Raw genomic sequence first — 115,343 nt, 5'->3', positions numbered from 1 at the left:
CTTGGTCCGTTAAAACAATAAGATCGCCGTTGATAAACAGCTGTGAATCGTTATTAATTTGTACAAAAGTACGACCACGTTGCATAACACGTATGTGATCAGGAGAAATGAGTAATCCCATTTTTAGTTGAATTGGGCACCCACCAGCATGGGCTGCTTTTGCGTTGCCAACGAGTAAAAAAACTGCAGTAAAGATAACCCAAAATGGTCGTAAATATGTCAACGGATACGCCTAACTAAAAATTTGTCGTCATATTATAGTCTGGCGCGACTATGAACAAGTTTCCATGTTATTCAGCGTATCGTACCATTCGTACATAGAAATCAGAAAATTTGTCGGAGCTGTCGATGCGGCCGTTATCAAAAGCGATTGACCACGCCTCCATTGACAAGTCGGCAGATGTATTAGGGGTTGACGTCCAAAATCCGCCAACCGGCGACGCTGGGAACATAGATATATTAATCGACGGCGATACACATTTATGTTCAACAATCGACGCTAACTCTTTGAGATTGGGTAAACGCCAATCTGTATTGTTATTTACTCTAAAGGTCGCTGCTTGTTGTAATGCTTGTTGCCAGGTCAGACGTAACGGCTCGCCAACACATGTTTGCGAAGTGGTATTCCATGTTTGCCCAACAACACACTTTGCCCATATCAAGCCCGTAAGGGAATCGTTCAAATAAGTATCTGTTGTACCTATGTCAAATCTATCAGACGGCGTTGTTTCAGTTTTGCCATCACAGCTTTGTTCGGCGTAAACGCTATTTGATAGCAAAGCTAAATTAGCCAAAGCAAACGTAACTAAACGGGTAATTTTAATGCTTTTCATTATGGTGTTCTCACTAACATAATATACGCAGACTTTGACGGCAGGATAACAGAGTCATCGCCCGTCGACAGATCCAAAACCCACTGGAACCCGCCACCACCTTCGGCCCCTTCATCAGATGTCCAATAAAACTTATGACCCAAGGTAGTGCGATTTGGGTGATAACGGAATAACTCTGAGTCGAGCAGAAAGTCTTGATCGGTGTCGTTGTAATTGATGATCGACAACAATTCCATATAAGTAGGCACTCGCCAGTTTGCCCCACCACAAAATGTTGCCGTATTTACGCTATTCACATAGGTATCGACGCCACATGAAACGCTACTTGAACAAGAAGACGAACCAACGGCGGTGTCATCATAAGAATAGTAATTCTCTGCGCCTCTTAAGGTAGAGAACTGCGGTACAGCAATCTGTGCTTTCACCTCCCATATTAGGCCAGTGAAATTGTCTCGAACGCAGCTAAATACTTCATTGTCGTTTTCTATCTCATCGCCATTCACATCAAACTTAGTAAAGTCGAATGACTGTGAACCGGTGCCACTTTTGTCTAGAACTTGATAGACCGAATCTCGGCCATGTTCGGCATCCTGAGAAGGAAACTCATCAGCCCCACAATCAATCTGGCCGGTATTGTCATAACACTCTGTTACACCCGTGTCGTGCAATAATCCTAAATTAAGTGGGCCAACCGTGATTGAAACAGAATCACTGCCGTTGTTGTTTAATGTATCAGTGACGGTGAGTTTAAATATAAGTACCTCTTCTGAATCGACATCTGGCGCGATAAAGTTGGCATTACAGGTAGCCGAGTCATTAATCGTGACATCCGTACCACTTGTTTGTGTCCAAAGACAACTATAGTCGGAGTTTGTCGCGACACTATTGGTGCCGTCAAGCAGGACTAAGGTAAATTCATCTACTTCTCGGTCATCCCCAGCATTAGCTGCGATAGAAACGCCAGCGGCAGATATTTGTACGTCGTAAATATTACTTTGAGCGGCTTCAAAATTATCAATTACTGTAAGCTGAAGCTTGTAGTTTGTGAGTGTTGCTACCAATGGGGCTTCGAAAGAAACGGCAACATCATTTTTTTCAGTGGTAAAACTTAAAGGCGCGTTACTGTCGACTTGTCGCCATTGATATTCCCTAATTTCACCGTCTATATCATAACTGTCTTCGCCGGTTAATGTGACGATATCATAAGTGTTATATGGCGGAAGTTCGGTATTACTGGCTTTTATAATCGCAACAGGTGCACTGTTTTTATTGGTGACAAAAACATTAACTGAGTCTTTAACTTGCTGGCCATCAATTGATGTATAGGTGATCTCAAAGGTTAATGTAGAGTCGACATTAACGGTAGGTGTAATAAGCTCCATCGTCGCGGCGGGTTCTTCTGGGAATTCTTCAATAGCTGGGCCTTGGGTTTGAACCCAACTAATAACGCCGCCGGCGGGATATACTTCAGCATTTAATGTGAATGCCACACCTTCAATCACGGTAATATCTTGCCCAGCATTTACGCTGGCAATAGTTGCCGGAGACACGCCATTTTTTTGCTGGTCGCTACAAGCGGCAAACAATAATAATAGTGTCAGATTTAATATCAGTCTTAACCAATTCATAAATAGAGTTTAATCGCCCTAGCCTCGTAGTGCATTTATATTAACCACAGACATAGTATTCAATATTCAAATTGCCATTCTAATGACAACGCACAGTTGTGTTCGTCAATTATTGAATACCACAGTGCTTTAACAACTGTCATTATATTTACACTAAAGAAAGCAAAGTTAGTGCCAGCTAAGTTATGTTGCTATTGCAAGCACAAAAAAACCGAAATCGCCTGCACGTTTTCGGTTTTTTTCACACCAATGTCAGTAATTCAACTTGGCATTTAAGCAATGATAAAACGAATTATTCAGCCGCGGCTTCAGAATCGTCTTTATATTTTGCAGCGGTTTCAGCAACCAATGGTTGAAGTTCACCTTTTTGAAACATTTCCATAATAATATCGCAGCCACCAACTAATTCACCGTCGACCCATAATTGTGGGAACGTTGGCCATTCAGCATAGGCAGGTAGTTCAGAGCGAATATCTGGGTTTTGTAAAATATCTACGTAAGCAAACGGTTCGCCACATTGCATTAACGCTTGTGTTGCTTGCGAAGAAAAACCACATGATGGTAATTTTGGACTACCCTTCATGTAGATTAAAATTGGATTTTCGGCGATTTGTTGTTTGATTTTATCAATGGTTTCCATTGTTAACCTCTGGTGTCATGTGCCAATGCAGGCATTCAAGTAAAATTCAGTCGTTTTATAATCTGGTTGTTTTATAAAAATTAATGAAAAAGCGATAACATAGTTTAAAATGGATGCTTGAATCTCAATATTCAACCCTTATTTAACTGTTATATAAAAATTAACATAAGGTTATAAAACTTATACTTGAGTAAATTAGTCAAGTTTTATAATCTTAACAGCAAACATAAACAAAGCCAACGGAGAGACCAACATGGCGTTCGAATTACCAGCTCTACCTTATGCAAAAGATGCATTAGAACCACACATCTCAGCTGAGACATTAGACTTTCACCACGGTAAACACCACAACACATATGTTGTTAAATTAAACGGTCTTATCGGCGGAACTGAATTTGAAGGTAAATCATTAGAAGAAATCGTAAAGAGTTCTGACGGTGGCGTATTCAACAATGCAGCTCAGATCTGGAACCACACGTTTTATTGGAATTCATTAAGCCCGAATGGTGGTGGTGTTGCAACAGGTGCAGTTGCAGACGCGATCAACGCAAAATGGGGTTCTTTTGAGGCATTCCAAGCAGCGCTTAACGACAAAGCAGTTAACAACTTCGGTTCTAGCTGGACTTGGTTAGTTAAATTAGCTGACGGTTCACTAGACATCGTAAATACATCAAACGCGGGTACACCAATCACTGAAGAAGGTGTTACACCAATTCTTACAGTGGACCTTTGGGAACACGCTTATTACATTGATTACCGCAATGTTCGTCCAGATTACCTAAAAGGTTTCTGGGCATTAGTTAACTGGGAATTTGCAAACCAAAACTTTGCATAATTTCAATTAAGCTAAAATTGATTAAGCCGTGATTAGAAATAATCGCGGTTTTTTTTGGTCTTCTATTTATTCATTGGCGCTTTCCCCTTATCATTCACTCCAAATCCAATAAGATTTAAAAATTTAATGAAAGATATTCTTCTCGCCTCAGGCAACAAAGGCAAAGTTAACGAATTAAAAGAAATGTTAGCGCCATTTGGCCTTAACGTAGTTCCACAAAGCCAATTTAACGTTGAAGAAGTGCCAGAAACTGGTACCACGTTTGTTGAAAACGCAATTATCAAAGCCCGTCATGCAGCACAGGTAACCGGTTTACCCTGTATTGCAGATGACTCAGGTTTAGAAGTCGCTGCTTTAAACGGTGCTCCGGGTATTTATTCAGCGCGCTTTGCCGGTGACAATGCAACAGATGGCACCAATATAGATAAATTACTCGGCATGTTGAGCGACGTTGACACTTCTCAGCGCCAGGCTCGATTTGTTTGTGTTTTAGTTTATATGCGTCATGCTGACGACCCAACCCCAATTATTTGTCAGGGTCATTGGGACGGTGTTATCCAGACGCAACGCAGCGGTGACAATGGATTTGGTTACGATCCTGTTTTTTATCAACCACATTTAGATAAGACAGCAGCGCAATTAACTCCAGACGAGAAGCATGGTCTAAGCCATCGCGGCCAGGCACTACGTCAATTAGTGGCACAACTAGAGCAACAACGCAAAAGTGGTATATAACTAATGCGAAAGCATCATTAAATGCGTCTAAGCTCACAAAAAACAAATAAAGAGTCGTCAATTTGAATACCTTGCAGTTACCGCCGTTGAGTTTATATATCCACATTCCATGGTGTGTGCAAAAGTGTCCTTATTGTGATTTTAATTCCCATGCGCTTAAGTCTGGGATCCCTGAGCAGGAATATGTATCGCATTTGATTGACGATCTCACGGTTGACTTAAAGTGGGTACAAGGTCGGCAACTCCATTCTATATTTATTGGTGGTGGAACCCCGAGTTTGTTATCTGAAACCGCCATTGCTCGGTTATTAGCTGAAGTTCAAAACCGCATTGAATTTGCACCAGATATTGAGATAACACTCGAAGCAAACCCAGGGACGCTGGAATACAATAAATTTAGCGGTTTTTCTGATGCCGGTGTGAATCGTATCTCCATTGGCGTGCAAAGTTTTCAGGCCGACAAACTAGAAGCATTAGGGCGAATACACTCCCCTGATGAAGCGGAAAAAGCAGCCCGTTTTGCAACGTCGACTGTACCAACATTTAATCTCGATTTAATGCATGGGTTGCCAGACCAAACGTTAGATGACGCCCTTGGTGATCTAGCAAACGCAATTGACCTTTCGCCTACACATTTATCTTGGTATCAATTAACGATTGAACCAAATACGTTATTTTATTTTAGGCCGCCAACTTTACCTGAAGACGACATTCTATGGACGATACAAGAAGAAGGTCAGAAACTTATCGCCGACGCCGGTTATCGTCAATATGAAATTTCGGCCTACGCCAAGCCCGGGTTTGAGTGCAAACACAACTTAAATTACTGGCGATTTGGTGACTATCTTGGGATTGGTTGCGGAGCACATGGTAAAATAACCAACCTGCAAAATGGCAACATCGTCCGCACTGAGAAAGTGAAGCACCCAAAAGGATATATGGATTTAACTCAGCCCTATTTGAAAAAACAATGGACGGTGCCAGAAGACGACTTGCCATTTGAGTACTTTATGAACAAGCTCAGATTGTTTGAACCATTTGATTTAGCCGACTTCAGCCAGTTTACCGGTCTTGACGCCAGCAGTATCGATGTACCTCTCCAACAAGCCATTGCCAAAGGGTTGATTAGCGCTGATCGTCCCAATATTTTTAGCATAACGCCTCATGGTCATTTATTTTACAATGACCTTTTAGATCTATTTTTAGCCTAATCTAACTTTGACTTTATGCGCCCTCCCCCTATCTACCTTTGGTTTTATGCTATTCACCGTAAATTTCTTTTGACTTACGCTTAGTAACTCGCCATTTACCAACTTTTTGTTACACTCATAACGTACTTTATCCGATACATTATTTTGGCAGCGATTTGGGTTAAAACCGACGTAACGCCACTGGAATAAATAACTAATAAATTCGGGTGCCCTATCACCCTATACTTATAATAAAAAAGGGAACATTGATGAAATTAAAATACACAGCACTAGCGGTTACATTGACGCTTGGCCTGACAGCCTGCGAAATGATGCCAAATCTTTCATTAGATCAAAAAACGGCTGTTGAAGTTAGCACACAAGCTGAATCTGAGAAAGCCAACAAAATATTTGAAGAGATATTTACTGAAGGCGTAATGCGCTCTCCTATTTATCAAACTTATATGGCCATTAAAAAAGATTACGGTAAATGGGATGACATCTCTGAAGCTAACGAGTTAAAAGAACTAGAGTTCACTAAACAAGATTTGAAAAAAGTTAGAACCATTGACGTTAAAAAGCTTGATGCTCAAACTGCACTTAGCTATAAACTGATTGTTCAGCAACTAAAAGACCAAATTGCCGATTTCAAATGGCGTAACCATAACTACCCAGTTAATCAAATGTTTGGTTTGCACTCTATGGTTCCTTCGTTGTTAATCAACCAACACCAAATTTCATCTGTATCAGATGCAGAGGCTTATATAAGCCGTATTCACGGTGTGAAGACATTGTTCTCTGAATTGGAGAAAGGCCTAAACAAACGAGCTGACTTAGGTATTATCGCACCTAAATTTGTTTACCCTTATGTCATTTCTGACAGTAAAAACCTATTGAAAGGCGCACCTTTTGATAATGGCGAAGACAGCACAGTATTAGCTGACTTCAGCCGCAAAGTAGCTGCACTTGAAATTGAGCAAACAGAAAAGGACAAACTTCTTGCTGACGCTAAATTTGCATTAACTAACTCATTTAAGCCTGCATACGAAAGCTTAATCGTTAATCTTGAAAAACTGGAAGCCCGAGCTGACAATATTGACGGTGTTTGGAAATTTCCAAACGGCAAAAAGTTTTATAACAATGCCCTTAAAAATACGACAACGACCACTAAAACTGCAAATGAGATCCACAACATTGGTTTAAGTGAAGTAGAGAGAATTCATAACGAAATGCGCGGCATCATGAAGCAAGTAAACTTCAAAGGTGACTTGCAGGCATTTTTCGAATTTATGCGTACCGACAAACAGTTTTATTACCCTGAAACCGAAGCAGGTAAAAAGCGTTACTTAGATGAAGCGGTTGCTTTAATCGACAACATGAAGTCACGTTTAGACGAGTTGTTTATCGTTAAACCAAAAGCAGACATGATTGTAAAAGCAGTTGAGTCTTTCCGTGAAAAATCAGCAGGTAAAGCTTTTTACCAACAACCGGCTCCAGATGGCTCACGTCCTGGCACCTATTACGCGAACTTGTACCGTATGAGTGACATGCCAACTTATCAAATGGAAGCATTGGCTTACCATGAAGGTATTCCTGGCCACCATATGCAAATTGCCATTGCTCAAGAATTAGAAGGAATTCCTAAATTCCGTAAATTTGGTGGATACACAGCGTATGTTGAAGGTTGGGGTTTATACTCTGAAATGATCCCTAAAGAGATTGGTCTTTACGAAGATCCGTATTCTGATTTTGGTCGTCTTGCTATGGAATTATGGCGTGCTTGTCGTTTAGTCGTCGATACAGGCATCCATGCTAAAAAATGGACCCGTGAAGAAGGTATTGCGTATTACGTAAACAACACGCCAAATCCTAAACCAGATGCAGTTAAAATGGTTGAACGTCATATTGTTATGGCATCTCAGGCAACGGCATACAAAATTGGTATGTTAAAAATTGTTGAATTACGTGAAGCGGCGAAGTCAAAACTAGGGAGCAAGTTTAGCCTTCCTGAGTTCCACGACGTTGTCCTTAAAAATGGTGCGGTACCATTAAATGTTCTAGAAGACCTAGTTAACCAGTGGGTTAAATCTAAAGCTTAAATAGCCTTGTTTGATATAAGCACGTTTGATAATGCCGCGTTGGTTTAGCGCGGCATACTTAAAACAGCTTACTAAACGACTTAACCAAGCTAGATAACAAAACGTAAGAAACAAAAAAGGTGGCCTAGGCCACCTTTTTTAATCTTGTTATTTCATCAATTGAATAAATGAATTTAGCCTAATTTATCAGACGCTACATGATAACGAGGATCTTCATTGATATTCATTTCAACAAACTTCTGCGCTTTTTCAAGTAAATCACGACATTCAGGACTGATATGACGAATATGCAATTTTTTGCCAGCGGCAACGTATTTATCAGCTAAACCATCAATTGCATCTAAACCAGAACTGTCCCAAATACGAGAATTTTTGAATTCGATTACCACGTCGTTCGGATCGTTTTCAACATCAAACAACTCGCGGAAATGCCCCACCGAACCAAAAAACAATGGTCCTTCTAAGTCATATACTTTCCAACCTTCGCTATCTACAGAGGTTCTGACAAATAAATGAGTTGCATGTTTCCAGGCAAAAACTAACGCAGAAACAATAACACCAACAACAACCGCAATGGCAAGGTCGGCAATTACCGTAACGCCAGTCACGAGCAATAACACAAACGCGTCTTCTTTATTTGCGCCACGTAGAATTTTGAATGATGCCCATTCAAAGGTTCCTAAGACCACCATGAACATCACGCCAACTAATGCAGCAAGTGGGATCAATTCAATCCAAGGCGCTAAGAACAAGATAAACGCTAACAAAACCAGTGCCGCTGTGATCCCAGATAAACGACCACGACCACCAGAGTTAATATTGATCATTGATTGACCAATCATCGCACAACCACCCATGCCGCCGAAAAATCCGTTTACCGAATTTGCAACGCCTTGACCGATACATTCTTTATTGCCACGACCACGAGTATCCGTTAATTCATCGATAAGTGTCAGTGTTAATAACGATTCGATTAGACCAACAAGTGACAAAATAATTGCAGTAGGTAGCACGATATATAGAGTTTCAAGTGTAAACGGCACCATTGGGATAGCAAAACTAGGAAGTTCACCAGCCAGTGTAACGGTGGCTTTTTCAGCTTCAGGCACCATATCACGAACAAAATCGATAACCGTTCGTGCGTCAACATCTAAGCCATGGACAATGCCAGTAACCGTTAAGATAGCGACTAATGAAGCCGGAATAGCGGTAGTTAGCTTAGGTAAAAAATGAATAATCCCCATCGTTAGGGCAACAAGGCCTAACATGATGTACATTTGATTACCTTGCATCCATTGTTGAATACCTGTGGCATCAACAATTTTGAACTGCCCCATTTGCGCTAGAAATATAACAATCGCAAGGCCATTTACAAAACCCAACATAACAGGATAAGGCACAAGTCGAATAAACTTCCCTAACCTAAATACCCCAGCCAATATCTGTAATATCCCCGCTAGAATAACCGCGGCAAACAGGTATTGAACGCCATATTGCGCAACTAACGCAACCATAACAACAGCCATCGCACCGGTTGCACCAGAAATCATGCCTGGGCGGCCACCGATTGCCGATGTAATTAAGCCCATCATAAATGCGGCATATAAACCGACCATAGGATCCACACCTGCTACAAACGCAAACGCCACTGCTTCTGGCACGAGCGCTAACGCAACGGTGATCCCCGACAGGACATCATTTTTTACATTAGAATCACTTTTTGTGATCAGATTAAACATGACAACTCCAAATTGCACATTTTGGGCAGGAAATTACCCTAATATTGAAAGCGCGGTAGTCTACCAGAACTGCATAAATGCTTCATTAACAATGTAACTTTTGGACTTATAATTTTTATTTTAGGCACAAAAAAAGCCAATCTAAGATTGGCTTTTAAATAACACTGATGACTAAAATTAACGCAATTGCAGGATAGCCTGAGTGATTGTTGAGTTAACTTCCAGTGCACGTGAGTTTGCTTGATAATTCCGCTGTGCGGTAATTAGGTCAACCAATTCAGTAGTTAGGTTGGTATTGGATTGCTCCAATGTACCTGAACGAATTTGCCCGAATGTCCCAGAGTCGGCTTCACCTGCAAGCGGTTGGCCAGAGGTTTGGCTTTCCGTCCACGACGTATTACCTATTTGAGTCAACCCCTGTTCGTTGGCAAATCTCGCTAACATTATTTTTGTTACTGGAACTGAATCACCATTTGAATATTTAGATTCAATAAGGCCGTCTGTACCAATAGTTACGCCGGTTAATCGACCAACAGTCTTACCGTCTTGGCTTAAACCAGACACTTCAAATGGCGATGAGAACTGTGATAAACCAGACATATTAATATTAAACGTTTGGTCGGCATCGGCACCATTGGTAATTGCATTCGCCCCATCAAATGGTGCGACTGGCGCTGGAACAATTGCCGTAGCACTTGTCGTTAAACCTAAACGTTCAGATTTAGGGTTTGGAAACGTTTCTTCAACCGCAGCACCAGCACTGTCAAACTGCAATAACATGCCTCGTTGACCTGAACGCGATTCAAAACCAACACCGGTTACACCAAGTGCGGTATCTTGCTCAAGATCAACAGGTAACGTATTGCCGTCTTCATCTGTCACTGTTGCATACATAATCCAAGTATTAGAATTGTTTTGTTGTGCTGCAGGTACAGCCGCTAATCCACCAACAAAACCGTCAGATGCAGAGGTCGCATCTAGTGTCGCGTTCGCGTCTAAAATAGCTGGGGTATTTGCCTTAACATAATAAACAGACGCTATGCGGCTGTTACCAAGTGAATCATAAATAACCGTAGACGTTGATGATGTATAACTAGAAGTGTCTGATGCGTCAAACGCTGTTGGGTCAAGTGCAGTTTCGTTGCTGTCTAAGTTAAATGTCATATCAATAGCAGAGGTTTGCTGAGGCGCACCTGCTGTATCAGGAATTTGTACAGGTCGTGTTGTACTCAAACTAACCGATTTAACAGAACCGTCGTCATTGACAGGGAAGCCCTGCAAATAATTGCCGTTTGAGTTAACAATGTAATTATCTGCATCGAGTTTGAACGCTCCAGAACGCGAATACGTTATGTCGCGACTCAATAAGTCATTGGTTAATGCAAAAAAACCACCACCAGATACAGCCATATCTAGGGAGTTTGAAGTAAACAATAGGCTACCTTGAGTAAACTGTTGTGCTACGTCATTGATTAACACACCTTCGCCGTTTGCAGTTCGCGAGTTTGAGAAGATGGAGGAAGAAAAGACGTCGGCAAATTCTGCTCGAGACTCTTTAAATCCATAAGTGTTTACGTTCGCAATGTTGTTCGCGGTTACATCTAGGTCTTTTTGAGCTGCTTTTAAGCCACTCAATGCAATATTAAAAGACATAGGATTCTCCTATTGTTACTTTCTGAACTGCGATATGCAGCTCTTAAAAGAAAATGTATCGTTTAAATTAGTTAACTAGTCGCCTACTGCCAAAATGTCTGACAATCTGATTGCGCCTAATCCTTGTATATTCAATTCAAGTCCCGTGCCATTTTGTCCTAAAGTGACCGAACTTACGTTGCCATAGCTTAAAACAGAGAAGCTTTCTGATTCAGTCGCCCCATTTGGCAAACCTGTAACTTTGACTTCGTATGGTCCAGGAGGCCATGGATTGCCGTCCAGATCTTTACCATCCCATTCAAAGTCCATTAAACCAGATTGTTGACTACCATAAGGAATGATAACGGAACCACCCGTAGAGCTAGTAATTTCTACCAATACGTTCTGAGTTGAACTGCCTAAAGGCACCTGTCCTTTAAAGCCTGTGCCATCTGAATAGGCCATCGGACTATTCAACAACACGTTTCGGCCAACTAAAGAAGACGCTTCTAGTGCTTGGTTCGATGTCATCGATGCTGTCAAAGAATCCATTTTGTCACCTAGACCAGTGATCCCATCAGCCATTGTGAATTGCGTCATCTGAGAAATCATGTCTTCATTAGATGTTGGATTTAGCGGGTCCTGCATTGATAGCTGTGTGGTAAGCAAGGTATAGAAGTCTTCTTGACCCATCTGGCCATTCACTTCGTTAGTTACAATGCTTTCTTCCTGCCAACGTAAATCTTCTGTTAACGAATTTGATATAGTGTTATCTATCATGGTGTATTACCTTAACGTTGACCCATTTGTAATGTTTTACTCAACATTTGCTTTGCTGCATCAGCAACTTGCACATTTGTCTCATAAGAGCGTGATGCTGAGATCATGTTTGCCATTTCTTCAACAACGTTGACATTAGGTTTGTAAATATAACCATCGCTATCTGCCATTGGATGACTTGGGTTATGTTCAATGTTTAGCGGAGCGTCACTTTCAACAATGCCGAGCACATTAACGCCTGGAGACTGTGTTTGAGCACCAAGTGCTTTATCCATTTCTGCGGCAAAAACTGGATGCCTTGCGCGGTAAGTTTCACCGACACTACTCGACACCGTATTGGCGTTAGCAATATTACTTGCTGTTGTGTTCAATCGTACTGATTGAGCGCTCATACCAGTGCCTGAGACACCAAATACATTATATAAACTCATTGTTATTGCCCTCCACTAAGGGCTGACTTCAACCCTTTAATTTTGCCATTTAAGAATTGCAAACTTGCTTGGTACTCGATGGAATTTTGCATAAACAAATTACGTTCAACCTGAACGTCGACACTGTTGCCGTCGCCGGTATCAGGTTGGTTTGGGATGCGGAATTTTTCATGCGAATTAGCGTTGATAGACAAGTCAAAATGTTTGTCATGTGTTTTCGACATAGTATGACTTTGCTTCTTTTGTGCATTTTGCAATGCGTCCGCAAAATCAACATCTTTTGCTTTATAGCCTGGCGTATCGGCGTTAGCGATATTGCTAGACAATATCTCTGCACGCTCTGACCTCGCTAACAAAGCATATTGATGTATACCAAATGCTTTATCTAAACTAATAGCCATATTCGCTCCCAATCGTCACTTTGTATTCTTAAATCTGTGTTGAAAAGAAATGCAAAATAAAGGCCAAGAAAAAATGACACTTAATAATTAGGGAGGGAAAAACAATTAAAACGTTGAAAATTAAGGATTAATTAAAAGTAAATGAAGACTAGCCTTATAAAAGGCTAGCTTTTTTTGCGGTAAACGATACCTGGGTTACAACGAACCATTTCAAATTTGTCGCTTAATCCGGACATGGATTCAGAAGCGCCAAGAACCAAATAACCGTTAGGATTCAATTGCGCTGCAAACTTATTGATAATTTGAGACTTAATCTCTGGGGAAAAATAAATAAGCACATTGCGGCAAAAGATGACATCAAACTTACCTAACAACTGGTAACTGTCGAGTAAATTTAAATGTCTAAAATTAACGAGGCGGCGAATATCAGCCCTGACCTGCATCATGCCATTGCCGCTGTCTGCAAAATATTTACTGCGGCGTTCTTGAGACAAACCACGAGACAGCGCCAAGTTGTCATATTCCGCATTTTTACAGATATCTAACATCGTATTAGAAATATCCGTTCCTAGAACCGAAAACATACTTTTGCTCGAAACCGACGGCGATGTACGATATTCATCAATAGTCATACCAATGGAATATGGTTCTTGACCTGACGAACTGGCCGCAGACCAAATTTTGATCGGACGCCCTTTATCAAGCTCTGGCAATAAATTATTTTTTAACAGTTCATAAGGATAGGTATCACGAAACCATAAGGTTTCGTTTGTTGTCATCGCATCAACAACCGCAGCTCGTAATTGACGTTCTGTCGGTTTTAGCGTTTTGCTGACAAGCTCCGCCAAGGTGCCAATTTGGAACCTTGTCATGAGGGGCGAAAGGCGACTCTTCACCAAATACAATTTGCTATCGCCTAGTACAATGCCACATTGTTGCTCTAGAAACTGACAAAATACGCGGTAGTCTGAATCACCTAGAGTATTACTATTCAAAACTGATTTCTCATTCAAATGCCATTGTTAGTCTGTATGTAGCCATTTTTGAACCGCTCCAGCGAGTTCATCAGGGTTAAATTTCGCAATAAAATCATCAGCCCCGACTTTTTCAACCATTGCATGGTTAAAAACACCGCTCAATGAGGTATGAAGTATAACATGTAAATCGGCAAGCTTAGGCCGAGATTTAACTTCGGCTGTTAAGGTATAACCATCCATTTCTGGCATTTCTACGTCAGAGATCAGTAGGCCAATTTTTTCAGTGACAGAATGTTCACAGCTCGCGGCGACTTCAACCAAATAATCGAGGGCTTCTTTACCGTTTTTCTTCGCTTCAATGGGTAACCCTAACCCCTCTAAAGCCCGTTTCACCTGATTTCTCGCAACAGACGAGTCATCAGTAATTAGGATAATACGGTCTCCCAAATCACTTTGCATCTCAGTGTCGGTGACAATACCGTCTGAAACGATTGTGCTTGAAGGCGCTATTTCTTCTAATATTTTTTCCACATCCAAAATTTCGATCAATTCATTGTCGATTTCAGTCACGGCCGTTAAATAGTTAAAGCGACCCGACCCTTTTGGTGGGGGCATAACAGAACCCCAGTTTAAGTTTACAATTCGTTCAACAGAATCCACCAAAAATCCCTGAATGGTCCGATTGTATTCAGTGATAATAATAAAACAGTCTTCCAATTTTTTAATTGGACGCCCACCTGTTGCTAAACTCATATCAATAACAGAGATGGTCTGCCCTCGAATATGAGCAATTCCTTTCACATAGCTATTTAATCTTGGCATCACAGTTAATGGTGGGCATTGCAGAACTTCACGCACTTTAAAAACATTAATGCCATAACGTTGACGACCATTTAACTTGAAAAGTAAAAGTTCCAGCCGGTTTTGACCAACTAATTGGGTTCTCTGATTAACCGAGTCAAGAATACCCGCCATATAACTTCTCCAATAAACTAGGAACGAAAATTGCTTACTCTGTAATGAACAACGTAATAAACAATGATAAATAGATGTTTTTAAGCCTTTAAATATAACTTTAGTCTTGTTTTAGCTTAATACCAACATCAAAACAAATGAAAAAACGCCAGCAATTTGACGGTTTGTCGAATGAAATCAAACTGGCTCGTTAACTATATGATAAAGCATAGTAAAAAGGCGATGAATATGTTGAAAAATTTCCCAAAAGTTTACGTATTAACCATAATCTTTTTATTCACCACATTGGGTGTATCGGCGTCCACGTCAAATTCTTTAATTCAAAAACAACTTATTGACGGTGTAACTCGTTATGTAAATCAAACGGTTAACCCAGACGACAGTGAACATATTAAGGTTAAAACGATACCATTGGACAATCGAATTAGGGTTAATCAATGCCAAGTTCCACTTGAGTATGAAATGATGAATCGTCGTAAGTTCACCAGACAATTTCCAGTTAAGGTCAGCTGCAACGCAACAGGTGCGTATTGGAAAATGTTTGTCCAGGTCCGCGTGACAGAATATATTGAAGCGCTAGTAACAACAAAAAGTGTTGGTAAAGGCGAACTCATAACCGAAGACCATATTACCCTTAGCCTTATAGAAAAAAGAAATGTTGATACCGGCAATGCGATTTCGACCGAAGCACTAATCGGTGGCCGAGCGATCCGTAACTTACATCGAGGCTTTCAAATCGGTGCTAATGATGTTTGTCTGGTTTGTAAAGGTGATAGCATATCGATTGTGGCACAGTCATCTAACATGATGATTAAAACGAATGGTACCGCCATTGAGAGTGGTGCATTTGGTGAGTCAATTAAGGTTAAAAACAATTCTTCAGACCGTATTGTTAAAGGCACGGTTGGAGAATTAAGACAAGTGTACGTAAATTTATAAAATAGTGTTAAAGTTTACCTATTGGCAGCCGATAGCAATGATGAGTAAATATTTTTGGTGGGTATAGTCATGGTAAACGATGTGAAAAATAGTGGATTACAAGGTAACAACACTTTGTACCACGCAAAAAAACAACACTTAGAAGAAGTTAAACACGATTCCGTAAAGCACACGACTACGTCGCGAGGTGCTGAGAAGGACTCTGTCGCGCTTACGCCGCAGGCAAAACAATTGAAAGAATTACAAAAAAAGATTTCGGACGGCGATGGTTTCGACCGGAAAAAAGTTGAAGAAATTAAAAAGGCAATTACCGAAGGTGCATATAGTATCAATTACGAACGCTTAGCGTCGAAATTGGCCGCTTTCGAATTTGATTTATAACTATGGCAGAACAACCAGAAATAATTACTCATTTGAAAAATGTTTTACTGCAACAACGACTAAATCTTCAGTCGATGATGGAGATATTGGCATCTGAATTAGAAGCTGTGAAAAAACGCGACGGTGACCAATTGTCGCGCGTAGCTACAGAAAAAGAAAAGCTGCTGAATGCTATTTCTGAAATTGACAATCAATGCAACACAGAGCAATTTAAGCCATATATTACTGGTAACGACGAATTGTCTGCATTAAGAGATGAAATTGTAGAAGCATTTGAAGTTTGCCAACAAAAAAATGAAGTTGTGTATTTAACTGCAACACAAACTCAAGTCGCCATCGACGAAGTCAAGCGCCTATTAATTGGCGGAAGCCGAAACTCAACATACGACTCGTATGGCCAGAAAAAGACTGGCGGCAGTTTAGGTAAAGGAATCAAAGCCTAAGCCTTTCAGCTGCTATATCCTCGGCCAGTAATATGGCCAAATTCAATACCATCAGTTTCATATCCCTTTATTCTGTTAACCAAAACGCACGCGCCTTTACGGTACCTGTTTGGATTGATGTTTTTTGTGTTGAACTTATGAGCTAATTTAAGGACCAGTGGAGGACCAGTGGGGTCAGAGTCGCTGATATTTAAAACTTCCTCAGTACTCGGTTGGAGATCCCTAATATCGCTTAGGCTCTTTTAGGATGACGTTTTACTTTCTGAAATTATGAGCCAATTGAAGGCGGATTATGAACTTCCTCTGCACTTGGTTGGAAACCTGTGGGGTCAAAGTTGCTGATATTTATAATTTCCTCTGCATTCGGTTGGAGATCCCTAATATCGCTGAGGCTCTTTTGGGATGACGGTATTTCTGGTAGTTGGAATGACGTTTTCTGTTTTGTTCTGAAGGTGGTTTTTCTTTAAAACAAGGTGTTGTTACACATAAAGTTCAGGCAACATTTCCCTTCGTCTAAATCCCCCTTAGTTGAGATTTATATCTCGAAGTGAACGGCAGGGACGCCGTTGCAAGGAATGTGCATAGGGATGTGCGTACATTCCGTCTTCGACGATAATATAAATCTTAAATAAGGATTAGGGATTTGGCCGAAAGCGGTCTTTTTGCCTACTTTTTGGGCTGTTGCAAAAAGTATGGTCGACGCAGTCGAAATGGCCGCCCGCAGGGCAAAGAAAAGCGAATTATGAAATTCCTCTGCATTCGGTTGGAGCTCCCAAATATCGCTTAGGCTGACTCATATTACAAGCTTTGGGGATGACGTTTTTTGTTCTGATTACTTGAGCCAATTAAAAGCGGATTATGAACTTCCTCTGCACTTGGTTGGAGATCCCTAATATCGCTTAGGCTGACTCATATTACAAGCTTTGGGGATGACGTTTTTCGTTCTGATTACTTGAGCCAATTGAAGGCGGATTATGAACTTCCTCTGCATTCGGTTGGAGATCCCAAATATCGCTTAGGCTCTTTTAGGATGACGTTTTTCGGTTTGGTTCGGATGACGGTTTTTCTGTTTGGTTCGGATGACGGTTTTCTCAATAACTAGTTATCACACCTAAAGTTCAGGCTGCATATTACTTCGTCTAAATCCCCCTTAGTTGAGATTTATATCTCGAAGTGAACGGCGGGGACGCCGTTGCAAGGAATGTGTTCACTTAAAGGACGAAGGGAATTCGTCAGTACATGGATGTACGTCAGACGAACTAGGGATGTACGTACATTCCGTCTTCGACGATAATATAAATCTTAAATAAGGATTAGGGATTTACCACAAAGCGGTCTTTTTGGTTACATGATCTTAGAAACAAGAGCGGCTGTTGAGAAAAGTGACTCGCCTTTAGGCGAAAAGCCGCCTGCAATGCACAAGTAACACGTCAGTATGGTCGACGTAGTCGAAAAGCTGCCTGCAAGGCAAATTATCCTAAGACTTACCTTTAAACTTCCTAATACGTTCTACGTATCCACGAACTATTGATACATCAAGCGGTCGGCGTTGTTCGTCTAACACTTTAGCGCCAAATTCTTCGGCAATTTTCTTTGCTGCATTGTGCATCATATTAAACGTTTGTAGTGGTTCTAAGGCATTTGGTAATGTCATAAAAATAGTTAAACCACGGGTTGAGAACTGCTCCATATTGTCCGGATCAAAAGTACCTGGATTAAACATGTTAGCAAGACTAAACAAAATTTCGCCCTGCCCTGAATTTAGTTCATGGCGGTGGAAAAATTCCATTTCACCAAATTTGAAGCCAAGTGTAAGAAGTAGAGGCAACAGTCTCGCACCTTCAATAACAGCACCTTCTGACTTATCGACAAACAGCATCAGCACTTCTTGTGGCGGTTCAGGCTCGGTTTTAGGGGCGTCAGTCGCTTGGAATGAAGGCTCTGTTTTGAATTTTGGCTCAGACTGAGTTGGTGTGCCAGATTGCATAGACCCACCATCAGCGTGTCGGGTTTGGTTAAACGACACAGATTCGTCGACATCCATTTTAGAAATGTCTTTGAAAACAGGTTTTGCTGGCGCAGGTTCATCTGTAACGTCTGACCAATTACCAAGCTTTGGTTCTAGGTCATCAGGGTCTACTTCACCATGACGCAGGTCGGCACGGACGATATCATCAGAATCATCATAATTAGTGGTAAACTCTGTAGGTTGCTCAGTTTTATCACCAACATTTTGAAACAGCTCATTTTGCGGTTCAAACGTAAGTGTTTCGGTGCTTACGGCTACATCCTCAGCTTTTTCTTCAGGAGGGTTTTCTTGCGCTTTGTGGTAAATCGAATCCACATCAACATTCATAACAGGCAAGCCTTTGTTACCACTCTTAGCTTGCAACTCATTAAAGTCCATTTCCATTTGCTGTAACTTTAACGCTTGGTTTTCTTCGCTTAATTCGTTTTCTTCAATTTGCGGCTCTACGTCGTCAACATATTTACGTTTCCGCTCTTCACCAACTGCTTTACGTACCGTCCAAACACCGTGCAGTATTACCGCGCCGATGGCTAACGATCCCAAAAGAATGAATGCTAATCTTAGTTCTTCTGCCATGTGATAAAAATACCCTTATGAGGCTTCCGCCATTTTTACTGCTTCCTGAATGTCTACCGCGACAAGTCTTGATACACCGGGCTCCTGCATAGTGACCCCGGTTAGATGGGTAGCCATTTCCATTGCAACTTTATTATGACTAATGAAAATAAATTGTACTGTTTCTGACATTTCTTTAACCAACTTACAAAATCGACTAACGTTCGCGTCGTCAAGTGGCGCATCAACTTCATCGAGCATACAAAATGGTGCCGGATTCAGTCGGAAAATAGAAAACACCAATGATAATGCGGTCAACGCTTTTTCGCCACCACTAAGAAGGTGAATTGTCGAGTTTTTCTTTCCAGGTGGTCGCGCCATTATGGTAACACCTGTATCTAACATGTCATCTGCGGTTAGTTCTAAATAAGCCGTACCACCGCCAAACACCTTAGGAAATAAAATTTGTAGATCCGTGTTTATTTGTTCAAAGGTTTGCTTAAACTTAGATCTGGATTCGCGATCAATCTTTTTAATTGCAGACTCTAATGTATCCAACGCGCCGGTCAAATCATTAAACTGATCATCTAAGTAGCCTTTTCGTTCTGCTTGTATGTCATATTCTTCAATCGCGGCTAAATTTATAGCCCCCAAACGAGAAATAGAATTAGTGGTTTTTTCTAACTCAATAGTCCATTTTTGCTCTTCGGCTTCGGCTGGCATCCCATCTAAAATAGGCTTCAGCGGTTGATCCATGTCACTGAGCGTTTCTAACATGTTTTGAGCTCTAACCCGAGCGCCTTCACTATCGAGTTTTATCGATTCAATTTCACTGCGCATTTTATCCAGTTTAGCCATTACGCCAGACTGGCCCTTTTCTAATTCGGCAATACTCTGCGCAACCTCAGCTAGTTCAGCTTGCAGTATATGTAATTGTTCTTCCTGCAGGATTTTTTGTTCGAGCAACGCTTCTAACTGTATCTGCAATTCAGCGGTTGGGTCATCACTTTTAGTTAAGCTTGTTTGAAGTTCGACAAAACGAGCTTTCAATTGCGACTGATGCTGATGAGCACGCTGAATGTTGGTGCGTGAAACGTCGAGTTGAGATTGAATATTTTGACATTTCAATTCAAGCTGATGTTTTTGGGTTTTCGCTAAATCCACTTGATGCTTGGCCTGTTTGACTTGTTCCGACAGACTTTGTTTGTCGTTCTCAAGTTCAAGTAACTGACTTTCATGTTCAAGGTGTTGCGTTTCAACTAATTCAAGTTCTTGTTCTAAACCCCAGATCTGAGTTTGTTCTTCTTCTAGCTGGAGAACGATGGTTTCAGCTTCTTTGTGTAATTTGGCAATCAACAATTTATGTTGTGAAAGCTGCTGTTCAAGCAACTTAACTTGCATTTGCGACTCGGCACTTTTTTGTTCCAACAATTGACGTTGTTTTTGTAAGTCATGGAGATTATTTTCCTGTGACCTATGCATTTCGCGCGCTGCGATTAACGTTTGGTTAACGTCCTCTAAAACATGCTCTTGTAATTCAACTTCAATTGTAAGCTCAGAGATCTGCTGTAGTCTTTTTAAAACTCCACTCTCAACGCTAGAACCGTCATTGCTAGTTGATTGACTCGGTCCTGTACAACTCCAATTTTTGCCTACCCACTGCCCATGTATTGTAACGGCACTTTCAAACTCGTTACTCTTAACAAGCTCCAGCGCTTGCTCTGTGGTTTCAGCAACACCAATTGAATTAAACCATGACGGGAAACTGCCGGCTTTCACTTTAGTCGCAATTGAATTAGGTACCGAAGTGAGAACGTCATTAATAACAAACTGACCATTTATTTGAGATTCAGGAAGGCGGTCGACTAAAATAGGCGAGCCCATATAACTGACCAAATTTTCAATAGCGTAAGCCCAATTAGATCCAACTTCTAGCTGCGTTAAAAGTGAACCTGAATTGACCACATTGCTGTCTGCCAAAAGCTCAGCTATTTTTCCAGTGGATTGTGACTCATGCTCAATCTGCCACTGCTTTAAGCCATCGAGCTTGGCTTGCAATGATACCAACTGATTATTGGTGGCTAAATATTGTTGCTCAGTTTCTGTTTTATTTTGCGCTGCGCTATTGAGGGTCGTTTGTTGCTCGTCAATGGCAGATGCGGACTCCACAAGACTTTCGATTAACAGTGCTAATTCGTCGTTGCACAGCGATAATTCTTGTTCTATTGATTTAAGATCAAAATCTTGAATTTCTTTAGTTACTTCAGCTTGACGTTGGGTCAATCGAGCAGTTTGCAGTTGATGGCCTTGAATTTTAGTCTTAACAACCTGACTGTTTTGTACGACATTGGCTGCTAACTTTTGCAACTTTTCCCATGCAGTTTGTCTGCTGTCAAATTTGTGCTCCGCATTTGCAAGAGTTTCCAAACCTTCTTCTAATTGTTCATCGACAATAGCTTGCTCAGGCTCTATAAAGGCCAAAGACTCTTCGAGCGTGTACAAGCTTTCCTGTTCGACTTCAATATGTTGTTCTGCATCTTCTAGAGCCTGCTTCAGCTGAGCAAAGTCTTCGGTTTGTTTTTGTCTGTTTTCTGTCGCAAATACTTTTTGCTGTTCGACACGAGTGATTTGATTGCTTAATTGAAAATCCTGTTGCTGCGCGGCTTGAATATTGTCGGCCAATGTTTGGTGTTGCTGTTTGTATTGCAGCATCCCCAGTTCACCGCCCCGTTGCTCAGCGATAAAAGCTTCTAGCTGTGCTTCTTTTTCTAGTCGGTCTTTTTCATAAACATTAAGTTGTTCATTGTATTTGTGCCACTTTAGCGCGTACAACTCGGCCTTTAATTTACGTTCGTGCGCTTTTAATTCTTTATATCGTTTGGCGGTCGCCGCCTGACGCTTGAGTTTTTCAAGTTGGGTGCCTAACTCTTCCCGCACATCTTCGAGTCTGAGTAAGTTTTCGCGAGTGTGTTTTATTCTGTTTTCAGTTTCTCGGCGGCGTTCTTTGTATTTTGAAATACCTGCCGCTTCTTCGATAAATACTCGAAGCTCCTGAGGCTTAGATTCGATGAGTCGTGAGATCATGCCCTGCTCGATAATTGCGTAAGAACGAGGACCTAAACCTGTTCCTAAGAAAATATCGGTAATATCTCGGCGGCGACATTTAGTACCATTCAAAAAATAGGTGGACTGAGCGTCTTTATTAACTTGGCGTTTTACGGAAATTTCAACGCGGTCAGCCAAATTGCCTTCAATTCGCCCCTCAGTATTGTCAAAGACTAATTCAACACTGGCTTGGGAAACAGGTTTACGCTTAGTAGAACCATTAAAGATGACATCGATCATGGCATCACCACGAAGGTTTTTAGCAGAAGACTCGCCTAATACCCAACGCACGGCGTCAATGATATTAGATTTACCACAGCCATTTGGCCCCACAATAGCGGTCATTTGATCTGGAAACGGCACCGTCGTGGCGTCTACAAATGATTTAAAACCTGCAAGTTTAATATGTTTTAAGCGCATATGGGGGTTTTGTAATTTTTGTCGTTATCGTTGAAATAATTATTGTTGTTCTTAAACAATTCAAACACGACCGCGGGCGTTTATACCAACGGATAATATTAACCAAGCACTTTATCAGATAATATTGAATTTTGTAACATTTCAATCCTTGCGGTTACTCAGTAACTTTTATATTGTTTTAGCTACTTTAGTTTATTTTCGGTTTTGCGTTTCAAATGACAGCATCAGACGGTATCAGATTCTTTTTTAAAGGCTTTTCACTTCTTAATCAAAAAGGCATTAAGCGTTTTGTAATTATCCCTTTAGTGGTTAATTTTGTTTTATTTACGACTGCTTTGGTTTACCTACTCGACGAAATCGGGATACAAATTCAATGGATAAGAGAACAAATTCCTTCTTGGTTAAGTTGGATTGAATTTTTACTTTTCCCTATCGCCCTATTTGTGATTTTATTAGTCTTTAGTCTTGTTTTTAGTTCCGTGGCAAACTGGCTCGCCGCACCTTTTAACGGCGTTTTAGCCGAACGAGTGGAGCAAAAACTGACTGGCGTAACCCCTCAGCAAGATTCTGTAATGGCCGTTATTAAAGCCATTCCCCATACATTATTACGGGAATGGCAAAAGCTTGCCTACTTTATCCCGCGTTTAATAGGGTTTCTACTAATCGGTTGGTTTTTTCCAATTATCGGGCAAATAGCCTGGTTCTTGTTTATCGCCTGGACGTTAGCTATTCAGTATTGTGACTATGCCTTTGATAATAATAAAGTTGAATTTGACCATATGCGCTATGTATTGAGACAAAACAAAAGTGCCTGTTTTGGTTTTGGTGCGGCGGTGTCGATTTTTACTATGGTGCCAATATTAAATTTAATTGTGATGCCCGTTGCTATTTGCGGCGCTACGGCAATGTGGGTGGAAGAACTTAAAAGCCAAACCTAGTGAATTAATCCGGCTTTAGTTTAACTAACGTCGAATTTCATTTTAAACAATGCGTTTAAACACCTAGTGCCGCAGCATCTACACAAACATAGCGTCTACGTAAATGCTTGCAACCCCGTTTGCGAGCGCCCTAAGATAAGCCCATGCACATCGTACGTGCCTTCGTAAGTATTCACAGTCTCTAAATTTATCATATGGCGCATAATATGGTATTCATCGGAAATCCCGTTGCCACCGTGCATATCTCTCGACTTACGTGCGATGTCTAATGCTTTACTGCAGTTATTACGTTTGATCAAAGAAATAGCATTTGGTTCTACCTGTCCATTATCCAACAACTCCCCTACTCTTAACGCGCCCTGAAGCCCCAATGTAATATCGGTTTGCATATCGGCCAGTTTAGTTTGAAACAATTGGGTTTGCGCCAGTGGTCGATTAAACTGCTTGCGTTGTAAGCCATATTGCCGAGCCGCATGCCAACAAAATTCCGCTGCACCCATTGCCCCCCAGGCAATTCCGTATCGTGCCATATTTAAACAACTAAAGGGCCCTTTAAGACCTGTTACATCCCCTAATAACGCGGAGTCTGGTACAAAAACGTTATCCATTACGATCTCTCCAGTAATGGATGCCCGTAATGACAACTTACCTTCAATCTTTGGCGTAGATAGCCCCTTTAGTCCTCTATCCAAAATAAACCCAGTAATTTTATTATCACAAGCTTGGTTTTTAGCCCACACAATAAATACGTCAGCGATTGGCGAATTAGTGATCCACATTTTTGCGCCAGTAAGTTCATACCCTCCCGCAACCTTTTTAGCGGTAGTGGTCATCGATGCCGGATCAGAACCTGAGTTCGGCTCAGTCAAGCCAAAACACCCAATCCACTCCCCTGTTGCCAGTTTAGGCAAATACTTTTGCTTTTGCGCTTCACTGCCAAATTCGGCAATTGGGTACATTACAAGAGAAGACTGCACGCTCATTGCACTGCGATAGCCGCTGTCCACACGCTCGACTTCACGGGCGACTAAACCATAACTTACATAACTAATGCCTGAACAGCCGTACCCTTTTATCGTAGCCCCTAATAAACCAGCTTCTCCAAATTTCCGCATTATAGTCGGATCAAAATAACCTTCTCTATTGGCTTGAATAATAGTGGGCATTAACTCTTTTTGACAAAAATCGTTCGCCATAGATTGAATGATCCGCTCATCTTCACCAAGTTGATCCGACAGCTTTAAGATATCTTGCCAATTATTAGATAATAAATTGCTCATTTGCTCGCTCTTACAAAATAGAGTGTTTTTTACTCGGTAAAAAACGCCGCCGATTAATATTAACTGCTATCATTTTGTTTATTTTAATTGACCATTAGCCCATATTAGATAAGCTTATCGTTTGGTTATCAAAAATAAATACAAATTTGTTGTTAATACAGTATGAGTACTAATAATTAGGTATGCAAAATATGAATGGAAAACAAGACCAACGAACGTTAGATGAAAAAGTATTTGGAAAGCTTTTAGTCTATATAGGGATATTACTGCCGCTATCGATAGGCCTTATCGTGTTCGTATTTTTTGAGTATGGACAACTTTCTGCGGGCCAAATTGGACAAGTCGGCGACTTTTTTGGCGGCTGGTTAACGCCGGTTATCTTAGCATTTACGTTATTGTTACTTATCTTTACTATTCGTTTTCAAATCCATCAACTCAAAGTCACACGAGATGAATTAAAAGCCTCGGCTGAAGCTCAAAAGAAAGCGGCGCAGGCCCATACTGCGATGTTGAAATATTCCAAACGCAGCTTCGAACTAGATTCTAACGCCAAAGGGCTTGTTAATTTAGTTGCGCAGTCAGATGACTTTTTAAATACAAAAGTTAACCTTTATATCGATATCATCAATTTTGATAATAAGTTACCTGACGATATAAGGCTCTTCAATGTTCTTGATATTTGGCGAAAAGAGCTCGAAAGCGGCAACAAAATGCAAATGAAGTGTCGTAATGATCGTGATAAGCAACACATCGACAAATACTTACAAAGCCTCAACAATGAAATTTATGTATGCCAGTCATTGGTGAAAAACGATGGTTGGGTATATTTATCTCCTTACCTCAACTCGATTTCAGAGCATATTGAAGCATCGGTTATTTTGTATAAAGTTGGCCTGATAAGTGACAAAACCATTTGGCGTATCAAACAAGCTCTCAACGGCTTGCATAACAAAGTGTCTCATATCAATAGCCAAGGCGTTGTGCTCGACGACGAAATTATTGCCAAGATGGTTAAAGAAATATTTAAAGAATTATTGATGTCGATCCCAACACCGGAAATGTTTAGATATTCTGATCAACCAAAACCAGTTGCCCCAGCAAAACCAGAAGTCGAAGCAGAAAACACCGACTTAGAGTTCATTTCTTCAATTCAACCGCCGGACCCTAAATCAAAATCGTAACTGAATCGCGATAAATCGCTTAAAAATGTCCTGTTGTATTTTGCAACGGGACTTTTTTATGCCACTACTAACCTCACCATTCCGAGTAAGTTTACCCCTAACGTCTTAGCACTTTTAATATCAATCCCGTTATCTAAATTAGAAACCGTATAAGCAAAAATGCTATTTATCATAACGTATTCTTATAACCATCCCTTTTACCTTGACGTTTTTTTGTACTATAAGTTTTAATTAGCTTTCAAAAACAATAACAAAATCATGGAAGATAATTGTATGTTAATTGACGAAGACGCGTCTTTTCAGCTAGAGAAACATTGTATCTATTGTCTACACACTGCCGATTTAATTGTTAACGGTAAAGTAAAATGTAACTTAGATAATTTAGAGTCCCTCGTATTTCTTCATCTCATCAAAAACAAAGATAAACTGGTCACATACGAAGATTTACATCAATTTTGGAATAATCGATACCTAGGTGAAGGCGTAATTACGCGGGTCATTTCTAACTTACGTACTAAGTTACGAACGGTTGGCTGTTTAGAAATTAAAATACTAAACAAACATAAACGGGGTTATATTCTGACCGGTCCTATTGCTAAAACATCAAACAATCCAACGCTTGATTTTCATCTACCCCGCTCTTTAGTTACTAACCTTATAATAGGCGCATCACTGATTGTTATGTTAGCGGTTTATTTGCCTGACCGGTTTAATCAAAAGATAACCTTACCTGCTCAACTAAAAACTTCACAAACATTGTTAGCAGAACCCAAGCTAATTCAGCAGGTGGCGATTAGTCCAAGTCAAAAACTCGTCGCATATGCATCGCCCCAGAAAAGTGGGAGATTTACCGAGCTAAAAATAATAAATCGACTCGACGATACAAAAATTAAGATGGTGGATAATGGCTCATTATATTCGCCGGTTTGGTTATCTGAATATCAACTCCTATTTCGGGCTGTTAATCAGCATGACTGCTTTGTAAAACAAGTGGAGTTGTCAACAGAGCTAGAAATATTAAGTATGATTAACCTTTTTCGATGCAATGAAAAAGCGATTGCCAACTCCCTATCTCTCTATAAACAAAACAAATTATTGCTAACAAATGCCAGCCTAGGTTCATCGGGTAATCGGGTCTCATTTGCTGATTTAACTGGGCAGGCGTGTAAAGCCATCGAATTTCCAGAACTAGCTGGTCAAACGATTTACAACATCATTACCCATGAAAATTCGCCGGAAGTTTTCCTTTTGGCCACTTCCGATTGGCAAACCACAAATGTAATTAAAACCTCTATTGAAAGTAACTGGCAGACAACTTGGCAGATAACCTCGACTGAGTTTCTCAAATCAGCTGCTTGGAATGGCAAGGACCTCATCGTCAAACATACTAAAAATAGCTTAATGAAATTTACGTGGGAGAAAGACATACTTGTTGCCGAACAAGAACTCGAACTAAATTACAATTTATACGCTGGCTTTCATTCACCTATCCATACAAAAAATGGCGTTGTGGTGATCAGCGATAACAAAAATACTCGTACCTTGTCTAAAATCGAGGTGAATAGCCGTTTTCGTGAAAAATTAATAGAACTGCCTTCTGACATTACCTTTTTAGAAAAACACCCAAAATTAGGTTTATTGTTTAAGGACACCCGTAACCCAGAGTTTACCCAGTTATCGACATGGAATAGCAATAAAAAGTCGTTCGAGCCAATCGTAGACATCCCCGAACAATTTGCCGCAGTAAATATGTCAATAGATCCCACTGGTAACCAAGTGGCGATTGAGTCAGACCACAAAATTGTTTTAGCAAATATTATAGGACAACGAGTGGATATCGATAACTCTCAATACATAGAGGGCGATCAACCTCGATTTATCTCAAACAAACTATTTTTACATTCCACGATCGACGGCATTGATAAAGTACTGCAAGCAAATACATTCGACTTAGATGCGCCGCCACAATATATTGCAACCGCCAAGAATATTGCGCAGTTCGATAATAACCTAATTTATTCACATCAGACAAAGTTAGGAATTTGGAAACATAGACGCCCCTTTCAAACCTTGCTGTTGAATACAAACTTTCGGGTTACTGAATTATTAGCAGACGATAATATTCTCTATTTTAAAATGGCTAATGGTGAGCATATGGTATATATCGACGGTCAAAAACGGCCCGCTCCCGTTGAACCTAATGAACACATCGCTGATATCGACGACAATTATCTATACGCCGTAGCAAAAGCCAACGGACCATCTGAATTGTTACTACTAAAATAAGTGGTGCAATTGTTCAATTTATTATGGTAAAACCTGAATGTATTAGTAGAATTTACAAATAGATAAAGTCTAGTTATAAATAGCGTTGTTAAAACCTAAATAGGATAAACAGATGAAATTTGGATCAAAATTAGTAATTACCGCCTTATTAACTGCGTCAGCTGCAAGTGTTATTGCAGAGCCAGCAAGCTCTCAAAAACAAGCAAACAAAGCCGTTGAATGGCGCCAAGCGATGTTTCAGCTAATTGCGAGTAATATGGGCTCATTAGGTGCAATGGCCAAAGGTAAGATCCCGGTAGATGCTGCTACTGTCGAAAAAAATGCAACTCGTATTAACCAACTTGCTAATATGATCGACGACTATACCTCGGTTGATACGCGAAAGTTTGATGTTAAAACAGAAGCTTTAGATAAAGTCTGGGAAGACAGAGCTGATTTTGACAAAAAAATTCAAGCTCTAATTAATGCTTCAAGCACACTTGCTGAAAAAGCTAAGTCTGGCGACACAAGCGCCATTAAATCGGCAATCGGTGGAATTGGAAAAAGCTGTAAAGGTTGTCACGACGTCTACAAACAAGATTAATAGTCGTTTACATAAACGTCGATAGAAACTAAGTGGTACGTGAATATCTTGTACCACTTATTCAACTCTCCCGAGCCCTGCTACACTTCATTTGTCTGCTTAGGTAAATTTAATACCACTCTTCAATTACAGGCGCGTTTAACACAACGAGCCAATAAACAAACAAGACCGCAACGATTACGACGACGAGCGCAATAACCAGCTTAGAGTGTTGAATTTGATGTTCTTGTACAATGCCTTCTTCGAGTTTACGGCCTGTAAACATCGCTTTGATTAAATTTTGCTTTTTGCGGAATAAATAATAAAACGCCGCAAATACATGAAATCCAATAGCCACGAGAATGACATTAATTAGATTATGGTGAATAGTCGACATAACGGCATCTACCGAGTCTCCTAACGCCCCTGAATAAGGTCCTGTGGTAAATATCTCATCATCCATAAACAAGCCACTAACAGCTTGTATGGCGATTGCAGATAACAAAAATACCACCATCAAACTACCAAGCGGGTTATGGCCTGCGTATGTTTTAGTCAAATTATCGTTTACTTTTGGGTTGACTAAAGACCGCCCATAGCGCCAAATATCTTGAGGGTTAAGATTTAGCGATTTAAATAAAGCATAGCGAGTCCCAACAATCCCCCACATTAGGCGAAATGTCAAAAGGGCCAAAACAACATATCCACTTCGCAAATGCCAGTCGATAAACTCGCTACCCAATTTTGCAAAAATAAAACTCGCAGAAAACGACAAAACTAATAGCCAGTGGAATAATCGTGTTGGTAGATCCCATATCAGTACGCCAGGTGCCATTTTGTATCCTTAACAACAGGTAAAAAATTAACGAATAAACGCTAAATAGAATGACTTTATTTTAACTGAAGTGGTTTTAAATGAAAGTTAAGAGTAGTCGCAGAGGTAATAGTTCTGGAAATGGAGTTGAGTGGTAGTTCCCGAGCGAGCCACCGGCAAGGGAACCACCGAGGGAGATGGTACAAAACACATTCCTAACGCCGGACTAAATCCACCGTCGTTTCAAAGCTGTATACCTTTAAATTCTAGCGGATAGCAAATATTGACTCAACCACTGATTGATAATTTTTCATCCGTGAATTCACAATTATTTAAACAATATTGTTAAGGTAAAATTAACTTACTAAATATTGCTTTGCTAATGGTGAAAACATTAAGCTCAACAAGGTAAATCCGGCATAGACTTACCTGTTGAATTTTAAAACTGAGTTTAGAAGAATTTTTAGCTAATTTTGTTATGAAAACACTGCATTTCTTCGCCGATTTCTTTACGCATATCCATTAATCGAATAGCAGATTCACGTTGAACAATGTCTTCTTCTTCTACTGGTTCCCACTGCGGAACTTTTTCTGGCTGACCATTTTGGTCAACAGCCACCATAATAACGATACAGGTTGTAGTTGTTCTGCGATTAAGTGACTTTGGATCACAGGCATTTACTTCAATTGCAATATGCATTGAGGAAGTACCTGTGTATACCACTTTAGCCGCCACTTCAACTAATGAACCCACATGAATAGGTGCCACAAATCGAATGCCACCAGCATAAGCGGTAACACAGTATCGACCACTCCAACCAGCGGCACACGCATAAGCTGCAAGGTCAATCCATTTCATTACCGCACCACCATGCACTTTGCCACCAAAGTTAACATCTTGCGGTTCAGCTAAAAATCTCAGTTTAATATCACGTTGTGATTGACTCATCACTCACTCTTTCATAATTTGGTTCAGATATTGAAAAGAATATACTAATAAATTATAAATGAACAATTTCCAACAGTTATAACTAACAACTGGTTTTTTCATACTGCTGTAAATTTAGTAATAACCAAACCAATATTTAAACTTTTCGGTTCAATATTGGTTTGCATTTTGCCAATCAATTGTTTCCAACGACGTTTAATAAGCGCTAAATTTATAAACTATCTGACGCTGATACTCTTCACCAGGTGACAATAAAATACTAGGAAAATGCGGTTGATTTGTGGCATCAACATAATCCTGGCATTCTAAGCAAACCCCCTGATAAGGCCTGAATGGATCATCTAAAAACTTACCGGTATAAAGCTGAATCGATGGCTGATCCGTCATCACTGTCATTTTAACTCGATTTTTAACAGAACGAAGTTCGGCTTTAATTTCACTTTCAGGTTTTAAAACAAAGCAAGTATCGAAGCCCTCTTCATTTTTTACTTGAGCAAATTTATTTAAATCGATTAGTTCAGCAATTGAACGGCCTGCGGCAAAGTCCACGCCCATATCGTCAATATTAAGTAATTCACCCGTTGGAATACCCGCAGAACTGCGTTCTAAAAAGCCATCTGCTGATAACTTGAGTTGCAGATCAAAACAGCTCTTTTCACCTAAATTAAAGTAAGCGTGATTGGTTAAATTAAGAGGCGTCTTTTTATCTGTTATTCCCCAATAATCAATGGTCAACGCGCCGTTTTCAGAAAGTTGATAGGTCACCGCCAGTTGCACATTGCCAGGAAAACCATTGTGGCCGTCGCTGACATCTAAAGTGAATTTAGCATACTGCGCGGTCAAACTGTCTTGCTCTAGCTGCCAATATTGCAACGAAATGTTGTCATCACCGCCGTGTAAGCAGTTATCTCCATCATTAGCAGGTAACGTATATTGTTGCCCATCAATTTCAAATTTAGCATTTTCAATTCGATTACACACTCGGCCACACGTAGCGCCAAGATAAAATGGGTCCGATACAAACTCTTTGGTTGTGTCGTAACGGACCAGCATTTCCTGCAACTTATCAATGACAGGGTATTTTACCGAAGTGATCCTCGCGCCAAAATTGACTAAAGTCACTTCCATACCGATGTCATTTTTCAATACTGTTTTAACTAATTCCGTCATCTTTTCTGTACCCGTTTGGATTCCCAGACTGCCAACGCCACGTATCTACCATCATGTCGTCTAAATTACGTTTGGCCTGCCAGTCTAATTCTGTATTCGCTTTTTCGGCATTTGCCCAAAAAGCCGCTAAATCGCCTGCCCTACGTGGCGCAACGTCAAACGGTATCGTTTGTCCGGTCGCCTGTTCAAATGCGTTAACAATTTGGAACACGGATATACCTTGTCCAGTCCCCAAATTAAACGCCTCAACACCCGCAAAGGTATCGTGTTTATGTAACCAATTTAATGCAGCAACGTGGCCTTCAGCTAAATCCATTACATGTAAATAATCGCGTTCACAGCTCCCATCTTTAGTTGGGTAATCGTCGCCAAATATATTTAGCTTCTCTCTTTTACCAACAGCAACTTGTGCTACAAACGGCAATAAATTATTTGGAATACCTTTTGGATCTTCGCCAATTTGACCACTTTCATGGGCGCCAATTGGGTTAAAGTATCTTAGAGATACCCCTCTAAATTTATTATTTGCTAACGCAAAATCTGCCATTACATTTTCAACCATGACTTTACTCGTGCCATAAGGACTTGAAGGCCGGCCTAATGTCATTGTTTCAACATATGGCGCTGTGTTTTGCTCTCCATATACTGTGGCTGAACTGCTGAAAATAAAGTCCTGTACCCCAAATTTTTCCATGACTTCTAATAAACAAATAGAACCATGCACATTGTTTTGATAATAACTCAGTGGAATTTGAGATGATTCACCAACCGCTTTTAACGCCGCAAAATGGATAACTGACGTGATCTTGTGTGCAGTAAACACCGAACTTAATTTTTCTTTATCGCGAATATCACCTTCAATAAACTCGACTGTTTTGCCAGTAAGCTGTTTAACACGAGTGAGTGATTCTTCACTTGAATTACATAAATTGTCATAGACAACGACGTCGAAATTTTTATTAAGAAGAGATAAAACGGTATGTGAACCGATATATCCGGCACCACCTGTAACTAGAATTTTCATGTTGGACTCATCTAACATTAAAAAGGCCGAGAGCCGGCCTTGTTGATTTTGAAGTGAAATTCTGGAGTATTGAAACGCACGGCAAATAAAGTAACAACGCAAATCCATCTACGCTTTACAATAAACACAATACTCCAGAACTCACACACACAAAACATCAACAGGGACAATTTAGCGATATTACAGGCTAGTGTAATTTACCAAATCACCTGTCCCCGTTACTTTTATTTTTATTTCTATTTGGAATGGAAGGCACCATCCTTGGCAACACACACATAAACGTCTGCAACTAATCCCGATTGTGATTGATACAATTCAGAAATCGTTGCTTTAATATCGTCAACTAGGTCATTTGGTGCAAGCGCGACAACACAGCCACCAAAACCACCGCCCGTCATTCGAACGCCACCTTTGTTACCTAAAACTTGATGAACGATATCCACTAAATAGTCCATTTCTGGCGTTGTGACCGCAAAATCGTTTTTAAGCGATAAATGTGAATTACGCATTAATTCACTCATTGTCGCCATATCATTTGCTTGCAGTGCAACAAGGGCAGCTTCTGTTCGGTCGTTCTCAGTAACCACGTGTTTAGCACGTTGGTATAATTCAGGTTCAATATCTGACTGCGCCGCTTCTAATTCTGCTAAGCTTACATCACGAAGCGCTGGCTTATTAAAATACGCAGCTACCGCTTCACACTGCTTTCTACGCGTGTTGTATTCACTGTCTACAAGACCACGTTTTACATTAGAATTGATAATAACCAATGCCATATTTTGTGGAATTGGTGCATGTTTAAACGTTAAGCTTCGGCAATCCAATAACATCGCATTGCTTTCTTTACCCATCGCAGAAATAAGTTGATCCATAATGCCGCAGTTACAACCTACAAATTCGTTTTCTGCTTGCTGCCCCATTAGCGCCGCTTTCACGCCGTCTAGACCTAGCTGATATAATTCGCTGAATGTTTTTAAAATCGCAATTTCAAAACTGGCTGAAGAACTTAGTCCAGCACCTTGAGGTACGTTACCAGTGACAACGAGGTCAGCACCTTTAATTTCTGGGTTGGATTTAAGCAGTGCTAACAAAGTACCACCAACATAATTCAACCACATTTTGTCTTCATCAAATTTGATGTCTGTTAACGAAAATTCAGCGCTTTCGCCGTCACAATCTACCGCTAACACACGCACTGTTTGGTCATCACGAGTTGACGCTGCGATGTTAGTACCGAAGTTAATAGCCGCTGGCAATACAAAGCCATCGTTGTAATCAGTGTGATCACCGATTAAGTTAACTCGTCCAGGACCATGACAAATGACTGCCGGTTGGTATCCGTATTGCTGTTGAAAAATTTCAGTTAAGTTTGTTTGTTGAGACATTATGCGCCCGCCTTATAATGTACAGAAGAAACGTCTTTTAGACGTGTTGCGGCTTGTTCAGCAGTTAAATCACGTTGCGACTCAGCCATCATTTCATAACCAACCATAAACTTACGAACCGTTGCTGACCGTAAAAGTGGTGGGAAGAAACTTGCATGTAACGTCCATTCAGCATGTTCTTCACCGTCGTATGGTGCACCATGCCAGCCCATTGAATATGGGAAAGACGAATTAAATAGATTGTCATAACGAATCGTGATCTGTTGAATAATATCCGCCAGCGTAACTTGCTGCTCGGCCGTTAGTTCAGTCATGCGTTGAATTGGGAATCTAGGTAATAATAACGTTTCAAATGGCCAACCAGCCCAATACGGAACAACCACAACCCAGTCATCATTTATGACAACGACACGTTCGTCAGCGTCTACTTCACGTTGAGCATAATCAGCTAATAAATTACGGCCATGTGCTTTTAAGTATTCGGCTTGTGCATTATGTTTTTTCTCAACTAATGTCGGTAATTGTTGTTGCGCCCAAATCTGTCCATGTGGGTGTGGATTAGAACATCCCATCATTGAACCTTTGTTTTCAAACACTTGTACCCAGTTATAGGTTTTACCTAAATCTTCACATTGGTCCTGCCAGGTTTTCACAACTTCGGTGATTTCTGCAACTGACAATTGAGGCAATGTTTTACTGTGATCTGGCGAGAAACAAATAACACGGCTTTCGCCCTGCTCTGTTGCCATTTTAAATAATGGGTCGTTTGTTTCTAACTGCGGTGTATCCGTTTTTAAGGCTGCAAAATCATTTTGAAAAACAAACGTTTTTTCATATTTGTCATTCACTTCACCATTAATACGAGTATTACCTGAACACAAAAAGCACTTTTCGTCATAAGACGGCTTTTGGTCTTCGTCTAACGTTTCAACTTGGCCTTGCCAAGGACGTTTCGCACGGTGTGGAGAAACCAGCACCCACTCATTAATTAATGGATTATAACGACGATGTGGATGTTCAGTTGGATCAAATTCATTAGCCATTTTTAACACTCGTTTTGGTTTTATTAACGATGAATATGGAACTAGGGTAAACGTTTACATTTTTAACGTCAATTAACTTTTGAAAATAATTTTTAAATCTCCAATAACAATTAACTGACCGTTGGTGTCGCAAGACAAACTTTTTGCAATAACGAAAGGCTTAGAGGTATGATGGCCGGCATCGGGTTAACCAGCGGATTTAAATCAGTTTTCAATGTCCACAATAAAAGATGTCGCAAGAATAGCAGGCGTGTCCATCGCCACCGTTTCTCGGGTTGTAAATAAGGGCCCTAAGGTCGGAGAAAAAACCAGAAACCGGGTATTAAAAATCATGCAGGAAATTGGCTACATGCCTAATGCCAATGCCCGTGCTTTAGTGACTCAAAAAAATACCACCATTGGTGTTGTGATCCCTGATTTAACTGACCCATTTTTTGCTTCCCTCGCCCACGGTGTTGACAAAATTGCCCGTGAAAAAAACATGCAAGTCCTGTTAAGTACGGGATTGATAAGTGAAAGTTCTGAACGTCAGGCAATAAACTTATTATTGGAACGACGTTGTGATGCTGTGGTCATTCACAGTAAAAAATTAAGTGACGACGAGCTTGTTGAATTATCAAAACGGGTGCCGGGATTAATACTCATTGACCGATTTATCGAACGGATTAAACACCGTTGTGTCTGGCTTGATAACGCGGAAGGTGGAAAGCTTGCCGCACGCCATTTATTAGCAATGGCGCATAACTCTTTTGCCTGTATTACCAGCCAATACGAAATTGACGATCCTTTATTACGCCTTCAAGGATTTAAAGACGGTATCCTAGATGCTGGTTTTACATTAGAAAACAAATTAATCGCAAAACAAGAGCCTACCCTCCAAGGTGGTGAAATAGCCGCTCAAGAGTTACTCTCACAAAACATTCCGTTTTCCGCTTTATTTGTCTACAACGATGCCATGGCCATTGGTGCGATCTCTACGTTTGAAGACAACGGTTTTCGTGTTCCCCAGGACATTTCAGTGATCGGGTTTGATGATGTTTTACTGTCTCGATATTCGCGGCCTAAATTGACCACATTAAATTATCCAATTGAAGATATGGCTGCAAATGCGGCGTTATTGGCACTTGAATATAGGGAGTCACCTGAGCAATATTCAGCCCCCGAAGGTCTTAAATATCTCCCGAGTTTAGTGACACGAGAGTCTACAATTCGTAACAAAAGCCGCTAATTCCAGGTTTAATTGCTCAGTAGCAGCTGCTTTACGTAGTCCTTTATTATCGGTAGTCTTACAGGTTCAAATTGGTTTTTGGATCACTATGTATGGATGCGGCATTGTTCGAGTTTTTATTTAACACATTTTTATTTATTGGCTTAATTGTCGTATTAAAAGACCGGAAAAATGTAAAACGGCTTTTAATCGAAATAACGAAGTTAAATGACCTAGTTAACCTTCAAAACGATAAGATTCGAAAACTGGAACTTTCCGCGATACTCGCGGCCAAAGATCGCGATGAGCCTAAACCAACAAAGAATACCGAAGGTTTAGTCGATAACACGCCTGCACAACCAACCCCCGCCGCTATGAGCTTTGAGCTTCCGCCAGCTATTGAAAAAAGCCAGCAGCATGAAGCAACTCAAACGAATCCCTGGGCAAATAACGATCGTTCAAATCAAGCGGCGGTGCAGTCACCAGCAACAGATGCAGCAAGGCCATCGACACCGGGGCAAACAACAAAACAGCAAACCAACATGGATAACGATGCTTCAGGATTCAGTATCGACACACTATTAAGTGGCAATGGGTTATTCTGGCTTGGTGCCATCATATTGGCTTTTGGCGGTATCTTTTTAGCAAAATACTCAATCGAAGCGGGATTATTACCGCCAAGTATTCGGGTCATAATGGGGAGTTTGTTTGGTATTTCTTTAATTGGATTGGCTGAATATATTGATAGAAACAAAGCCAAATTTCATATTACATCGCCTATTATTTCCGCAGCAATTGCTAGTGGCGGTTTTATCACCTGTTTTGCGATGACGTTAGTTTCGTTTGATTTCTATCACTTTATTCCTGCAAATATCGCATTTGTTATTTTGGCCATAATTTCACTGGCCGCCGCCGGTCTTGCACTGAGGTTTGGTCCGATTTTGGCGGGCATCGGCGTGATTGGCGCATATGCAGTTCCTGCACTCGTATCAACCGGTTCAAACAATGTTGCGGCACTTCTTGCCTATATTGGTTTTGTTTCCCTATCAGCACTATGGGTTGCCGAAACGGTAAAACAGAAATGGTTGTGGTGGCAAAGCTGTGTTGGCCATTTTAGTTGGTTTGTAGTCGCTGTGTTAATGGCTAAAAACAGTGATTTCTGGCCTGTTGTTTTATTTTCTGTTGTCACTTTGTACTTATATGTTTTGGCCACGATACTCGGCTGGAAACTGCAGCATACGCTGTATCAAGCGTTAACGATTAAGCAACTGCTTATGCCAAGACGCGAACAGTTGGTAGTTGTATTAACCACCCTATTAGTCGCTGTATTTTTAGCGTTACATGCAAAAAGCGACTTTATTATTTGGACCAATATTGTCGTTGTAAGTGTATTTTTTGTCGCGGCTTCACGTCATAGCGCCTTAGATACTTGGCCATATTTTGGGCTGTTCATTGCCTTTATTTCGTTTAGCCTTTGGCCAAAAGGCATTAACTTTGACGACAACTTGTTTCCATTCTCGGGTCGGTTTTTATATGTTCAACTCGCGGTGTTAGTGGGCATGTTATTTTGTGGTTATATGATTAAACGCCACCCCAAAAGACATAGCTATTTGTTGTTGCTCGTTGTCACACCATTGGCTTTATTTGGGATCAGCTATATTGCAGCACCCTCTGCCGCGGAATCGGTGTTGTATCCGCTATGGGCCGCAGAGCTGCTGATTATTGGCGCAATAAGCAGTTTAGTCGCAACCAAAGTCGACTCAACCTTACACAAACTGACTTATCTTACATTAACCAACCTGGTGATTACGCTTTGTTTTACTATGTTATTAGAAGCCAGTACCTTAACCCTAGCGATTGCGTCGCAGATTGCGACAATGAGTTACTTAAGCTGGAAATATCAGGTTAAAATTCCAGATTGGTTATCCAAGGTCGCACTTCTAATTGTTACCACGCGATTGACCTTTGCCCCTTGGTTAGCAAATTATAAAGACGAAACCATACTAAATATTCATTGGACAATTGTTATATATCCGCTGATTTTAGGCTTGGTTTGGTTTACGGCTAAATACAATCAATCCCTGCGATTAAAACCTTGGCTACATGGGGTATTTATTCATATTGTTGCGCTGTTGCTAACAACAGAAACAAGTTATTTCTTAATTGGCGACTATCCAAACTTTTCAAACTTAAGCTTTGTCGAATCAACCGTGTTGGCCTTCAATTGGCTAATACTGGCAGGTGTCTATCGTTGGCGTGCGACTATTTCAAACACTCCAATAAATACAGAATCTAGTCGTGACGAACCTGCCATAGAGCCGGGTAATCGGTTATCAAAACTCTATGTTATCGCCGCAACTGCCCTTTATTTTGGCGTAACACTTTTACACCTCGATATTTCAGTTTTAAACAACCCGTTTGTCGAAAACCAATATGTCGGAAGCTTTGCTGCAAACTGGCTTATCGTGTTATGGGCATTACCCGCCGGACTGCTATTTAGCTATTATAAATTGGGATTAATAAGTGAATCTTACAAAACAGCGATATTTGTAATAATGGGGATCTGCGCATTTATGTTTGTAAACGGCGAGATTAGAATCGTATTTAATCAAGGGTATTTGTATCTCCAGCAACCTTTTGCCCAAGCTGAGGTTTATACCTATTCCATTGTTTGGTTGGTGCTGTCGACAATCATGATATTTGTAGCCCAAACCAAACAGCGGCTCACACTTAGAAATGTTGGTTTTAGTTGTTTAGCACTTGTGATCCTCAAAGCGTTTTTAATTGACATGTCACATTTACAGGGGCTTTATCGGGCGTTGTCCTTTATTGGACTTGGACTGTCGTTAGTGGCAATTGGTTGGTTGTTTCAAAAACTCAAACCCGTTAATGCCGGTGTTAATGGATCGGAAACTGAGACCTAACATAAGCGCAAAATAAAACAGGTCCACATTGGTTATGTTCGTTAAAAATTAACTTTAAACTAAACAACCAATGTGGCGCTGCCATTTTTAAATTAAAAATGACGTTTTATGGCCTGCGGGCCATTAACATCTTGCCCTTGATCACTTCGTAATACATGCCTCCTAAAATAATAAGAACAACGCCTAAGATACTGAATAGATATGAATAGTCTGGTTCAGATTCCGTCGCTTGCGGTTGCAGCTCAAGCTTTTGGCCTGTGACCTGCTCAACTTCACTTGTGCTGCTTTCTGCTGCCTTTGGTGGCTGTACATCAGTTGGATCTGTTTTTACCTGCGATGCATCAGCAGAAAACTGCGGTGCGGCTAACCCATAGCCAGCAGCTAACTCGGTGACATGTTGTTTAAGCTTTTCATTATCGACAAATAGATTATATTTTTCGACAAACTCACTGTACCGTTTGACTAGCGTTTCTAAGCGCTCGTCATTTGCCTGCCAATAGTCTTTACGCTGCGCTTCTAACATACGTTGCATCATACGGGCGAGAGCTTCTGGATTGGTTTTTTCAAACCATTCATCTAGGTCTAAATTGAGTTTGTCATCTACATAGATGTCTAGATATTCGTCCCACTGATCACTTCTAACCAAGTTAGGGTCAACGACTTGCCAACCAAAAAAGTTATCCATTCTACTGCTTAACGACACAGCACCGGAGTAACCTTCTTTCTGCATTTCCTTAATCCAACGTGGATGGAAAATACGCGTTCTAAGCTCGCGTGCTAAAAAGCGAGAGGCATCTTCTGCTTTCACATTATTTGCATCACGAAGATTCGATACCACCATGTCGGGACTTGCCCCGTCTAGGTTTCGAACCGCTAAGCTTATGCCACCAAAATACTCAAATGGGTCGTCTGAACTTAACATGCCAAATACATTTGACGAACGGGAGAACAAGGCGATGTCGGTGCCTGACAACTGCTTGCCATATAGGTTAATCGGCTCGCCGGTTTTTGACGTTATTTTTTTGCCCCAACGTGACTTGTCTGCGCCAAAATAAAATCCCATTTTGTTCATATAATTGTCGGCAATGGCCCTGTCATTTTCCCACTTGTCACTTGCCCAGGCCAGACCATCAACACCCGAACCATAATCACCTGACTGGTTTGAAAATACGCGAACGGTCGACAAATATTCAGCATCTTCTTGTTCGACGCCCTGTGCTAATAATTCGGCTTTAACACGTTGACTGTTTTGCCATATCGGGTTGTTATCTTCTTTAAGTTCCGCCACTTGCTGCACTGCTTTCGCCAGGCGCTGCATAACATTTGGGAACGCATCTCGATATAAGCCCGTGGCGGATAAAACAACATCAATACGAGGTCGTTTAAGCTCTGAATACGGGATCACTTCAGAACCAAGAACGCGACCGGTTTCAGACCAAATTGGTCGAACGCCCATAGCATATAAGGCTTGGGATTCTAACACCCCATAATGACGCATGGTTTCGATAGACCACAGTGAAAACGCCATCTTGTCTGGAAATTTTCCATGTTTGGCTTGGTGGTCACTTATCATTTGATTGATCAGTTCTTTACCTTGTTCAAATGCGGCTTTAGTAGGTACTTTTGCTGGGTCAAATCCGTACAGATTAAAACCTGTTGGCAGAGACTCTGGGTGACGGATGGGGTCGCCACCGGTTTTTACTGGGATATATCGTCCCTTGAGAAAGTCCGATAAACTTTGCAGTTCTCTTATCTGTGTTAATCCTTGGTAAAGACTTTGCCCACGTTTAACGTGTTCTATTAATTCCTCTGGTAACTCACTTTTGTTGTTGGTTTTACCGTTTACGCCATTCGCAGTGTTCACAGTGTTCACAGTGTTCACAGTGTCCACAGCGTCCACTGCTCTTACCCCGTTCACGACGTGGTTTAACACAGTGTAAAACCCAGGTAGATTTTCAACTTCGACGTTTTCAAGAAGATGCTCGTTTGACTCGGTTTTGGCAGCATCGGAATTGTGCCCCAGCCCCTCGTGTAATCCGACAACATCGTGCTCATATTCCTGTGCTAAGGCCGTAAATTTACTGCCCAACATTTGGATTAAGGTGCTAACGACCAAACGAGTCTCGGGTAACTGCCCAAAAGTATGTAAGCCCAGTGGTTGATTGGCGGTTGCGAGGGCTTCCATATGGCTGTGCAGATCGTCAAAAAATCCATCAAAGTCTTTCTCAATATCGGCTTGTTCCCAGGCGATATCCTTACAGATATTTAAAGTAAAGCACTGTTCTACCACCTGCTTCGCCGTCTTTTGTTTGACACCGCCATTATCTAACTGGCTGTATTGGTGCATCAATTCATGTAAAACCACAATATCACCTTGCAAGCCAGCTGCGGCAAATGGCGGTGTCATATGAGAAACGACCGTTGCACGACCACGTCGTTTTGTTTGCATCGCCTCACCTACATCGTCGACAATAAATGGATACACCACGGGCGTATCCCAAACCGCTAGATTGCCTTGATCATAAATCGATAAGCCACGCTCTTTTCCACCTAAATATTCCTGCGAACCATGTGTGCCTAAATGAACAATAGCGTCGCCTTGCCAAAACTCACGGGCATAAAAGTAGGCTGCCAAATAGAAGTGATTGATAGGTACGATTCCCTGATGAAAAATACCACTTTCATCGTTCTTTTTATCTGAACGCGGCGGTTGACGCATCACTAACATGTTACCAACACGCATTCGAGGCAATATAAAATAGTCAACTGAATCGCGTTTTATCGCCATAAAGTTATCCTGTGGTTTACCCCAATGGTCATTAATTTTATTTTTAAGATCCGTTGGCAATTTGTTAAACCACGCTAAGTAATTTTCTATCGGCATGAGCTCTGCAAGATCGTCATCTAAAAAGGCTTGTAGCTGTTTACCTTGAAGTTGCTCTGGCCGATAAAATGGGTCTAGAATTTTTTTAACTCTTTGTGTAAAAAATGTCTCATCGGTGGCGGGAATGTCATATCCCTGCGCATTTAGTGTTTTAGTGATTTCACTTAGACTGGTTGGAATATTTAAAAATGACGCACCGACATCTTGGTCGCCCCAAACAAAAACCGTGATTTTTTTGTCATGTGCGGGTTTGTATTTTAAGGAAGTTAAATTGACGGCCTTATTTACTAAATGCTCTAGTTGATAATCAATAATGTCAATATTGCCACTGCGGCGGTCCATTGCAGCCACCACCATAGGATCTGTAACCCCTGCGGTTTCTGGTAAAACTAAAGTAAATGCCATCATACCGGCATCAACACCTTGTGGGTCTTGTTCCCAGGCTTTTTGGTCACCGCCATAATAAGTCATGGCCTGAATAACAGGGACGCCAAAACGTTCAAATTCAACCTTACGTTGATTAGCCCAATGAATGTTTCTAAAGTTTAAAATTAGGTCTACATCTGCCGTTAATTTATTGGCGGCATTGCCATCGATATATAACAACTCATCGTAATGTTTTTCACCACGACTTAACGCAAAGAAAAACGGCACAACGTGCACACCACGTTGTTCTAATTGCGCAATCGTTGTGTCTATTAACTCGGTTTGTTCAACTTCTATTGCTGAACGATTCATCAATAACGCAATTTTAGCTTGGTTCGATTTTGGTGCTTGCCAATCAAAATATTGTTTTAAGTCGCTAACAATAAGGTTTGGTAACTTTGGATGATAAATGCCTTTATCGGGAAATATCACCGGTGATGCGACCGATAAGGATTGTGTAGCGGGATCTTCGAGCACGTTAACAGACAAATAACGCAACATATTGCCAAGATTTTTACTGCCACCGTTATCCCAATATTGGTCGAGAGTTTGCCTTTGTAATTCAGACACACCTATTTTATGTTGGAAAGTCTGATGCCATTTTAAACCAACCACTCTGGCCTTGGACTGATTAATTATAGGAAGATAGGGCGAAAAACTTTTATTGGCTTCCGCCACTGAAACACTGTCTAACAGGACAACCTGATATTGATTAATTAAGGCCAAAAACTCTACAGGAGACTTAATAGAACGCAGCGATTTTTGGCTCACTTGCCAATTCGGCATCATGGCATTATTGGAAGCAGCCTGCTTTTTTAACAATTTTACTTTGGCTGGATTACTGTGTGAAGAGCTTATAATCAATAACCTAGACGCTTTCTGTGGTGCTTTCTGCGGTGCTTTCTGTGGTGCCTGCTGCAACTCAGACTCGCTGTTTTGCTGGACTCGATTTTGTGGTTCAGCAAACGATTGTACTGACGACAACGTCAAGCAAAATAGAGCAATTTTTTTTAAAAATGAAAGTGAATATTTCATGTGTAACCTGTAAAACGGGCAATAAAGGATGGGGCTAACTAAGTTTATATTCATCAAATCAAGGCGTTTTTTTATCTCGCGGAAGATAACATAACGCCCTAACTTGTCCCGTTTGAATCAACTTAGTTAGTCCCGGAGGACAGTTGTAACCTAGCTTACTTATTCTGTAAGTGGGTCAGCGACAAAGCTATAATTGCCAGAGTTTCCTTCGGCATCGTAATAACTTGTGATTTGCATTTTGTAATTTTGAGTTGCTGTTTTGATGATATAAACACCATATTGTGACCATAATTGATGGCCACCTTGTAGGTTATAGGCGTACCAGTTTTTAGTCTTAAATGCGTTTACTGTGTATTCATTTGGCTGGAAGCCATAATGAGTAGCCGCTTCAACGGCGACACCCGTAAAGGAATTTGTAAAATCTTGAATTGCCGTTGATGTTTCCGCTAAATCAAGTTGATACGAACCAATACCATCAGCACATGGAATAGAGATATCGTAGTCTTCCGTTGATGTTACTTCCATTGCCGTTGCAAAGTTAATATATACCGCCGATTCAGACGCACATAACATAGCCAAATCTAAGGTTAAATCTTGTTCTGTCGAAAACTCAGTTTCTCCAGACGCCTGTACGCCAAAACTTAGAGTGACGTCGGACATTCCAAAGCCAGACTGCGTCAAATTAGTCACTCTAAACTTACTAAACACGCCATCTGATTGGACAATATAAAAACTGTCGTTTTTAGCCGTTACTGCATGGGTGGTTGTATCGTAGTTATAAAATCCATCCAAAATACGTTCGGTTACGTCACTTACAAATTCTTCATCCGCTGGCACATCAGCTAACGATACAGCTTCATAATCTGCCAGTTCGGCTTCAGCACTTGCATTAACAAATGTATCAACAATTACTGCACCGTCAGCGTCGTAATATCCACTGTTGTTGCCAGTAAAATACATTCCAACAGGTGTTGTACCATTGTTATTTAGGTAGATATTGGTACGCTTGAATGCAATATCCCAATCTTCATTTGTGCTAGCTTGGTCTTCCGTAAGCTCTAATACGGTGCCAGTGTCTAAATCAAAGTAGGCAAATACAGGCGCGCTGCTTGTCCCGGTTGAAAACGGGCCGTATGGCGTCGACGTAACTTCATCTTCCACAATGTCCTCTACAACGTTTGGTTCGTCATCGTCAGATGAACTGCACCCAGCCATTAACAACGCCATGCTAATTAGAGAAAGCGAAGCCATCTTTTTTAAATTTGTGTTATTTATCGCCGGGGTATTTGAATTAGAGTGTTTCATATCTATCTTGTTCCTATACAAAATTGTTGTTCAAATTTATGTGTTTTTTATAATTTTTTAATGGGTTATCTAAAGTGGTTTAGCCGTTAAAACTGATAATTAACACCAACTTTAATCGTTCGGCTCGATACAGGCCTTGGGTCAAAATACCCAAGATCTATCAGTTGGTTATCTCGGTGCTCATCGGTTAAATTAAGCAACGAAAGATGCCATTGAAGATTGGAAGTTATGGTGTGATTGAGCGAGAAGTTGAGAGTGGTAAACCCATCAACCGCTGCATCGACGTAATCGTCTGGCGTGACTTCATCTGCTTGATAAACGGCATAAAGTAGCGTTTGAACATCGAGCGAGTGCAAGTCGTACCCGATATTAGCTTTAACTTGGTGACGCGGACGGGCTTCAAGACGTTTGCCACTTTGGTCAACGGCATCTACATAGCTGTAATTTAGTTGGCTATTCCAATTGAGAAAACGCAGCTCTGCACTAATATCAAACCCTTCGATTGTTGATTTCTCTATGTTTTTGTATTGTGAAATACTGAGATTTTGCGCTTGAGACATTTGTGCATCTTCTCGCGTCGCTATCAGGTCTTTTGTTTCTGAATAATGTAAATCAAAAGATAACTGTAAGTCTGCGGAACGATTAAATACCGCGCCTGTATAATCAACGCTCAAATTGTAAGAATCTGATTGCTCGGGCTTTAAATCTTCGTTGCCGAGAACCTTGTAACCTAAGTTGCTGTGGTCAAACACGTAGTAACGTTCTTTTAAGTCTGGGACTCGATAACCTTGCCCATAACCGCCTCTTACTTTTAACGGCAGTCCTGCAACTTCTACGTCAAACATCGCGCTCAAACGTAATGCGGTATGCATACCAAAATCAGAATCATATTGGCTCCTGATCCCCAACAGATATTGATGATCCGACTTGATGAAGTTGTATTGGCTATATAGCTCTACACTGCTTCTGGATTCATTTGCCACTTCAATTGAGTTATCAGCCGGTTTAACCTGATCAAGTTTGTCAAAATTTGTGGCAAATCCAAATACCACTTCACCGCCATATTCGCTGTCAAACTGAGGTCGTACTTTCCCATGCTGCAGAGAGTACAATCCTTCAAGCTGACCTAAGGTAATTTGAGCGTCTCGAATACTGTTCGACCGGCCACTCGTTTCATCGTGACTTATAAACCTAGATTTTAGATGCCAGTGATTATCAAATGCACTTAACCCAGCCCCCAATTGATGTTGTTCAACATCAGAAACGTAATAAATTAGATTCGACTGGCCGGGAACTTTAGCCGTTATTTTGTTTTTGGATTCGTTTAGAAAGTCATAAGACAAACTAAAATCAACAACTGAAAAAGATTTAGATATCGCAGCTTTAGCAAAGTTTTTGGTGAGTTCACCTGAATCTTGTTGTACATCAGCTGGGGTTAAATCAAAGCCAGGATCAGAGACATGTTGTAGCGATATTTGGTGTTGCCAATCATCCATACGGCCAATATTAGATAATGTGGTTGTATGTAAAAGGTTATCAACACTAACCTCATCATTGGCATCGTATATGCCAATTTCTGTTCGAATTTGAGTTACCGGCTCAACATCCTCAGTGGTAATAATATTAATGACCCCACCCATGGCAGAGCTGCCATAAAGCACCGACGCGGCGCCTTTAATGACTTCTATTCGTTCAATGTTGTGTGCGCTGATCTGATCTAAATCAACCGCCCCGTTAGCAGGTGAAATTAACGGTTGGCCATTGAGTAAAACGGCAATATGTTTACTGCCATACCCGCGCATTTTGACCGTATAACCGTCTTTTACGCTGCGTTCCAAAACAACAGATGGAATAAACTCTAGCGCTTGAGCCAATGTGCCCTGTGTCACTAACTTCAAAGTATCTCGTTCTATGACATCAACAGAGACAGGCGAGTCACTTAACAGCTTTGCGGTTCTGGTGCCGGTAATTACCAGAGTTTCAACATAAGGTGTTGCGTTATTTTCAACGCTGACAGCAGCAAGCAAATCGTCCTCACTTGTCACATTCTTATTTTCTAGTGCAGTGTTATTTGCTGCTTCATCCGTATTTATTCCAACTGAACCAGATGGACGTTCGGCAGCACTTAATCCCCCTAGGGACAAAATCAGACTTAGGCTGGTATTAATGACAATTAGATTTTTGACTAGGTTCTTTTTTATTATCAACATGTTATTCGTTCATTTTGTCTTCTAATCTTTGTTGAACGCAAAAAATAAATCGTCACACAAACATTAAATGATAATCATTCTCAATTGCGATTAGTTTACTGATTGATTTCAACATGTCAATACAAATGCGAATAATTATCAATTAGATTAATAGTGTTTCCGTAGCACATTTTTTGTTTTAAAAATTTAATTCCACATCACATTAAAACGTAATAATAAAAATCAGCTTTATTATCGAATTGACCGTAAGATATGATGGCAAAGGGATAGCAGTAAAAAGGCTTTATTAATGGCTAGAAACAAAAATACAAAAAAATCAAAAGGCTCTACTGGAGCGAACCGAAATGCGACAGATAATTTCATCGAAAAATATGCGAATAAGGCAAATGTTATTAGGCATGAAGAAGGGTTTTATTTTAAAGTCATAGAACAAGGTGACGGCGACAAACCGTCATTATTTGATTCGGTAAGAGTAAATCAACGTATTTTATTGGCGGATGGCAGTGTTATTGCCGATACCTATCGGACTGGACTTGCCGATGAGTTTAGTTTAGAAGAAGCGATTGAAGGCCTAAAGCTTGGTTTGCCGTTAATGTCGGTTGGTTCACGATATGAGTTTGTTATCCCCCCGGAATTGGCTTGGGGCAAGAAAGGTAATCGCAGCAAAATTGGACCTAATGCAGTCATGTTCTTTGATATTAGGCTGGTTAAAATTGTTTAACGAACAAAAGTTAACTATGCCCGAAGCTACACAAGTCGACGTTAATTTGACTCAATTTTTATTTGTCATTAATTTACGTGGTGCGATAAACAATGGCTAAACTAAAATAATTCAACGGTTGGATTTATTCAGCCGAAACTTCATTTTCACTTAAGGTCAGTTTAATGCCCCATGATCACAGTCACAGTCATTTACATTCGCATGGTCATTCTCATGGCCACCATCACCATAATCACGACGGAAAATTAAGCTTAGCGGTTTTTATCAATATTCTACTCACTATAGTGCAAATTATAGGCGGTGTTTTATCGGGGAGCTTGTCATTAATTGCCGACGCCCTGCACAACTTAAGCGATGCCGGGGCAATTTTAATAGCCATTTTTGCAAGGCGAATTGCAAGATTGCCAGCGAGCAACAAGATGACATTTGGTTTTAGAAGAGCCGAAATCTTGGGGGCCTTGATCAATAGCACTTCCCTTGTTTTAGTTGGGATCTATTTAATCTTTGAGGCCGTTAGTAAGTACTTTAATCCTCAGCCAATTGATGGCTGGATAATTGTCGGGATCGCGTCCGTCGCTTTTTTAATTGACGCTGCAACTGCCTGGCTCACCTATAAGTCAGGTGTAAAAAACAACCTTAACCTTAAAGCCACTTTTATTCACAATTTATCAGATGCCTTTGCCTCTATTGTCGTCATGGTAGCGGGCACACTTATTATTTTGTATCAGTGGTATATTGTTGATTTAATTGCAACAATTGGTATTTCACTTTATGTCATTTATCAAGGTTACCAACTTGCAAAACAAAGTATGGTCATACTTATGCAAGGCGTACCTGCCAATATCGATGTGGATACACTTTGTCTTGAGCTGGAAGGCATAGATTCCGTTGTTAAAATCTGGCATATCCATGTATGGCAGCTCGACGATACCAATATATTTTTAGAAGCCTATGTCGAACTTGATACCTCTGGTGATCAACAAGATTTAAGCCCGATCAAAGCGTTTCTAGTGGAGCGCTACGGAATTCACCACTCAACTATAGAAATCACCAAAAAACGTTTAGACCCAGAAACTGAGTCGGAAAATTGCTATCAAAACTAAGCTCATAAAAGCGTAAATATAGCCCATAAGCAAAAAGGTCAGATAACCCTATTGAGGTTGCTGACCTTTTTAATCACTTTATTGTTATGCCTATTACGATTCTCTAATCAGGTAATCAAAGGCAGATAATGACGCTTTAGCTCCCTCTCCCATCGCAATAACAATTTGTTTATATGGTACGGTTGTTACATCTCCGCAGGCAAATATCCCGGGCTCAGATGTTTGGCAACGTTCATCTATGATAATTTCACCATGTTTGGTTCTGTCGACAATATCGGCCAAAAACCCACTGTTTGGTACTAAGCCTATTTGAACAAAAATGCCGTCAAGTGACTGTAATTTTTCTTCATCCGTATTTCGGTCTGTGTAGGCTAAACCAACCACTTTACCATTGTCAGAAACCACTTCTTTTGTTGCGGCACTTTTGATTATGGTTATATTGCTTTTGGCTTCAGCTTTATCAATCAAAACTTTGTCAGCTTTTAGCTCAGACATAAACTCAAACACGGTCACATGTTTCACCATGCCGGCTAAATCTAGTGCCGCTTCAATACCAGAGTTGCCACCACCGACGACGGCAACATCCTTACCTTTGAAAAACGGTCCATCACAATGTGGGCAATAGGCGACACCATTTCCGATATTTTCTTTTTCACCGGGAACCCCCAGTTCACGCCATTTGGCACCAGTGGCAATGATTATCGATTTTGTTGATATTTGTTCACCTGAACTCAACTGCACGAGTTTCACCTTGCCACGTTCTATATTTTCAACTCTAACATGCTGTTTAACCGTAACGTCGTAGTCGTTTAAATGGGCCTGTAAATTATTAGTCAGTTCAGGCCCTGTTGTTTTAGGCACTGAAATAAGGTTTTCAATACCAACAGTATCTTTAACCTGTCCGCCTATACGGTCGGCAATTAGTGTTACTTTAAGCCCTTTACGAGCACTGTATATGGCTGCTGCAATCCCTGCTGGGCCGCCACCGATTACGGTGACGTCTTGTTCTGGCAATTGCGGAGCATCGTTTTGTTTGGCCGCATCTGGGTACTTTTCCAATAACTTGTCGACTAACACTGAGGTATCGACCTTGCCATTGGCAAATAAGTCGCCGTTTAAATAAACGCTCGGTACACCCTGAATATTACGAGACTCCACAAGGGATTGGAACAAACCGCCATCGATCATTTCACTGCTGATATTTGGATTTAGCAATGCAAATTGATTTAATGACTGCACAACATCTGGACAGTTATGACAGCTCAAAGAGACAAACACTTCAAAATGCAGCGGTTGATTAATATTAGCGATAATTTGTTTTAAACTTTCGTCAAGCTTTATGGCTGTGCCCGCCGATTGCAAAATAGCTAATATAAGCGAATTAAATTCGTGGCCACTTGGGATCCCCGAGAAATAGACGCCGTTAAACTCATTGTTGGTTTGGAGCGCAAATGTAATTGGGCTGCGTAATCCAGCGTCTTGTTCAACAAATTCTAACTTGTCTGAAACTGAACAAAGCCCGGATAAAAATGCCACCAATTCAGCACGACTGTCGTGTTGCCCTGTTTGTAATACCAAGGTGACCTTTTCATCTAACATTTCTGCGTAACTTTTTACTGCGTTTAAAATTTCATTACTTAACATAATTCACCTCATTGATGGCGGTAGACTAACGGGCATTGAATGTTGCAATGCCCATTAGATAACTAAAAGAAGAAACTCATATGGTGTTTACACCGGACTCATATGAGTTTCTAAGTGCGTCGGACTTTAAATTTTACCGACTAGGTCTAAACTCGGCGTTAATGTTGCTTGACCTTGTTCCCAGGCTGCTGGGCATACTTCACCGTCATTTTCACGAACATACTGAGCGGCTTTCACTTTGCGAAGCATGTCTTTTGCCGAGCGGCCAATGCCACCAGCGTGAATTTCTGCAACTTGAATGATGCCGTCTGGGTCAGCCAAGAATGTGCCACGGTGTGCCATGTGATCTTCTTCAATCATGACGTCAAAGCCACGAGTAATTTGGCCAGTTTGGTCACCTAGCATTGGAAACTTAATTTTGCCAATCGCGTCACTTGAGTCGTGCCATGCTTTGTGTGAGAAGTGTGTGTCTGTAGATACTGAATACACCTCAACGCCTAATTTTTGTAATTCGTCATATTGATTTGCCATGTCTTCTAACTCTGTAGGACATACAAATGTGAAGTCCGCTGGGTAGAATAAAAAGATTGCCCACTTCCCTTTCACGTCTTCAGATGTGACTGGTACAAAATCGCCATTGTGAAAAGCGGTTGCTGAGAAGTCTGGGATTGATTTACCGATTTTAGCCATTGTTAATTTCCTTCATTTCTAGTTTGGTTTGTTGAAAGCACGTTTGCTTTCGATGGGGTAATATTAGGGCAGGAATATAAATTAGAAAATTTGATTGAATTGAAGTTTATGTTCTATTAAATTGAACTATAGATTTTATTAAGTGCAAAAGAGAAAAGATGATTTCGTTAAAACAAATACGCTACGCGCTTGCTGTAGGGCAAACACTGCATTTTAAAAAAGCAGCTGAAATGTGCAGCGTTTCACAATCCGCATTAAGTACTGCAATAAGTGAATTGGAAAAACAACTTGGTGTTGCAATATTCGAGCGCAATAACAAACAGGTCCTTGTGACCAAAGAAGGCGAGTTATTTTTACAAAAAGCGCAGAACATTAAACGTGAAATGGATGACTTAGTTCAACTATCACAACTGAGTAAGTCTGTATTATCCACCGAATTGTCATTGGGCGTTATCCCGACCATTGGTCCGTATTTGCTACCTAAGGTGCTGCCTAAAGTTCGAGAGCTTTACCCTGATTTTCGTTTGCAAATAGTTGAAGACCAAAGTCATGTATTAGTTGATATGGTGCGCAGAGGCGAAATAGACGTTGCCGTATTGGCCTTGCCTTATCCTACTGAGGGATTGCTAACCTTAGAATTTTGGCAGGAAGATTTTTATTGGGTGAGTCACAAAGATGAATGCCCAACACAACTTGACGAAATCACCAGCAGTCAAATGGAATTGGATAAGTTGATGTTACTCAAAGATGGCCATTGCTTAAAAGACCATGCACTTGAAGCCTGCCAGTTACAGTCGGTAAAACAGCGCAGTGACTTTCAATCGGCAAGCCTACATACCTTAATTCAAATGGTCGCGGGAAAATTGGGCACCACCTTAGTTCCACAAATGGCGCTTGATCAGTTAATCACCCCGCAGTCTGAGTTACGGGCTTTGCACTTAAACGAACCTGGCCCTCATCGTCGTTTGGCTTTTATCGTTAGACCAAATTTTGTCAAAATGCAGGATGTGTCTGAATTAATCAAAATCTTCAAATCGCAATTGAAGACGGCCGACTCACCAATCTAAAATTCAAAGGGTTAAGATCACAAAATCACTTCGCGTCTTAGCCCGATATTATCTCAGTTGTGCTACCGTTTATGCTGACGAATGGTAACGCGCCACAGACAATATGAGCTTAAGGCAGGCATACAATCTGTATGCGAATTTTAATCGCCCAACGCTGTACAATAGAAAAAACCAAGATAGTATTGACTAAGATTAGTTAAAGAGAAAATAACAATAAAAAGGATGTCGAAATGAACCAATCTAAACCCTCTACTGTTCAGCGATTTTTAGATAAAGTCGAGGTTGTAGGTAATAAACTCCCCGACCCCGCTGTGCTATTTATCGCCCTACTTTTCATCGTATGGGCACTATCTTGGGTGTTATCAGGTATAGATTTTGATGCCATTGATCCCCGTTCAGGTAAAGAATTGATAATTAATAATCAATTAAGTGGTGATGCCATCACCCAATTTTTTTCGTCAATGGTAAATAACTTTTCTCATTTTCACCCCGTTGGCGTGGTTCTCGTCGCCATGTTAGGTATTGGTGTTGCTGAATATAGTGGCTTTATCAACGCGGGTTTACGAGCAATTATGGCTAAAACAGCGACCTGGTTATTGACCCCAATGGTTATCCTTGTTGGTATCGTCAGTCATTCGGCTATTGATGCTGGTTATGTATTAGTTATCCCACTTGGTGGCGTCATATTTTATGCCGCAGGCAGACACCCATTAGCCGGTATTGCAGCGGCATTTGCTGGGGTTTCGGGCGGATTTTCAGCTAACTTCGTGCCATCTGCCCTTGATCCAATGTTACAGGGAATTTCCCAAGCGGGCGCTCAATTGCTAGACCCAACAGTGGTATTAAACCCTCTTAATAACTATTATTTTACAACAGCGTCTTCTGTTGTAGTCACTCTATTGGGTTGGTTTATTACGGATAAAATTGTCGAACCGAAACTGGCAAACAATAAACTCGATGGTGATTTATCCGATCTTCCAACTATGGAACCATTGGAATCAAATGAACAAAAAGCACTACGTTGGGCATTATTTTCTATCATCATAGGTGCCATAATTTTGTTTGCCTCTGCCTATCCACAAGATTCAGCTTGGCGTGCAGCTGACGGCTCGCTTACCGCGTTCTCTGCACCATTAATGAAATCAATCGTACCGTTTATTTTCTTATTGTTTCTCATTCCTGGCCTAGTTTACGGTGTTGCCATTGGCAAAATTAAATCGTCTAAAGATTTTATTGAAGGAATGTCGAAAGCCATGTCCGGTATGGGCTATTACCTTGTGATCATGTTTTTTATCGCTCAGTTTATTTACGCTTTTGGACAGTCAAATTTAGGCATATTGTTAGCGGTCAAAGGTGCTGCATTTTTAAAATCAATGGCGTTACCATCAGGAATTACGATTACTGGGATCATCTTTTTGACCGGTTTTATTAATTTATTTGTTGGTTCTGCGTCAGCAAAATGGGCACTGTTAGCACCAATTTTTATCCCTATGTTAATGCAATTAGGTATTTCCCCAGACCTAGCACAGGCGGCCTATCGTATCGGTGACTCTAGCACCAATATCATCACACCTTTGATGCCTTACTTCCCGCTCGTGGTGGTATTTTGTCAAAGGTATGTGAGCAGTGCCGGTATTGGGACGTTAACAGCAATGATGTTGCCGTTTTCGATCTGCTTCTTAATTGTTTGGACACTATTTTTAATGCTGTACTGGGGAGCGGGAATTCCTCTTGGATTGCAAGCCAGTTATGAATATCTTGCAAACTAAATAGTGACTAGAACTTGCTAACGAGCAACGTTCTAGGCTTAAAAATATAATCAGGAATAGCCATTGGCCACTTATTAACTCAATGTTTTAGTTGAGTATAAGTGGCCTTTCATTCTATTTACTTGTTAACTCTCGATTATTTAACCAAATGGTATTGGTTTACCGTTAAATTTTGCAACTCTGTTTGTTCGCCATTACGCCATTTAACTCGTACTTTTTGCACATCTTTGCATTCCCCTAACCCAAAATGAACCTGATTATTTAAGCTTTGAGAAAATGCATTTCCGCCATTACTTATCGTCGTTTGTTGCATTTGATTACATGCCCAAATAGTCACTTTTGCATCCAGTTGGTCGATTTTTTTAGCGGGAGATTGGCCCACAACAAACCCAATAAAATGAGTCGATTGCCCCTGAACTAAGTTATTGCTAAACAGATGCCATAACCCGCGTTCATTTGCGTAAAGAAGATCAATGTCACCATCTTTATCATAGTCGAGTACATTCGCACCATTGCCTGTCGCCCCGATTTCATCGGAAACAATGTTATGCACTTCGGAGGTTGTGAACTTAATGCCTTTGTCATTAAACAATAAAAATTGCTTATTTTTTGTCGCCATATTGCCGTATTTAATCACAACCATGTCGGGCCAACCGTCATTATTGAAATCAGCAACCGCTGAACTTGTGGTTTGTTCATTAATTGCGTTACCTAGTTTGTCGCTGGCATCAACAAACCTGCCGCCTTTATTTTCAAACAGTTTTGGCGGATATGGTGCAATTGTAGTAGAGCCAAGATTGTTCTCTACGTTTAGTATAACGCCAGCATTTCGTGCCCGCGTATCCACCAGCAATCGCCATGTATTGTCACCTAAATAACCAATGTATATGCCTTTCTTAGTTGGTTTAGAGGGCCAGCCAGTTGCTTGTTGTTGAGTAAGTGTGACATCTTTATGGCTATGTCGGTCACTTTCGAACTCAAGTTTACGCATACTTTTTCCGACAAATACATCAAAGTCTGGATAGGCCATTTGTAGGTTTTTTAATTCAAAATTGCCTATAATCGACAGATCAAACTGTTGCTTTTGTTTCTTAAAAGTAAAAAAAGCAAAACGTTTAGAGCTTGCATCATAAAATTGCTGACGAGAAAATTGATGCTCCGCTCGAGTTATGAACAAATCGTCGTCCCCATCGTTGTCAAAGTCTATTTCGTTGATGCTACTTACATGATTTGTTTGATTTAACGCGCCTAATACATCTTTAGTATCATCGACAAAATCCAGTTTCCCTTTATTTGTCACCGCAACAATGTCAGCACCACCGTAAAAAAGCAGATCCTTAAAACCATCGTTATTGTAATCAACCGTTTGTAAACGATAGCCTAGCCATTTAGCTTGAGGCAGCAATTTAACAAATTGGTACTGCTCATTGTTATCGAGTTTATAAAGATGGTTGGCACCCGCTTTCTGAGATTTAAGAGGAAAACCAGTCGTTATCAATTCTAAAGTACCGTCATTGTCGGCATCGATAAAATTGATCGCGCGACCGCGGGTAAATTCAAAATGTTTCATATCATTTTGTTTCAGAATTTTTCGTCCCTCATTTACCTCAAACAACAAAGGAAACTTAGGGTTTTTGCCATCGCCGCCGCCTTGTGCGACAACAATTTCTATCTTGCCATCTTTGTCATAATCAGCTGCAACAACCCCGTGGATATCTCGTGTTAGCAAGGTTGTAGGTTGAGAATATCGCCCACCTAAGTTCCAATAAACATTCAGTTCGTTACCGTGGTCAGTCAAGATTAGATCCTGTAAACCATCTTGGTCTAAATCAACGACTACAGGGCCGTCCCATTTTCGTCGGTATCGCTCACCGGTTGGCAAAATATCGCGATTCATCGGCTCAAATTGAGCCGGTGATTTGTCGTCATTTACGTCAATTGGATTCAAACTGCAACCACTAAGTAAATAAGCAGAAAGAACGATTGCCAAGGAATAACTAGCCACTTTATGGCACGCTTTTGAGATAGTCTTCATGTTAATTACCAACGTTTATCACTGAATTGAGTTTAATGTTTGTAACGTCTTGCAACTTCACTGTTTGGTCACTCCACGTGACTTTAATTTCTTCGATTGCCTGACAGGCTCCTAATCCAAAGTGTACAAATGGATTAAAGCTGAGTGAATACGCTGCACTTGTTGCGCCGACCTTTTGTATTTGCTCAACTCCACACGCTTTTATCGACACTAACGCACCTAATGGCGAAACTTGGTTATGTTTGCCCACATTTATCGTTACAAAGTTATTTCCCGACCCCTTGACCTGATTTTTAAACAAGTGCCATTTTCCGCGGTCATTGCCAACAACCACATCGAGTTGCCCATCTAAATTGTAATCCACTACCTGTGCGCTCATTCCGATTGCCCCTAATTCAGGTGTGACAATATTGTGCGTAGCGCTTTTAACAAATCCACGTTTTTTACCTTGGTTCATCAATAAAATTGAGTTAATTGGCGTGACCAAATTGCCCCTTGGTACAACAAGAATGTCAGCGTAACCATCATTGTTAAAGTCCCCGACGGCACTGCCCATAGAATGTTCAACGTCTATTATCTGTTGGGCGGCAGTGACGTCTTTAAATACGCCATTGGTATTTTGCAGTAATACGTCTTTTAAGCCTGGGCTCACCGTTTGTGCTGGATAAGATTTAACGCCGCGTACAATGGCTGTCATTGGCGAAAATATATTGGCGGCGACTCGCCATTGCTGGTTACCGACATAACCAATATAAGCGCCTTTTTTATCTCTTTTATCAGGAAATCCAAGGGCGTCACTATTTACTAACCGGACATCTCGACCTGAATGGGTTTCTCCCGAGTAATCGTACTCATAACCTGATTCGCCGATATAAAGGCTTTTATGTGGCCATTGTGATTGAAAATTTTCGAGTTGAAAAATATCCCCCATCACTAAATGTTCAAATTGAAATTCACCACGTTTTGCGAAAAAGCCCCATACTTGGCTTGCCGCGTCATAAAAGGTATCGCCACCGTCAAACTCTTTACCTCGGGTAAAAAACAGATCAAAATCACCATCATTATCAAAATCAATTTCGGCCACCGATGTTACGTTTAATAGTGGTTTGGCAAAAACGTTATTGGTTACGTCGATATAACTAAAATCCCCTTTCCCTTGATACAGCTTTACGGCACCAAACCCGTACAAAAGAATGTCGGCTATGCCGTCGTTGTTATAATCGGTTACAAGTGTCTTTTGCCCATCAACCTTGATGGCGGGTAATTGATTAATGAGCAGGAGCTGACCATTATTGTCGTTTTTATAAATGTAGTTTTCGCTTTGGCCTTTTTTAGCTTGATCAGGAAAAGCGAAGTTGAGTAAATCGAGCTTGCCGTTATTATTTAAATCAACAAACTTAACCGTACGACCCCGCATGTTTTCAAGCGGAATATCAAAATCGGCAACTTCACTAAAACGGCGATTTTTGTCGACGCGAAACACTTTTGAGTTTCTGGCATTGCTGCCAGAGCCGCCGCCTCGGGCCAGAATAATTTCATTTAAGCCGTCTTGATCAAAATCGGCGACTGAAATCCCGTGTACATCTCCCATAATCAAATCATATGGTTTGGCATATTTTCCTTGGTTATTCCACATAACACGGATGGCAAAACCATGATCATTTAATAATAAGTCGGGATAACCGTCTTGATCTAAATCGGCAACAACTGGCGCATCCCATTGTCTTAAATTTTTATTTTCACGCTTAAAATCCGAGTGCAGTTGTTGAAAAACAATTCGCTCATTTGAAAGTGGTTTTGGATTGCCATTTGCTGTTTGGCACGCAATGAGAATAGCTAGGGTCGATAATAGCGATACTCTTGAAAATAAGCGTTTTTGACCATTAATCATTTGAAGCTCCTAAAAATAATGGGGAAGATGATTGTCTGAGCGTACGAACCCAAATGAGGGCGACTAAAAAAAACCAAGGCAGACTCCCGCCACTGGAATTTTGGTTTTCAGGCTTGTCTACAACGGCCTGTTCATTAATCGTTAAGCTTATGCTGTCCGCTACTAAACTCAGTTGTGATGTCGCTGTGATCTGTACGTTACCCGCCGCTACTGCTGTAACGTTCCCGTTATTGTCTACCGTTGCCACATTTGAATTGCTAGACGACCAATGGAGGGTTTTATCTGTTGCGTCTGTAGGCAGTATATCTGCGGTCAAAGTCAGTTTTTCACCAACGGTTAATGAAGTAGCAGACGATTGTATTTCTATCGAATGCACTTCTATATCACTCACACCTTCGAGTAAATCGAGTTGCAGTAATTGCACGTCCATCGGTTGCATTTCGATGTTATTTTCTACGTTATTGCCAGTAATTACATCGACGATACCGGATACTTTGCCGATGCTAGACAACAGCTTAACGTTGACGGTTTGTTGGCTGGTATTGATGAGAGAAATACCTCGTCGTTGTTCGTTACCAGCAGTTGCAGAGCCAGATGTCAAAGATGCCTGACTCAACAGGACGCCATGAACAACTTCAAGTTCAGCATTTTTGACCACGATATCCACGTCCTTGTGCGGAACTAACATCGAAACCTTTACCTGTAACTCTTCAAGCATGGCCAATACGTTATCTCGTTGAAAGCGAGCATATACAGCCAAATCAACGCCACTTGTTCTTGTTTGCCCCAACTCAGTTTTAGTGAAATTATTGTCATCATCCATTAGCACTATATTGCCACCGCGTTGTGCAAAGGATTGAAGACCAGTCAAATCTTCGTCCGAGATAAATCGAGTGGCGGACAAAAACAAGGTTTGTGAACTCGGGTTTAAGGAATCAAGGGTCGATGGCGTTGCAAATCCTACCGCCACATTTTGTAATTTAAGCGCCTCGTACATTTCTGACATATACAGGGTATATTTGGGGTCCTGAATTGCCGCATCCTTGTTGTAATAGACCATAAAGTCTCGCTCAACTGGCGTTAATGACAGTGCCAAATTACCATGTGCATTAATTTCTTTCCAAGCACGGCCGTAGGCGTCGAGTTGAATTGGCTGAGTGACACTGGTTCCGATGAAGTCCGCGCGAGTATCGATGGCTCCATCACTTTTGCGGTTCCAAACCCAAGTGGTAACTGAGCCTAAACCGTGCGTGATCCCTAAATAAAATGTCGCTCGCACATATTCTGGTGACATATGAAAATCACGCCATCTTGACCCTGATAAATTATGCCACTCTGAATCATACATATGTTTGTCTGGTGCTATGGATTTCATAAAATCGAGCATAATGCTTTGCGCACGCCATTCAAGACTGTACCGCTGACGCCAATTTTGCTCATGACGTAGGTCCCATTCAGCAGCAAATGACGACATTTGCGCATCCGATCCCGGCATATCAACCAAGTTAGTGATAAATTCAAAATCCAAACCTTCGTCCTGATAAGGCGTATGGACTGAACGTTCGCCCATCACTTTGACATGGGTTTTAGCATGTGGGTCAACGTTATGAACACCGTCGTGTAAAAACTGAAACCATTGATTACCACGTTCCAGATTAAACTTATTCCAGTCATACCAAATAGGTCCACCTTGAAAACTAAGGGAGATTGGCGGGATGTACGTGTTCTTAACTTCAGAAAAATTATTAAAGCTTGTTTGGTAAACGACATTAAGCTGGCTTATCGTATCGTATTTATGTTCTAGCCACGCTTGGTATTTATTCATGGTAAATTCCGATACGCCACGGGCCGACTCGACTCCACCTTCCCGTATTGAAAACATAGGCTCATTGGCAATCATATGAACTCGCTCGTTATCCCCTAAAGGTTCAATCGCCGAACTCAATTGCTCCTCAAACAAAACGTTTAACCACGCTTTGGTATTTGGGTTGTCTATGTCGTAATCGGTAAATATCCGAGAGCCGTCAAATGCCTGAGGGTAATCTTCTCGCAGCCAAAATGACTGCGGGACTATATGGCCTAAAAAATACTGAATAGGCGCTCGATTTTGTGCGGTTTGCTCGGCAATACTGCTTCGTAAACTCGACTTGCTCCAGTTTTTAATTTTGTTTTCAGTTTCCAAATGTTGCACCGACAAATACCCTTCGCCACTTCGACCAAACGCCTGCATAACGTCTTCGGTATTTGGTTGCCAAAAAAACTTACTGGCAAATACTTTGTCATCACCAAGTTGGTAATGTGTGCCCTGGAGCTTAATTTTTTTTGTGGAGAAATCTGGCGGCGTAGCGAGGGTGATATTGCCATCGATCTGCTGTTGTAATTGCGCTATCGCCGAATCCACAACGTCGATACAATCGAGTAGCTCATCAAATGGCAAACCTGTTGGGCCAACAGGATCGAAGCGGGAAAAATACACGGCGTCATACATTTGCTGAACCACTTCAGGGTGATTTCTGTCCCATGGTGCAAATATGTCTTTAAACAAGCGTACCGTTGTTTGCGACACCTGGGCGTAGTCGACATTAACTCCGACAGCGATAGCCTCTTCTACTTTTTTATCAAGTTCACTACTTTTTTCATTTACTTGCTTTAACAACGCTGTAAATGTCGCGTCATCAGTGGGCCCATCATAAATAGCGGCACACAAGTAAAGTGGCAGCAATATGAGGGTTGAAACCATCAATTGACTCAGGTTTTTAAAGTTCATTTTTTTATTCTTATAATTGTTGTGAATTAAGGTTGAAAATCGACAAAAAAATTGGCGGTTAACCTGCCTGACTTAGGATCTGGGTTAACGTCAACGTTTGGTTTTTCAATATGAGCTGAATGTAAAATGGTCGCTGGATAAATAACCAACCTATTAGGTTTGTAATCAACAGTATGGATCAGCTCAAAATGCGGATCTGTCCCTGTAACATACTGCTGTTTGGGGTTTCCATGTTGATTAATATGTTGTTGTGCGGCCTGTAAATATTGTTTACGCCTTGCCTGTGTAACATTTTCAAACCCTGTTGGTTTATGACGATAAAAACTCGTGCCACCAAAATCTCCAGGGTTTAAATAATGTAAAATGGCAAAGCTAAACGTTTCGTTATTATCAAAATGGGGAATACAGCTAAGTAAGTTTAAGTCTGCAGGTCGTTGTGTGAGCAAAGAAAAACAGCCATTCCTTGGGTAAAGTGTTAACTCTTTTGGAACTTGAAAGTGCCGATATAAAATGTGAGCTGAAAATTGCAATATCGCCATACCATATTCAGCCCCCACGTTGGCACGCACTCCTGGATAATAGGTGCCCTGTACCATGCTGGTACCATAATCAGCAGTAACGCCATTGGCTATCGCTGCCGACGGGTCTAACAAAACGTCATCAACGACAAAAATTGGGGTTTGTTCATGACCAATGTTTTGGGCCACTTGGCGTTGTTTTCGATTGATATCAAACATGCGTATTTTCCAATGCTCTCGAACTTAACTTAGTTAAAAGCCACTATTTAGCGCCGATAACAAAATGCTTGCCTTGCTTTTTAGTTAGCGCTTCGTCGGAATCAATAGCTGTTAAATAGACTACCCAAACATATTTCCCTGCTGGAAAATTAGTCACCAGATCACTAAACGGCACTGAGATCTCTCCCGGTTTTTTAACGGTATATTTTAATGCACCGAGTTCTTTCCAGTTGCTGCTGTCTAATAACTTCAAATGCAGATCACGATTTTCTGTGATGTCATATTTAGCGGTTAATATCACCTCAGAATCATCAATGATTGTTTTTGGCCAAGTTACTTTTTTAATCAGATCTTTTTTCGAATAAACCGACGGTTCTGGTGCTTTAGGCGCGTCAATTACAGTTATTACTTTAAACTTTGTATCACCAAGACGGTCATTCCAATTTTTGCCTTTTGGTGCCAGATAAGCATTTACACGATATTTACCCGGCTTAATATCATCGATATCAATAGAGAAATGATAGTTTCCTGACTTCTTAATCCGTTTCATCGTGCTCTTAACTGTTTTACGGCTCTCAACTTCTTGTACGGCAACGTATAAATCTCGTAACTTAGACAGTGATAACTCAATTCTGACAACAGGCTTTTCTTCCAAGCCAATAATTAGGTTGTCTAAATCAAAGTTGACGATCTCATCGTCCTGTGCACAACTTGCCGTCGATAAAAATGCGCTTACCATTAAGATAAATGTCGCGATTGTTTTAATTAAATTCATATTCACCTCAACTTAACCAAAGTTTAATTAATTGTGAGCGACTGATGTTCGGCAAAGACCAAGGTGCCACTGCCGAACCCAGTATTCTTAGTTAGTTATTTTTTCTTGTATACGCGCACCCAGTCGACTTGCATCGCACTTGGGTAACCTTCTGCTGTCGCTTTTTCAGGCACAGTGCATCGAACAAAGCCATTTGGGCAATTATTGTATGAAACATGCGGATACCTAAGACCTAAAGATAACGTGACGTGCATCGGTAAATGCCAGTGTAGATTTGGTTTTTCTGCCACCTGTACGCCGTCAATAAACCAGCGAATGACCTCTGGCGTCACCTCAGCCCCGTAAATGTGGAAGTCGTCTCTTGCGTCAAAGTCTGCATGGATCTTATTCCGGGTGAGTTCTGGGTATTTTCCTGGGCGTTTCCATATTTCTTTGCCATTCTCAATAATTCGAGTATGTAAATTCATATCGATGACGTTGGCACCGTCATAGCCTAATGGCGCGTTTTTGTCCCATTCGGCCTGTTGTAACTCAACAATATCCACCTCTGAATAGGTAGCTTCGCCCTCATGTTTTCCTTTTAATCCCATTTTTGAAATCTCGTCATTTAAACTGTAGATCCAAAACGCGGGACTCGAACCAGGAAATGTCGGAATACCTTTCATCCTCGCTTCATAATATCCATAGGTTTGGTATTCATGGGAGCGAATGATCCCTGATTTATAAAACAGATCAGTCGTGACTTTTCTGCCTCCATCTTTGTAAGCGCGGCGCACGGCCTGGTGTTTTTCATAAGTAAGTGCAATATTTAAATTGCCGTCCTCGACCGTTACATTGTCTTTTGTCCAAGACCAAGGACCCCAGCCTTCCGGGCTATTTGTCCACTTGCCTTCATCTACTTTCGTTGAGTTGAACTCGTCCGAAAGTGAAGCAACATATTGCCAATTTGTGTTATCTGTGTTTTTTAACGTCGGTAACGGTGTCGTTTGCCCTTTATTCTGCGGTTGCGCATGTTCAAATGTTTGTTTTGTTGCCGTCGAACAAGATGCCATCGCCATTAAATTGGCGGTAATAATTAGATAACAAAATAATCGGTTTTTCATAGAATTGCCCCTTATAAAAAAGCCACCTAAGCAGGTGGCTTTTCATGTTTTAAAACTCGACTAATTGACTTCAACTATCGATAGTTCATCAATTAACAATGTTTGGCCTTCAGGTAAACCAGTCACTTTGAAGCCAGGGAATACCGGGGCATTTGCATCCCACTCCGCAGGTACTGTCCAAACCGGTGTACCAGATAACTTGTCGATAAGCTCAACTAACTGCCAGTCCGTAGTCCTTTTTAGCACGGCTGACTGAATACCTGCGCTTGGCAAACGACGGTCATAACCAGGCCCAGTGATACCAGCTGGGTAGTTCCAGTTTATCGATACATGAGACAACTCAATATCATCTGCAGGTACATCACTCAACTTAGCCCATACTGTAAATTTGTATTTTTTCCCTGTCGACGTGTCTGGACGACCAAATCGTTGGGTATACCAGTTTTTATCATTATTCCAAGCGCCCTGAACGATAAGGCGACCAGCGCCATTTGCTGGGTCGATGTTTTGACCACCACTGATCTCGATAGCATTGCCAGACAGCGCATCTGCTGAAACGGTTGTACCGCCCCACCAATTAGGCCCAACATTACCGTCTAACTTAAAGTCAATGATCCAGTTAGAATCAACAGGTTCTCCCGGATCACAGGCCAAATTACTTTCAGCGGTAACCGTGATGTTTTGCTCTGCAACATCATTTGCACTTGTTGCGCCGGTATATCCTGAATCTAAGCCAACCGTTAATGTTGAACTTTCGCCAACCGCCAGTGTATTGGTATAACGACCAGTTGCACCAAATTCACCGTCACTTTCAGACATAGCAAATTCCGTCGTTAGGTTGGACGCACTCCAGTCATAACTATAAACACCAGATAGCGTGTCATTGACTATGCTTGGTTTAACTTCGGCACCGATTGATGTACATGTTGGAACCGTTTTTGTTCCTAGTGGAGCGCCTAGTTCGTTATAGTCTTGGTTCACAATCTCAAGATTGAATCCAGGAGTTACCGTAATGGTTGCCTGTGCGGATAGAGACGAGTCTTCTTCACTGGTTACGGTAATTACCGTTTCACCCTGATTCGCAGCGGTTACGTTGCCATCGGCATCGACGGTTGCAACAGATGTATCAGCGATTGAATAGGTTAAATTTGAGTTACAGGCATAAGCTGGAGATGTTGCAGATAACATAGGTTCTACAGCACCTGACGCCAAAGAAAGGTCAAACGCTTGAACGCTTGTAACTGGATCCGATATGGCATTTACCGTTAATGATAAAGTTCTTCTATCAACTTCTTCACCTGGCGCAAGTTCATGGCCAACATCGACAATATAAGAAATGTTGTAGGTAATCGAGGTTGGGAAATCTCGTAGGCCATCAGGCGCAGGTGTTCCATCGTCATTCGTACCACCACGGACATCAGTTTCATCACACATGCGAAGGGCTTGGTCAAAGGCATCGGTATCCAATACCAACTTAGTGCCGTCCTCAGACATAGTAAATGGCGAAACGTTATTGTTCCCTTGATTACCTTCACCTTGAGGGGTATTAAAGGCGGTGTTTACAGCCGCAAATTGAAATTCACGGATAAAAATTGGTGATGGATAAGAATCTACTGACAATGCTTTCCCATCTACCATGGCCCCTTCAAGTAAATCTATTTCAACGACACCAGACAGCTCTGGATAAGATTTGCTAAATGGTGCTTCGTCAAATGTAACAGGCTTGCTACTTGAAAAATTGTAATCCAAACCTTCATCAACACCACAGCTTGCAACCGCGGTAGAAATCATTGCGCTAAGCAATGCTTGCTTAAATAATTTATTCATCTCTTCGACTCCAAAAGTCTCTTTTTTGGGTAGGTCAGGCTCCGCCCAACCTACACACTTAATTTGTTACTAACTTATCTGTGCCTGATTAGAAATTGGCACGAATACCTAAACGGAACTGGCGACCAGTATTGCTAATCGCGAGTGTACGTTCGTCAGTCACGTCATTTTCAAAGACGTTCCCTTCGTTCATATACACTTCTTGATCTTCTGTTCTCGTCATATTACTTGTGTAGAATTCACGTCGAGTGTCTTCTAGTACGTTGGTAATATTGAACGTCATGCTGACGTTTTTAGATAAGTTATAACTCGCGCTAAAGTCACTTCTATGTGTTTCGTCTTGCCAAGCTGCACCGCCATTTAAGCCATCATTCAATAATTGAACTCCGGTGTAACGCTGTGCCCAACGCAACGACAACCCATCTAACTCATAGAATACAGTGGCGTTATAAGCGTGTTCTGGTGTGTAATCCATTGGCAATGGATCCATGAATACACCTGATGTCCCAATTTCTTCAGCTTCTTTTTCTGAATGTTGATATGTATAGTTGATGCTTAAACCTAATCCACTAAGCGCCCCAGGAAGGAAGTCGTAGTTTTGGGTGTAACCTAGCTCAAGACCAGAAACAACCGTACTATTACCGTTTTTATAGATGTTGATATTGGCAACATGACATTCGATTTCCCATTCACTCGCAGAGAATCCGGCATAATAACGATGTGGCATACAATTTTGTTCACCGCGCATTTCACCTTCACCCGGCATACGGGTTTCGTCATAATCCAACAATAGGTTTGCGCTTTGTAAATCGTATTCGGTTCTGACATCTTTATAATGGAATGGTGTTACGACATTTTCGACCATATCGACAATATCTTTGTGGAATACCGCAGCGGACACTAAACCAGACTCGTTGAAATACCACTCAAATGAAATATCTACGTTTGTTGATTTTAACGGTTTAAGATTAGCGTTACCCGCTGATCCTAATGCCGTTGGTCCCCATGGATTTTCGTTCATTTGTAAACGAGGATTTAAGAAATCAAACTCTGGACGTGTCATTGTTTTTGATGTCGCAAAACGAACGATCATTTCGTCATTGATTGCATAGTTAAGATTTAAGCTAGGCAATAACAATGTATGTGTTGCAGAACCGCTATTTGCAGCTGAACGGATAGTAGAATTATCTTTGTTACCGTTTGGTCCGACAAATGATGTTGAACGGTCAAGGAATGGCCAAATTTCACCTGCGGCACCAAAATGTCGGTGTTTAGAGCGAGGCGCATCAACTTCATTACCATTTATATCCACTACCGTATTTGGTAATGGAACTAAGTCATTGATCACCGGTGAAGCGCCTGTGTAATCAATAAACACTAAACGGTTTGTATCCATACCGCCTGGTAAAACCCAAGCACCGTCTACATAAGGGATTGTATCGTCATTGTCGAAGTTATAACCGTGAGTTAGCTGCCATGCAAAGCAACCTGCCAACTCAGATTCATTTTGTGGCGCCCAACGTGTGTCGTAAACATCCATTACGTTGTCATCACCGTCGCGTCTAAAGTTCATTTGTGCGTCTGGGCAAGCTTCAGAGCCTTCAATGTCACCTAAACCACGTTCGATAAGTAGGTTATAAGGGTCAACCAAATGAGGTGGACGATGGTAATTGATACCACCATAACCACTTGATTCATTAGAATCTTTAACAAAACGAACACCAATGTTACCGGTTAAACGACCGTCAAAACCTTCAAAGTTTAGTTTTACATAAGCCGATTGCGTTTCCGTTGAAATTTCGCGTGTGCCCTGTGGGTTAACCGCGATACCAACGGTATCTGGGTCACGACCAGCAAACTCTGCTAATGCTTTTTTCGCATCTAACATTGGCCAGCCATCAAAATAAAAGTCACTGGTATCTTTGAACAATCCTTCACCAAAGTTGTCATATGGGAAAGCTTCACCAGATAACATATCAACAACACCAATTGAGCCCATGCCTGTTGTAGCGTATGACACATTTGGATTTGAGTTATCAACAACTGCCGTTCCCGTGTTGATAGTTTGGTTTTGGGTATAAACGTCTTTAACACGTTTTGAAGCTTTGATACCAAATTCGACGCCAGTGACGTAATCGAAATCGAGCTCCCATTGGAAATCGAGTTTTAACGATTTATTCGTATCTGTTTGTTCATTGTTTCTAAACGTTAGGCCACCTAAATGGTTGGCATTTAAATCTAATAAACTAAAACGACTCGGAGCCGAAGTCAGGCTGCCGTCATATGGGTCAATTACCGCTAATGAAGAGCTAATGTCAAAGTCACATTCAGCTGCTAAACAGTTGTAACCAATCGGCTCAATAATGTCTGCTGGCATTTCATCAACAGAACTGTTACCTAGTGTGCCCCAGGTTGCTGTAGATAAACTAATAAAGTCATCTGTTCCTTCAACAGTTTCAGAAAAACCAACATTAAATTGCATGCGCAAATTGTCTGTTAAATCTTGTTCAACTGTAAATGAAAAAACATCAGTTTCAAGTTCACGCGTGCCTTGAGAACGGTTAAAAAAACCACTTGAAAGTCGACTATAAGAGCGTTCTAACGTTTGTGTTTCAACATTAACTGTATTCCAATCTAAAACGGGATCATTTCCTGAAATACCAGTACGAGGAGCAAAATTCATTCTAAAGTTGTGGTAATCCGTTTCAACCGTTTGCTTGGTTTTGGTTAAGTCCAATTGGATATTTGTTGAATCCGTAGGTTCCCATTCAAAACCCGCAGTTGCTGAAATACGTTCACGAATATTTGAAGCAACAGAGATGTCGGTATTGTTACGAGCAAGGACGTTGTATTCACCCTCTGAAATTACCGTTTGAGTTGCCGGATCGTAATCGACTAACGTCGAGATATCATTAAGAACACGGTCACCGGCTTCGTTAAGCACATATGCACCACTTGAATCGGTTTGAAAACCAAGTACACGAATTGCTTTGCCATTTGTATCCCGGGCAATGCGTCCTGAGTTCGCATATAGATCAGAAATGCCTACACCGCCTTCAACCCAACTTGTGCGCGTACTATCGTTACGAGTTTGTTGTTGGTCAGCAGACACTGTGAAAATCACACCAAATGTATCATCAGCAAATTTATCAGCAAAACTGGTCGTCACTCGGCCATCATATTTGCCAGAAAATTCATTATAACGACCTTCAACGTTTACCATACGGCGAGGTTCATTTAACGACAGTGGCTTAATTGTGCGCAATACAACATTAGCGCCTAGAGAACCTTCATCTTGCTCAGCAGACGATGTTTTAACAACATCGATTGAAGATAGAATGTCAGAAGAAAATGAGCTTAAATCGACAGATTGCGAAGCAATCTCACCTTCGTTACCTGAGTTACCACTGGTAATGGCAACCCCATTCATCGAAATTTGGTTCATTGAAGGCGATGTGCCTCGAATTGAAATTCGAGTACCTTCGCCGTCTTCCTCTATAACCGAGATCCCCGTCACTCGAGAAAGTGCATCAGCGATGTTTTGGTCGGTAGATTTACCAACATCTTCTGCATGAATTGAATCAGAAACATTGTCAGAAAAACGTTTGGCGTTAACGGCTTTTTGTAAACTGCCTCTAAAGCCTTTTACTTCAATGACTTCAATATCGTCATCGGCGTTTTTATCCTCAGGCTCAGCAGCATAGACTGGATTGCTTAACAGCACTCCCAGTACAGCAGCAGATATCGAATTGAGCTTGTAGTTGGTTTTCATGTGGTTCTCCACTATTTTATTATAGTTCTAAGTGCCTGTTGATACTGCTTACATAACACTAATAAATTTATTTATGTTATTAAAGACTTCATTATATGGTCAGACCAGCGTTTTAAACGTAAAAACGTAACGCCAACCTGACGAGTTGTTATTAATGAAGTTTTATGTTGTTGTTTTTATTTAGTTTTGTATCTTTATTATGATATTGGTCCATTCGGTCGATATCATAGTTTTCAAATTTGCGTTGTAATAACCAACGCGGTCTTTCCAAACCTGACTCCCATTCAAAAAGGGTTTTGAACATATCCTTTACTAGATCAGGATATTTAGCAGCCACATCTGTCAATTCTTGCTCGTCTTCTGCGATGTTATAAAGTTGTGCCGGGCGGTCAGGAAATCGCATCAACTTCCAATCACCAATTCTAACTGTGCCACGAACATCTTTTTTCCAAAACAAAACCTCATGAGGACGATTTGTATTTTTGCCATTTAAATAAGGGACTAAGTCAACGCCATCAGTTTTTTCAATTTGCTGAACGTTGCCGCCTGCAGCAGCGTAAAATGTTGGCAGTAGGTCAAGCAAACTTACCGGGTAAGGATACACACTAGCGGGTTCTATTTTACCAGGCCACTTCATTAAAAATGGCACTCGCACCCCGCCTTCTAAATGGTTAGATTTAGTACCACTTAATGGGAAGTTGTCTGATGCATTGCGGTCTGTAGGCCCGCCATTGTCATTGGTAAATACCACAATTGTATTGTCGTCAATTCCTAACGACTTGAGCTTGTCCATGATCTGTCCAGAAGCTCTATCAAGTGCTAACGTCATCGCCGCTACCGTTTTACGTTTACCTTCAAGCTGCGGAAATTTAGCTAAGTCCTCAGGTGTTGCATCCATAGGCGTATGAACCGCGTTAAAGGCAACAAAAGCTAAAAATGGTTTATCTTCTTTGACTTTACGTTCCATAAAGTCGATGGCTTCGGCTGCCAATACATCTGTTAAATAACCTTCATGTTCACCCATAATAGCGAAGTTACGTTCCATCAGGTCTAACTCACTTGGTGGCGCTTTTGAATAAGCGAAATAAGAACGCGCTCCACCTCGGAAACCATAAAATTCGTCAAATCCTCGATTTAGCGGATGGAATTTGTCGTCGCCACCTAAGTGCCATTTGCCATAATATGCTGTCGCATAACCTTGTTCTTTTAAGTAGTTACCAATGGTTTTTTGATCAACAGGAACCCCCATATTACGGCCGTCATTAGCTGAATTTGCGCTCATGTAACCAGGTACATTGTTTTCTTCAAATCCAAAACGTTGTTGATAACGACCTGTCATCAAGCCTGCACGCGATGGACCACAAGTTGGGTCGGATACATAACCTTGGGCGAAACGTACACCTTGTGTTGCTAATTGATCTAAGTTGGGCGTGATCATGACTTTACTGCCATGAAAACCAAAATCTCCGTATCCGGCGTCGTCAGCAAACAAGACGACGATGTTAGGTTGCTTCTTATTACCGTTAACCGGTTTGTTAGCTGCCGCGTCTGACATTGCAGACAAGGACATTAAAAATATGACGAACATCAACGTTTTCATTATAAAAACCTACCTATGTCAGTTCTACCCTAAAAAATTGGGCGGGACACCGAAGTGTCGCCAACCCAAAAACAACAGGGATTCTTCTAATTAATCAAATATAAAAGCGATTACAATAAAGCTGCTCTAATCGTTTACTAATATCGACACACGTTTATTCGACAAGTATTCTTCCAAGCTATATTTTGAACAGTCTTTACCTACACCACTTTGCTTTAAGCCACCATGGGGTAATTGCACAGAATAATGAGCTTCGTTAATACAAACGCTCCCAGCCTCTAACTGTTCAGCTGCTTGCATCGCGCGTTTCAAATTAGTCGTAAATACATAGGCCGACAAACCAAACTCACAATCATTGGCTAGCGCAATTACGTCATCTGCATCACTAAATGAAATAACAGGTAGAACCGGACCAAATATCTCGCACGATGTTGCTGTCATCGCTAAATTTGCATCTGCTAAAATAGTAGGTTCGATGTAATAGCCAACCGGTTTGTCTGCGGGTACTTTGCCGCCGGTCACTAATTTGGCACCTGAGGCAATCGCATCGTTGATAACACCTAAAATACGGTCTTGCTCACGCTTGTTGATAACCGGTCCCATTAAACGCCCTTCCCCGTCGCCTGCGGTTAACGTCAAACTTTCAGCTCTCGCCTTAGCAAGTTCAATGAACTTAGGGTAAACCGATTCGTGCACAAAACAGCGATTGGGTGAAACGCATACTTGGCCGCTATTACCAAATTTTAAATCAACAATGTTGTTAACTGCTTTTTCAAGTTCTGCATCGTCGTAAACAATTACCGGCGCATTACCACCGAGTTCAACTGAGAAATGCTTAACACTGGTGCAGGCCATTTGCATTGCCTTAACACCCGCATTGGTCGAGCCAATCATGGTAAATAAAGACGTTATATTGCTTGTTAATAGCGGATTAGTAATATCGTAATTATTACTAGTGATAACGTTTATAACACCTGCTGGAAAGCCAACTTGAGCAGCCAACTCCGCGCACTTTAAGGTCGCTAATGGTGTTACTTGAGAAGGTTTAATTATTGCAGAACAGCCAGCAGCCAATGATGGCCCGAGTTTGTAACCAAAGTTAAGCAATGGAAAATTCCAAGCAAGATAACCAACAACAACACCTAACGCCTGGCGCTGAATGTAATGATGGAAACGTCCATCTGGGTCAATAATAACGGGTTGGTCAATGCGATGTGCTTCTTCGACAAAATAGCGCAAACAGGTCGTCAACATACCGAAATCATATTCAGCATTGTCCATTGGTTTGCCAGTTTCTGAAATCAAGATAGCGATGATTTCTTGTTTATGTTGCTCTAGCAAATCCGCATATGCACGGATAAGCTTCGCACGCTGTGCTAATGAGGTTTTCGACCACGTATCTAAACCTTGCTTGGCGCTTGTTAAACAATCTTCAATTTGTGCCGATGTGATGTCAGGTACACGGCCAACAACTTCTTCAGTTGCAGGGTTAATGACATCAAACGTTGAGTCAGACTCAACCAATTGGCCATTAATTAACATTTTGTATGCTTGTTCGCTCATTTTGTTTCCGTCGCTTTAATATCAAATTCTTTTAATGCATCAGTGTCGATTTCAACACCTAAACCTGGACCTGTTGGTACAATTGCTTCGCCCTCAATAACCTGAACTTCCACTTTATAAAGATTGTCACGCAATGGGTTTTCCGTACGGTCGTATTCTAGCAGTAATTGCTGCTCTTCTTTACGTCCTGGTTCTGGATACGCTGTTGCCAAAAAGTGTGTTGCTGCAGCTAAGTTTAACTGAGTTCCCCATACATGTGGGATCATATTAAGTCCGTTGGCTGAAGCAATAGCCCGAATTTTGAGAGCCTCACTTGGACCTCCACAATACGCTAAGTCTGCTTGCACTAACTGAACACCGCCCGACTGAATTAACTTTTGGAAACCAAAACGAGTCTGCTCACACTCACCTGTAGCAATGGCTAAATCGGCTTTTTCATGCAACTTCTTAAATAACTCTGGATGCTCTGGAGACAATGGTTCTTCAAACCATACATAGTCATTGGCGTCTAGCAAACGTGCTATTTTAATGGCTTCCGGTAAATCGTAAGCATGATTCGAATCCGCGGCTAAAATTGTATTTGGCAAAGCTTCGCGCATGGCAACGATAAGTTTTTTGTCAAAATCAAGGTTTTTACCCACCTTAATCTTCATCGCCTTAAACCCTTGCTCAGCGTAGGTAATCGCTTCTTCTACCAAAACAGGTAACAACATTGATTCAGGTAAATCTTGAAAATACATACCGGTTGCATAACAAGACACTTTATCTCGTTGAGCGCCGCCCATCAGTTGACTAACACTTTGACCAAGAGCCTTTCCTTTTAAATCCCACAATGCCATATCGATACCAGACATGGCTGCTGTCATAACGCCGCCACGGGCAAAATCGAGTGATGAACGCCACATGTAATGCCAAATCATGTCCGTCGACAATGCGTCAAAACCTAGTATTCGTGGAGCATAAAACTTTTCTACAGCGCCTTGGATAACTTCGGCAGGTCCATAACATTCACCCCATCCTGAAATACCAGTGTCGGTAATAACTTCAATAATCAACACATTACGTTGATTATAAAACCACTGAGAGAAACCAAATGGTTCCTTTAATTCGCAACGTACGTGGTGGGTTTTAATACATTCTATTTTCATTATTACTCAACCTGCTCACTAGACTGACTTCAATATTTTGAAGCACCGGGAAGACAACCTAATGCCTTCCAATCATCGTTCTAATAGATACTTAATTCATTATGGGATTAATATAAACATATGATGTTTATATTTGCAATACTTTTATCGATGTTGTTATTAGAACAAAAAGATCCTTCTACAAGGATCTCAGATACATTTTGAAATAAAGAGACGCCGGATCAGGCACATCATCCTCGAGTCGCTGATCCTGAGCGGATAATGGGAAAGTGAGTAGGCACAGCGACAAGAAACAACCACAACGTATTAACAGCACGGCCACAGGCATTAGACATTAATTTAAACGCGCTAACGTTCTAACTTCTATGACTTCATAGCTAAGGTACCTACAGGCTATATATCGCTTCGCATTCAATATTAATTTGGTTAACTCCGCGGACGAAGATTAAACTCGTTAAGGTGTGCTTGGATTTCTAATTTTTATTTACGTGCTTTTCAAACGCCCTTGTTTCATATTGAGTTACTTCAATTAAAATTGTTTGATAACAAACCTATTGGGGCATTATTAAATTAAAACGGCTCCTAAAAATCATAAGGAATCAGTGTATTTTAAATACGCCTTTAAGATGTTAAATTTGCGTCTCAAAGATGTTTAAAAATATCGATCAGTAACTAACTCATTAAATAGCAGTATTAAAAATGAAAAATACAATCGCAGAGCTTTTCCAATACGACAGCTACAATTTATTTGTTAGTTCTTTGTATAACCCGTGGCTAGTAACTCTATCGGTGGCTATTGCTATTTTTGCTTCTTTTATGGGATTTCAAGTTGCATCACAAGCGGCATATAAATCGCCGATTCGAAAACACATTTCCCTTTGTGTTGGCAGCATCGCGTTAGGCGGTGGCGTTTGGTCTATGCACTTCCTTGGTATGTTGGCTCTAGAATTGTGTACCAATGTGACATATAACGTACAACTTACTGCAATTTCTGTTTTACCTTCCATCATTGCATCGTGGATAGCGCTAAATATTATTACTCGTGACCAAATTAAATTTACCCAGTTAATATTAGGTGGGGTTTTAGTCGGCGCTGGGATTGGGACCATGCATTATGTTGGAATGGCCGCAATGGAAATGGCGCCGTTGTTACGATACAACCTTGTCATGTTCGGTGTCTCTATATTAGTTGCCGTTAGTTTAGCAATTTTGTCTTTATGGATTAGTTTTGGGTTAAAAACCCAAAAAGTCGCTTGGATAAATAACAATGTAAAAATACTCATTTCAAGTGTCGTCATGGGTGGCGCAATATCTGGAATGCATTACACAGGTATGGCTGCTGCGCGTTTCGCTATGCCACCGGGAATAGAACTGTCGAAACAAACTAATGACATATCGATATTCTTGGCGATGGTAATTACCACAATTACCTTAACGATTATTTTTCTCGTTCTCGGGGCCAATTTAATATTTCGCTATAGAGATAAGTCAAAGGCAGCGATTAACAACGAACGACGACTGATAGCGACAATGAACACTGCGATAGATGGTATTATTACTATCGATTCAGTTGGGACTGTTATCAGTATCAATACAGCAGTAACTCATCTATTGGGCTGGCAACCAGAAGAGGTTATTGGCCAAAACGTTAAGATGCTTGTGCCTTCGCCTCATCAAGCTCAACATGACCAATACATCGAAAATTATTTGAAGACACGGGAAGCGAAAATAATAGGTTCAGGTCGCGAAGTTGAAGCATTAACAAAAAATGGCGAAAAAATCCCAGTGCGTTTGGGAATTGGCCATGTCGAACTTAATGACGAAAATATGTTTGTCGCGTTTATTTCAGATTTACGCGAACGTCAAAAAATGGAAAACCAGTTACGGGAAAGTGAATCCCAATTACGATCGTTGGTGACCAATATCCCTGGCATTGCCTATCGTTGTTTAGACTTGCCTGGTTGGCCAAACGTTTTTATTAATGATGAAATTGAAAATATTGTTGGTTACCCAGCAAAAGATTTTTTGTTACCCAACCCAAAACGCAGTTTAGGAGACTTTGTACATCCAGAAGATATCGGCAATATTACCGCTACAGACTTACGAAGCCCCAAGGGTTATAAACTTGAATTTAGATTAATTGACCGAGAAAATAATACAAAGTGGATGTTAGGTTATGGCCGGGCAATAAAAATTGACGGGTCTGATGAATATTACCTTGACGGTTTTATCATGGACATCACCGACCGTAAAAAAATGGAATCAGAACTCATTGCTGAGAAAGAAAATGCAGAAAAAGCCGCCGCGACTAGGGCCGCATTTTTAGCCAACATGAGCCATGAGATCCGAACCCCGATGAATGCAATCATTGGGTTTAGTGACATTCTATTGGACGAAGAGCTGAGTAATAATCAAAGAAAACAATTAAATACCATTAACCAATCCGCCAAATCCCTGCTGCATATATTAAATGATGTACTCGACAGTGCGAAATTAGAGAAAGGTAAATTTCAATTAGAATATCGAGACTTTTCACTTGTTGAAGAAGTCGACACCGTTGTCTCAACTCTTTGGTTACAGGCCCAAAACAAAGGCTTGGACATTAAACTCAACATCGACAAAGCCACCCAACGTTGTTACAACGGCGTGCCCGATAGGATCAGACAAGTCCTCACTAATATAATTGGCAATGCCATTAAGTTTACGGAAGCTGGGCATGTCACCATTGATATAAACGAAAAATCGGAAGGGATTGTAACTTTTATTATTTCAGACTCTGGAATAGGCATGACGTCTACACAGTTAGCAACGATATTTGATGCGTTTGCTCAAGCAGACGAATCAATGAGCCGCCGTTTCGGTGGTACAGGTTTAGGTACAACCATTAGTAAGCAACTTGTTGAGTTAATGGGCGGAGAAATCACCGCGCGGAGTGAGCTAAATATCGGTTCTGAATTTGAATTTTCTATTCCTCTTACTCCTATCGCACCAATACAAAAAGCGACAACGGCGGTTTCCTTCAATGAATTGCCGCCATTGAATATTCTGATTGTTGACGACATCGAACAAAACCTAGATCTGTTGTCACTTATTCTCAAACGGAATAACCATAAAATAACAGTGGCTCGAAATGGCGTTGAAGCGTTAAGCAAAATGCAAAGTGATAAATTTGACGTTGTTCTTATGGATATTCAAATGCCCATTATGGATGGCCTCACCGCCGCGAGTGAGCGACGTCAGTTCGAACAACAAAATGACCTACCACGACTGCCTATAATTGCGTTAACGGCCAGTGTTTTACCACAGGATAAGCAGTCTGCTTCAAAAGCTGGCATGGATGGATTTGCAAACAAACCAATTGATATGCATCAATTAATGGGAGAAATTGCCAACGCATTAAGTCTACAGAGTGTTGCGTCAGAAGAGACTAAAATCGCGCCTGCTGAAGACTTGCGAATTGATATCGAAAAAGGCATTGCGTTATGGGGGTCAAAAACCGTCCTATTTAGTGAAATATCGCGATTTTTAGGTCAATCAAACGACGAAATTGAAGCGCTAAAAGTGCTGATGAAACAGCAAGATTGGCTATCTGTAGAAGAAACGGCCCATAAAAATAAAGGGGTAACCGGAAATTTAGCACTTATTAAACTAATGATATTGTTTGCTGAATTAGAGCGTGTTAGCCGTCAACGTTTGGAAAAAGAATGCCTAGCTGTTGTCACCAACATTGAAGTTGAAATCGATTTATTAGGCATGTGTGCTAATAAAATGCGAGCAACGTCAACAGAGCTAGAGGAAACACAGGACTTAGCAAACAGTGACGCAGATGATACCGTTGCTAATGAAGAACTGTACAATACCTTGCTGCAATTAGAAAAACATGTCAAAAACAATGAGTTTGATGACCCATTATTAGATTCTTTGCTATCGATTAAGTCGGTGCATTCTAAAAAGATAAATGACATAGTTGCAGCTTGCAATGACTTTGAATTTGAACTCGCTTTAAGCCGCATTGTTGCCCTTGTGAGCTTGCTAAAGCCTGAAACCTAAATATGGTAAAAAGTAAAATTTATGCACCCAACTAAACAAAATGTCCTTGTCGTTGACGATGAGCCAACAAACTTAAAAGTGTTAAATAATATCCTAAAAGATATGTATAAACTGACATTTGCAAAAAGTGGCCAAGAAGCACTGCGTTTAATAGAAAAAGATAAACCTGATCTGATCTTGTTAGATGTCATGATGCCAGAAATGACAGGCTATGAGGTTTGCGAAACCTTAAAACAAAGTTCTTTGTATAAGTCTATCCCGGTGATTTTTGTGACTGCATTAAACGACGCAGTTGATGAAGCCAAAGGACTGAATATTGGTGCGGTGGATTATATATCTAAACCGGTTACACCCGCAGTTGTTAAAGCCCGCGTTAAAACTCACTTATCTTTGGTCGATGCGGAAGAGTTGCGTCGCACTCGTTTGCAAGTCATTCAACGTTTAGGCCGTGCATCTGAATATAAAGACAATGAAACAGGCATGCATGTCATGCGAATGAGCCATTACGCCAAAGTTGTCGCTCTAGCCTATGGCTATTCCGAAGAGCAAGCCGATAATTTATTTAATGCTGCGCCAATGCATGATATTGGCAAAATTGGGATCCCCGACGCCATCATGCTTAAGCCAGGAAAACTGACAGACGAAGAATTTGCAGAAATGAAAAAGCACCCTGAAATCGGTGCTGAAATACTTGGTGATTCAGACTCAGAGTTGATCGAATTGGCAAAAGTAGTGTCTATGACTCATCACGAAAAATGGGATGGAACCGGTTATCCTAACCAGTTAAAGGGTGAAGAAATTCCCCTAGAAGGTCGTATAGTTGCCCTTGCGGACGTTTTTGACGCCTTAACGAGTGTTCGCCCATATAAAGACGCCTGGTCAATAGAAAAAGCGTTAGATTTCATTACATCTCAAAAATACAAACACTTTGATCCTCAATTGGTGGACTTGTTTATTTCAAAAATAGACGACATTATAAAAATCAAAGAGCAATGGAAAGACTAAGACAAAGACTAATTTCGATGAATAAATGAGTCTTTGTTTTCAGATCACCAAAACAACTTAGTTTAAATTAAGTGCTGCTTTAAGAGGTCCCAAATGTGGCTCAAAATGACGCCATTGCTCAGTTGCCGATTTGTAAATTGGCTGACGCACTTGCTCTGAACTTGGGGTTTTGATGGTTCTTTTGGTTTTATGAAACTCTAAACACGCAGGTTCAAATTTCAAACCGCAAAAATCCAACATACGTCGAACTTCAGTTTCTAAATCTTCAACAACATCTTCATGTTTAACTGTAAGAATAAAGCCTGGAATAACGTCCTGCCAATGCCTCATTAATTTTAGATAGGCTTGGTAATAACGTCCTATGTCATCGAGGCTATAACTAAACTCCTGCCCCTCGGCAAACAACTGTTTAAAACCACTGAAACAACAGGCCATAGGCGAACGTCTTGCATCGATAATTTTGGCATTTGGCAAAATGAGTTTGATTAAACCTAAGTGCAGAAAATTATTTGGCATTTTGTCGATAAACCGAGGAGCTTGCTCTCTATATACTTGTGTTTCGTCAATGAATTGCTGACCAAATCGAGCAAAATATTCAGGGTTTATTTCCGCTAAATTTTTAGGATATTGGCTAACCGCTGTCTGACTTGTATTACCTGAATTGGTGTTTCGGCCACGTAAACGAGCGGCGAGCCCAAGGATATTGTGTAATTCCATGGTACCGTCCACTTGTGAGTGCGACGCTAGGATCTGCTCTAGCAAGGTCGAACCTGCCCTAGGTAAACCGACAATAAATATCGGATCTGGCGCGTTTAGTCCCAAATTACCGCGGTTTTCAAATAACGCTTTGGTGCAGTATTTTATTTGCTCTTCTACTTGCTGTTCCAATTTAGCAATATCAAACCCGTTATGTGCATGCTGCAACGCATTACCATCTTGGTACGCTTTAAACGCTTGGTCGTAGTTTTTCCTATCTTCGAACGCTTTACCCGTCGCAAAATACAATTGCACTTTATCCACCAAAGGCAATTCGTTATTTGTTTGTTGGGTTTGCATCTGACTAATTTCGTCATCATTGAAGCGGTAGGTTTTGGTATTCGCCAAACTCCAAAATGCATCACCAAAACTCGGATTCAATTGATACGCCTTTTGATAGGCCGCAACGGCGTTGTCAATCTCACCTTTGGCTTTTAAGGCATGACCTAGCTGTAAATAAAACCCAGCAACTTGCTGCTGATTATTTTCTATAGGCATCCGTTCCGCTGCGTTTGCATTCATTAAAGTTTCGGATTGTTTTATTGCGAATTCAAAAAGTGCGATAGCTTTGTCTGTTTGCCCTAATCCCGTTAATACGTTAGCTTTTGCGACATTAAAGCTGAGGTTGTCAGGCTGTGCTTCAAGTAATATTGTCACTTGTTGCTCAGCGGCTTTGAATTTGCCTAAACGTATTAACAGATTAAGGTAATGGGAACGAGCCTGGATATGCTGTGGTTCGAGCTCCAGAGCACTTGCGAGCAAAAATTCAGCATCATCGTAAATTTTAAGTTCAATGCCAATTTCGGCAAGCAGACACATGCCATCAACATGACGTTTGTTGTTCTGGAGAAAATGGCGACAAATTTGTTCCGCTTTTAACAACTTGCCTTCATGCATCAATTCAGTCACGGCAAGTAAAGCCGGCGGTAAACTTTTGAGTTTTGCTAACTGATTAGCCGCAAGTTGGATCTTATCTTGTTGTTCTATCTTATTTAGCTGTGGACACTTACGATAAATTTCTAGCAACTCCTGCCAGCTTGCCACCAAACATGGATTGAGTTTTACAGCATTTTCAAATGCGTGTTTTGCTTTTGTTACATCATTTAACGCCAAGTAATTATAGCCAAGTTCTTGATTAGCTCGGCTGTGTTTTTTTTCTAGTGCTAACAACGCCTTAATGCTTGTTAAAGCTGCAGAAAAGTCCTTATTGTAACGTTGTGCGACACCAATCAAATACCACATTTCTATTTGGTGGGAAGGCTCGGTTAATTGCTGTTGAAGCTGGGTCCCTTGCGTTATCGCATCGCTGAACTTTGCCTTTTGGATCAACTGTTGAATGGCTTTTAATTGATCGTCAATAGAGGGCAGAGAAGGTTTTTCCAATGACTTGGCTCCATAGAATTTTACAAAATTTAATACATAGATTAAAACATTTGCTTTATTGGACAGTACTTTAGCAATAAAAAGCCGCTTGGTACAAATACCAAGCGGCTAACTTTAACACTGTACGTTTATTAATTGTGCATAAGATCCATCAAGGTCAAACGACCTCGGTAAATCTTAACTAGCCCTTAATAAAAGTCATATGAAAATCTAAAGCCGACGCTGCGTGGTCTATTGGTAACCACTTTTGGTGTAAACTGTTGAGTATCCACATAAAGTATCGCACTTTCATTGGTTAAATTATCAATGAAAAACTCGGCTTTCCATTCGTCATTTGTCACACCAAAGCTAAGGTTTGCAAGCACATAACTGTCTTGAACGTAACGACCCCCTGCAAATGTTTGACCATTGCTGTCTTGGTAATTTACCCCAGAATAAACGTCCGCTTCTTTTTGAATACTCAAGCCAGAACCTGTGCCGTGGACCAAATTAGTCGCGTCTTCAAGTACGTAAGCGTCCATCGTCATACTGGCAAGTCTTTCACCTGTATAGCTTATTGAGCTGTTTACATAACCTGTAAGAACACTTGATATTTCGTAGAAATACTTGGCCTGCAAATTACCAGAAAACTCAGCAGAATATGGTAAACGACTGCCTTTTGCCGGGGCTATACCTTCGAGCTCACTATTAATTGACGTTAACTCAGTGTCAATCATACTGAATGCCCCCGAAATAACTAAATCGTCAGTGGCTACCCAACTGAAGTCACCGTCAACACCTTTAATTTCAGCGTCGCCAACGTTGTCAGTAAATACTAAGAAACTGATGTTTGTTGGGTCAAATCGAGAGGTTTGAAGATCAGATATTTTTGAGTAATACGCAGTTGCATTAAAACGCAATGTACGGTTTAGCAAAGTCGACTTAAATCCGACTTCAATATTATCCAAGCTATCTGTGGTTGAATAAACCGGAATACGGAAACCGTCAAAAGCCCCTTCTTGGTTTTTCGCCAAACCGCCGCCAACACGATTGGTTACTGGAGGTCTAAAGCCTTCAGAATAAGATGCGAAGACCATAACTTCATTTGATACTTGCCAATCTATCGATGCTTTAATAATCGTATCGTCGACCGTCAATGTGCCATCGCTATCAACTAAACTTGTCTCTAACTGACCGCTTGCAATTGCCGCTTGAATTGCTGCTGCTTCGCCGGCCCCAAAAAACTCAGTTAATGCAGCGTCGCTACCGTCACCAAAGGCTTGCAATCTGCCGCTTACGTCAACCGTCGACGTTGCCCCTTTAAATGAGTCTTCAATTTCATACCAACGTGCACCAAAACTCGCCGTAACCGTATCAGTAAGGTCGTATTCGAGTTGCCCAAATAATGCAATTTGATCAATTGTGTGGGTGATGTCATTAACAAAACTGATCTCAGACGAGAACGGTCCTCCATCGGTGTTGATGCCGTCGGTGCCCGCTAAAGTTCTTTGTAGATTGGTAAAATAAGGCAGGTCTGTATTACCTAGTTGGAACTGACCCACTGTAGACAGTTCTTGTGAATCATAGAAAACACCCGCTGTTACGCGCCAGCGATTTTCAGTAGAGGTATTAACACGGAATTCGTGAGTAAAACGATTAGTGTCTGTTTGTTCTTTATAAAACTTAGTTGGGTCAACACACACTTGTGTTTCAGGTGCGCCTGCATAGTTACATGCATAATACGCGGCAAATGAACCACCATTGGTATAACCGGTATAATCAATTGTTGAATCGATTTCACGCTCTAAATAACCACCGGTATAAACCAAGTCTAGATGTTCAAGGCGACCTTCTAAAGTCCAGGTAGTTAAACCAAAATCATCGTTGTTGTTTTCAGGTACAAAACGATTTGTCGATGATTCACCATCAAGATTAGGATCGTAGGCAAATACCCCTTCAGTATCGAGCGACTGCTGAGTATGTTGCACTAACAATTCCCAGTCTTCACTAAACAAGTAAGATAAACCAAATCGAGCACCCGAATAATTTGCAGTGTTAAAGTCGTCCTGCACTAAGGTGTCATTTTTTGGTGCGGTTACCGGCACGTTTTCAGGGTCTGTTAATGCCCCGCCAGAAACTCGGCTGATTACAACTGCACTACCAATATAACCACCGTTGCTTGGATCATTCAGTACATTATCAATCCAGCCACCTTGAAAGTCGTTGTATGTAGCGACACGTACAGCAAGTTTGTCGGTTAGCGACATATTAAAATAGGCTTCGACAGAATTGCTCATATCGCCGCCTTTGGTGGAACTGGTGCTGGTATCAAAACCCGCAGCAAATCCGTCGTGACTTGGTTTATTGGTAATTAAACGGACCGTACCAGACTGCGAACTTGCACCAAATAATGTGCCCTGTGGACCTGGTAAAACTTCGACACGTTCAACGTCTGTAGCGTAAATATCTAAATTACGTCCCTGCATTGAAACCGGTTGCTCATCTAAGTAAAAAGCAACAGACGGCTGCAGTGCCTGTACCGATGAAACCGCTATACTTGTTTGTGTTGTTGCCGCGCCACGGATATAAATTTCGTTTTGGCCAGGGCCTGTGCCTTGGAATACAACATTTGGCAAAAATTCAACATATTCATCAAAATTAGAGACACCTAAATTCTCTAGGCTATCTCCCGTGAGGGCCGTAACGGTAACAGGGACTTTTTGAATTGATTCAACCCGCTTTGTTGCTGTAACTTGAATGACTTCTATTTGGGCGTTTTCTTTCTTTTTAACTTCTTCAGCATATAGTGAGCCTGATGTTGCTATTGCCGTTATTACTGCGCAATGCAGCTTATTAAGTTTCATTGTATTTATCCCTTGGCGTTTTAATTTTTGTATACATATAATTAGAACTCTAACTATATTTTTTAAGATCCAACTTAACCATGATAGACATTTATAACAAAATTGCGTCATTATCTTGTTATTTATCGTAAGTTTGTCAAAAATTAGTTATCTTTCGGCTTATTCTTAAAGAATTTATATTTTCTATACAAATCATATTAGGGGATTTACTTGCCAACATCTGCAAAAAGCCAACTAAATAGAACGGTTTTTATTAGTGCTTCATCAATGATCATAGCGCTTTTACTTTATACTGTTTTGTTGCCAGATCAGGCTCAGAATCTATTTACAGTCATGCAATCGAGTATTGTCGATAATGGCAGCTGGTTTTATGTTCTCACTGTCGCCTTTATCTTTTTCTTCGTGGTCTTTCTCGGGTTATCTCGATACGGCGACATCCGCCTTGGACCGGATCATGCTACGCCGGATTATTCTTTAGTCACTTGGTTATCTATGTTGTTTGCTGCAGGTATGGGTATTGGACTCATGTTCTTTGGGGTTGCTGAGCCATTAATGCATTATTTGTCACCTCCGACTGCAGAAACAGGTACGATTGAAGCAGTACGTGAAGCGATGAAAATGACTTTTTTCCATTGGGGACTTCATGCTTGGGCAATCTATGCCATCGTCGCTTTAGTTTTAGCTTATTTTAGTTACCGTCATAATTTGCCTTTAACATTACGCTCAGCTTTGTACCCGTTAATTGGCGAGCGTATCTATAAATGGCCAGGTCATTTGGTAGATGTATTTGCGGTTGTCAGCACCGTTTTTGGTGTTGCAACATCATTAGGGCTAGGCGCATCACAAGTTAATTCTGGGTTTAACTATCTGTTTGGTATTGATGTATCTACGACTAACCAAATCATCATAATGTGCGGTATTACAGCGCTCGCTGTACTGTCAGTGTCCGCGGGTTTAGACAAAGGAATTAGACGACTGTCAGAAGCTAACATGATTTTAGCGGTTGGTTTGTTGGTATTGATCTTTGTGCTCGGTCCAACCGTTTTCTTATTAAAAGCTTATCTACAAAACATTGGGGATTATCTATCAGACATAATCCACAATACATTTAACTTATTCGCCTATAAAAAGACCAACTGGATTGGTGGCTGGACTATATTTTATTGGGGTTGGTGGTTAGCTTGGGCACCTTTTGTAGGTTTGTTTATCGCTCGTATTTCCCGTGGCCGAAGTATTCGCGAATTTATTCTAGGGGTCATGTTAATTCCAACAGTGTTTACCCTTTTGTGGATGACCATATTTGGTAATAGCGCCATCGATTTAGTGCATAACCAAGGCGTTGCTACCTTGGGTGAAATGGTAAATAAAGACTCCTCCGTAGCTTTATTTGTGTTCCTTGAAAACTTCCCTATGTCGGCCGTATTGTCATTTTTTAGTGTGCTAATGATAGTCATATTTTTTGTCACATCCTGCGACTCAGGCGCTATGGTTGTTGATATGTTATGTTCCCACGGCAGCAATGAAACACCATTGTGGCAGCGAATATATTGGGCGGTTGGGATAGGCGTAGTTGCAGCAATATTATTGCTGGCAGGTGGCCTAAATGCCTTGCAAACCATGACAATAGCCGCGGCTTTGCCGTTTTCAATTGTATTGCTAATTGCAATAGTCGGGTTAATTAAAGCCCTACGAGTCGAGGCGTTTAAACAAGATAGTCAGTTAATAGCCGCCCTTCCCCCGTCAAATAACGAAGGTAGCGATAATTGGCAATTGCGCCTCAAAAATATTGTCGACTTCCCCAACAAACCCAACGTTAATAAATTTATTAACCAGGTAGTCGCCCCAGCATTTGAATCGGTCGCCAGTGAGCTAAAGAAAAATCAAATCAAGGTAATTATTTCCAAAGAAGACGGCTATAGCCTGATCGTCGACCATGGTGAAGAACAAGAGTTTGTCTACCGAGTGCTCGCTAGAAAATATTCACAACCCGACTTTGTGACAGAAGCCGATGATGACGAACAAAGTTATTACCGCGCCGAAGTTCATTTAGGTGAAGGCGGCCAAGACTACGACATCATGGGGTGGTCAAAAACAGCAGTAATCAACAACATTATTGACCAGTACCACAAACATCTGCACTTTTTACATTTGTTACGTTAGTGTCAATTACGAGTTAAAGCATCCCCTAAAAAGCCCTTTCAGAAAGGGCTTTTTTGAGCTGGTTATTATGAGCTAATTGTAAATGAATTATGTGATTCCTCTGCACTCGGTTGGAGATCCCTAATATCGCTGTGGCTCGACTAATTTTACAAGCTAGGGATGACGTTTTTTTAAACCTGTGGGGTCAGTGTCGTTGATTTTATAACTTCCTCTGCACTCGGTTGGAGATCCCTAATATCGCTGTGGCTTGACTAATTTTACAAGCTAGGGATGACGTTTTTTGTTCTGAAATTATGAGCCAATTTAGGGTGAATTATGAAATTCCTCTGCACTTGGTTGGAGATCCCTAATATCGCTGTGGCTCTTTTGGGATGACGTTTTTTCTGTTTGGTTCGGATGACGACTTTTCTTCAAAACAAAGATTTATCACACCTAAAGTTCAGGCTACATTTTCCTTCGTCTAAATCCCCCTTAGTAGAGATTTATATCTCGAAGTGAACGGCAGGGACGCCGTTGCAAGGAATGTTTTCATGGACGAAATTACATTCCGTCTTCGACGATAATATAAATCTTAAATAAGGATTAGGGATTTGGCCGAAAGCGGCCTTTTTGCCTACTTTTTGGGCTGTTGCAAAAAGTAAGGTCGACGCAGTCGAAATAGCCGCCTGCAAGGCAAAGAAAGGCAAATTATAACTTCTTCTGCACTTGGTTGGAGATCCCTAATATCGCTGTGGCTCTTTTGGGATGACGTTTTTTCTGTTTGGATCGGATGACGACTTTTCTTCAAAACAAAGATTTATCACACCTAAAGTTCAGGCTACATTTTCCTTCGTCTAAATCCCCCTTAGTTGAGATTTATATCTCGAGGTGAACGGCAGGGACGCCGTTGCAAGGGATGCTTGTTCACTTCAAGGACGAAGGGAATTCGTCAGTACATGGATGTACGTCAGACGAACCATGGACATACTTTCATCCCGTCTTCGACGATAATATAAATATCAAATAAGGATTAGGGATTTGGCCGAAAGCGGCCTTTTTGCCTACTTTTTGGGCTGTTGCAAAAAGTAAGGTCGACGCAGTCGAAATAGCCGCCCGCAGGGCAAAGAAATGCGCAGCCTGCAGGGTGAATTATGACATTCCTCTGCACTCGGTTGGAGATCCCTAATATCGCTGTGGCTCGACTCATATTACAAACTAGGATGAAGTTTTTTCTGTTTGGTTCGGATGACGACTTTTTGTTCTGTTGATTTTCTAAACCTGTGGGGTCAGTGTCGCTGATTTTATGAACTTCCTCTGCACTTAAAGTTCAGACTGCATATTACTTCGTCTAAATCCCCCTTAGTTGAGATTTATATCTCGAAGTGAACGGCAGGGACGCCGTTGCAAGGGATGGTTGTTCACTTCAAGGACGAAGGGAATTCGTCAGTACATGGATGTACGTCAGACAAACCATGGACATACTTTCATTCCGTCTTCGACGATAATATAAATCTTAAATAAGGATTAGGGATTTACCACAAAGCCGTCTTTTTGCCTACATGATCTTAGAAACAAAGAGCGGCTGTTGCAAAAAGTAAGGTCGACGCAGTCGAAATAGCTGCCTGCAGGGCAAAGAAAACTTCAAGCTCCGCGCCATTATGGTCGACGCAGTCGAAATAGCCGCCCGCAGGCCAAAAACCTTAGCCTGCAGGGTAACTATCTAAACCCTAAACTACATTTAAGTGCTTATTCACAGGTAAATTCCTCACCCTAACCCCACACGCATGGAATATTGCATTAGTGATACTTGGGATCACCGGTGGAATGCCCGGTTCACCTACGCCTCCTGGAGGTTGAGAAGATTCAATAATATGGGCAAACATGGGTGGTGCTTGGTGTATTCGAGTCATTAGCGAATCGTGGAAATTCGACTCAACGACCACACCACCTTTGACCGAAATACCGCCCATTAATCCAATGGTTAAACCAAATACCATAGCACCTTCCATTTGTGCTTTTACACGGTCAGGCGTCACAGCAACGCCGCAATCAATGGCAGTATGCATCTCCAATACTTTTAACGTGTTATTTTCAACCGAGACTTTAGTTGCCGCCGATACGTAAGTGCCAAAACTTCTAAATACCGCAACCCCCCAACCTTGCCCTTCAGGCAGCTTTTCAGATGTATTGGCTTTGTCACAAACGTAGTTTAAACAGGCTTTTAAACGTTTAGTATCAAGTGGGTGAGTGTCGTAGCCCATACCATAATTCGTATACTTAAAACCATCCTGTTTCGGATCAACATGACGGTCTGAGCCCAATAAGTTCATCCACATTTTCTGCGCTGAAATATTCGATTTAACCGCCAGTTCATCAACAAAACTTCCAAGCGCAAAACCGTTATTCAAACACGCTACAGCCCGTAACCAACCAATTCGAACATGCCCTTCCGCCGTTTGGGTTTCGAGGGACAAATTTTGTAAATCAAATGGCGTGTCACCAAATCCAACTGATAAATCACTGTGATTTGGTCGATTGGTTTTGTCGTTAAATGTCCAGCCAATCGGTGGATAAGCTACGCGTTGGATCCAATAGTCTGCGGTTTGCTTGTCGGTCAACTCGGCTTTCATATAGTTGGCAGACACGGAATGATAAAAACCATGTTTAATATCGTCTTCACGAGTCCAAACTACTTTCACTGGCTTTTTAACCTTGTTTGAAAGCTCAACCGCTTCTAATACAAAGTCAGCTTTTGACTTACGGCCAAAAGCACCACCCATCAAGGTAATATTAAACTCAATTCTATCAGCGGCTTTATCTCCAGTGAAACCAAGCTCTGTAGCGACAAGACCCTGCGCCCACTGTGGATTTTGTACACCAGCCCAAATTACACATTTTTTATCAGCACCAGACCCTTGCACCCACGCAGTCGCTGCTGGCGTTTCCATTGGTTGGTGATGTTGATATGGCATAGTGTAGACAGCTTCAATGGTGTTTTTTGGATCATAATTATGACCGTAAACGTCACCTTTTTTGCGAGCTGCTTCACCAGGTTGTTGAACTTTTTCAACTAACTCCTTTAAATAAGATTCAGAGTCGTGGCTTTTATGTTCGCTCAGCTGCCACTCAACTTTTAACGCTTTGCGTCCTTGATGTGCAGCCCAGGTATTTGTTGCTAATACAGCAACCCCAGATATTGGCAAAACATTTACCGGTAAAGGGCGGTCTTTAAGTTGAACAACCTCAACCACACCTTTTATTTTTAACGCCTCGGTTGCATCAAAGGACACCACTTTACTGCCAACCACGGGCGGACGTTCAATACTGGCAATTAACATCCCTGGCAATTGAATATCTTGGGCATACGTTGCGCGACCAGCGATAATGTCGTCTTGGTCGAATAATTTCACTTCTTTACCAATCAATTTAAATTGATCGGGAGACTTCAATTTAACTGATTTTTGATCAGGGGCATCTAACTTAGATGCCGTCTGCGCTAACTCACCAAATGATAGTGTTTTACCACTCAATAAATGTTTAACAACATGGTTTTCTGCGGTTACGTCAGAACGTTTAACGCCCCACATATCCGCTGCAGCTTGTTCTAACATTTGCCTCGCCGCCGCACCAATTTTACGCATATCGATAAATTGATTGCGAATTGATGTTGAACCGGCAGTCCCCTGCGCACCGTAACGTTTGTCGGCTTTGCCCTGAACGACAAACACTTGTTGCCAATCTGCTTCCATTTCATCTGCAATAATTTGTGGAATAGAGGTTCTTATGCCCTGTCCCATTTCACACCGGTGACATACAATCGACGTCGAACCATCAGGGTTTATCGCAACAAAAAAGTTAAGAGCATGATCGGCTTTTACGTTGGCACTGTCACCGCGGCTTGGCGATGCATGCAAGATTGATGAAAACCCAGGCATAACCGTCGCGAGTACAAATGCACCTGTGCCAATGCCGAGTTGTTTCAAAAAGCTGCGTCGGCTGACATTAGCAATTTCAGCGGCAGATGAGGACGGCCCGTTTTTTATTTTTGTATAGTCAAACATAACCAATCCTTACTTGTTCGCTGGCAGTTGTGCCGCATGTTTAATCGCTTTTCGGATCCTGTCGTATGTCCCGCACCGGCATACATTGCCTTGCATATGCAGGTCGATTTCTTCATCGGTCGGATTTGGAATAGTGTCTAACATGGCTGATGCCGACATAATTTGACCTACCTGGCAGTAACCACATTGTGGCACCTTAAATTCTCGCCAGGCGATTTGCACCCGATGATTTGCATCGTCGTCGAGTCCTTCTATGGTAGTAATAGACTTATTCGCAGCATACGAAATAGGGGTGATGCACGACCGCATAGCATGGCCATCAATATGAATGGTGCATGCTCCACATTGGCCTAACCCGCACCCAAACTTGGTTCCTAGCAGGCTCAGTTCGTCCCTGAGCACATATAAAATCGGCATATCGTCTGGCACATCTATCGTGCGCTTTTTATTATTTATCGTTATATTTAACATGCTTTTTCTCCCGTTAAAGCATTACATTCTTTCGTAAACTGATTAGTTTGAGCTTTATTCCAATCTTCTAATTCTTGTTTGGTATCTATGTCAATAATCGCTTGGTTTAACAATATAGTCTGCCTTTGGTCACCTGCATTATTTAAAATATGTTTTGCCCCTTTATCGCCAGTTAATTGCTTAAGCTGCGAAAACCAAGCTTTTGGAAAAACAGCAGGGACAGACAGTCCGTCCTGAGTTTCACAACAGATGACCTTCTCCGGTTGCTGTGCACTTAATCTAACTAATGACTGATATGCAGCTGTGTCTAAAGCAACTTGGTCACAAAGTGTAATTACAATATGACTGCAGTTTGGCAGCTGTTTTAGCAAAATATCTACGGAATCAGCGATCGTATGGCCCATCCCGAGACGACTATTCTGAGGGGTAATCCAAGTTAACTTTGGTGAGCCATTCAACTTGATTGGCGTAAAATTGGCTAACTTAATGTCATCGCGAATTGCCGCAAACAGCGGTAAATTCAGTTGGAGAAGGGTATTTATTTTAGCTTGTAAAAGAGGCGTTTTGCCGTTCGACGTTGCGACTAAACTTAATTGTTTGACGCCATTAAATCGTCTACTTTGCCCAGCCGCCAAAAGCAAAATAGCCGGATTTAAGTTGAAGGGTTTAGTCATCTCAACCGACACGCTTCAAGCCCTTTTTATCAGCTTGGGTAAATGCTATTTTATTCTCAAGTACTGCGTGTATTTCAGCGGTAATAGACAGTGCGATAGACTCTGGTAATTCGCCTCCAATATCCAATCCAATTGGGTTAGACAAGGGCTTCTGTAAGTCTTCAACGGATATTCCTACGGATTTTAGAACTTTTTCAGTGCGGTGTTTTGGCCCTAACAAACCAACAAAATCGGCACTGGATTGTTGAACTAACAACAATGCTTCGCCATCTAGTTTGACGTTATGGGTCATAATAACCACCGCATCAAGTTGCGTTAATGACGGATGGCCGACTAAGTCTAGAAACTTGTCTCTGACAATATATTCTGCAGTTGCAAACTTGTCACGCTGGGCGTAATTCACTCGCGGGTCATACATTATTACGCGCCAACCTAAAACCTCTGCCATGGCCGCTAACGGCTGTGCATCGACTCCACCGCCAAAAATTGCGATTTGTGGGGCTGGGGTAAATTTGTGTTCAATCACTGAATTTGTTAGCGCGTCTGAGGACAGTGCTGAGTTTACAATTGACGTTATCTCGCCGGTCTTAACGACCCAATTATTAGGAAAAGTCGAAGTTGTGTCTTGCGCATAATGACTAATTTTTCGTTCGGAGAGTTGCTGCTTTAATAGAGGTAATTCAAGAAAATTATTGGCCTTGTTAATTGGCTGAAGCAAAATTTTAACCATGCCACCGCAACCAATGCCGAGTTGCCAACCAATGTCGTCTTCATCTCGCATGTCATAACAGACCGTCTGATTTTGACCAGAGTCCCAGCAACGACGAGCTTTACGCATAATATCAGGTTCTAAACATCCACCGCTGATCAAACCATAATATTGACCTAGATCGTTGATAAACATCATCGCACCGGTTTTGCGGTACGACGAACCTGCTGTTTCGATAACGGTTGCTAAGATCCATTGATGCTGGTCAATTTGCGAATGCCAAACATCCAATAATTTTTCCAAACGTATACTCATAGTGACCACTTTGCCTCTTAAGAATACCTTTTATCCGTTAAAAAAGCCCAACAGTCAATGTTGAGCTTTTTTAAATTGTAACAATTTGTCGTGGTTAGCATACCGTTAATGACTTGGTTTCATTAACTTAAACAAAGAGTTAATGTTATTTTGAATTTAAGTCAAACGTTTCACCGTGTCGCGGCATCGCTGCTTCACGCCACTTTTGCCCTTCTTCATGGATATGAAACCACTGTGGTTCTTTATTGCTCCAACTCCAGTGGGCCATATCTGTCACCATATCCTGCAACAACTGTGGGTGTTTACTGCTGATGTCGTTCTTTTCACCAATGTCTTTATCTATGTCATATAACTGCCATTTACCTGTTGCTTTGGTTCTAACCGCTTTAAAATTGTCACGACGAACTGAAACATCACTTGCCGCAGTACGATGCCTCATAACATAAAGGCTTTCACCTGCTCGTACCGGTTTTTTCGCTAATAAGGCAGGTAAAAGGTCTTTGCCATCTAACAACTTTTTAGTCGGTATTTCAGCGCCTGCCAATTGAGTAAATGTTGGATACAAATCAAGTGCCGACACCGGATATGGATAATGGTCTTTTTGTGCGGCAATACCTTTGGGCCAATACACAAACATCGGTACTCTGTGGCCCCCTTCATGAGCGCTGCCCTTGCCTTCTTTAAGTGGCAAATTTACGCCACCCTGTTGAGTTTTCCCGCCGTTATCGCTCATAAATACAATTAACGTATTTTCAAGTTGACCGGTTGCGTCTAACGCATCCACAACTCGCTGCACTCCGCGGTCTACCGCATGAACCATAGCTGCATAAATACGACGTTTCTTATTTTTGATATGAGCAAACTTGGCAATGTCTTCTTGTTTTGCTTCTAGTGGCACATGTGGAGCGTTGTAGGCGAGGTAGAGGAAAAATGGTTGAGATTTTTCTTTACCTGCTTGTTCAACAAAGTTTACCGCTTCACGGGATAATGCATCAGTTATATATTCAGTTTCACGTACTTCTTTGCCGTTGTGTTCTAACGGTTTAATGTAGTCGTTAACATAACGCACACCACGTTTTGTTAAGGCTTCGTAGCGTGGACGATATTGTTCAGGGAAATATTGATGCCCGCCCCCCAAAAAACCATAAAACTCATCGAAACCACGATTATTAGGATGATAACGAGATTCTTCACCTAAATGCCATTTACCAATTGCCCCGGTAAAATAACCAGATTTTTGCAAGGTTTTACTCACATACTCTTCATTAACATCAACGCCTGTCGTAGAACCAGTTGTTGGCAAGTTAAACTGAGCACCAATTTTATGTGGGTATCGACCGGTTAATAACGCCGCGCGGCTCGGTCCACAAAATGGATGGGCGACATAAGCTGAGTCAAATACCACGCCTTGGTTTGCTAACGCGTCAAGACTTGGCGTTGGGATTTCAGTGCCACCATTAAAGCTCACATCGGCATAGCCCAAATCATCTGCTAAAATTAGCAGGATATTAGGGCGTGCACCTTGATTGATATTGCTTTGTGTTTTTGAATTTAATGTTTTTGACGGCGAAGCGCATGACGTCGCGCTCACTAACAAAACCATAATCGTTAAAAAATACTTAGTCATTGGGTCCTCGATAGCCAGTATTTAATTGGCTGATACAGAATTAATTTAAATACGCTTTGCCGTGGTGTTCCAACATAGTTAATGCAGGATCGTCGACTCGTTTAAGTTCTTGTTTTAACAACATCACCATAGCCGCGCGTTGTTTAACGTATTTTTTGTTTTTGATAAGATTGTTCATCTCTAGCGGATCATTTTTTAAGTCATAAAGCTCGTCAATGTTATCACCTGGGTTCCAAACAAATTTAAACTCAGGCGTACGTATTGCACGAATACCAAACCATGAACCGTTGTACCATTCATAGGCATACAGTGCTGTGTCAGGTTGACCAGCTTCCGCTTTATCACCTTCAAGCATCAATGGCGTCAAGGTATGTCCGTCCACATCACCGTCAGACTCTAACGTCATCCACTCGGATAAGGTTGGCGTAACATCTAACAAAGAGACTTGGCGATGAACAATTCGTGGTGCAATGTTTGGATTTTTAATCAGCAGCGGCATACGCATTAACTCATCATAGGCATACGGTCCTTTGTCATATAAAGTATGTTCGCCTAACATACTGCCTTGATCGCCGAGCAAAACTATGTGTAAGTCGTCGTAAATACCTTCGTCTTTCGCCGCTTGCAATAACTCACCAACAATTTGGTCAACCATCGCAATCGCACCGTAATAAAATGCGCGTGATTTACGCCAGTCTTCATCAGACATATGACCAACATCATGCCAAGGCCACCAAATGCCCCCCTGTGCCAGTGGTTTGTTGATGCGTTTAGCTAAATGATTGCCTGGCACAGCCACCTTTTTAGGGTCATACATACTCGCAAACGGCTCTGGTACTCGATAAGCCGGATGCGGTTGATTAAAGCTCACGATGCCAAAAAATGGGCGGTCGTCGGATGCCATCTGCTTAAGCATCTTTTTACCATGCACCACTTTTTTATAAGCTTCGGTGTCTTCAAAAGTCCCATCTAAGGTTTTCCAGTATTCGTGCTTTTCGCCGTTTTTATCTAGTTTGCCTTTGTAATAACCTTCTACTTGAGTCACCTTTGAGTAGGGCGTATACGGACGACTAAAACGTTCTCTTGGTTCATGACCGTGACCTAAATCTATTTCAGCACCGCGCATTTCCGTACCGCGCGCCCCTAAATGCCATTTGCCAACATGACCAACTAAATAACCCGCATCGGACGCTCTTTTGATTAAGCCCCCTTCAGACGGATCTAATTCAGCTTTACGAGAATGATACAACTCAACGTTGTCATCCAAGCCATTTTTATGTCCCCAGCGGCCTGTATAAAACGCTGCACGTGAGGGAGAACATAATCCAGTTGTTGTCATCGCATTATCAAAACGAGTTGACTCAGACGCCAAGTTGTCGATATTAGGCGTATGCACCGGACCACCTCGATACGAAAACGTATCGAACCGCATATCATCAAACATCAAAACCAATACATTTGGTTTTTTCTTTGTTGCAGTGCTGCTATCTTCCTGCTTGACACTCGTGCCGGTAGCAACCGTTTCAGCGGACGTTAACGAACATGAAACCAACGCCGTTGTGGTTAATAGAAAGCATGCTGAATACGCAACGCTTTTAATTTTAGTAAACATAATCTTTATCCCTAATCGCCAAATTAGTTTATTTTTATTTTAAATATTATCGATGAATAGACACGCGTCCCGGTCGGCCACCTGTCGACTTAACCTCTGCGAACAAATCGGATCAATACGACACGTGATTATCTCGTCCTGCCGTAACGTTCATCCTGTTCAATCATCGCGGCTAATTGTTGTTCCGAACCTTCGATAAAAATCGTAATACCTATTTAAACATATCATGTTTAAATTACAAGTCATAAAAACGTCAAAATACAAATATCAAATGCATAGAAATAACAACTGCGGAAATAGTACGACAAGGCGATAGGAGCTCGAAAGAAAAGGAATTAGGCGTTATTTAGTTTGTCCAACTAGCCGACAGAACAAATAAAAGTTATGGTTTAAATGAAACGTGCATAGTAAAACTTTAATAATAACCGGAGTTTAAAACCAAAACTTCACGACTGACTAATAAAAATACGGGGCCACTTATTATGGAACAATCAGCCATAGGTCACGATGAAAAAATAAATGGTAATGATGCAGCTCATCAATATCACAAACCACCTTACATATTGTTGTGGCACTTTCATCGAAACCGCTGCGGAGAAATAACCACCAATTAAAGTGCCGACTAATACTGCACTCCCTTCGATCCAAGCGATGGAGTCGTTTAATATAAATAAGAGTATCGCCGCAAGAGAAACCGAAGAAGACACGATTAACTTAATACCATTCATTACATTGATGTTTGAGTGCCCTGCCAACGTTAAGTAACTTAAAACAACAATGCCTAAGCCCGCATTAAAAAAACCGCCATAAATACATACACCTAATAACACCATTGCCAAAAAGACCATTCTGAAGTGAGACGCATATTTATTATGGTTAGAAAAAGACTTTAAAAAAAGATTGGCTTTACCGCCAAAGATAAACAATAAGGTGGCAAAAAGCAGCAACCAAGGAATGGCGGTCTGAAAAGTTGATTCTGAGGTTTGCAGTAATAAATACGCCCCAACCCCGCCACCAACAACGCTGGATAAGACGGTAAATAGGACTTCTTTCTTGTGGTTTGTTAATTCATTTCTAAATGCATAAGCGCCACTTAAGTAACCTGCGCAGGAAGAAAATGTATTGGTCGCATTGGCAATTAGTGGCGTTACACCAACAAACACTAAGGCTGGGAACGTTATAAAACTGCCCCCACCGGCAATCGAGTTTAGGATCCCTCCCACTAAACCTGCAATAAAAAGCAAAATAAAATCCATCATTATCGTCTTACTCCGCTGTTTCTTGGGCCACTGTATCTTGATCTACTGTATTGTGGGATTTTAATACTTTTTTAAATTTACGTTAAAATGGTTTTAATTAATGTGTTTTTTCATATTGTTGAATTGCCTTTACTGCAGAAAAGGTCGACACACAATATGGAACTAAATATGTCAGTAAAATTTGAATAATGCGATCAGCTGACATATTCATTTCAAGCAAAGCACCGCCATGATTGATCAGTGCGAGTAGCGTACCCACTAAAATTGAGACTTTTAGCGCAGAATATGCCACTTTTTTTGAGAGCGCTAACGAAATAAAACTACTAGGTACATTGGACACGTCTTGTGTTCCTTATTAGTGCTAAGTCATATGATATCTAACAGTATAAATGAATAGTGGTGATAATCATTGAAGAAATTTAACCATTTTAATTCTTCAGCCTTTACAACCTAACTAATTTCTTTTGAGATTAATTAGTGCCCTTTTATTACCAAACATTGTGTTATCAATATCAATTGATTAACGTTGGTTTATTCATCAAAGCGAGTAGATTTGAATATGACTTTAAAATTCACCAACGTAATTTACAAAACGGTTTTGTATTGCCTAAGCGCATTATCGTTTAGCGTACTGGCACAAAGTACATTAATTCATAACATCCAAGGCTATACCTTTTTAAACAATGGTCAGCTAACCAAGTTTTCGGCCATCGTATTTGAAGATGGCAAAGTTGTTGAAACGTTTGGTGAAAAGGATAAAAAGAAAAACGCAGAGCTATTTAAATCGTATCCAAATGCGGTGTTTATTGATGGCAAGGGACAAACCATGCTACCGGGATTAATTGACGGTCATGCGCATTTTTTAGGTCTTGGTTACAATTTAATGCAGGTTGATGTTCGCGGGATTAAATCTAAACAAAAAACCGCATTAAAAGTAGCTCAATATGCCAAACAAAACCCCAAATTAAACTGGATTTTAGGCAGAGGTTGGAATCAAGTATTGTGGCCTTCAAAAGAATTTCCAACGGCAAAAGACTTAGATGAATATGAAGCCGACCGCCCTATTGTCTTAAGTCGGGTTGATGGCCATGCTGTTTGGTTAAACACCAAAGCAATGCAACTTGCAGGCATAACACGCAATACCATATCGCCAGATGGTGGGGAAATTGTTAAAGACCATGACGGCGAACCCACGGGCGTTTTAATTGATAACGCCGAGAATTTAATCACGGAGAAAATTCCTAATCAAGACGACACTATGTTGATGACCGCATTTAACAAAGTTAATCAACACCTCTTAGAACTCGGTATTACCAGTGTGCACGACGCCGGCATTGACCACGACAGTTACCATTTTTTAAAAGACCAAGTCGCGGACGACAACTTTAAAGTGCGTGTATACGCAATGTTAGCCGCAACCGACAGCAAACTAGAAGACATGTTAAAACACGGCTTTGTGAATGATCCAAAAGACATGTTATCTATCCGCAGTGTAAAAATATACGGTGACGGCGCCTTAGGTAGCAGAGGAGCCGCAATGTTAGCGCCTTATCATGACGACGCAAAAAATACCGGGTTATTGGTGACGAGTCAGGCGAGATTAAACGTACTTTTTAGCACCATTTTTAACTACGATTTTCAAATCAATATCCACGCCATTGGCGATAGAGCGAACCGGATAGCACTAGATGAGTTTGAAACTGCATATAAATCCAAGCCCGAAGCGAGAACGTTTCGAAATCGAATTGAACACGCACAAGTGGTCAATTTAGAAGATATTCCAAGGTTTAAACAATTAGATATTTTACCTTCAATGCAGCCTACTCATGCTACGTCAGACAAAAACATGGCAAAAGACAGAATTGGAGAGGAACGTTTAAAAGGTGCTTATGCTTGGCAGTCATTTTTAAAACAAGGCAGTGTTGTAGTTGCTGGCTCAGATTTTCCGGTTGAATTGGCAAATCCATTTTTTGGTTTGCACGCTGCTATTACTCGTCAAGACAGAGAAGACCAACCGCACGGTGGTTGGATTAAAGAACAATCGTTAACCGTTGCTCAGGCATTAAAAGCCTTTACCATAGACGCGGCATTTGGTGCACATCAAGATAAAATATTGGGCGGGTTAGAACAAGGAAAGTGGGCAGATTTTATTTTAATTGACCAAGACATTTTTGAAATCGATGCCAAAAACATATGGAAAACAAAGGTATTGGAAACCTGGATAGCAGGCAAAAAAGCGTTTTCTGCCAAGGGTGAGTAACCCGGCTCAAGTAGGCCAGCGATGACTTAAACACGATTAAAAAGGACGCTTAGCGTCCTTTTTGCTTGGATGATATTTTTAATTTAAAAGTATTAAAATATTAAACTAAAACAAGCGCCACCAGCGTCGCTTGTTGATGCTTTTACGGTACCGCCATGGGCGTTCATTACTTGTCGTGTTAAGGCTAAACCTACCCCAGATCCTTCTTTTTTTGTGGTGTAAAAAGGAATGAATATTTTGGCTTTCATTTCATCGTCTATTCCAAAGCCATTATCTGAAATATCGATAACCACGTGACCACGACGATTTAAACCAGCACTTAAGTTAATCTGCGGATGTTCAACATGTTGTGTCGCTTGTTGGGCATTTTTAACAAGGTTAATTAAAACTTGTTCCAACATGGCACGGTCGGCTTCTACTTTTAACGCCGCTGGCACCACTGCTATTATAAATTCAAAGTGGCAATGAGCCTGTTCTTGCCTAGCGATTTCAATAACCTGCGAAAACAATTCATTAATCGTTATTGGCGTTTTAACCGGCGGCGGCAAGCGGGTTAATTTGCGATAACTGCCAACAAATTTCATTAAACCTTCACTTCGACGGGCTACAGTGGTTACGGCACTTGAGATATCATCAAGGTGAGATTGGATCTCTGGTTGGTCGCCAACCTGTTGTTTTGTGTCGGACACTAAGTCCACGGCCGTTTTTGCAAGAGATGCAACAGGCGTAATACTGTTCATTATTTCGTGGGTCAACACTTTCACAAGATCTTGCCACGCTTGCAGTTGACTGGCGTCCAGTTCGTTTTGAATGTCTTGCAAACTCAACAATCGTTCCTGTCCCTGCGCGACAATCACCTCGGTCATAGACACACTCAATTGCTGAGTCATATTATCGGCCTGAAAAGTGACTAAGCGGCGTTCTCCAGCTTTCATGCTCGTTAAGTTAAATACAAATTCAGGCCCAAACTGGTCTAAATCTTCAATACGAACAATCCGCGCCTTACCAAATAGCCGTCTCGCGGCATTATTCCAAATCGTTAGCTGCCCATTTTGTTTAATGCTTATCAATGGCACAGGCACATGTTCGATTACGGCTTTTAAGTGTCGAAGTTTTTCTTCTTGCTGCTGACGACCCGCTTGAAATTTTTGCAAAATGTCGGCGAATGCGGCTCCCAGTTCGGCAAAGCCTGCTCCTAACGCCGACAGATCAAAACGCTGTGAATAATCGGCGTGTTTTGCCGCATCTAAAAACCGAACTAGCTCCGCGTTGGTGCGAGTTGTAAATTTAACAATGCTATAACACTGCAAAACAAGGATCAGCGTGGCCATAACTGTCGCAGCATGGTATCCCGGTTGATAAATAAGATACGTCATCGCCAATAAATTGAGCATGATCAACGCTGTACGCAGTCCAATTAGGATTGAAAATCGTTTAAAGCCCATGTTTTTCCATTCTCCGATAGAGCGCGGCACGGGTTAATCCTAATGCTTTGGCTGTATGACTGATGTTATAGCGATAGGTACGCAGCGCCTGAGTAATTGTGCGCTTTTCTATTTGCTCAAGATTAAGGTTGTTGCCATTGGCAATTTCATCCTCAACATTTTTAGCTGAAACGGCGTCAAAGTCTGGTCCGCGTTCAGCACCAGACACAGAGTTATGGCTTGCGCTCAACTTGTTGTTGTTTTCATTCCCATGTACCAGCCCTTCAATATCAGTATTTATCGTTGGGGAGCCAGTTGGCGTTTGAGGTAATGATTGCAACTGAAAATCTGCAACCGTGAGGTGCGCAGATTCACTTAATATCACCGCTCGTTCCACAGCATGTCTTAACGCTCGGATATTACCCGGCCAAGGATAAGCCGTTAAAACACGAAGGACGTCGGCGGTTATTGGTAATAATGGCTTGCCATATTTTTTACAATAAAACGCCGCGTAATATTCTGCGATAGGCTTAATATCTTCTGGCCTTTCTCTAAGGGCTGGCAGAGTGATCTCAACGGTATTTAACCGAAACAGCAAATCTTGTCGAAATTGCGTGTCATCAAGTAGGGTTTGTTTACTGGCATTGGTGGCACATATGACTCTAACGTCAAACGCTTTAGGCTTATTGGCGCCAAGCGGGGTTATTTGACGTTGCTCTAACACAGTTAATAGTTTTGCCTGTAAATGCAGAGGTAAATTGCCAAGTTCGTCCAAAAATAGCGTTCCGCCTTCAGCTGCTTCAAGTTTGCCAATGCGGTCTTCATTTGCTCCGGTAAATGCACCTTTTTTATGACCAAATAGCTCGCTTTCAAATAAGCTTTCGGAAACCGCTCCGAGGTCAACGGTCATAAAAATTCGATTTTTACGGCCGCTTTGTAAATGTAATTCACGGGCAACTAACTGCTTGCCTGTGCCGTTTTCACCTAAAATGAGAACATTGGCATCGGTCGGCGCACTGCGGGCAACTATAGACATGACCGATTTCATCGCGGCTGAATTGCCCAATATTTGTGGTCGCTCGGTTTGATTGGCGACTTTGATTAAAAGTTGATTAGTAGTCTGTAGTTGTTTGGCTTCACTTCGTACTTCACCTAAGTTTGCAGCGCTGGAAATGGTCGCCACCAGCTTTTCGTTCTGCCAAGGTTTGATCACAAAGTCTGTCGCGCCTAGCTTCATCGCTTCGATGGCTAAATTAAGCCCCCCATGTGCAGTGATCATAACAACGACACAGTCCGGGACTAATTGTCGTATTGTCGCCAACCATTTTAATCCCTCTTGGCCAGAACTTTCCCCCGGTCCAAAATTCATATCAAGCATTACCACCTGAAATTCATTTTGTTTTAACAGCTCTGGGATCTGCTCAGGTTCATGACAGGTTATGACCTCAAAACGATGTCGACGTAATAGCAGCTTTGCAGCAACGAGAATGTCTTCATCGTCATCGATAATAAGAATTTGGCTCTTGTCTGCCATCCGGTTAACGCACTCGTTTAATCAATTAATAATGTTCGATATCGTACACTTGCTGTTCGGAAACGTACAGTTTATTAAAAGAACAAATCTATAAAACACAAATAATTCATTATTTTCAACACGTTACAAACTGGAACGATACTTGAAGTGTAACCCACTAATAGAATTCAAATTTGGTTAAGTGAATACCCAATATGACAATGCAATCAGCGCCTTCAGCGCAAAAAGCCAGTGATAAAATATCAGGTGCGGGAATGGACCGTAAAATAGTAAAGCCATCTACGTCACTTAAGAAAGTAAAATGGGCAAGTATCATAGTTGTGTTCATCGCTTTAATTGCCTACTTTCAGTCAACGTCAAATTCCGGTAAAGCAATGAAAGTCGACAGCCAACGGATCGCTATTTCTGCTGTAACTTCAGGTATTTTTGAAGACTTCATTCCAATCAGAGCCCGTGTTATTCCAGCTAAAACAGTGTATTTGGATGCCATTGAAGGTGGCCGTGTAGAGCGTATTTTGGTCGAGGATGGGGTTACCTTAAACGCTGGAGACTTGATTGTTGAGTTATCCAATGCCTCGTTACAACTCAGTGTATTAGGGAACGAAGCCAGAGTAGCGGAGCAGCTTAATAACATGCGTTCAATAGAGTTGAGTTTAGAACAAAATCGGTTACAACATAAACGCAACTTAGTGGATATTAATTACCAGATTAAACTACTTACACGTCAAGTAAGCCGTGAAGATGAACTGATGAAAACAGGTGCGGTGAGTAAATCGACCTACGCCGACACCGCAGATACGTTAGAGTGGTATAAAGCGCGACTTGCACTAACGTTGGAGAGTCAAGCGTCTGATAAAAAACTACAGGAAAGCCAGTTGGTGTTCTTAAAAGACACCGCTATGCGACTTGAAAGCAATTTAGCTATTTCCCGTCAGAACCTAGCCAATATGAATGTCAGAGCGCCCGTTAATGGCAAGTTGTCTGGCTTTGATTTTGAAGTTGGTCAAAGCATTGATAAAGGCGAACGATTAGGCCAAATCGATACGCCGGATGACTTTAAGCTCACGGCGCTAATTGACGAGTTTTACCTTAGCCGTGTCGACATTAATCAACACGCCACGTTTGAAAATTACCAACTCACCGTGTCAAAAATTTACCCGCAGGTTACCAATGGTCAGTTTGAAGTTGATTTACAGTTTGTCGACCAACAACCCGATGGTATTCGTCGCGGACAGACAGTGCAAACCAAGTTAACCCTTGGGGATTCAAGTGAAGCACTGCTAATTCCTAATGGGGCTTTTTATCAAGACACCGGCGGCAATTGGATATTTGTAGTCACGGCAGATAGCAATGAAGCAGTGCGACGTCCGGTACGACTTGGACGCCGTAATAGTCGCTTTATCGAAGTGTTAGACGGACTTGAAGTGGGCGAACGTGTGGTTACAAGCCCATACACTAGCTACCAAGACATGCAGCGTCTCAAGCTCAACTAATTTACCGTCTGACAACAAACAAATTGAAGTGGTTGGGGGATAAAACCCGCAAGCCAAACCAAATAAACAAAAGGAATAATGTCATGTTACAACTTAAAAACTTATCTCGAATTTACCAATCTAACGAGGTCGAAACGGTCGCATTAGATCAAGTTAACATTGATATAGAAAAAGGCGAGTTTGTCGCGATTATGGGGCCATCGGGCTGTGGCAAGTCGACTCTATTGAGCATTATCGGCATGTTAGATAAAGCCAGTGACGGCCAGTACATTTTTAACGATGAAGACGTGTCGGGTTATTCCGAAGCGCAACTGTCTCAGATCCGCAAACACCACATCGGTTTTATCTTCCAAAGCTTTAATCTAATTGACGAACTCACCGTTGAAGAAAACATCGAACTGGCACTTTTATATCACAATATTCCCGCGGACGAGCGCAAACAAAAAGTCGCCAAAGTTATGGACAAGGTGGGCATTGCACACCGCGCACAACATATGCCGAGCCAACTGTCAGGTGGTCAACAGCAACGTGTGGCAGTCGCCCGTGCGGTGGTCGGCAACCAATCCATGATCCTTGCCGATGAGCCAACCGGTAATTTGGACAGCGCCCATGGCCAAGAAGTCATGGAAATGCTGCAGGCACTTAATGAAGAAGGCACAACCATAGTAATGGTCACCCATAGTCCTTCTCACGCCGACTACGCACACCGAACCATCAATTTATTTGACGGCCACGTAGTCACTCAAAGTATTCGACAAGCCAGTTAATGCCAACAGGGTATTAATTCCAAAAATTTAGAAGGAATGAATGATGTTAAAAAATTATTTACTGACCGCTTGGCGCAATATTATAAAAAACGGCATGTTTTCAGCAATCAATATTCTTGGGCTAGCACTTGGCCTAATGAGCTGTATTTTGATCACTTTATTTGTCAGAGAAGAAACCGGCTACGACAAATGGTTGCCAAACTCAGAACGTGTGGTGCGAATGCATTCTGCGTATATCAACCCAGGTTCACAGCCATTTCTAACTGTACGCTCCGCGGGCAATATGATGGAAGCCGTTCGAGACTATGCCACTAATGAAGTAGAACAAGGTGTGCGACTGATCCAATTCGGCGCGTCGGTTATTCAACAACAGGATGTAACCGCGGAACGAATCACATTTGTTGACCCGGCATTTTTTAATGTGTTCGATTTGCCATTTGTTTATGGCTCAAAAGAAACGTCCTTTAAAAAACCGCTCGATTTAGTGATCACCGAAGAAATGGCAATTAAGTACTTTGGTAAAACTGACGTTGTTGGTCAAACACTCACGGTTTGTTGTGCTGGACCAGAGCCGTCAGAGCTCACCGTTACAGGTGTGATCAAAGACTTGCCAAAGGCCACACATCTCAATCTCGACTTAGTGATCTTTGTTTTGCCGTCCATTATTGAAAACAACCCCGGCTTAAGTTCATGGACCAGCGTTAACGTGTACACCTATTTTAAAATGCGAGAAGGCGTTTCAATTGACGAGTTTCAGCAGCGGTTAACGTATTGGGTCGACAATGAAAGTCCGTTGTCTGAAGGGTTAGAGCCGGGCCGAAAAGTTTCCCACAATATGAAACATAAGCTCATGCCACTGGAAGATTTGCATTTACATGCCAAAAAAGACGCGGGTAACTTAGGCGACTTATCCCCTTTAGGTGACGCATCTATGATTAATGCCTTTTCAGTAATCGCGGGCTTAATCCTGTTAATTGCCTGCATTAACTTTATGAATTTAGCCACCGCCCGCGCTAGCCAACGAGCCCGTGAAGTGGCAATGCGAAAAGTGCTCGGTGCCAGCCGTCAACAGGTCACAATCCAGTTTCTTGGCGAAGCAATAGCATTAGTCTTTATTTCATTATTGGTGGCTCTCGTTTTAGTCGAGCTTGTTCTACCAATATACAACCAGGCATTAGACAGTGAACTTGAACTTGCGTTGTTTAGTGACCCGACATTACTCATTGCCATTATTGTCATCGGCCTAGTTGTCGGGCTTGGTGCTGGCATCTACCCAGCTGTTTACCTATCCCGGTTTTTACCCGGTCATATTCTAAAATCCAATAAGAGTACGGAGTCTGGACGTACTTCAGGATTTAGAACATTTTTGGTTGTTTTCCAATTTACCGCATCTATCTCTTTAGTGATTTGTACGGTTGTGATCTACGCCCAAACACACTTCGCTCAGTCTGTCGATGTAGGTTACAACAGCGACAACAAAATGGTTTTAGCGATTAATAGAGCTCGGGATAAACGCGAAAGTTTACGCCAAGAATTGTTGAATCTTCCTGAGATAAAGTCAGTGGTATTTTCATCAGAAGCACCCACTCAAGACAACGAAAACAACTCGTTTTTTACCTTACTTGGCAGCAGTCAATCTGACGACGCATCAACGAATCAAATGAGCAATCAAGGCCAACTTTTAAACTTGCATAATATGGACTACGGCTTTTTTGAAGCATATGACGTTGCACCGATTGCCGGTCGTTTATTTGACCAAAAATTTGGTTCTGATGAGGTCACCAGCGTCGAGACGGGACAACATGCCGGCGCTGCCAGTGCCGTTCTAAATCAATCGGCATTAGCTAAGCTTGGATTTAACTCTGCTCTTGAAGCCATTGGCCGAACCGTTGCGGCAAATATCCGCGGCCAGCAACACTTTAAGATTGTCGGTGTGATCCCTGATATCTATTTCCGTTCAATTAAATTTGGGGTGCGGCCGACGATTTACATGTTAAATCCTCAACGATTAAACGTCGCAAGCATTTCGTTTAACACCAACAACCCGGCGCAACTGCGAACTCAAATAGAACAAGTTTGGAAAAAACATGTGCCTATGCAGCCAATTAACCTACAGTTTTTAGACAGTATGATGGCAGCACAATATAACGATGAACGCATTCAAACCCGCTTATTCTCAGCGTTCTCTATCCTCGCCATCCTCATCGCCTGTTTGGGATTATACGGCTTAGCGGCATTTACCACGGAACGTCGGACAAAAGAAATTGGCATTCGAAAAGTAATGGGCGCACGGGTTCGAGATATCGTCGGGCTGTTAATTTGGCAGTTTTCAAAACCCGTTTTAATTGCCAACTTAGTCGCGTGGCCTATTGCGTCATTTGCGATGATCGGTTGGCTCGAAAACTTTTCCTACCGCATCAATCCACTTTGGTTAATCCCTATATGTTTAGCGGTCGGGACCTTACTGTTACTGATTGCCTGGGCTACCGTGGGAACAAATGCGGCCAGTGTCGCCCGCGCAAACCCGATTAATGCGTTGCGTCAGGACTAATTGGCGTAAATCAAACGGCAGTTAAGACAACTTGATGGGTCTAAAGTGAGGCCCATTAAGTTGTTAATTTTTGAGATGTTTACCACACCGTGCTAGTGAGCACGTTATAACCCCTGACTCTCATAAGTTACAAGTTACAAATTACTAATTACTAATTACAAGATACAAACCACAAATCGCAAAATGAGCAGTTAATTGAACTGGCCAACTCCTAAGGTCGATATCGAAAACAAAAATACGCCCCTAGTAAATTGTTTAATTAATCAACAACTCAATCACGCCTAATTTGCAACGCTCCTTTTATAAATATCAGTGTTCATTATTACGGTTTTCGATGCTCAAACTGTTACATCAATGTTGTCATTAGTAACAACAGCCATATTGAATTTGGTAAATGACCAATTATCACTAATGGCTACACCTCTATCGCAGCACCTAGTTGTTAATGGCAGCAAAATAGAAACAGGGGCTAGTGTATTTTTTGTTATTGCAATGGGTTATGAGCAGGTGCAGCAATACAAAAACTAGTTGAAAGCAATTTTAATAACAATAATAAATAGGAATTACGATGGGCAATTTTCAAAATAATTTGATAGGTCTAGCAACAATATGTTTACTCGTATTTGCGACCAACCATGCGCGAGCACAGTCTATATCGGTTGACGCTAGCGACGTCAAACAAACCATCACTATGATGGGGGGAGATATGGAGCGTAGCGGCTCAAACCTCCAAAACGCCGCTAATAAAGAAGAAATTATTGATTGGTTGGTTAAAGACATCCCCTTCGATACTTGGCGAATCGCATATAATAAAAACCAAGAAATCGTTGAAGGCACAAAAAATTGGGCCTATTACGATGATGAATTAGCAGCAATGCAATTGATCAAAAATGTAAATCCCAATATGAAATTTTTCGCGACTCTTGAGTCTGACTACCACGGTTACAGCCAAGGAAATCGAAATAACCTTCCAACTTGGATTTATGACTATTCCTACGAAAATGGCGCAGTGGTTGGAACCAAAACATTCAATGCCCAAAAGTACGGTATTTTTCTCGCTGATTACGTTGAGTTTATGGAACAGTCGGGATTTCCATTAACCTATATCGCGACTTCAAAAGAATACATTGGTGTTATTACACCATGGCGTGCAAAAACTATAATTGCCACGCTTAAATCTGAATTGGCCGCCCGTAATGTTAACATGCCACTGATTATTGACGCCGGTACTTGGTCACTCACAAGCGCAAATCGTTTAATAAATGGCTATGAAAACAATAACCTTATTGATGACGTACATGGCTTTAGTTCTCACGACTATTGGTCTAACGAAACACTGACCTGGGAAGATTTTGCGACTAAAGCGAACGGTGTAGGAAAACCCGCATTTAACGAAGAATCCGGTCACGGTGGCGGTGGACAAGCATTATATGAATCCGATTTTAAAAATGCGTTGAATGCCTACTTTGAAAAAACACGCATGTACGCGGGTGGCATTAAAGGTGAAGCTATTTTTGAACTTTGGCCACGAGGCTATAATGAAATTCAAGAAAATAAGTTTTTTGCAAAGCCAATATTTTTTAACAATGGTTCAGATGGTCGACGGATGCGTTCGTATTACATCATGAAAAAATTTGCGACTGCCGCAGTCGACAGTGTTTATGTCAATTCATCAACGACCGACCTTGAAGATGTCAGCACCATGGCTTTCCGAAAAGGTGATGAGATGGCCCTTTGGGTAATCAACCAATCCAACAACGATTACAACAGTGTAGACTTTAATATAAGTGAGTTTGGCCTAAAAAATGGCATGGACGTAAGACAAACCTATTGGAGCGAAACAACAGAAATCGAAGGTGTAGAGACGAGAATCAACCTTGATGCCCATGACCATTTTACCGCTAACGCCAAGGCCAATAGTATCAGTGTATTTATTCTCAAACCTCAATATACACTTACCCCTTATGTTAGAGTTAATGACGGCAACTGGGTACAAACTGACGATGTCACTGTTACAGAGGGCGATACGGTTGATTTTGGGCCACAGTCTCGAATTGCAAATACGTGGACTTGGCAAGGTCCTGCGAACTTTAGCACTGACCAACGAAAAGTTCGACTCGAAAATATTACGCCAGCAATGGCTGGTGAATACCTAGCGACTTATTCAAGTTACAGTGGCTTTACAAGTGACATTATCACGACTTTAAAGGTTGATTGTGATGCGGATCCTGTTACCACACCTTATTATCAAATTAATGACAGTAACTGGGTAGGTGATCAAAACACTGCAACTTTGGAGGCAGGTGACTCAATAAAATTTGGGCCACAATCACAAATTCAAGGTGACTGGCATTGGTCAGGTCCGAATAATTTTAGTCATTCGGGAAGACAGCCAGAGCTAACAAACGTGAAACCAGATATGGCGGGTACTTATGTTGCAACGTACACAAGCCCTCAAGGCTGTAGCACTAACCTAGATTATCACGTTATCGTCAACTGCAGCGTTGAACCTACGATTATTCCATGGGTACAACTAAACGGTGCATGGTCGCGATCAACAAGCTTAGACATAAAAGACGGTGATTCATTTAAAATTGGCCCCAATTCCCCGAACACCGGAAGATGGCAGTGGACAGGACCAAACGATTTTAAAGCGATGGAAGTTAGACAACTGTCATTTGTTGATGTTGGTGAAGAACAAGGTGGTCAATATGAAGTGACGTTTACAACCCCTCAAGGGTGCGTTAACAGTACAACTTTTGAAGCCAATTACATCCCAACTAATGTTTGTACACCACCTAAAGTGACGCCTTACTTGCGAGTTAACACAGGTTCTTGGTCGAGTAAATCTGCCGCAACGTTAGCTATCGGTGATTCAATAGACATAGGGCCACAGCCTAATTGGGGCGGTACTTGGGCCTGGACAGGACCGGACGGTTATTCTAGCGACATACGCCAAATACACCTCGATATACTTGATCAATCCCAAGCAGGTACTTACTACGGTACTTATACTAAAAATGACGGTTGCAGTAACACTGTAGAAATTGCCATTGCAATTGAAACGCCAGAGCCTTTAGTTGGGGATATAAATAACGATGGAGACATAAACTCCGCAGATATTGCCGCTTTCATTGCAGTTTATGGATTAAAGAGTACCGATGAAGGCTATTTAGTCGCCGCTGATTTAGATGGTGACGGCATAATTTCGCGCCTCGACTATAGCCAGCTTTATAGTATTTATCGTCAACAATAAAACTCTAAATCTCTGTCTTTATGTTAGCGACATAAAATAGAGGTTTAATCATTCTCACACCCATTGAGGGCAGTATAGCGTTAGGTTAACTTCAATCTAACCTGTTCTGCCCATTTTGCCCATTTTGCCCATTTTGCATGAATACTCTAAAAACTGTTCGATATACTTGGCTCTAAAACCCCCTCCTATTCCGCTAAAAGAGACTTAACTTAAAAAACGTCACAACTCCTTGGTTAAAAGGGCCTGTCGCTAAAACGTTCAGCTGAACGGATATCAAAAATAGTTAATGATGGCGGCATTCTTACTTTAACGTATTAATACTGATAGAACCGATTCGTTATATAAACCTGCATCTTGTTTACCATTGCATTTTTTAACGACGCTAATTCGATTAGGCGTTTGTCATTTTTGTAAGCGTTAAAATGGTCTGGACTGGGAAATTGAATAACATGTATTTCGTCGGGTTCATCTGCGCCTTTAACATCATTAAACGACGCACTAATCAACTCACCTTGGTGCTCTCGTAATATCTCAATCGCGCGCGATTCAAACTCTCTCAACCCCTCTATACCTTTGTCGCCGGCAAAAAGTAACGCAATAATTTGGATCATAAAAATAACTCGCTTAACGGCTAATTAGTTAACAACAAATACAAAAAAACTGGCTTGAACACACGTTTCAAGCCAGTTTATTTTGTAGGATCGCAAGGTGCTATGCTTTATCTAACCCTATGCTTTATCTAACGCTTGGCTCACATCTGCGATGATATCGTCAATGTGCTCGATACCCACTGAAATTCTGATCAAGTCAGCGCTTACGCCAGCAGAAGCAAGTTCTTCGTCATTTAATTGTCTGTGAGTTGTCGACGCAGGATGACACGCTAAAGACTTAGAGTCGCCAATGTTAACTAAACGTAAAATCATCTCTAGTGAGTCGATAAAGCGTGAACATGCTTCAATGCCACCTTCAACACCAAAACTAATAATTCCTGACGCCTTAGAATTTGTGATCTTTTTGCAGCTTTCAAAATGAGGACTTTCTGGTAATGCCGCGTAGTTTACCCATTTTACTTTTTTGTGCTGCTGCAAATATGCCGCAAGTTTTTCTGCGTTTTCACAATGGCGCTCCATTCGTAGACCAAGTGTTTCAAGTCCCTGTAATATTTGGAATGCATTCATTGGTGAAATAGCCGCGCCGGTATTTCGAAGCGGAACCACACGGCAACGTCCGATATAAGCGGCTGCGCCTAATGCTTCTGTGTAAACCACATCGTGGTAAGAAGGGTCTGGTTCATTTAATACAGGGAAACGCTCTTTGTTTGCTGCCCAGTCAAACTTGCCCGAATCAACAATAACACCACCAATTGACGTACCATGACCACCGATATATTTAGTTAATGAATGAACAACGATGTCCGCTCCTAATTCAAATGGGCGACATAGGTATGGGGTTGCTACCGTATTATCAACAATTAATGGCACACCGTGTTTGTGAGCAATTTCTGCAAGACGACTGATGTCAACGATATTGCCCGCTGGATTACCGATAGATTCACAAAATACCGCTTTGGTATTTTTATCGATGGCTTGCTCAAATCCGTCAAAATCGTCATAAGAAACCATTCGAGCTTCAACACCTTGTTTAGGCAAAGTATGCGCAAAAAAGTTATACGTACCACCATATAATTGGCTGGTACTCACAATGTTATCGCCAACTTCACAAATACACTGTATTGCATAGGTAATTGCCGCCATACCAGACGCGACACATAATGCGCCAATGCCACCTTCCATCGCTGCAACACGTTTTTCTAAAACGTCAGTGGTTGGATTCATGATCCGAGTGTAGATGTTTCCTGGCACCTTAAGATCGAATAAGTCCGCGCCGTGTTGCGTATTATCAAACGTAAAAGATGTGGTTTGATAAATAGGCACTGCTGCGGCTTTTGTTGTGTCTTCCGAAGTGTATCCTTCATGTAAAGCTAATGATTCTAGTTTCATGTAAATTTTCCCTGTTGACGATAAAAATAAGTATTACATTAGTTGGTATACCAAGTGCCAAAGCCACACTTCTTGGCGGTGTGCTGGGCCAGTTTAAATCTAGTTTATCCCAATTAATGTAATTGAAGGTGAACTGCATATAAGCTTCCTCTAGCAGACTTAACAGACACCTTCCCGTCCCCTACTGTAAATCCAAATAGCCAAATCACACACACAACAATTAGAATGATTCGTTCTTTAATATGGCTTATTACCCAGTTTTTCTAGATAACTGAACATCACCTAATCATGTCTAATTTTTGACCATTGCATTTCACTTTATTAGGCACAAAAAAAGGTGAATCAACTTCACCTTTTTTAATTTGTTTTAACTCAATAGTGTCCAGACTACTGCTTACTCTTATCCCCTACCAGAGTTAAATAAGCCTGCGATAACCGCTCGCCGTGAGCAATTAATGCCGTTGGCGTTAGATGGGTTTTATCGGCTTTTTCCAGACCTAACATAGATGTGAATATTGCGTTTGGATCCTTCGCGGCAAATGATTTGTGACTCTCAAGTACTAAGGGCGTTTTTTTAACAAACTTATGCTGTTCATCAATTCCTAATATTACGGGTAGATTTGGCACGTTTGTTAAGTCATTACGAACATACTTAATGATTGCAGATAGGTTTTTTCTGTATGCCACCGCCGACTTACCGTGAGAGTCACTTTCACCTTGGATCCAAATAAAACCGCGCACGACTCCAGTATGGCCGTCTTCCTTTAGCGCTTTCATCGCTTTATGATATGACGCTATCATCTTATCGGTAAGGCCATTTTCACCCGGCCTCTTCCAGCTTTTGGCCAACGACGTTGCCCCTTTAGAAAACTTAAAAATCGCAGGTTGATAACCCTTCGTTTTTAATTGGCGGGCAAAGCTAATCTCTGGCCCAAAATGCCCTTTTTCAAAGCGTCCGCCTTGCGGTCCCAAAGTTATCCATTTGCCATTACTGGAGTTAACTTTTTGTTTTTCTGGAAAGGTATAAAACATAGGGATGTTAGGATCTAGCCCATCTACATCGATAGGATATTGCGCCGCATCGCCCTTCCATCCCTGAGCATTAGACTGGCCCGCAACAATAAAAATATCATATGTCTGCGCCATATTTGGTAATGATAAAAGTGACAGCGCAAATAATAAAAAATGTATTTTGTTCAAATTTGTACCCCAACATTGTGAATAAAAAAAATGTAGCTATTGCCAAACCTGCTAAAAAAACAAAGCTATGTTTTGTTTTTCAGTTTGGTAAAAGCCTGACTCAAACGAGTTAGAGCGCAATTACCACGCTCGCCATTCTTCGGTGACATCGCCGTCAAAAAGAATATTAGCATCGTCCAACACTCTAAAAATAAACTCACAAATTTGCTCACGCTGATCCGTTTCAATAAGGCACTCATCGCACTTTAAATTCAGGTCATTTAACGCCAAAACAAGGTCACGTACAAGCACCAACGCCTCATCTAGATTACGGCCCTTAGACTGAACCAAATGATGAAAATCTATCAGTAACTTTATACACGCATCAACATCCTCAACATTGTAATCGGGATCATCATCACCCTCGATGTAATCCATCAACCCATATTGAATATTCCTAAGTAAACTTTCCAATGAATTCTCCTAAAATAAAAAGCCTCTAAAAGAGGCTGTACATTGGTCACAATTAGCGTCAAATGAGCAACCAAAAGCTAAGCTAAGTACTTCAGTCATCGAAATATTAGATTTCACTTCAGAGTATTCATTTTCCGTTTGTTTATTGTCCGTATTTTAAATACCACCCTAAACGAGTAAAACACATAATCCTAATATTGAGTGAATAGCAATGTCCTCCAATATGAATTTATTAGTATGCTCAATTGAGTAACAACCAAATCGCTGGAACTACCAACATTGCATAAGTTGTAAACATACCAATAATTCTAGGTACTGGAAAATGGGGATTACGCAACATACCGATAGAATGAGATATGCGGCCTAATACAAAACAAACGCCCAGTCCCCACAATAACGTTTCACCAGCCCCGTTAAATTCAATAAGAGCTAGCATAATTAGACACATTGGTACGTATTCAATGAAATTCCCAAAGGCACGTATCCGCCTTTTTAAGGTTTCATCATTTCCGTCTTGATAAGGATACTTTGCAATATCTCCTTCGGACTTCCCTAGCTCAACTCGACGCAAAGACACCATCATTGTTAATACCAACATTTGTATGGCGAGTATCGCTGCTATTTTTGACGTAATTTCCAAAACTACCATACTTATCTCCAAATGTTAGTAAATTCTAACGACCAAATAATGGCCAAAACATTGTTGGCTCGAATGTTGAGCGAATGTTGAGGAAGGAACACGAGCCAACTGGTATTTGTACTGCTTTGACGACTTAGTACGATTGAACACCAACAATAATATTTATGAAACTTTTAATATCTTGAGTGGTATGTTCTGGCCACTCACTAAATAAACTTAAACCTTCGTGTTTATACATTTGATCTATGAGTTGATGTAACTCATTAAAATATTTAATATCTTCACCATATTCAAATGTACCAAACCTGATGTCTAATTGATTATCAGAAACTTCGTTATGCGCAATAGTTTTATTTCTTGCATGTTTCATAGATTTAATAAACGGCCAGTTATCTTTTCTAAATTTTTCAAATGCTGCAACTAATAATTTATTATCAGGGATTTTATTAATTACGTACTTTATAGTGTGATTATTAAAATCACCTATTTTCTCTTGATCATGAAGTTTTGAAATTTGAAGATAAGAATACTCTTTCAAAATTATGGTAAGCATATTGTCAATTTCATGCCAGTTTTCTAGTTTTTTCTCATTACAATATTGAGCAGAAAAATTGAAACATTCCCAACACCAAATACAATGGTCACCAAGTTGAATTAATTCAGCCTTTTCTGGATATTTATGAATTAACTCCATGCTCGCTCCATCGTGCTAACGCCTCAAGCAGAGGCGCCAGCTTTGCTGGCGTCCTGCTGACTTGACTTGTTAGTGCTTACTGGAGGCTCTACTGCACCAGAAACCTCTTTAATTTCTTGATTTTTCGCTACAATTTTTTTGTATTTATCCATCATTGTGACGATTGCACTGTTATCTGGATCAATTGTTCCTTCCAATGCACTTGTAAGGTTACCTAGCTCCATTGCATCGTCTCTTGCTCTCACGCACAGTTGAGCAATTTTCCAATCTTCTGGGGAATTAGGTGGTTGTAAAAGTGAAATTTGGTTTTGCCAAGCCTGCTGCTTTTGAACTGCGGCCGCATTAATGCCTGCAAGTAAATATTGAAGCTCATTCTTTCGCTTTTTCGATTCATTTATTACTGCAGTTTGGTATATCGCTATCCCGGTGCCAATTACACCTACGACAAAGCTGATTATTTCGAACATTGCGATATTTCTCCTTGAGCACTAACGCCCGCATAAGAAGCGGACCAATTTGGGACGCATTTATGCGTCGTTTCTTTTTGCATTAAATGAGGCCGAAG

The 115,343-nt window shown here is 41.2% G+C and carries 81 protein-coding genes (1 of these 81 running past the window's edge); 26 read left to right on the top strand and 55 right to left on the bottom strand.

The window, feature by feature from the left end; translation table 11 throughout:
- The 4 genes from Q4575_RS11195 to Q4575_RS11180 all read right to left on the bottom strand — a co-directional run.
- Positions 1 to 223, bottom strand: partial view of a DUF2884 family protein gene (locus tag Q4575_RS11195; protein WP_215964144.1) — the start only. 575 nt of this gene lie to the left of the window's left edge; the window shows 223 of its 798 coding nt (coding positions 1-223); its start codon is at positions 221 to 223; its stop codon lies beyond the left edge, outside the window.
- 67 nt (positions 224 to 290) lie between these two features.
- A complete protein-coding gene (locus tag Q4575_RS11190) occupies positions 291 to 833 on the bottom strand; it encodes a DUF1566 domain-containing protein (protein ID WP_303523010.1) in 543 nt (180 codons plus the stop codon).
- A complete protein-coding gene (locus Q4575_RS11185; RefSeq protein ID WP_215964142.1) occupies positions 833 to 2,461 on the bottom strand; it encodes a DUF1566 domain-containing protein in 1,629 nt (542 codons plus the stop codon). Before Q4575_RS11185 ends, Q4575_RS11190 begins: the two co-directional genes overlap by 1 nt.
- Positions 2,462 to 2,753: 292 nt before the next feature.
- A complete protein-coding gene (locus tag Q4575_RS11180) occupies positions 2,754 to 3,101 on the bottom strand; it encodes a Grx4 family monothiol glutaredoxin (RefSeq protein ID WP_215964141.1) in 348 nt (115 codons plus the stop codon).
- Positions 3,102 to 3,354: 253 nt separating this feature from the next.
- On the opposite strand from Q4575_RS11180, the gene Q4575_RS11175 reads away from it, so the two are divergent.
- The 4 genes from Q4575_RS11175 to Q4575_RS11160 all read left to right on the top strand — a co-directional run bounded on the left by Q4575_RS11175 (position 3,355) and on the right by Q4575_RS11160 (position 7,960).
- A complete protein-coding gene (locus tag Q4575_RS11175) occupies positions 3,355 to 3,936 on the top strand; it encodes a Fe-Mn family superoxide dismutase (protein ID WP_215964140.1) in 582 nt (193 codons plus the stop codon).
- Positions 3,937 to 4,062: 126 nt separating this feature from the next.
- Positions 4,063 to 4,671 carry an XTP/dITP diphosphatase gene (locus tag Q4575_RS11170; RefSeq protein ID WP_215964139.1) on the top strand — a complete coding sequence of 203 codons (609 nt, stop codon included), beginning with the start codon at positions 4,063 to 4,065 and terminating at the stop codon, positions 4,669 to 4,671.
- A 71-nt stretch (positions 4,672 to 4,742) separates the two neighbouring features.
- Complete coding sequence (hemW, locus tag Q4575_RS11165) at positions 4,743 to 5,882, top strand: radical SAM family heme chaperone HemW (protein ID WP_303523030.1); 1,140 nt, start codon at positions 4,743 to 4,745, stop codon at positions 5,880 to 5,882.
- A gap of 245 nt (positions 5,883 to 6,127) precedes the next feature.
- On the top strand, positions 6,128 to 7,960 hold the full coding sequence (locus Q4575_RS11160; RefSeq protein WP_303523009.1) for a DUF885 family protein: 1,833 nt from the start codon (positions 6,128 to 6,130) through the stop codon (positions 7,958 to 7,960).
- Positions 7,961 to 8,133: 173 nt separating this feature from the next.
- Here Q4575_RS11160 and Q4575_RS11155 read toward each other — a convergent pair whose 3' ends face one another.
- From Q4575_RS11155 to Q4575_RS11125, 7 genes are all read right to left on the bottom strand, one after another.
- Positions 8,134 to 9,699 carry a SulP family inorganic anion transporter gene (locus tag Q4575_RS11155; protein ID WP_303523008.1) on the bottom strand — a complete coding sequence of 522 codons (1,566 nt, stop codon included), beginning with the start codon at positions 9,697 to 9,699 and terminating at the stop codon, positions 8,134 to 8,136.
- A 177-nt stretch (positions 9,700 to 9,876) separates the two neighbouring features.
- On the bottom strand, positions 9,877 to 11,352 hold the full coding sequence (flgE, locus tag Q4575_RS11150; protein WP_215964136.1) for a flagellar hook protein FlgE: 1,476 nt from the start codon (positions 11,350 to 11,352) through the stop codon (positions 9,877 to 9,879).
- A 75-nt stretch (positions 11,353 to 11,427) separates the two neighbouring features.
- A complete protein-coding gene (locus Q4575_RS11145; protein ID WP_215964135.1) occupies positions 11,428 to 12,111 on the bottom strand; it encodes a flagellar hook assembly protein FlgD in 684 nt (227 codons plus the stop codon).
- A gap of 11 nt (positions 12,112 to 12,122) precedes the next feature.
- Positions 12,123 to 12,542 (bottom strand): flagellar basal body rod protein FlgC, encoded by a 420-nt coding sequence (gene flgC, locus Q4575_RS11140; protein ID WP_215964134.1) that lies wholly within the window; start codon positions 12,540 to 12,542, stop codon positions 12,123 to 12,125.
- 2 nt (positions 12,543 to 12,544) lie between these two features.
- On the bottom strand, positions 12,545 to 12,943 hold the full coding sequence (flgB, locus tag Q4575_RS11135) for a flagellar basal body rod protein FlgB (protein WP_215964133.1): 399 nt from the start codon (positions 12,941 to 12,943) through the stop codon (positions 12,545 to 12,547).
- 164 nt (positions 12,944 to 13,107) lie between these two features.
- Complete coding sequence (locus Q4575_RS11130; RefSeq protein WP_215964132.1) at positions 13,108 to 13,938, bottom strand: protein-glutamate O-methyltransferase CheR; 831 nt, start codon at positions 13,936 to 13,938, stop codon at positions 13,108 to 13,110.
- A gap of 27 nt (positions 13,939 to 13,965) precedes the next feature.
- Complete coding sequence (locus tag Q4575_RS11125) at positions 13,966 to 14,895, bottom strand: chemotaxis protein CheV (protein ID WP_215964131.1); 930 nt, start codon at positions 14,893 to 14,895, stop codon at positions 13,966 to 13,968.
- A gap of 228 nt (positions 14,896 to 15,123) precedes the next feature.
- Between Q4575_RS11125 and flgA the strand changes: the two genes are divergently transcribed.
- The 3 genes from flgA (at position 15,124) to flgN (ending at position 16,658) form a co-directional block, all read left to right on the top strand.
- Positions 15,124 to 15,834, top strand: coding sequence for a flagellar basal body P-ring formation chaperone FlgA (gene flgA / locus Q4575_RS11120; protein WP_303523007.1), 711 nt, complete (start codon positions 15,124 to 15,126; stop codon positions 15,832 to 15,834).
- Between the two features lie 81 nt (positions 15,835 to 15,915).
- Entirely contained in the window at positions 15,916 to 16,215 is a 300-nt protein-coding gene (gene flgM / locus Q4575_RS11115) for a flagellar biosynthesis anti-sigma factor FlgM (protein WP_303523006.1), read from the top strand.
- Between the two features lie 2 nt (positions 16,216 to 16,217).
- A complete protein-coding gene (gene flgN / locus Q4575_RS11110; RefSeq protein ID WP_303523005.1) occupies positions 16,218 to 16,658 on the top strand; it encodes a flagellar export chaperone FlgN in 441 nt (146 codons plus the stop codon).
- A gap of 1,477 nt (positions 16,659 to 18,135) precedes the next feature.
- On the opposite strand, the gene zipA is transcribed toward flgN, so the two are convergent.
- Together zipA and Q4575_RS11100 are read right to left on the bottom strand one after the other, a co-directional pair.
- Positions 18,136 to 19,263, bottom strand: coding sequence for a cell division protein ZipA (zipA, locus tag Q4575_RS11105; RefSeq protein ID WP_215964127.1), 1,128 nt, complete (start codon positions 19,261 to 19,263; stop codon positions 18,136 to 18,138).
- Positions 19,264 to 19,278: 15 nt separating this feature from the next.
- The gene (locus Q4575_RS11100) at positions 19,279 to 22,767 is read right to left on the bottom strand and encodes a chromosome segregation protein SMC (RefSeq protein ID WP_215964126.1); all 3,489 of its coding nucleotides are present in this window, start codon (positions 22,765 to 22,767) and stop codon (positions 19,279 to 19,281) included.
- Between the two features lie 215 nt (positions 22,768 to 22,982).
- Here Q4575_RS11100 and cysZ point away from each other — a divergent pair, with 215 nt between their 5' ends.
- Positions 22,983 to 23,705: a sulfate transporter CysZ gene (cysZ, locus tag Q4575_RS11095; RefSeq protein ID WP_215964125.1), complete on the top strand. Its 723-nt coding sequence runs from the start codon at positions 22,983 to 22,985 to the stop codon at positions 23,703 to 23,705.
- A gap of 95 nt (positions 23,706 to 23,800) precedes the next feature.
- Here the strand turns inward: cysZ and Q4575_RS11090 are convergent, their stop codons facing one another.
- Positions 23,801 to 24,985, bottom strand: coding sequence for an acyl-CoA dehydrogenase (locus Q4575_RS11090; protein WP_215964124.1), 1,185 nt, complete (start codon positions 24,983 to 24,985; stop codon positions 23,801 to 23,803).
- A 191-nt stretch (positions 24,986 to 25,176) separates the two neighbouring features.
- Here Q4575_RS11090 and Q4575_RS11085 point away from each other — a divergent pair, with 191 nt between their 5' ends.
- The 3 genes from Q4575_RS11085 (at position 25,177) to Q4575_RS11075 (ending at position 29,035) form a co-directional block, all read left to right on the top strand.
- The gene (locus tag Q4575_RS11085) at positions 25,177 to 26,166 is read left to right on the top strand and encodes a hypothetical protein (protein ID WP_303523004.1); all 990 of its coding nucleotides are present in this window, start codon (positions 25,177 to 25,179) and stop codon (positions 26,164 to 26,166) included.
- 273 nt (positions 26,167 to 26,439) lie between these two features.
- Entirely contained in the window at positions 26,440 to 28,452 is a 2,013-nt protein-coding gene (locus Q4575_RS11080) for a hypothetical protein (protein WP_303523003.1), read from the top strand.
- 112 nt (positions 28,453 to 28,564) lie between these two features.
- Positions 28,565 to 29,035 carry a cytochrome c gene (locus tag Q4575_RS11075; protein ID WP_303523002.1) on the top strand — a complete coding sequence of 157 codons (471 nt, stop codon included), beginning with the start codon at positions 28,565 to 28,567 and terminating at the stop codon, positions 29,033 to 29,035.
- Positions 29,036 to 29,144: 109 nt separating this feature from the next.
- On the opposite strand, the gene Q4575_RS11070 is transcribed toward Q4575_RS11075, so the two are convergent.
- The 6 genes from Q4575_RS11070 to Q4575_RS11045 form a co-directional block, all read right to left on the bottom strand.
- Entirely contained in the window at positions 29,145 to 29,849 is a 705-nt protein-coding gene (locus Q4575_RS11070) for a cytochrome b/b6 domain-containing protein (RefSeq protein ID WP_303523001.1), read from the bottom strand.
- 442 nt (positions 29,850 to 30,291) lie between these two features.
- Positions 30,292 to 30,777, bottom strand: a complete 486-nt coding sequence (locus Q4575_RS11065) for an acyl-CoA thioesterase (RefSeq protein ID WP_215964119.1) — start codon at positions 30,775 to 30,777, stop codon at positions 30,292 to 30,294.
- Positions 30,778 to 30,972: 195 nt separating this feature from the next.
- Positions 30,973 to 31,947, bottom strand: a complete 975-nt coding sequence (locus Q4575_RS11060) for an aldose epimerase family protein (RefSeq protein ID WP_303523000.1) — start codon at positions 31,945 to 31,947, stop codon at positions 30,973 to 30,975.
- Complete coding sequence (gene galE, locus Q4575_RS11055; RefSeq protein ID WP_303522999.1) at positions 31,931 to 32,971, bottom strand: UDP-glucose 4-epimerase GalE; 1,041 nt, start codon at positions 32,969 to 32,971, stop codon at positions 31,931 to 31,933. Before galE ends, Q4575_RS11060 begins: the two co-directional genes overlap by 17 nt.
- A 236-nt stretch (positions 32,972 to 33,207) precedes the next feature.
- On the bottom strand, positions 33,208 to 34,356 hold the full coding sequence (gene galK / locus Q4575_RS11050; protein WP_303522998.1) for a galactokinase: 1,149 nt from the start codon (positions 34,354 to 34,356) through the stop codon (positions 33,208 to 33,210).
- Positions 34,356 to 35,399 carry a UDP-glucose--hexose-1-phosphate uridylyltransferase gene (locus Q4575_RS11045; RefSeq protein WP_303522997.1) on the bottom strand — a complete coding sequence of 348 codons (1,044 nt, stop codon included), beginning with the start codon at positions 35,397 to 35,399 and terminating at the stop codon, positions 34,356 to 34,358. Before Q4575_RS11045 ends, galK begins: the two co-directional genes overlap by 1 nt.
- A gap of 214 nt (positions 35,400 to 35,613) precedes the next feature.
- Here Q4575_RS11045 and Q4575_RS11040 point away from each other — a divergent pair, with 214 nt between their 5' ends.
- Positions 35,614 to 36,627, top strand: a complete 1,014-nt coding sequence (locus Q4575_RS11040; RefSeq protein WP_303522996.1) for a LacI family DNA-binding transcriptional regulator — start codon at positions 35,614 to 35,616, stop codon at positions 36,625 to 36,627.
- 92 nt (positions 36,628 to 36,719) lie between these two features.
- Positions 36,720 to 39,530 (top strand): DUF2339 domain-containing protein, encoded by a 2,811-nt coding sequence (locus Q4575_RS11035; protein ID WP_303522995.1) that lies wholly within the window; start codon positions 36,720 to 36,722, stop codon positions 39,528 to 39,530.
- Positions 39,531 to 39,636: 106 nt separating this feature from the next.
- Here Q4575_RS11035 and Q4575_RS11030 read toward each other — a convergent pair whose 3' ends face one another.
- From Q4575_RS11030 to Q4575_RS11020, 3 genes are all read right to left on the bottom strand, one after another.
- Positions 39,637 to 43,875: a cobaltochelatase subunit CobN gene (locus Q4575_RS11030; RefSeq protein WP_303522994.1), complete on the bottom strand. Its 4,239-nt coding sequence runs from the start codon at positions 43,873 to 43,875 to the stop codon at positions 39,637 to 39,639.
- Positions 43,876 to 44,034: 159 nt separating this feature from the next.
- Positions 44,035 to 45,180: an HmuY family protein gene (locus Q4575_RS11025; protein ID WP_303522993.1), complete on the bottom strand. Its 1,146-nt coding sequence runs from the start codon at positions 45,178 to 45,180 to the stop codon at positions 44,035 to 44,037.
- Between the two features lie 86 nt (positions 45,181 to 45,266).
- The gene (locus Q4575_RS11020; protein WP_303522992.1) at positions 45,267 to 47,390 is read right to left on the bottom strand and encodes a TonB-dependent siderophore receptor; all 2,124 of its coding nucleotides are present in this window, start codon (positions 47,388 to 47,390) and stop codon (positions 45,267 to 45,269) included.
- Positions 47,391 to 47,679: 289 nt separating this feature from the next.
- Between Q4575_RS11020 and Q4575_RS11015 the strand changes: the two genes are divergently transcribed.
- Positions 47,680 to 48,111: an FKBP-type peptidyl-prolyl cis-trans isomerase gene (locus Q4575_RS11015; RefSeq protein WP_303522991.1), complete on the top strand. Its 432-nt coding sequence runs from the start codon at positions 47,680 to 47,682 to the stop codon at positions 48,109 to 48,111.
- Positions 48,112 to 48,275: 164 nt separating this feature from the next.
- Complete coding sequence (locus Q4575_RS11010; protein ID WP_215964109.1) at positions 48,276 to 49,214, top strand: cation diffusion facilitator family transporter; 939 nt, start codon at positions 48,276 to 48,278, stop codon at positions 49,212 to 49,214.
- A gap of 93 nt (positions 49,215 to 49,307) precedes the next feature.
- Here Q4575_RS11010 and ahpF read toward each other — a convergent pair whose 3' ends face one another.
- On the bottom strand, positions 49,308 to 50,858 hold the full coding sequence (gene ahpF, locus Q4575_RS11005) for an alkyl hydroperoxide reductase subunit F (protein ID WP_303522990.1): 1,551 nt from the start codon (positions 50,856 to 50,858) through the stop codon (positions 49,308 to 49,310).
- Between the two features lie 126 nt (positions 50,859 to 50,984).
- Positions 50,985 to 51,548, bottom strand: a complete 564-nt coding sequence (ahpC, locus tag Q4575_RS11000; RefSeq protein ID WP_215964107.1) for an alkyl hydroperoxide reductase subunit C — start codon at positions 51,546 to 51,548, stop codon at positions 50,985 to 50,987.
- Positions 51,549 to 51,706: 158 nt separating this feature from the next.
- Between ahpC and Q4575_RS10995 the strand changes: the two genes are divergently transcribed.
- Positions 51,707 to 52,615 (top strand): hydrogen peroxide-inducible genes activator, encoded by a 909-nt coding sequence (locus Q4575_RS10995; RefSeq protein WP_215964106.1) that lies wholly within the window; start codon positions 51,707 to 51,709, stop codon positions 52,613 to 52,615.
- Between the two features lie 230 nt (positions 52,616 to 52,845).
- Positions 52,846 to 54,384 (top strand): AbgT family transporter, encoded by a 1,539-nt coding sequence (locus tag Q4575_RS10990; protein WP_303522989.1) that lies wholly within the window; start codon positions 52,846 to 52,848, stop codon positions 54,382 to 54,384.
- A gap of 136 nt (positions 54,385 to 54,520) precedes the next feature.
- On the opposite strand, the gene Q4575_RS10985 is transcribed toward Q4575_RS10990, so the two are convergent.
- The 11 genes from Q4575_RS10985 to Q4575_RS10935 all read right to left on the bottom strand — a co-directional run bounded on the left by Q4575_RS10985 (position 54,521) and on the right by Q4575_RS10935 (position 73,602).
- A complete protein-coding gene (locus Q4575_RS10985) occupies positions 54,521 to 56,419 on the bottom strand; it encodes a CRTAC1 family protein (protein WP_303522988.1) in 1,899 nt (632 codons plus the stop codon).
- A 1-nt stretch (position 56,420) separates the two neighbouring features.
- Entirely contained in the window at positions 56,421 to 58,310 is a 1,890-nt protein-coding gene (locus Q4575_RS10980; protein ID WP_303522987.1) for a CRTAC1 family protein, read from the bottom strand.
- Positions 58,303 to 61,077, bottom strand: a complete 2,775-nt coding sequence (locus tag Q4575_RS10975) for an Ig-like domain-containing protein (protein ID WP_303522986.1) — start codon at positions 61,075 to 61,077, stop codon at positions 58,303 to 58,305. Before Q4575_RS10975 ends, Q4575_RS10980 begins: the two co-directional genes overlap by 8 nt.
- Positions 61,078 to 61,103: 26 nt before the next feature.
- Complete coding sequence (locus Q4575_RS10970; RefSeq protein ID WP_215964101.1) at positions 61,104 to 61,814, bottom strand: DUF6445 family protein; 711 nt, start codon at positions 61,812 to 61,814, stop codon at positions 61,104 to 61,106.
- 43 nt (positions 61,815 to 61,857) lie between these two features.
- Positions 61,858 to 62,589 carry a hypothetical protein gene (locus Q4575_RS10965; RefSeq protein ID WP_303522985.1) on the bottom strand — a complete coding sequence of 244 codons (732 nt, stop codon included), beginning with the start codon at positions 62,587 to 62,589 and terminating at the stop codon, positions 61,858 to 61,860.
- Between the two features lie 95 nt (positions 62,590 to 62,684).
- A complete protein-coding gene (locus Q4575_RS10960) occupies positions 62,685 to 63,692 on the bottom strand; it encodes a family 16 glycosylhydrolase (RefSeq protein ID WP_303522984.1) in 1,008 nt (335 codons plus the stop codon).
- Between the two features lie 60 nt (positions 63,693 to 63,752).
- Entirely contained in the window at positions 63,753 to 65,519 is a 1,767-nt protein-coding gene (locus tag Q4575_RS10955; protein ID WP_303522983.1) for an Ig-like domain-containing protein, read from the bottom strand.
- 88 nt (positions 65,520 to 65,607) lie between these two features.
- A complete protein-coding gene (locus tag Q4575_RS10950; RefSeq protein ID WP_215964097.1) occupies positions 65,608 to 69,291 on the bottom strand; it encodes a TonB-dependent receptor in 3,684 nt (1,227 codons plus the stop codon).
- 151 nt (positions 69,292 to 69,442) lie between these two features.
- Complete coding sequence (locus tag Q4575_RS10945) at positions 69,443 to 70,891, bottom strand: sulfatase-like hydrolase/transferase (protein WP_303522982.1); 1,449 nt, start codon at positions 70,889 to 70,891, stop codon at positions 69,443 to 69,445.
- A 126-nt stretch (positions 70,892 to 71,017) separates the two neighbouring features.
- Positions 71,018 to 72,454 (bottom strand): aldehyde dehydrogenase family protein, encoded by a 1,437-nt coding sequence (locus tag Q4575_RS10940; RefSeq protein ID WP_215964096.1) that lies wholly within the window; start codon positions 72,452 to 72,454, stop codon positions 71,018 to 71,020.
- Positions 72,451 to 73,602 (bottom strand): mandelate racemase/muconate lactonizing enzyme family protein, encoded by a 1,152-nt coding sequence (locus Q4575_RS10935; protein WP_272182283.1) that lies wholly within the window; start codon positions 73,600 to 73,602, stop codon positions 72,451 to 72,453. Before Q4575_RS10935 ends, Q4575_RS10940 begins: the two co-directional genes overlap by 4 nt.
- A gap of 699 nt (positions 73,603 to 74,301) precedes the next feature.
- Between Q4575_RS10935 and Q4575_RS10930 the strand changes: the two genes are divergently transcribed.
- Together Q4575_RS10930 and Q4575_RS10925 are read left to right on the top strand one after the other, a co-directional pair.
- Positions 74,302 to 77,652 (top strand): MHYT domain-containing protein, encoded by a 3,351-nt coding sequence (locus tag Q4575_RS10930; protein WP_303522981.1) that lies wholly within the window; start codon positions 74,302 to 74,304, stop codon positions 77,650 to 77,652.
- A gap of 21 nt (positions 77,653 to 77,673) precedes the next feature.
- The gene (locus tag Q4575_RS10925; protein ID WP_215964093.1) at positions 77,674 to 78,657 is read left to right on the top strand and encodes a two-component system response regulator; all 984 of its coding nucleotides are present in this window, start codon (positions 77,674 to 77,676) and stop codon (positions 78,655 to 78,657) included.
- A 57-nt stretch (positions 78,658 to 78,714) separates the two neighbouring features.
- On the opposite strand, the gene Q4575_RS10920 is transcribed toward Q4575_RS10925, so the two are convergent.
- Together Q4575_RS10920 and Q4575_RS10915 are read right to left on the bottom strand one after the other, a co-directional pair.
- Positions 78,715 to 80,796 (bottom strand): tetratricopeptide repeat-containing sulfotransferase family protein, encoded by a 2,082-nt coding sequence (locus Q4575_RS10920; RefSeq protein WP_303522980.1) that lies wholly within the window; start codon positions 80,794 to 80,796, stop codon positions 78,715 to 78,717.
- Between the two features lie 188 nt (positions 80,797 to 80,984).
- Positions 80,985 to 83,639, bottom strand: a complete 2,655-nt coding sequence (locus Q4575_RS10915) for a TonB-dependent receptor (RefSeq protein ID WP_303522979.1) — start codon at positions 83,637 to 83,639, stop codon at positions 80,985 to 80,987.
- A gap of 210 nt (positions 83,640 to 83,849) precedes the next feature.
- Between Q4575_RS10915 and Q4575_RS10910 the strand changes: the two genes are divergently transcribed.
- The gene (locus Q4575_RS10910; protein ID WP_303522978.1) at positions 83,850 to 85,799 is read left to right on the top strand and encodes a choline BCCT transporter BetT; all 1,950 of its coding nucleotides are present in this window, start codon (positions 83,850 to 83,852) and stop codon (positions 85,797 to 85,799) included.
- 1,706 nt (positions 85,800 to 87,505) lie between these two features.
- On the opposite strand, the gene Q4575_RS10905 is transcribed toward Q4575_RS10910, so the two are convergent.
- The 8 genes from Q4575_RS10905 to nrtS form a co-directional block, all read right to left on the bottom strand.
- A complete protein-coding gene (locus Q4575_RS10905) occupies positions 87,506 to 89,839 on the bottom strand; it encodes a xanthine dehydrogenase family protein molybdopterin-binding subunit (protein WP_303522977.1) in 2,334 nt (777 codons plus the stop codon).
- Between the two features lie 9 nt (positions 89,840 to 89,848).
- Positions 89,849 to 90,310: a (2Fe-2S)-binding protein gene (locus Q4575_RS10900; RefSeq protein ID WP_303522976.1), complete on the bottom strand. Its 462-nt coding sequence runs from the start codon at positions 90,308 to 90,310 to the stop codon at positions 89,849 to 89,851.
- The gene (locus Q4575_RS10895; protein ID WP_303522975.1) at positions 90,304 to 90,984 is read right to left on the bottom strand and encodes a nucleotidyltransferase family protein; all 681 of its coding nucleotides are present in this window, start codon (positions 90,982 to 90,984) and stop codon (positions 90,304 to 90,306) included. Before Q4575_RS10895 ends, Q4575_RS10900 begins: the two co-directional genes overlap by 7 nt.
- A gap of 1 nt (position 90,985) precedes the next feature.
- Complete coding sequence (locus Q4575_RS10890; protein WP_303522974.1) at positions 90,986 to 92,008, bottom strand: XdhC family protein; 1,023 nt, start codon at positions 92,006 to 92,008, stop codon at positions 90,986 to 90,988.
- A 145-nt stretch (positions 92,009 to 92,153) separates the two neighbouring features.
- Positions 92,154 to 93,635 (bottom strand): sulfatase-like hydrolase/transferase, encoded by a 1,482-nt coding sequence (locus Q4575_RS10885; RefSeq protein WP_303522973.1) that lies wholly within the window; start codon positions 93,633 to 93,635, stop codon positions 92,154 to 92,156.
- Between the two features lie 40 nt (positions 93,636 to 93,675).
- A complete protein-coding gene (locus tag Q4575_RS10880; RefSeq protein ID WP_303522972.1) occupies positions 93,676 to 95,247 on the bottom strand; it encodes a sulfatase-like hydrolase/transferase in 1,572 nt (523 codons plus the stop codon).
- A 491-nt stretch (positions 95,248 to 95,738) separates the two neighbouring features.
- Positions 95,739 to 96,506: a sulfite exporter TauE/SafE family protein gene (locus Q4575_RS10875; RefSeq protein WP_303522971.1), complete on the bottom strand. Its 768-nt coding sequence runs from the start codon at positions 96,504 to 96,506 to the stop codon at positions 95,739 to 95,741.
- A gap of 97 nt (positions 96,507 to 96,603) precedes the next feature.
- Complete coding sequence (gene nrtS / locus Q4575_RS10870; protein ID WP_215964085.1) at positions 96,604 to 96,846, bottom strand: nitrate/nitrite transporter NrtS; 243 nt, start codon at positions 96,844 to 96,846, stop codon at positions 96,604 to 96,606.
- A gap of 219 nt (positions 96,847 to 97,065) precedes the next feature.
- On the opposite strand from nrtS, the gene Q4575_RS10865 reads away from it, so the two are divergent.
- Positions 97,066 to 98,766 carry an amidohydrolase gene (locus Q4575_RS10865; RefSeq protein ID WP_303522970.1) on the top strand — a complete coding sequence of 567 codons (1,701 nt, stop codon included), beginning with the start codon at positions 97,066 to 97,068 and terminating at the stop codon, positions 98,764 to 98,766.
- A gap of 92 nt (positions 98,767 to 98,858) precedes the next feature.
- Here Q4575_RS10865 and Q4575_RS10860 read toward each other — a convergent pair whose 3' ends face one another.
- Both Q4575_RS10860 and Q4575_RS10855 read right to left on the bottom strand, forming a co-directional pair.
- Positions 98,859 to 100,241 carry a PAS domain-containing sensor histidine kinase gene (locus Q4575_RS10860; protein ID WP_303522969.1) on the bottom strand — a complete coding sequence of 461 codons (1,383 nt, stop codon included), beginning with the start codon at positions 100,239 to 100,241 and terminating at the stop codon, positions 98,859 to 98,861.
- Complete coding sequence (locus tag Q4575_RS10855) at positions 100,201 to 101,724, bottom strand: sigma-54 dependent transcriptional regulator (RefSeq protein WP_303522968.1); 1,524 nt, start codon at positions 101,722 to 101,724, stop codon at positions 100,201 to 100,203. Before Q4575_RS10855 ends, Q4575_RS10860 begins: the two co-directional genes overlap by 41 nt.
- Positions 101,725 to 101,918: 194 nt before the next feature.
- On the opposite strand from Q4575_RS10855, the gene Q4575_RS10850 reads away from it, so the two are divergent.
- The 5 genes from Q4575_RS10850 to Q4575_RS10830 all read left to right on the top strand — a co-directional run bounded on the left by Q4575_RS10850 (position 101,919) and on the right by Q4575_RS10830 (position 109,791).
- Positions 101,919 to 103,217 (top strand): efflux RND transporter periplasmic adaptor subunit, encoded by a 1,299-nt coding sequence (locus tag Q4575_RS10850; RefSeq protein WP_303522967.1) that lies wholly within the window; start codon positions 101,919 to 101,921, stop codon positions 103,215 to 103,217.
- Positions 103,218 to 103,300: 83 nt separating this feature from the next.
- Complete coding sequence (locus tag Q4575_RS10845) at positions 103,301 to 103,984, top strand: ABC transporter ATP-binding protein (protein ID WP_272182266.1); 684 nt, start codon at positions 103,301 to 103,303, stop codon at positions 103,982 to 103,984.
- Positions 103,985 to 104,027: 43 nt separating this feature from the next.
- The gene (locus tag Q4575_RS10840; RefSeq protein ID WP_303522966.1) at positions 104,028 to 106,535 is read left to right on the top strand and encodes an ABC transporter permease; all 2,508 of its coding nucleotides are present in this window, start codon (positions 104,028 to 104,030) and stop codon (positions 106,533 to 106,535) included.
- 354 nt (positions 106,536 to 106,889) lie between these two features.
- Entirely contained in the window at positions 106,890 to 107,063 is a 174-nt protein-coding gene (locus tag Q4575_RS10835) for a hypothetical protein (RefSeq protein ID WP_215964080.1), read from the top strand.
- 40 nt (positions 107,064 to 107,103) lie between these two features.
- Positions 107,104 to 109,791, top strand: a complete 2,688-nt coding sequence (locus tag Q4575_RS10830; RefSeq protein WP_303522965.1) for a dockerin type I repeat-containing protein — start codon at positions 107,104 to 107,106, stop codon at positions 109,789 to 109,791.
- A gap of 314 nt (positions 109,792 to 110,105) precedes the next feature.
- Here the strand turns inward: Q4575_RS10830 and Q4575_RS10825 are convergent, their stop codons facing one another.
- The 7 genes from Q4575_RS10825 to Q4575_RS10795 form a co-directional block, all read right to left on the bottom strand.
- On the bottom strand, positions 110,106 to 110,402 hold the full coding sequence (locus Q4575_RS10825; RefSeq protein WP_303522964.1) for a hypothetical protein: 297 nt from the start codon (positions 110,400 to 110,402) through the stop codon (positions 110,106 to 110,108).
- 117 nt (positions 110,403 to 110,519) lie between these two features.
- Complete coding sequence (locus tag Q4575_RS10820; RefSeq protein WP_215964078.1) at positions 110,520 to 111,791, bottom strand: O-acetylhomoserine aminocarboxypropyltransferase/cysteine synthase family protein; 1,272 nt, start codon at positions 111,789 to 111,791, stop codon at positions 110,520 to 110,522.
- A gap of 387 nt (positions 111,792 to 112,178) precedes the next feature.
- Complete coding sequence (locus tag Q4575_RS10815; protein ID WP_303522963.1) at positions 112,179 to 112,991, bottom strand: sialate O-acetylesterase; 813 nt, start codon at positions 112,989 to 112,991, stop codon at positions 112,179 to 112,181.
- Between the two features lie 120 nt (positions 112,992 to 113,111).
- Positions 113,112 to 113,444, bottom strand: a complete 333-nt coding sequence (locus Q4575_RS10810; protein ID WP_215964076.1) for a hypothetical protein — start codon at positions 113,442 to 113,444, stop codon at positions 113,112 to 113,114.
- 241 nt (positions 113,445 to 113,685) lie between these two features.
- Entirely contained in the window at positions 113,686 to 114,093 is a 408-nt protein-coding gene (locus Q4575_RS10805) for an MAPEG family protein (RefSeq protein ID WP_215964075.1), read from the bottom strand.
- Between the two features lie 124 nt (positions 114,094 to 114,217).
- Positions 114,218 to 114,778 (bottom strand): hypothetical protein, encoded by a 561-nt coding sequence (locus Q4575_RS10800; protein WP_303522962.1) that lies wholly within the window; start codon positions 114,776 to 114,778, stop codon positions 114,218 to 114,220.
- Positions 114,779 to 114,801: 23 nt separating this feature from the next.
- The gene (locus Q4575_RS10795) at positions 114,802 to 115,245 is read right to left on the bottom strand and encodes a hypothetical protein (protein WP_303522961.1); all 444 of its coding nucleotides are present in this window, start codon (positions 115,243 to 115,245) and stop codon (positions 114,802 to 114,804) included.
- Positions 115,246 to 115,343 lie beyond the last annotated feature (98 nt).

Source organism: Psychrosphaera sp. 1_MG-2023 (assembly GCF_030548245.1).
Classification (GTDB): domain Bacteria; phylum Pseudomonadota; class Gammaproteobacteria; order Enterobacterales; family Alteromonadaceae; genus Psychrosphaera; species Psychrosphaera algicola.
Note: the sequence above shows the minus strand (reverse complement) of the source record. Positions and strands in the feature narration are given on the sequence as shown.

What these genes read in the sequence shown, in the direction of transcription:
- Q4575_RS10915 (WP_303522979.1), bottom strand. Translation starts at nt 83,639, where the DNA reads ATGAAACTTAATAAGCTGCATTGCGCAGTAATAACGGCAATAGCAACA.
- Q4575_RS10875 (WP_303522971.1), bottom strand. Translation starts at nt 96,506, where the DNA reads ATGATGGATTTTATTTTGCTTTTTATTGCAGGTTTAGTGGGAGGGATC.
- Q4575_RS10820 (WP_215964078.1), bottom strand. Translation starts at nt 111,791, where the DNA reads ATGAAACTAGAATCATTAGCTTTACATGAAGGATACACTTCGGAAGAC.
- flgE (WP_215964136.1), bottom strand. Translation starts at nt 11,352, where the DNA reads ATGTCTTTTAATATTGCATTGAGTGGCTTAAAAGCAGCTCAAAAAGAC.
- Q4575_RS10970 (WP_215964101.1), bottom strand. Translation starts at nt 61,814, where the DNA reads ATGTTTGATATCAATCGAAAACAACGCCAAGTGGCCCAAAACATTGGT.
- Q4575_RS10825 (WP_303522964.1), bottom strand. Translation starts at nt 110,402, where the DNA reads ATGATCCAAATTATTGCGTTACTTTTTGCCGGCGACAAAGGTATAGAG.
- Q4575_RS10800 (WP_303522962.1), bottom strand. Translation starts at nt 114,778, where the DNA reads ATGGAGTTAATTCATAAATATCCAGAAAAGGCTGAATTAATTCAACTT.
- Q4575_RS10830 (WP_303522965.1), top strand. Translation starts at nt 107,104, where the DNA reads ATGGGCAATTTTCAAAATAATTTGATAGGTCTAGCAACAATATGTTTA.
- Q4575_RS11040 (WP_303522996.1), top strand. Translation starts at nt 35,614, where the DNA reads ATGTCCACAATAAAAGATGTCGCAAGAATAGCAGGCGTGTCCATCGCC.
- Q4575_RS11100 (WP_215964126.1), bottom strand. Translation starts at nt 22,767, where the DNA reads ATGCGCTTAAAACATATTAAACTTGCAGGTTTTAAATCATTTGTAGAC.
- Q4575_RS10845 (WP_272182266.1), top strand. Translation starts at nt 103,301, where the DNA reads ATGTTACAACTTAAAAACTTATCTCGAATTTACCAATCTAACGAGGTC.
- Q4575_RS11075 (WP_303523002.1), top strand. Translation starts at nt 28,565, where the DNA reads ATGAAATTTGGATCAAAATTAGTAATTACCGCCTTATTAACTGCGTCA.
- Q4575_RS10840 (WP_303522966.1), top strand. Translation starts at nt 104,028, where the DNA reads ATGTTAAAAAATTATTTACTGACCGCTTGGCGCAATATTATAAAAAAC.
- flgA (WP_303523007.1), top strand. Translation starts at nt 15,124, where the DNA reads ATGTTGAAAAATTTCCCAAAAGTTTACGTATTAACCATAATCTTTTTA.
- Q4575_RS10835 (WP_215964080.1), top strand. Translation starts at nt 106,890, where the DNA reads ATGTTGTCATTAGTAACAACAGCCATATTGAATTTGGTAAATGACCAA.
- Q4575_RS10925 (WP_215964093.1), top strand. Translation starts at nt 77,674, where the DNA reads ATGCACCCAACTAAACAAAATGTCCTTGTCGTTGACGATGAGCCAACA.
- Q4575_RS11190 (WP_303523010.1), bottom strand. Translation starts at nt 833, where the DNA reads ATGAAAAGCATTAAAATTACCCGTTTAGTTACGTTTGCTTTGGCTAAT.
- Q4575_RS11060 (WP_303523000.1), bottom strand. Translation starts at nt 31,947, where the DNA reads ATGACGGAATTAGTTAAAACAGTATTGAAAAATGACATCGGTATGGAA.
- Q4575_RS10885 (WP_303522973.1), bottom strand. Translation starts at nt 93,635, where the DNA reads ATGACTAAGTATTTTTTAACGATTATGGTTTTGTTAGTGAGCGCGACG.
- Q4575_RS10940 (WP_215964096.1), bottom strand. Translation starts at nt 72,454, where the DNA reads ATGAGCGAACAAGCATACAAAATGTTAATTAATGGCCAATTGGTTGAG.
- Q4575_RS10865 (WP_303522970.1), top strand. Translation starts at nt 97,066, where the DNA reads ATGACTTTAAAATTCACCAACGTAATTTACAAAACGGTTTTGTATTGC.
- Q4575_RS11045 (WP_303522997.1), bottom strand. Translation starts at nt 35,399, where the DNA reads ATGGCTAATGAATTTGATCCAACTGAACATCCACATCGTCGTTATAAT.
- Q4575_RS10900 (WP_303522976.1), bottom strand. Translation starts at nt 90,310, where the DNA reads ATGTTAAATATAACGATAAATAATAAAAAGCGCACGATAGATGTGCCA.
- Q4575_RS10850 (WP_303522967.1), top strand. Translation starts at nt 101,919, where the DNA reads ATGACAATGCAATCAGCGCCTTCAGCGCAAAAAGCCAGTGATAAAATA.
- Q4575_RS10895 (WP_303522975.1), bottom strand. Translation starts at nt 90,984, where the DNA reads ATGACTAAACCCTTCAACTTAAATCCGGCTATTTTGCTTTTGGCGGCT.
- cysZ (WP_215964125.1), top strand. Translation starts at nt 22,983, where the DNA reads ATGACAGCATCAGACGGTATCAGATTCTTTTTTAAAGGCTTTTCACTT.
- Q4575_RS11125 (WP_215964131.1), bottom strand. Translation starts at nt 14,895, where the DNA reads ATGGCGGGTATTCTTGACTCGGTTAATCAGAGAACCCAATTAGTTGGT.
- Q4575_RS10945 (WP_303522982.1), bottom strand. Translation starts at nt 70,891, where the DNA reads ATGAAAACGTTGATGTTCGTCATATTTTTAATGTCCTTGTCTGCAATG.
- Q4575_RS11080 (WP_303523003.1), top strand. Translation starts at nt 26,440, where the DNA reads ATGTTAATTGACGAAGACGCGTCTTTTCAGCTAGAGAAACATTGTATC.
- flgC (WP_215964134.1), bottom strand. Translation starts at nt 12,542, where the DNA reads ATGAGTTTATATAATGTATTTGGTGTCTCAGGCACTGGTATGAGCGCT.
- Q4575_RS10985 (WP_303522988.1), bottom strand. Translation starts at nt 56,419, where the DNA reads ATGAAGACTATCTCAAAAGCGTGCCATAAAGTGGCTAGTTATTCCTTG.
- Q4575_RS10855 (WP_303522968.1), bottom strand. Translation starts at nt 101,724, where the DNA reads ATGGCAGACAAGAGCCAAATTCTTATTATCGATGACGATGAAGACATT.
- Q4575_RS10965 (WP_303522985.1), bottom strand. Translation starts at nt 62,589, where the DNA reads ATGAATTTAATTAAAACAATCGCGACATTTATCTTAATGGTAAGCGCA.
- flgN (WP_303523005.1), top strand. Translation starts at nt 16,218, where the DNA reads ATGGCAGAACAACCAGAAATAATTACTCATTTGAAAAATGTTTTACTG.
- Q4575_RS11035 (WP_303522995.1), top strand. Translation starts at nt 36,720, where the DNA reads ATGGATGCGGCATTGTTCGAGTTTTTATTTAACACATTTTTATTTATT.
- Q4575_RS11090 (WP_215964124.1), bottom strand. Translation starts at nt 24,985, where the DNA reads ATGAGCAATTTATTATCTAATAATTGGCAAGATATCTTAAAGCTGTCG.
- Q4575_RS10955 (WP_303522983.1), bottom strand. Translation starts at nt 65,519, where the DNA reads ATGAATAAATTATTTAAGCAAGCATTGCTTAGCGCAATGATTTCTACC.
- Q4575_RS11030 (WP_303522994.1), bottom strand. Translation starts at nt 43,875, where the DNA reads ATGAAATATTCACTTTCATTTTTAAAAAAAATTGCTCTATTTTGCTTG.
- galE (WP_303522999.1), bottom strand. Translation starts at nt 32,971, where the DNA reads ATGAAAATTCTAGTTACAGGTGGTGCCGGATATATCGGTTCACATACC.
- Q4575_RS11085 (WP_303523004.1), top strand. Translation starts at nt 25,177, where the DNA reads ATGAATGGAAAACAAGACCAACGAACGTTAGATGAAAAAGTATTTGGA.
- Q4575_RS11065 (WP_215964119.1), bottom strand. Translation starts at nt 30,777, where the DNA reads ATGAGTCAATCACAACGTGATATTAAACTGAGATTTTTAGCTGAACCG.
- Q4575_RS11070 (WP_303523001.1), bottom strand. Translation starts at nt 29,849, where the DNA reads ATGGCACCTGGCGTACTGATATGGGATCTACCAACACGATTATTCCAC.
- Q4575_RS10960 (WP_303522984.1), bottom strand. Translation starts at nt 63,692, where the DNA reads ATGAAAAACCGATTATTTTGTTATCTAATTATTACCGCCAATTTAATG.
- Q4575_RS10890 (WP_303522974.1), bottom strand. Translation starts at nt 92,008, where the DNA reads ATGAGTATACGTTTGGAAAAATTATTGGATGTTTGGCATTCGCAAATT.
- zipA (WP_215964127.1), bottom strand. Translation starts at nt 19,263, where the DNA reads ATGGCAGAAGAACTAAGATTAGCATTCATTCTTTTGGGATCGTTAGCC.
- Q4575_RS11175 (WP_215964140.1), top strand. Translation starts at nt 3,355, where the DNA reads ATGGCGTTCGAATTACCAGCTCTACCTTATGCAAAAGATGCATTAGAA.
- Q4575_RS11185 (WP_215964142.1), bottom strand. Translation starts at nt 2,461, where the DNA reads ATGAATTGGTTAAGACTGATATTAAATCTGACACTATTATTATTGTTT.
- Q4575_RS11170 (WP_215964139.1), top strand. Translation starts at nt 4,063, where the DNA reads ATGAAAGATATTCTTCTCGCCTCAGGCAACAAAGGCAAAGTTAACGAA.
- Q4575_RS10980 (WP_303522987.1), bottom strand. Translation starts at nt 58,310, where the DNA reads ATGATTAATGGTCAAAAACGCTTATTTTCAAGAGTATCGCTATTATCG.
- Q4575_RS11145 (WP_215964135.1), bottom strand. Translation starts at nt 12,111, where the DNA reads ATGATAGATAACACTATATCAAATTCGTTAACAGAAGATTTACGTTGG.
- ahpC (WP_215964107.1), bottom strand. Translation starts at nt 51,548, where the DNA reads ATGGCTAAAATCGGTAAATCAATCCCAGACTTCTCAGCAACCGCTTTT.
- galK (WP_303522998.1), bottom strand. Translation starts at nt 34,356, where the DNA reads ATGTCTCAACAAACAAACTTAACTGAAATTTTTCAACAGCAATACGGA.
- Q4575_RS10950 (WP_215964097.1), bottom strand. Translation starts at nt 69,291, where the DNA reads ATGAAAACCAACTACAAGCTCAATTCGATATCTGCTGCTGTACTGGGA.
- Q4575_RS11015 (WP_303522991.1), top strand. Translation starts at nt 47,680, where the DNA reads ATGGCTAGAAACAAAAATACAAAAAAATCAAAAGGCTCTACTGGAGCG.
- flgB (WP_215964133.1), bottom strand. Translation starts at nt 12,943, where the DNA reads ATGGCTATTAGTTTAGATAAAGCATTTGGTATACATCAATATGCTTTG.
- Q4575_RS10975 (WP_303522986.1), bottom strand. Translation starts at nt 61,077, where the DNA reads ATGAACTTTAAAAACCTGAGTCAATTGATGGTTTCAACCCTCATATTG.
- Q4575_RS10795 (WP_303522961.1), bottom strand. Translation starts at nt 115,245, where the DNA reads ATGTTCGAAATAATCAGCTTTGTCGTAGGTGTAATTGGCACCGGGATA.
- ahpF (WP_303522990.1), bottom strand. Translation starts at nt 50,858, where the DNA reads ATGTTAAGTAATGAAATTTTAAACGCAGTAAAAAGTTACGCAGAAATG.
- Q4575_RS11180 (WP_215964141.1), bottom strand. Translation starts at nt 3,101, where the DNA reads ATGGAAACCATTGATAAAATCAAACAACAAATCGCCGAAAATCCAATT.
- Q4575_RS10805 (WP_215964075.1), bottom strand. Translation starts at nt 114,093, where the DNA reads ATGGTAGTTTTGGAAATTACGTCAAAAATAGCAGCGATACTCGCCATA.
- Q4575_RS11010 (WP_215964109.1), top strand. Translation starts at nt 48,276, where the DNA reads ATGCCCCATGATCACAGTCACAGTCATTTACATTCGCATGGTCATTCT.
- Q4575_RS10880 (WP_303522972.1), bottom strand. Translation starts at nt 95,247, where the DNA reads ATGTTTACTAAAATTAAAAGCGTTGCGTATTCAGCATGCTTTCTATTA.
- Q4575_RS10995 (WP_215964106.1), top strand. Translation starts at nt 51,707, where the DNA reads ATGATTTCGTTAAAACAAATACGCTACGCGCTTGCTGTAGGGCAAACA.
- Q4575_RS10935 (WP_272182283.1), bottom strand. Translation starts at nt 73,602, where the DNA reads ATGAAAATAGAATGTATTAAAACCCACCACGTACGTTGCGAATTAAAG.
- Q4575_RS10905 (WP_303522977.1), bottom strand. Translation starts at nt 89,839, where the DNA reads ATGTTTGACTATACAAAAATAAAAAACGGGCCGTCCTCATCTGCCGCT.
- Q4575_RS11020 (WP_303522992.1), bottom strand. Translation starts at nt 47,390, where the DNA reads ATGTTGATAATAAAAAAGAACCTAGTCAAAAATCTAATTGTCATTAAT.
- Q4575_RS10990 (WP_303522989.1), top strand. Translation starts at nt 52,846, where the DNA reads ATGAACCAATCTAAACCCTCTACTGTTCAGCGATTTTTAGATAAAGTC.
- Q4575_RS11025 (WP_303522993.1), bottom strand. Translation starts at nt 45,180, where the DNA reads ATGAAACACTCTAATTCAAATACCCCGGCGATAAATAACACAAATTTA.
- Q4575_RS10930 (WP_303522981.1), top strand. Translation starts at nt 74,302, where the DNA reads ATGAAAAATACAATCGCAGAGCTTTTCCAATACGACAGCTACAATTTA.
- Q4575_RS11155 (WP_303523008.1), bottom strand. Translation starts at nt 9,699, where the DNA reads ATGTTTAATCTGATCACAAAAAGTGATTCTAATGTAAAAAATGATGTC.